106 protein-coding genes and 1 tRNA gene are annotated in these 113,984 nt (G+C 63.9%); 56 read left to right on the top strand and 51 right to left on the bottom strand.

Going from position 1 to position 113,984, the window contains the following annotated elements; genetic code table 11:
* Positions 1–11: 11 nt before the first annotated feature.
* The 3 genes from rpsU to FJ867_RS05665 form a co-directional block, all read right to left on the bottom strand.
* Positions 12–278, bottom strand: coding sequence for a 30S ribosomal protein S21 (rpsU, locus tag FJ867_RS05675; protein ID WP_010911429.1), 267 nt, complete (start codon positions 276–278; stop codon positions 12–14).
* Between the two features lie 179 nt (positions 279–457).
* Entirely contained in the window at positions 458–844 is a 387-nt protein-coding gene (locus FJ867_RS05670) for an SET domain-containing protein-lysine N-methyltransferase (protein WP_140513719.1), read from the bottom strand.
* A 111-nt stretch (positions 845–955) separates the two neighbouring features.
* A complete protein-coding gene (locus tag FJ867_RS05665) occupies positions 956–1,714 on the bottom strand; it encodes an SDR family oxidoreductase (protein ID WP_140657318.1) in 759 nt (252 codons plus the stop codon).
* 265 nt (positions 1,715–1,979) lie between these two features.
* Here FJ867_RS05665 and FJ867_RS05660 point away from each other — a divergent pair, with 265 nt between their 5' ends.
* From FJ867_RS05660 to FJ867_RS05630, 7 genes are all read left to right on the top strand, one after another.
* Positions 1,980–3,233 (top strand): sarcosine oxidase subunit beta, encoded by a 1,254-nt coding sequence (locus FJ867_RS05660; protein WP_140624375.1) that lies wholly within the window; start codon positions 1,980–1,982, stop codon positions 3,231–3,233.
* Positions 3,234–3,260: 27 nt separating this feature from the next.
* Positions 3,261–3,572 carry a sarcosine oxidase subunit delta gene (locus FJ867_RS05655; RefSeq protein WP_140496330.1) on the top strand — a complete coding sequence of 104 codons (312 nt, stop codon included), beginning with the start codon at positions 3,261–3,263 and terminating at the stop codon, positions 3,570–3,572.
* Entirely contained in the window at positions 3,569–6,562 is a 2,994-nt protein-coding gene (locus FJ867_RS05650; protein ID WP_140816758.1) for a sarcosine oxidase subunit alpha, read from the top strand. The genes FJ867_RS05655 and FJ867_RS05650 overlap by 4 nt, the downstream gene beginning before the upstream one ends.
* On the top strand, positions 6,555–7,139 hold the full coding sequence (locus tag FJ867_RS05645) for a sarcosine oxidase subunit gamma (RefSeq protein ID WP_140816756.1): 585 nt from the start codon (positions 6,555–6,557) through the stop codon (positions 7,137–7,139). Before FJ867_RS05650 ends, FJ867_RS05645 begins: the two co-directional genes overlap by 8 nt.
* Positions 7,140–7,195: 56 nt before the next feature.
* A complete protein-coding gene (locus FJ867_RS05640; protein WP_140816754.1) occupies positions 7,196–7,417 on the top strand; it encodes a hypothetical protein in 222 nt (73 codons plus the stop codon).
* 80 nt (positions 7,418–7,497) lie between these two features.
* The gene (locus FJ867_RS05635) at positions 7,498–8,283 is read left to right on the top strand and encodes a ThuA domain-containing protein (protein WP_140816752.1); all 786 of its coding nucleotides are present in this window, start codon (positions 7,498–7,500) and stop codon (positions 8,281–8,283) included.
* Positions 8,284–8,296: 13 nt separating this feature from the next.
* Positions 8,297–9,346: a Gfo/Idh/MocA family oxidoreductase gene (locus tag FJ867_RS05630; RefSeq protein WP_140816750.1), complete on the top strand. Its 1,050-nt coding sequence runs from the start codon at positions 8,297–8,299 to the stop codon at positions 9,344–9,346.
* 44 nt (positions 9,347–9,390) lie between these two features.
* On the opposite strand, the gene FJ867_RS05625 is transcribed toward FJ867_RS05630, so the two are convergent.
* The 6 genes from FJ867_RS05625 to FJ867_RS05600 all read right to left on the bottom strand — a co-directional run bounded on the left by FJ867_RS05625 (position 9,391) and on the right by FJ867_RS05600 (position 13,732).
* Positions 9,391–9,639: a DUF680 domain-containing protein gene (locus FJ867_RS05625; RefSeq protein WP_140496324.1), complete on the bottom strand. Its 249-nt coding sequence runs from the start codon at positions 9,637–9,639 to the stop codon at positions 9,391–9,393.
* Positions 9,640–9,833: 194 nt separating this feature from the next.
* Positions 9,834–10,478, bottom strand: coding sequence for a TetR/AcrR family transcriptional regulator (locus FJ867_RS05620; protein WP_140496323.1), 645 nt, complete (start codon positions 10,476–10,478; stop codon positions 9,834–9,836).
* Between the two features lie 91 nt (positions 10,479–10,569).
* Positions 10,570–11,346, bottom strand: a complete 777-nt coding sequence (locus FJ867_RS05615; protein WP_140816748.1) for an SDR family oxidoreductase — start codon at positions 11,344–11,346, stop codon at positions 10,570–10,572.
* Between the two features lie 17 nt (positions 11,347–11,363).
* Positions 11,364–12,395 (bottom strand): phosphotransferase family protein, encoded by a 1,032-nt coding sequence (locus tag FJ867_RS05610; protein WP_140686047.1) that lies wholly within the window; start codon positions 12,393–12,395, stop codon positions 11,364–11,366.
* Complete coding sequence (locus tag FJ867_RS05605; protein ID WP_281405949.1) at positions 12,392–12,892, bottom strand: MaoC family dehydratase; 501 nt, start codon at positions 12,890–12,892, stop codon at positions 12,392–12,394. Before FJ867_RS05605 ends, FJ867_RS05610 begins: the two co-directional genes overlap by 4 nt.
* A gap of 24 nt (positions 12,893–12,916) precedes the next feature.
* Positions 12,917–13,732, bottom strand: a complete 816-nt coding sequence (locus FJ867_RS05600) for an SDR family oxidoreductase (protein ID WP_140566161.1) — start codon at positions 13,730–13,732, stop codon at positions 12,917–12,919.
* A 120-nt stretch (positions 13,733–13,852) separates the two neighbouring features.
* Between FJ867_RS05600 and FJ867_RS05595 the strand changes: the two genes are divergently transcribed.
* The 6 genes from FJ867_RS05595 to FJ867_RS05570 all read left to right on the top strand — a co-directional run bounded on the left by FJ867_RS05595 (position 13,853) and on the right by FJ867_RS05570 (position 19,775).
* On the top strand, positions 13,853–15,091 hold the full coding sequence (locus FJ867_RS05595; RefSeq protein WP_140496319.1) for an acyl-CoA dehydrogenase family protein: 1,239 nt from the start codon (positions 13,853–13,855) through the stop codon (positions 15,089–15,091).
* 50 nt (positions 15,092–15,141) lie between these two features.
* Positions 15,142–16,179, top strand: a complete 1,038-nt coding sequence (locus FJ867_RS05590; RefSeq protein ID WP_140556519.1) for a zinc-binding dehydrogenase — start codon at positions 15,142–15,144, stop codon at positions 16,177–16,179.
* Between the two features lie 228 nt (positions 16,180–16,407).
* The gene (locus FJ867_RS05585; RefSeq protein WP_140496317.1) at positions 16,408–17,574 is read left to right on the top strand and encodes a glycosyltransferase family 87 protein; all 1,167 of its coding nucleotides are present in this window, start codon (positions 16,408–16,410) and stop codon (positions 17,572–17,574) included.
* Positions 17,567–18,553, top strand: a complete 987-nt coding sequence (locus FJ867_RS05580) for a glycosyltransferase family 2 protein (protein ID WP_140816746.1) — start codon at positions 17,567–17,569, stop codon at positions 18,551–18,553. The genes FJ867_RS05585 and FJ867_RS05580 overlap by 8 nt, the downstream gene beginning before the upstream one ends.
* The gene (locus tag FJ867_RS05575) at positions 18,550–19,371 is read left to right on the top strand and encodes a ChbG/HpnK family deacetylase (RefSeq protein ID WP_140671422.1); all 822 of its coding nucleotides are present in this window, start codon (positions 18,550–18,552) and stop codon (positions 19,369–19,371) included. Before FJ867_RS05580 ends, FJ867_RS05575 begins: the two co-directional genes overlap by 4 nt.
* Positions 19,368–19,775, top strand: coding sequence for a GtrA family protein (locus FJ867_RS05570; RefSeq protein ID WP_140556527.1), 408 nt, complete (start codon positions 19,368–19,370; stop codon positions 19,773–19,775). Before FJ867_RS05575 ends, FJ867_RS05570 begins: the two co-directional genes overlap by 4 nt.
* A gap of 55 nt (positions 19,776–19,830) precedes the next feature.
* Here FJ867_RS05570 and FJ867_RS05565 read toward each other — a convergent pair whose 3' ends face one another.
* The 3 genes from FJ867_RS05565 to FJ867_RS05555 form a co-directional block, all read right to left on the bottom strand.
* Positions 19,831–22,962, bottom strand: a complete 3,132-nt coding sequence (locus FJ867_RS05565; RefSeq protein ID WP_140816744.1) for an efflux RND transporter permease subunit — start codon at positions 22,960–22,962, stop codon at positions 19,831–19,833.
* Complete coding sequence (locus tag FJ867_RS05560) at positions 22,959–24,113, bottom strand: efflux RND transporter periplasmic adaptor subunit (protein ID WP_140816742.1); 1,155 nt, start codon at positions 24,111–24,113, stop codon at positions 22,959–22,961. The genes FJ867_RS05565 and FJ867_RS05560 overlap by 4 nt, the downstream gene beginning before the upstream one ends.
* A gap of 279 nt (positions 24,114–24,392) precedes the next feature.
* Positions 24,393–25,217, bottom strand: a complete 825-nt coding sequence (locus tag FJ867_RS05555) for a MurR/RpiR family transcriptional regulator (RefSeq protein WP_140496311.1) — start codon at positions 25,215–25,217, stop codon at positions 24,393–24,395.
* Positions 25,218–25,360: 143 nt separating this feature from the next.
* Here FJ867_RS05555 and FJ867_RS05550 point away from each other — a divergent pair, with 143 nt between their 5' ends.
* From FJ867_RS05550 to FJ867_RS05485, 14 genes are all read left to right on the top strand, one after another.
* Positions 25,361–26,179, top strand: a complete 819-nt coding sequence (locus FJ867_RS05550; RefSeq protein ID WP_140816740.1) for an N-formylglutamate amidohydrolase — start codon at positions 25,361–25,363, stop codon at positions 26,177–26,179.
* A gap of 19 nt (positions 26,180–26,198) precedes the next feature.
* Complete coding sequence (locus FJ867_RS05545) at positions 26,199–27,755, top strand: amino acid permease (RefSeq protein WP_140496309.1); 1,557 nt, start codon at positions 26,199–26,201, stop codon at positions 27,753–27,755.
* A gap of 99 nt (positions 27,756–27,854) precedes the next feature.
* Positions 27,855–29,225, top strand: a complete 1,371-nt coding sequence (locus FJ867_RS05540) for a glutamine synthetase family protein (RefSeq protein WP_140816738.1) — start codon at positions 27,855–27,857, stop codon at positions 29,223–29,225.
* 61 nt (positions 29,226–29,286) lie between these two features.
* Positions 29,287–29,739 carry a hypothetical protein gene (locus FJ867_RS05535; protein WP_140816736.1) on the top strand — a complete coding sequence of 151 codons (453 nt, stop codon included), beginning with the start codon at positions 29,287–29,289 and terminating at the stop codon, positions 29,737–29,739.
* Positions 29,740–29,747: 8 nt separating this feature from the next.
* A complete protein-coding gene (locus FJ867_RS05530) occupies positions 29,748–30,152 on the top strand; it encodes a type II toxin-antitoxin system VapC family toxin (protein WP_224646438.1) in 405 nt (134 codons plus the stop codon).
* Positions 30,153–30,182: 30 nt separating this feature from the next.
* The gene (locus tag FJ867_RS05525; protein ID WP_140816734.1) at positions 30,183–31,568 is read left to right on the top strand and encodes an aldehyde dehydrogenase family protein; all 1,386 of its coding nucleotides are present in this window, start codon (positions 30,183–30,185) and stop codon (positions 31,566–31,568) included.
* A gap of 17 nt (positions 31,569–31,585) precedes the next feature.
* A complete protein-coding gene (locus tag FJ867_RS05520) occupies positions 31,586–32,758 on the top strand; it encodes an iron-containing alcohol dehydrogenase (protein WP_140496304.1) in 1,173 nt (390 codons plus the stop codon).
* Between the two features lie 240 nt (positions 32,759–32,998).
* Positions 32,999–34,105 (top strand): ABC transporter substrate-binding protein, encoded by a 1,107-nt coding sequence (locus tag FJ867_RS05515; RefSeq protein ID WP_140556535.1) that lies wholly within the window; start codon positions 32,999–33,001, stop codon positions 34,103–34,105.
* Positions 34,106–34,168: 63 nt separating this feature from the next.
* Complete coding sequence (locus FJ867_RS05510; protein WP_140513697.1) at positions 34,169–35,083, top strand: ABC transporter permease subunit; 915 nt, start codon at positions 34,169–34,171, stop codon at positions 35,081–35,083.
* Positions 35,080–35,871: an ABC transporter permease gene (locus tag FJ867_RS05505; protein WP_140513696.1), complete on the top strand. Its 792-nt coding sequence runs from the start codon at positions 35,080–35,082 to the stop codon at positions 35,869–35,871. Before FJ867_RS05510 ends, FJ867_RS05505 begins: the two co-directional genes overlap by 4 nt.
* 16 nt (positions 35,872–35,887) lie before the next feature.
* Positions 35,888–36,952, top strand: a complete 1,065-nt coding sequence (locus FJ867_RS05500; RefSeq protein WP_140496300.1) for an ABC transporter ATP-binding protein — start codon at positions 35,888–35,890, stop codon at positions 36,950–36,952.
* A gap of 128 nt (positions 36,953–37,080) precedes the next feature.
* On the top strand, positions 37,081–38,631 hold the full coding sequence (locus FJ867_RS05495; protein ID WP_140632472.1) for a sodium:proton antiporter: 1,551 nt from the start codon (positions 37,081–37,083) through the stop codon (positions 38,629–38,631).
* Positions 38,632–38,738: 107 nt separating this feature from the next.
* Positions 38,739–39,647, top strand: coding sequence for an endonuclease/exonuclease/phosphatase family protein (locus FJ867_RS05490; protein WP_140761372.1), 909 nt, complete (start codon positions 38,739–38,741; stop codon positions 39,645–39,647).
* Between the two features lie 7 nt (positions 39,648–39,654).
* Positions 39,655–40,500 carry an EamA family transporter gene (locus tag FJ867_RS05485; protein ID WP_140496297.1) on the top strand — a complete coding sequence of 282 codons (846 nt, stop codon included), beginning with the start codon at positions 39,655–39,657 and terminating at the stop codon, positions 40,498–40,500.
* On the opposite strand, the gene FJ867_RS05480 is transcribed toward FJ867_RS05485, so the two are convergent.
* Positions 40,487–41,722: an MFS transporter gene (locus FJ867_RS05480; protein ID WP_140513694.1), complete on the bottom strand. Its 1,236-nt coding sequence runs from the start codon at positions 41,720–41,722 to the stop codon at positions 40,487–40,489. The two genes, FJ867_RS05485 and FJ867_RS05480, sit on opposite strands and share 14 nt — an antisense overlap.
* Positions 41,723–41,870: 148 nt before the next feature.
* Positions 41,871–42,230 carry a hypothetical protein gene (locus tag FJ867_RS05475; RefSeq protein WP_140657337.1) on the bottom strand — a complete coding sequence of 120 codons (360 nt, stop codon included), beginning with the start codon at positions 42,228–42,230 and terminating at the stop codon, positions 41,871–41,873.
* A gap of 193 nt (positions 42,231–42,423) precedes the next feature.
* Here FJ867_RS05475 and FJ867_RS05470 point away from each other — a divergent pair, with 193 nt between their 5' ends.
* Positions 42,424–42,756, top strand: a complete 333-nt coding sequence (locus FJ867_RS05470; RefSeq protein WP_140496294.1) for a hypothetical protein — start codon at positions 42,424–42,426, stop codon at positions 42,754–42,756.
* A 689-nt stretch (positions 42,757–43,445) separates the two neighbouring features.
* Here FJ867_RS05470 and FJ867_RS05460 read toward each other — a convergent pair.
* Both FJ867_RS05460 and FJ867_RS05455 read right to left on the bottom strand, forming a co-directional pair.
* Positions 43,446–43,520 (bottom strand) — tRNA-Val (locus tag FJ867_RS05460).
* Positions 43,521–43,636: 116 nt separating this feature from the next.
* Positions 43,637–43,999, bottom strand: coding sequence for a response regulator (locus tag FJ867_RS05455; protein ID WP_006199474.1), 363 nt, complete (start codon positions 43,997–43,999; stop codon positions 43,637–43,639).
* A 164-nt stretch (positions 44,000–44,163) separates the two neighbouring features.
* Here FJ867_RS05455 and FJ867_RS05450 point away from each other — a divergent pair, with 164 nt between their 5' ends.
* Both FJ867_RS05450 and hisN read left to right on the top strand, forming a co-directional pair.
* The gene (locus FJ867_RS05450) at positions 44,164–45,105 is read left to right on the top strand and encodes an N-formylglutamate amidohydrolase (RefSeq protein WP_140556542.1); all 942 of its coding nucleotides are present in this window, start codon (positions 44,164–44,166) and stop codon (positions 45,103–45,105) included.
* Positions 45,106–45,487: 382 nt separating this feature from the next.
* On the top strand, positions 45,488–46,261 hold the full coding sequence (gene hisN / locus FJ867_RS05445; RefSeq protein WP_140496291.1) for a histidinol-phosphatase: 774 nt from the start codon (positions 45,488–45,490) through the stop codon (positions 46,259–46,261).
* Between the two features lie 24 nt (positions 46,262–46,285).
* Here the strand turns inward: hisN and FJ867_RS05440 are convergent, their stop codons facing one another.
* Complete coding sequence (locus FJ867_RS05440) at positions 46,286–46,729, bottom strand: hypothetical protein (protein WP_140739824.1); 444 nt, start codon at positions 46,727–46,729, stop codon at positions 46,286–46,288.
* 305 nt (positions 46,730–47,034) lie between these two features.
* Positions 47,035–48,015 (bottom strand): alpha/beta hydrolase, encoded by a 981-nt coding sequence (locus tag FJ867_RS05435; RefSeq protein WP_140816732.1) that lies wholly within the window; start codon positions 48,013–48,015, stop codon positions 47,035–47,037.
* Positions 48,016–48,484: 469 nt separating this feature from the next.
* On the opposite strand from FJ867_RS05435, the gene FJ867_RS05430 reads away from it, so the two are divergent.
* Positions 48,485–48,952: an Hsp20 family protein gene (locus tag FJ867_RS05430; RefSeq protein WP_140496288.1), complete on the top strand. Its 468-nt coding sequence runs from the start codon at positions 48,485–48,487 to the stop codon at positions 48,950–48,952.
* A gap of 73 nt (positions 48,953–49,025) precedes the next feature.
* Here the strand turns inward: FJ867_RS05430 and FJ867_RS05425 are convergent, their stop codons facing one another.
* The gene (locus tag FJ867_RS05425; protein WP_140496287.1) at positions 49,026–50,078 is read right to left on the bottom strand and encodes a low specificity L-threonine aldolase; all 1,053 of its coding nucleotides are present in this window, start codon (positions 50,076–50,078) and stop codon (positions 49,026–49,028) included.
* A 473-nt stretch (positions 50,079–50,551) separates the two neighbouring features.
* Between FJ867_RS05425 and gltB the strand changes: the two genes are divergently transcribed.
* A complete protein-coding gene (gene gltB / locus FJ867_RS05420; RefSeq protein WP_140816730.1) occupies positions 50,552–55,276 on the top strand; it encodes a glutamate synthase large subunit in 4,725 nt (1,574 codons plus the stop codon).
* A gap of 142 nt (positions 55,277–55,418) precedes the next feature.
* Complete coding sequence (locus FJ867_RS05415) at positions 55,419–56,873, top strand: glutamate synthase subunit beta (protein WP_140496285.1); 1,455 nt, start codon at positions 55,419–55,421, stop codon at positions 56,871–56,873.
* 157 nt (positions 56,874–57,030) lie between these two features.
* Here FJ867_RS05415 and FJ867_RS05410 read toward each other — a convergent pair whose 3' ends face one another.
* Together FJ867_RS05410 and FJ867_RS05405 are read right to left on the bottom strand one after the other, a co-directional pair.
* Entirely contained in the window at positions 57,031–58,260 is a 1,230-nt protein-coding gene (locus tag FJ867_RS05410) for a DUF459 domain-containing protein (RefSeq protein WP_140560304.1), read from the bottom strand.
* 27 nt (positions 58,261–58,287) lie between these two features.
* Positions 58,288–59,511: a lytic murein transglycosylase gene (locus tag FJ867_RS05405; protein WP_140816728.1), complete on the bottom strand. Its 1,224-nt coding sequence runs from the start codon at positions 59,509–59,511 to the stop codon at positions 58,288–58,290.
* Positions 59,512–59,712: 201 nt separating this feature from the next.
* On the opposite strand from FJ867_RS05405, the gene galU reads away from it, so the two are divergent.
* Positions 59,713–60,627, top strand: coding sequence for a UTP--glucose-1-phosphate uridylyltransferase GalU (gene galU, locus FJ867_RS05400; RefSeq protein WP_181165245.1), 915 nt, complete (start codon positions 59,713–59,715; stop codon positions 60,625–60,627).
* 56 nt (positions 60,628–60,683) lie between these two features.
* Here the strand turns inward: galU and FJ867_RS05395 are convergent, their stop codons facing one another.
* Entirely contained in the window at positions 60,684–62,471 is a 1,788-nt protein-coding gene (locus tag FJ867_RS05395) for an outer membrane beta-barrel protein (protein WP_181168330.1), read from the bottom strand.
* A 227-nt stretch (positions 62,472–62,698) separates the two neighbouring features.
* Between FJ867_RS05395 and FJ867_RS05390 the strand changes: the two genes are divergently transcribed.
* Entirely contained in the window at positions 62,699–63,700 is a 1,002-nt protein-coding gene (locus FJ867_RS05390) for a KpsF/GutQ family sugar-phosphate isomerase (RefSeq protein WP_140496281.1), read from the top strand.
* Positions 63,701–63,814: 114 nt separating this feature from the next.
* Here the strand turns inward: FJ867_RS05390 and FJ867_RS05385 are convergent, their stop codons facing one another.
* The 12 genes from FJ867_RS05385 to FJ867_RS05330 form a co-directional block, all read right to left on the bottom strand.
* Complete coding sequence (locus tag FJ867_RS05385; RefSeq protein WP_140496280.1) at positions 63,815–64,279, bottom strand: NfeD family protein; 465 nt, start codon at positions 64,277–64,279, stop codon at positions 63,815–63,817.
* A gap of 24 nt (positions 64,280–64,303) precedes the next feature.
* Positions 64,304–65,254: an SPFH domain-containing protein gene (locus FJ867_RS05380; protein ID WP_140513683.1), complete on the bottom strand. Its 951-nt coding sequence runs from the start codon at positions 65,252–65,254 to the stop codon at positions 64,304–64,306.
* An 89-nt stretch (positions 65,255–65,343) separates the two neighbouring features.
* On the bottom strand, positions 65,344–66,588 hold the full coding sequence (locus tag FJ867_RS05375) for an FAD-binding oxidoreductase (RefSeq protein WP_140513682.1): 1,245 nt from the start codon (positions 66,586–66,588) through the stop codon (positions 65,344–65,346).
* 55 nt (positions 66,589–66,643) lie between these two features.
* Positions 66,644–67,708: a ferrochelatase gene (gene hemH / locus FJ867_RS05370; RefSeq protein WP_140566191.1), complete on the bottom strand. Its 1,065-nt coding sequence runs from the start codon at positions 67,706–67,708 to the stop codon at positions 66,644–66,646.
* Positions 67,709–67,841: 133 nt separating this feature from the next.
* A complete protein-coding gene (locus FJ867_RS05365; RefSeq protein WP_140816726.1) occupies positions 67,842–69,866 on the bottom strand; it encodes a bifunctional metallophosphatase/5'-nucleotidase in 2,025 nt (674 codons plus the stop codon).
* Positions 69,867–70,070: 204 nt separating this feature from the next.
* The gene (locus FJ867_RS05360) at positions 70,071–70,448 is read right to left on the bottom strand and encodes a hypothetical protein (protein WP_140496275.1); all 378 of its coding nucleotides are present in this window, start codon (positions 70,446–70,448) and stop codon (positions 70,071–70,073) included.
* A gap of 186 nt (positions 70,449–70,634) precedes the next feature.
* The gene (locus FJ867_RS05355) at positions 70,635–72,080 is read right to left on the bottom strand and encodes a homospermidine synthase (RefSeq protein ID WP_140496274.1); all 1,446 of its coding nucleotides are present in this window, start codon (positions 72,078–72,080) and stop codon (positions 70,635–70,637) included.
* 109 nt (positions 72,081–72,189) lie between these two features.
* Positions 72,190–73,113, bottom strand: coding sequence for a DUF3445 domain-containing protein (locus FJ867_RS05350; protein ID WP_140657365.1), 924 nt, complete (start codon positions 73,111–73,113; stop codon positions 72,190–72,192).
* 3 nt (positions 73,114–73,116) lie between these two features.
* Positions 73,117–73,779, bottom strand: coding sequence for an aminotransferase class IV family protein (locus tag FJ867_RS05345; protein ID WP_140513677.1), 663 nt, complete (start codon positions 73,777–73,779; stop codon positions 73,117–73,119).
* Positions 73,728–74,873, bottom strand: a complete 1,146-nt coding sequence (locus tag FJ867_RS05340) for an aminodeoxychorismate synthase component I (RefSeq protein WP_140671442.1) — start codon at positions 74,871–74,873, stop codon at positions 73,728–73,730. The genes FJ867_RS05345 and FJ867_RS05340 overlap by 52 nt, the downstream gene beginning before the upstream one ends.
* A gap of 194 nt (positions 74,874–75,067) precedes the next feature.
* On the bottom strand, positions 75,068–75,793 hold the full coding sequence (locus FJ867_RS05335) for a proton-conducting membrane transporter (RefSeq protein ID WP_140671443.1): 726 nt from the start codon (positions 75,791–75,793) through the stop codon (positions 75,068–75,070).
* Between the two features lie 376 nt (positions 75,794–76,169).
* Positions 76,170–78,008, bottom strand: coding sequence for a M3 family oligoendopeptidase (locus FJ867_RS05330; RefSeq protein ID WP_181168320.1), 1,839 nt, complete (start codon positions 78,006–78,008; stop codon positions 76,170–76,172).
* Positions 78,009–78,177: 169 nt separating this feature from the next.
* On the opposite strand from FJ867_RS05330, the gene FJ867_RS05325 reads away from it, so the two are divergent.
* The 3 genes from FJ867_RS05325 (at position 78,178) to FJ867_RS28660 (ending at position 82,381) form a co-directional block, all read left to right on the top strand.
* Positions 78,178–79,713, top strand: coding sequence for a sigma-54 dependent transcriptional regulator (locus FJ867_RS05325; RefSeq protein WP_140650198.1), 1,536 nt, complete (start codon positions 78,178–78,180; stop codon positions 79,711–79,713).
* A gap of 469 nt (positions 79,714–80,182) precedes the next feature.
* Positions 80,183–82,009 carry a DUF882 domain-containing protein gene (locus FJ867_RS05320; protein WP_181168319.1) on the top strand — a complete coding sequence of 609 codons (1,827 nt, stop codon included), beginning with the start codon at positions 80,183–80,185 and terminating at the stop codon, positions 82,007–82,009.
* Between the two features lie 195 nt (positions 82,010–82,204).
* Positions 82,205–82,381: a hypothetical protein gene (locus tag FJ867_RS28660; RefSeq protein WP_181165230.1), complete on the top strand. Its 177-nt coding sequence runs from the start codon at positions 82,205–82,207 to the stop codon at positions 82,379–82,381.
* An 86-nt stretch (positions 82,382–82,467) separates the two neighbouring features.
* Here FJ867_RS28660 and FJ867_RS05315 read toward each other — a convergent pair whose 3' ends face one another.
* The gene (locus tag FJ867_RS05315; protein ID WP_140496268.1) at positions 82,468–83,361 is read right to left on the bottom strand and encodes an AraC family transcriptional regulator; all 894 of its coding nucleotides are present in this window, start codon (positions 83,359–83,361) and stop codon (positions 82,468–82,470) included.
* A gap of 219 nt (positions 83,362–83,580) precedes the next feature.
* Between FJ867_RS05315 and FJ867_RS05310 the strand changes: the two genes are divergently transcribed.
* The gene (locus FJ867_RS05310; RefSeq protein WP_140650202.1) at positions 83,581–84,339 is read left to right on the top strand and encodes an SDR family NAD(P)-dependent oxidoreductase; all 759 of its coding nucleotides are present in this window, start codon (positions 83,581–83,583) and stop codon (positions 84,337–84,339) included.
* Between the two features lie 12 nt (positions 84,340–84,351).
* Here the strand turns inward: FJ867_RS05310 and FJ867_RS05305 are convergent, their stop codons facing one another.
* Positions 84,352–84,990 (bottom strand): 2-dehydro-3-deoxy-phosphogluconate aldolase, encoded by a 639-nt coding sequence (locus tag FJ867_RS05305; protein ID WP_140496266.1) that lies wholly within the window; start codon positions 84,988–84,990, stop codon positions 84,352–84,354.
* A 187-nt stretch (positions 84,991–85,177) separates the two neighbouring features.
* On the opposite strand from FJ867_RS05305, the gene FJ867_RS05300 reads away from it, so the two are divergent.
* The 3 genes from FJ867_RS05300 (at position 85,178) to FJ867_RS05290 (ending at position 88,199) form a co-directional block, all read left to right on the top strand.
* Positions 85,178–86,107 (top strand): rhodanese-related sulfurtransferase, encoded by a 930-nt coding sequence (locus FJ867_RS05300; protein ID WP_140816724.1) that lies wholly within the window; start codon positions 85,178–85,180, stop codon positions 86,105–86,107.
* Positions 86,108–86,223: 116 nt separating this feature from the next.
* Positions 86,224–86,964 carry a tellurite resistance TerB family protein gene (locus FJ867_RS05295; protein WP_140513669.1) on the top strand — a complete coding sequence of 247 codons (741 nt, stop codon included), beginning with the start codon at positions 86,224–86,226 and terminating at the stop codon, positions 86,962–86,964.
* A gap of 482 nt (positions 86,965–87,446) precedes the next feature.
* Positions 87,447–88,199, top strand: a complete 753-nt coding sequence (locus FJ867_RS05290; RefSeq protein WP_140513668.1) for an SDR family oxidoreductase — start codon at positions 87,447–87,449, stop codon at positions 88,197–88,199.
* 87 nt (positions 88,200–88,286) lie between these two features.
* Here the strand turns inward: FJ867_RS05290 and FJ867_RS05285 are convergent, their stop codons facing one another.
* Entirely contained in the window at positions 88,287–88,661 is a 375-nt protein-coding gene (locus FJ867_RS05285) for a YciI family protein (protein ID WP_140816722.1), read from the bottom strand.
* 299 nt (positions 88,662–88,960) lie between these two features.
* Here FJ867_RS05285 and FJ867_RS05280 point away from each other — a divergent pair, with 299 nt between their 5' ends.
* Both FJ867_RS05280 and FJ867_RS29265 read left to right on the top strand, forming a co-directional pair.
* Complete coding sequence (locus tag FJ867_RS05280; RefSeq protein WP_140816720.1) at positions 88,961–89,623, top strand: hypothetical protein; 663 nt, start codon at positions 88,961–88,963, stop codon at positions 89,621–89,623.
* Between the two features lie 102 nt (positions 89,624–89,725).
* Positions 89,726–89,860 carry a hypothetical protein gene (locus FJ867_RS29265; RefSeq protein ID WP_281405948.1) on the top strand — a complete coding sequence of 45 codons (135 nt, stop codon included), beginning with the start codon at positions 89,726–89,728 and terminating at the stop codon, positions 89,858–89,860.
* 3 nt (positions 89,861–89,863) lie between these two features.
* Here the strand turns inward: FJ867_RS29265 and FJ867_RS05270 are convergent, their stop codons facing one another.
* Positions 89,864–91,048, bottom strand: coding sequence for a pyridoxal phosphate-dependent aminotransferase (locus FJ867_RS05270; RefSeq protein WP_140816718.1), 1,185 nt, complete (start codon positions 91,046–91,048; stop codon positions 89,864–89,866).
* A gap of 83 nt (positions 91,049–91,131) precedes the next feature.
* Between FJ867_RS05270 and FJ867_RS05265 the strand changes: the two genes are divergently transcribed.
* From FJ867_RS05265 to denD, 4 genes are read left to right on the top strand one after another with little or no spacing between them, the layout of a single operon-like run.
* Positions 91,132–91,818, top strand: a complete 687-nt coding sequence (locus FJ867_RS05265; protein WP_140566223.1) for a GNAT family protein — start codon at positions 91,132–91,134, stop codon at positions 91,816–91,818.
* A 27-nt stretch (positions 91,819–91,845) separates the two neighbouring features.
* Positions 91,846–92,844: a cation diffusion facilitator family transporter gene (locus tag FJ867_RS05260; RefSeq protein ID WP_140816716.1), complete on the top strand. Its 999-nt coding sequence runs from the start codon at positions 91,846–91,848 to the stop codon at positions 92,842–92,844.
* Between the two features lie 60 nt (positions 92,845–92,904).
* Positions 92,905–93,117 carry a SoxR reducing system RseC family protein gene (locus tag FJ867_RS05255; RefSeq protein WP_140496258.1) on the top strand — a complete coding sequence of 71 codons (213 nt, stop codon included), beginning with the start codon at positions 92,905–92,907 and terminating at the stop codon, positions 93,115–93,117.
* Positions 93,118–93,129: 12 nt separating this feature from the next.
* Positions 93,130–94,104, top strand: a complete 975-nt coding sequence (gene denD / locus FJ867_RS05250; RefSeq protein WP_140496257.1) for a D-erythronate dehydrogenase — start codon at positions 93,130–93,132, stop codon at positions 94,102–94,104.
* A gap of 149 nt (positions 94,105–94,253) precedes the next feature.
* Here denD and FJ867_RS05245 read toward each other — a convergent pair whose 3' ends face one another.
* The 3 genes from FJ867_RS05245 to FJ867_RS05235 form a co-directional block, all read right to left on the bottom strand.
* Positions 94,254–95,450 (bottom strand): nickel/cobalt transporter, encoded by a 1,197-nt coding sequence (locus FJ867_RS05245; protein ID WP_140556582.1) that lies wholly within the window; start codon positions 95,448–95,450, stop codon positions 94,254–94,256.
* Positions 95,447–96,115, bottom strand: coding sequence for a DUF1007 family protein (locus FJ867_RS05240; RefSeq protein WP_140816714.1), 669 nt, complete (start codon positions 96,113–96,115; stop codon positions 95,447–95,449). Before FJ867_RS05240 ends, FJ867_RS05245 begins: the two co-directional genes overlap by 4 nt.
* A gap of 88 nt (positions 96,116–96,203) precedes the next feature.
* Positions 96,204–97,103, bottom strand: coding sequence for a LysR family transcriptional regulator (locus FJ867_RS05235; RefSeq protein WP_140496254.1), 900 nt, complete (start codon positions 97,101–97,103; stop codon positions 96,204–96,206).
* A 685-nt stretch (positions 97,104–97,788) separates the two neighbouring features.
* Between FJ867_RS05235 and odc2 the strand changes: the two genes are divergently transcribed.
* Entirely contained in the window at positions 97,789–98,922 is a 1,134-nt protein-coding gene (gene odc2 / locus FJ867_RS05230) for an ornithine/lysine decarboxylase (RefSeq protein WP_140496253.1), read from the top strand.
* A 267-nt stretch (positions 98,923–99,189) separates the two neighbouring features.
* Complete coding sequence (locus FJ867_RS05225) at positions 99,190–99,747, top strand: N-acetyltransferase (protein ID WP_224618057.1); 558 nt, start codon at positions 99,190–99,192, stop codon at positions 99,745–99,747.
* 83 nt (positions 99,748–99,830) lie between these two features.
* Here the strand turns inward: FJ867_RS05225 and FJ867_RS05220 are convergent, their stop codons facing one another.
* The 5 genes from FJ867_RS05220 to FJ867_RS05200 form a co-directional block, all read right to left on the bottom strand.
* Positions 99,831–100,115, bottom strand: coding sequence for an SCP2 sterol-binding domain-containing protein (locus FJ867_RS05220; protein ID WP_140513660.1), 285 nt, complete (start codon positions 100,113–100,115; stop codon positions 99,831–99,833).
* A 236-nt stretch (positions 100,116–100,351) separates the two neighbouring features.
* Positions 100,352–100,873 (bottom strand): hypothetical protein, encoded by a 522-nt coding sequence (locus FJ867_RS05215; RefSeq protein ID WP_140496251.1) that lies wholly within the window; start codon positions 100,871–100,873, stop codon positions 100,352–100,354.
* 30 nt (positions 100,874–100,903) lie between these two features.
* Positions 100,904–101,329: a hypothetical protein gene (locus tag FJ867_RS05210; protein ID WP_140496250.1), complete on the bottom strand. Its 426-nt coding sequence runs from the start codon at positions 101,327–101,329 to the stop codon at positions 100,904–100,906.
* 13 nt (positions 101,330–101,342) lie between these two features.
* A complete protein-coding gene (locus FJ867_RS05205) occupies positions 101,343–101,942 on the bottom strand; it encodes a rod-binding protein (protein WP_181168318.1) in 600 nt (199 codons plus the stop codon).
* 174 nt (positions 101,943–102,116) lie between these two features.
* Complete coding sequence (locus FJ867_RS05200) at positions 102,117–104,090, bottom strand: BTAD domain-containing putative transcriptional regulator (RefSeq protein ID WP_140816712.1); 1,974 nt, start codon at positions 104,088–104,090, stop codon at positions 102,117–102,119.
* A gap of 151 nt (positions 104,091–104,241) precedes the next feature.
* On the opposite strand from FJ867_RS05200, the gene FJ867_RS05195 reads away from it, so the two are divergent.
* The 3 genes from FJ867_RS05195 (at position 104,242) to FJ867_RS05185 (ending at position 106,921) form a co-directional block, all read left to right on the top strand.
* Positions 104,242–105,240 carry a DMT family transporter gene (locus tag FJ867_RS05195; protein ID WP_140496248.1) on the top strand — a complete coding sequence of 333 codons (999 nt, stop codon included), beginning with the start codon at positions 104,242–104,244 and terminating at the stop codon, positions 105,238–105,240.
* A 111-nt stretch (positions 105,241–105,351) separates the two neighbouring features.
* On the top strand, positions 105,352–105,993 hold the full coding sequence (locus FJ867_RS05190) for a hypothetical protein (protein ID WP_246671678.1): 642 nt from the start codon (positions 105,352–105,354) through the stop codon (positions 105,991–105,993).
* A 34-nt stretch (positions 105,994–106,027) separates the two neighbouring features.
* Positions 106,028–106,921 carry a DUF1194 domain-containing protein gene (locus FJ867_RS05185; protein ID WP_318012902.1) on the top strand — a complete coding sequence of 298 codons (894 nt, stop codon included), beginning with the start codon at positions 106,028–106,030 and terminating at the stop codon, positions 106,919–106,921.
* 342 nt (positions 106,922–107,263) lie between these two features.
* Here the strand turns inward: FJ867_RS05185 and FJ867_RS05180 are convergent, their stop codons facing one another.
* The gene (locus FJ867_RS05180; protein ID WP_140816710.1) at positions 107,264–108,058 is read right to left on the bottom strand and encodes an SDR family oxidoreductase; all 795 of its coding nucleotides are present in this window, start codon (positions 108,056–108,058) and stop codon (positions 107,264–107,266) included.
* Between the two features lie 472 nt (positions 108,059–108,530).
* Entirely contained in the window at positions 108,531–109,109 is a 579-nt protein-coding gene (locus FJ867_RS05175) for a TetR/AcrR family transcriptional regulator (RefSeq protein ID WP_140496245.1), read from the bottom strand.
* Between the two features lie 80 nt (positions 109,110–109,189).
* On the opposite strand from FJ867_RS05175, the gene FJ867_RS05170 reads away from it, so the two are divergent.
* Positions 109,190–109,552, top strand: a complete 363-nt coding sequence (locus FJ867_RS05170) for a hypothetical protein (protein ID WP_140496244.1) — start codon at positions 109,190–109,192, stop codon at positions 109,550–109,552.
* Between the two features lie 90 nt (positions 109,553–109,642).
* A complete protein-coding gene (locus FJ867_RS05165; protein WP_140513653.1) occupies positions 109,643–110,101 on the top strand; it encodes a nuclear transport factor 2 family protein in 459 nt (152 codons plus the stop codon).
* A 175-nt stretch (positions 110,102–110,276) separates the two neighbouring features.
* Here FJ867_RS05165 and FJ867_RS05160 read toward each other — a convergent pair whose 3' ends face one another.
* Genes FJ867_RS05160 through flhA form a run of 3 tightly spaced genes read right to left on the bottom strand, consistent with a single transcriptional unit; the run spans position 110,277 to position 113,498 of the window.
* A complete protein-coding gene (locus FJ867_RS05160) occupies positions 110,277–110,660 on the bottom strand; it encodes a hypothetical protein (RefSeq protein WP_140496242.1) in 384 nt (127 codons plus the stop codon).
* A gap of 1 nt (position 110,661) precedes the next feature.
* The gene (gene fliR, locus FJ867_RS05155; protein ID WP_140496241.1) at positions 110,662–111,414 is read right to left on the bottom strand and encodes a flagellar biosynthetic protein FliR; all 753 of its coding nucleotides are present in this window, start codon (positions 111,412–111,414) and stop codon (positions 110,662–110,664) included.
* Positions 111,411–113,498: a flagellar biosynthesis protein FlhA gene (flhA, locus tag FJ867_RS05150; protein WP_140496240.1), complete on the bottom strand. Its 2,088-nt coding sequence runs from the start codon at positions 113,496–113,498 to the stop codon at positions 111,411–111,413. The genes fliR and flhA overlap by 4 nt, the downstream gene beginning before the upstream one ends.
* Before the next feature lie 114 nt (positions 113,499–113,612).
* On the opposite strand from flhA, the gene FJ867_RS05145 reads away from it, so the two are divergent.
* Entirely contained in the window at positions 113,613–113,912 is a 300-nt protein-coding gene (locus tag FJ867_RS05145; RefSeq protein WP_140816708.1) for a putative quinol monooxygenase, read from the top strand.
* Positions 113,913–113,984: the final 72 nt, after the last annotated feature.

The raw sequence follows: 113,984 nt of genomic DNA, 5'->3' as shown, positions 1-113,984 counted from the left end.
ATTGGCGTTAATCAGCGCGGCGGACGCGCTGCGCCGGCGGCACCGCCAGCAGCCACCGGACGCGGCGTCATCGGCAGCAGACCTTCGCGCTGTGCACGCTTGCGGGCCAGCTTGCGGGCTCGGCGCACGGCTTCGGCCTTTTCACGGGCGCGCTTCTCGGAAGGCTTCTCGTAGTGACCGCGCATCTTCATTTCGCGGAAGATGCCTTCGCGCTGCATCTTCTTCTTGAGAGCGCGAAGCGCCTGATCAACATTGTTGTCGCGGACGAGTACCTGCACGGGCAATCCTGTCTTTCGGGTTTGATATCAACAGGCAAGCGGCCATAGCCACTAGCCTCCGCGGCGATTTACACCACGAATTGTGGCGGCTGATAGCAGAATCACGCCGCGCTGTCCACAGCCGAAATGAAGGGAGGCGGCCAAATCGCCCAGCGGGCGCTCGCAAGGTAGGCAGCCAACTACGCGGTGGCCAGATGCAACCGCTCAAAATCCTCGAAGAATTCGCCATAGTCGCAGGTTATCTCTTCGCCGGCCGCTATGTCGCGGGTCGCGGTTGCCCCGCCATATTGCGAAAAGTCCGTGTTCGGCGTCGCCGAATGGTTCATGAAGCGGCCATTGTCGACCTCATAGACCATGAAGCCGGGCCGGTCGGGGCTGGGATAGGCGTAGCGGTCGAGCAGTTCCCTGAGATGCGAGGGTGCCGCCTGGTATTTTTCCAGCGGGATCAGCCGGTCGAAATCCGGGTCGAGCCGCCAGATCGAGGCGCCTTTCCTGATCGGCTCGGCGGCGAACACGCCGACGCCCTCGATTGCGCTTTGGGCGACATAGGTTTTGATCAGCAGCATGGTTCCGGCCCGTTTCCAAGGAGAGAACGGAATCGTCAATTCGAGCCCAAATGCAAGCCCGGATTGCGACATCGCGGCCCGCGTTGATCCGCATGCCGGCGCCGAAACCGCTCACGTCCGGTTGATCGACACGCCGCCGTCGGCGAACAGTGCGGTTCCGGTGGTGAAGCTCGACGCGTCGGAGGCAAGATAAAGCGCCGAGCGGGCGATCTCTTCCGGCCGGGCCATCCGCTTCAAGGCATGGATACCTTCGACGAACGTGCGGGCCTCGGGCGTGGTTGTGGTCGCGCCGGGCGTGTCTGTGCCGCCTGGCAGCAGTGCGTTGACGCGCAACCCCTTCGGCCCGTACTCGGCGGCCAGCACTTGCGTCAGGCCGATCAGGCCGGCCTTGGCCGCGGCGTAGGCCGCCATGCCTGGCATGCCGGCGGTATAGCCAACGAAGCTGGAGGTGAAGACCAGCGATCCGCCGCCACGCTCCAGCATCGCCGGTATCTGATGCCTGGCGGCCAGATAGGCGCTGGTCAGATTGGTATCCATCGTGTCATGCCACGACGCCGGCGGCAGGTCCGGCAGCGGCGCCATCATGCCGACAGCGCCGGCATTGTTGAATGCAATGTCGAGACCACCGAAGCTACCGGTCGCGAGATCGACCAGCGCCTTCGCATAGGCTTCGTCCCTGACGTCGCCGGCAAGAGCGATCGCAGTGCCGCCGGTTTCCACGATCTCCTCGACAAGCCTATCGAGCTCGGCCTGGCGGCGCGCGGCGGCGACGACCTTGGCTCCTTCCTCGGCAAAGAGCTTTGCAGTGGCGCGGCCGATGCCGGAACTGGCGCCAGTGACGATGGCGATCTTGTTGGCGAGTGCGAGCATGTTTCTGTCATCCTTCCGCTAAGCCGGCCTTGCCGGCGGTCGGATGCGTCGTCGCAAATGAGCATGGCCGCAGCCACCCGAAAGCTGCGAACCCGCCGATTTTCCCTGGCCTCGCACGCCGCGGCCGGTTGCGGCGCAAAACGGCAAGAGCCGTCGCAAACAGCGCAAGGGTGGCAGCGCTGTTTCGCTAGTGATACACCTCGCGCGCCGGGAGAAATTGCTAGCCCGGCCGCAAATCCGCGAGACTTTGGCCCGAGGCTGGAACGTGAAGAAATACTCTGTATTCGCCATCGCGCGTGAGGCCATGCGCGGCCACAAGGGCTGGGAGGAGCAATGGTCCTCGCCGGAGCCGAAGAAGGAATACGACGTCGTCATCGTGGGCGCCGGCGGCCATGGCCTGGCTACCGCCTATTATCTCGCCACCGTGCACGGCATCACCAATGTCGCGGTGCTGGAGAAGGGCTGGCTCGGTGGCGGCAATACCGGCCGCAACACCACCATCATCCGCTCCAACTACCTCTATGACGAGAGCGCTGGCATCTACGACCATGCGCTGAAATTGTGGGACGGGCTCAGCCAGGAGCTCAATTACAACGTCATGTATTCGGCGCGCGGCGTCATGATGCTGGCGCACAATGTGCACGACATCCAGGTGCTGAAGCGCCATGTCCACGCCAACCGGCTGAACGGCATCGACAATGAATGGCTCACACCCGAGCAGGCGAAGGAATTCTGCCCGCCGCTCAATATTTCTAGGGATGCGCGCTACCCGGTCGTCGGTGCCGCCTTGCAGCGGCGCGGCGGCACGGCGCGCCATGACGCGGTCGCCTGGGGGTATGCGCGCGGCGCCTCGGCGCGGGGCGTGCACATCATCCAGAATTGCGAGGTCACCGGCGTCAAGCGGGCGGCCAATGGCGCGGTGACCGGTGTCGAGACGACGCGCGGCTTCATCGGCGCCAAGAAGGTCGGCGTGGTCGCGGCCGGCCATTCCTCGGTCATTATGAACATGGCCGGCGTGCGCATGCCGCTGGAAAGCTATCCGCTGCAGGCGCTGGTGTCGGAGCCGGTCAAGCCTGTCGTTCCCTGCGTGGTGATGTCGAACACGGTGCATGCCTATATCTCGCAGTCCGACAAGGGCGAACTGGTGATCGGCGCCGGCACCGACCAGTACGTCTCCTACTCGCAGACCGGCGGCCTGCACATATTACAGCATACGCTGGACGCAATCTGCGAGATGTTCCCGATCTTCACGCGCATGAAGATGCTGCGCTCCTGGGGCGGCATCGTGGACGTCACGCCCGACCGCTCGCCGATCCTGGCCAAGACGCCGGTGCCCGGCCTCTACGTCAATTGCGGCTGGGGCACGGGCGGCTTCAAGGCGACACCCGGCTCCGGCCATGTCTTTGCCCACACCATCGCCAGGGACGATCCGCATCCGATCAACGCGCCCTTCACCATCGAGCGTTTCCGCACCGGCCGGTTGATCGACGAGGCGGCGGCGGCGGCGGTGGCGCATTGACGATGACTGAGCTGTAGGAACGAAAACATGCTTCTCATCCGCTGCCCCTATTGCGAGGAAGAGCGTCCGGAACTTGAGTTCCGCAACGCCGGCGAGGCGCATATCGCGCGCTCGGCCAACATGTCAGGCGAGAGCGACGAGGATTTCGAAAAATTCTTCTTCATCCGCTCGAATCCCAAAGGCATCATCTATGAGCGCTGGCGACACATGCATGGCTGTGCGCGCTTCTTCAACGCCGTGCGCGACACCGTCACCGACAAGTTCGTCATGACCTACAAGGCCGGCGAGCCGAAGCCTTCCAAGCTGCCCAAAAACTCCAGCGAAGTGGTTGCCAAATGAGCGGCGCGTTCCGCATACCGAGCGCCGGGCGCCTGAGCCAGGCCAAGACCGCCCGCTTCAGCTTCGACGGTCAGTCCTTCGTCGGCATCGAGGGCGATACGCTGGCTTCGGCGCTGCTGGCCAACGGCGTGCACCTGGTAGGCCGCTCGTTCAAATATCACCGGCCGCGGGGCGTGCTGTCGGCCGGCGCGGAGGAGCCCAACGCGCTGGTGCAGATCGTGCGCGATGATGCCCGCAAGACGCCGAATGTGCGAGCGACCGTGCAGGAGCTCTATGACGGGCTCGCCGCCAACTCGCAGAACCGCTGGCCGTCGCTGTCCTTCGACGTCAGCGCGGTCAATGATCTGGCGTCGCCGCTGTTTTCGGCCGGCTTCTACTACAAGACCTTCATGTGGCCGAAGGCGGCCTGGAAGAGCCTCTACGAACCCAAGATCCGGGAAGCCGCCGGGCTTGGCGTGTCCCCCGACAGGCCGGACCCCGATCACTATTCGTCGCGTTACGCCCATTGCGACGTGCTGGTGCTGGGCGGCGGCGCGGCCGGCATCGCGGCGGCATTGGCAGCCGCTGAAACCGGCGTGCGGGTCATTCTGGCCGATGAGCAGGCCGAATTCGGCGGCAGCCTGCGCTTCGAGAGCGGCGCGAAAATCGACGGCCAGGGCGGCTTTGCCTGGGCGCAGGCGGCGATCGCCAGGCTGAAAGGCATGGACAATGTCCGCGTGCTGTCGCGCACGACTGCCTTCGGCTACTACGCACAGAACTTCGTCGGCCTGGTCGAACGGGTCAGCGATCATTTGCAAAATCCCGGCCACGACCTGCCGCGCGAGCGGCTGTGGCAGGTGCGCGCCAGGCGCGTGGTGCTGGCGTCCGGGGCCATCGAGCGCCACATGGTGTTCGCCAACAACGACCGGCCGTGCATCATGCTGGCCTCGGCCGCGCGCACCTATCTCAATCACCATGGCGTCGCGGTCGGAAAAAACGTCGGCGTCTACACCGCCAATGATTCCGCTTACGCGGCGGCGATCGACCTGAAGAAGGCCGGCGTCAACATCGCGGCTATCGTCGATCTGCGCGACAATCCGACCGGGCCGGTGATCGATGAAGCAAGGATGCTCGGCATCGAGATCAATTTCGGTCGCGCGGTGATCCGCGCCGGAGGCAAGCTGCGCGTCTCGTCGATGACGGTGCAGCCGAAGAATGGTGGCGGCGAGCGCACCATTGCGGTCGATGCGATCCTGATGTCGGCCGGCTGGACGCCGTCGGTGCACCTGTTCTCGCAGTCGCGCGGCAAGGTCGCCTTCAACGACGAAACCAAGCGCTTCGTGCCCGGCACCTATGCGCAGGACTGCGTCTCTGTCGGCGCCTGCAACGGCACGGACGGCCTGTCAGCGACCCTCGACGAGGCCTATGCGGCAGGGGCCAAGGCGGCAAAGGACGCCGGCGCAAAGACTGCCAAGGGTACAAAGCCAAAAGTCGACGCCTCGGAAAGCTGGTCGCGTGGCATGCTGGGCGCCGCCCCCGGCGCCGGTCCGGATACGACGGTGAAGGCCTTCGTCGATTTCCAGAACGACGTCACCGCCAAGGACATCCGCCAGGCCGTGCATGAGGGCATGCGCTCGATCGAGCACGTCAAGCGCTTCACCACCAACGGCATGGCGACCGACCAGGGCAAGACCTCGAACATGCACGGCCTGGCGATTGCCGCCGAGACGCTTGGCAAGCCAATCCCCGAGGTGGGCCTCACTACGTTCCGCGCCCCTTATACGCCGGTGACCTTCGGCGCCATCGTCAGCCATGCGCGCGGTCCGCTGTTCGATCCGACGCGCAAGACGGCGATCCATCCCTGGGCTGAAGCCCAAGGCGCCGTGTTCGAGGATGTCGGGCAGTGGAAGCGCGCCTGGTATTTCCCCAGGGGTGGCGAGGACATGCATGCGGCGGTCGACCGCGAGTGCGTCGCGGTTCGAAACACGGCCGGCCTGTTCGACGCCTCGACGCTCGGCAAGATCGAGGTGGTCGGTCCCGATGCGGCCAAGTTCATGGAGCTGCTCTACACCAATCCATGGGAAAAGCTGGAGCCCGGCCGCTGCCGCTACGGCATCATGCTGCGCGAGGACGGCTTCATCTATGATGACGGCGTCGTCGGCAGGCTGGCGCCCGACCGTTTCCATGTGACGACGACGACGGGCGGCGCGCCGCGCGTCATGAACCATATGGAGGATTATCTCCAGACCGAGTTCCCGCATCTCAATGTCTGGCTGACCTCGATCACCGAGCAGTGGGCTGTTATCGCCGTACAGGGGCCGAAGTCTCGCGACATCATCGCGCCGCTGGTCGAAGGCATCGACATGTCGGATGAGGCCCTCCCGCACATGTCGGTGCGCGAGGGCAAGATATGCGGCGTGCCGACAAGGCTGTTCCGCATGTCGTTCACCGGCGAGCGCGGCTTCGAGGTAAATGTGCCGGCCGATTACGGTCAGGCCGTGTGGGAAGCGCTGTGGGCCGAGGGCCAGAAGCATGGCGCAACCGCCTACGGCACCGAGGCAATGCACGTGCTGCGCGCCGAGAAGGGCTACATCATCGTCGGCCAGGACACCGACGGCACGGTGACGCCCAATGATGCCGGTCTCGACTGGGCCGTCGGCAAGAAGAAGGCCGATTTCGTCGGCATTCGCGGCCTGACGCGGCCTGACCTGGTCGCCAAGGGCCGCAAGCAACTGGTCGGCCTCAAGACCAAGGATCCCAAGATGGTGCTGGAGGAAGGCGCGCAGATCGTCGAGGATCCCAGGCAGGCGATCCCGATGAAGATGATCGGCCATGTCACATCGAGCTATTGGTCGCAGAATTGCGGCCGCTCGATCGCTCTGGCGCTGGTCGCCGGCGGCCGCGCACGCACGGGCGACACGCTCTACGTGCCGATGCCGAGCGGGACGATCGAAGTGGAGGTTTCCAGCATGGTGTTCTTCGACGAAACGGGAGGCCGCCTCAATGGCTAAGGCTGCCGCAAACAAAGTGGCTCCGGCCGCATCGCCGGCGGTCGAGCGCCGTCCGGCGCTTGCTGGGCGCACCATCTCCGCGACAGGCGCCAAGGTCGAGGTGCTGGCACCTGCCGAGCGTATCTCGTTGCGCGCGCCGGAGGCTTCGCTTGCCGCCTTGTCGAAGGCGCTCGGCGTGACCTTGCCGAAAAAGCCGAAGACGTCCGTGTCGAAAGGCGGGCGCACCGCGCTATGGCTTGGGCCGGATGAATGGATGATCATCGACGAGGCCGGCAAAGACCCGCTCGCCGATTGTGCAAAGATTTCCGCCTTGCATTCCGCTGTCGGCATTTCGCATCGCAACGTTGCGATATCGGTCGCCGGTCCGGCCGCGGCCGCGGCAATCAATTCGGGCTGCCCGCAGGATCTGTCGCTCGAAGCCTTCCCGGTGGGTGCCGCCTCGCGTACCATTCTCGGCAAGGCCGAGATCGTTCTGCTGCGCACGGCGCAAGACGCTTTCCGGGTCGAGTGCTGGCGTTCCTTCTCGGATTATGTCTTTACTTTCCTCTCCGAGGGAGCACGCGACGCGGCGGCCTGACCCGGAACGTTTGCCGCCCGCGCCCGTTTGCGGGAACAGGTCGAGGGAGAATGCCGATGCCATCGAAGTCCACGCCGAAGTCGCCCGGGAAAAGCTCGGCCGTGCGCTCCCTGGAGCATGAGCGGCATCACGGGGCCGACGCCGAAGAGGAACTCGAGGAAGGCCTCGAGGATACGTTCCCGGCCAGCGATCCTGTGTCGATCACGGGGAAGGCTATCCCCGGCGCCCCCGCAAGGCCGGGTAAAGCCAAGACCGTTCCCGGACGCAAACCGCGCTGATTTCCCCAGTTTCGGTTGAGGAGCCATCTTTCCAAGACGGCGCCAAGTGGGATATTCAAAGCGCTTTGGGAGATCGTAAAATGCCGGTAAAAGCCGTCGTCTGGGGCGAGAATGTCCATGAGCAGACCAATGCCGCCGTGCGCGGCCTTTATCCATTGGGCATGCATGGGACCATTGCAGCCGCGCTCAACCAGGATAAGGGCATCGAGGCGACCACCGCCACCTTGCAGGAGCCGGAGCACGGCTTGAGCGAAAGCCGGCTGGCTGCCACCCATGTCCTGCTCTGGTGGGGCCATGCCGCCCATGGCGAGGTCAAGGACGAGATCGTTGAGCGCGTGCAGAAACGGGTCTGGGAAGGCATGGGTCTGATCGTGCTCCATTCCGGACACTATTCGAAGATCTTCAAGCGGCTGATGGGCACGCCTTGTTCGCTGAAATGGCGCGAAGCGGGCGAGCGCGAGCGCGTCTGGGCCATCAACCGCGGCCATCCGATCGCGCAAGGTATCGGCGAGTGCCTGGAGATCGGCGAGACGGAGATGTATGGCGAGCCCTTCGCGGTACCGGAGCCGCTGGAGACGGTGTTCGTCTCCTGGTACGAAGGCGGCGAAGTCTTCCGGTCGGGGCTGACCTATCAGCGCGGCGCCGGACGGATCTTCTATTTCTCGCCCGGCCACGAGACCTACCCGATCTACCACAATGAAGGCGTGCAGCAGGTGCTGCGTAACGCCGTGCATTGGGCGCACAATCCCGCATCCGCATGGTCCGGCATCATCAATGCGCCGAACGTGCCGACAGACCAGGCCAAGGAGAAGATCGTCCAGAAGGGCCTGCGCCTGCATGCCGACGGCGACAAGGGCCTTAGTTAGGCGTGAGTTGAAGATGCACCGCCTCCTTCTGCTCGGCACCGGTGGCATTGCCGGACATCACGTCGAGGAGTTCGCCAGGATTCCAGGCTGCACAATCGTCGCCTGCGTCGACCAGGTGCCGGGCCGGGCGGCGAGGTTCGCCGCCGCCAACCAGATCAGCCAGTCTTTCGAGAGCCTGGAAGCGGCGATCGGCTGGGGTGCGTTCGATGCGGCCATCAATGCGACGCCGGATGGCGTGCACAAGGCCACGACGCTGGCGCTGCTTGCCCATGGGAAACACGTCTTTTGCGAAAAGCCGCTGGCGCCGAACCATGCCGACGCGCTTGCAATGACGGAAGCGGCCGAGGCGGCCGGGGTCGTCAACATGGTCAACCTGACCTACCGCAACTCGGCGGCGATCGAGGAAGCGCGACGCATGGTGCAGGCCGGCGAGATCGGCGCATTGCGCCATGTCGAGGCGAGCTACAAACAGAGCTGGCTGGTCAGCAAATCATGGGGCGACTGGCGCATCGAGGACAAATGGCTGTGGCGCCTGTCCAACCGGCACGGCTCGACGGGCGTGCTCGGCGATGTCGGTATCCACATTCTGGATTTCGCAAGCTATGGCGCCGACCAGGACATCGCCACCCTGCACGCCGACCTGGTGACGTTTCCCAAGGCCGAAGGCGATCGGATCGGCGATTATGTGCTTGATGCCAACGACAGTGTCGCAATGACGGCGCGGTTCAAATGCGGGGCGCTCGCGACGATCGTCGCCAGCCGCTACATGACCGGCCACGCCAACGACCTGTCGCTGGCCATGCATGGCACCAAGGGCGCCATCAAGGTCAAAACAGACGGCAAGGTTTCGCGCCTGTCGGCCTGCCTGGCCGAGGACATCGACCAGCAACGTTGGCGGACACTGGCGCTGCCGGATGTGAAGCGCAACGCGCTGCGTTTCGCCGAAGCGCTCGATAGGGGAAGGAACGGCGATCCATCCTTCCGTCGCGCCGCCGACATGCAGAGGCTGATCGACGCGGCCTTCGAGAGTTCGTCGTCCAGACTGCCGGTCACGATCGCCTGAATCACATCTGGTCGGCTGCACCAGCCAGGCGTGTGTTGCCGCTATCAGAACGCGCTCGGCACGATCCAGGGATTGATGCTGATGCCGAGGCGCGGGCCCTTGCCTTCAGCGGTGGTTTCCGTGACGCCCTTTTTCTCGAGCGAGCCGGTCGATGCGCAATCGAGCTTCACATTGGCCTTGGTGTCGACGCAGGTCGCGGCGGGCACGTGCTTGACCGGGTGTGTCGTGTTGGCGGCAAGGGCCGAGCCCGAAAGTGCCAGCACGGCAGCGAGGGTGAGGAGGGTCTTTTTCATTGTCCGTCTCCGGGTTCGATGGGTGAATTTGTTCTCGTACGTGTACGGTATTCCGTACAAATACGCCCACCGATCGCGGAGTTCAAGCCAGAATCGTACACGTACGGAAATTTTTGTTAACCAAGAAAATCCGCCCCGCTTGGCACGTTAAACGCGGAGCGTCGATGAAGCGTGGATACGCAAGGAGATATCGTTCAGCAGTTGACCGGTGTCTCGGTCAGCGGGGGCACGTTCTGCGTGCTGAGCGTCGCAAGGGTGAAATCGCACATCCGTTTCACGAAAGCCTGCGGATCACCGAAGGGGTAGAAGGGGAAGGTGATCAGCAGCGAGATGGTGCCGTGGCCGACCGCCCACAGCATGGTAGCAATGGCGCGCGGATCACCCTGCAACTTCCCCGCGGCGACGCAGGCCTCGACCCTGCTGATCAGCACCTTCATCGCCGGGTTGCTTTCTTCCATGTCCTCGTAGCTCCGGCCTGCCGGCAGCTTGGTCTTTTCGGTCATGAAGACGGTGCGGTATTCATTGGGATTGCCAAGTCCGAACGCGGCGTATTCCGTCATCACTGCTTGCAGCGCCTCGATCGGATCGTCGGAAGGATGCTCCTCGATGCGCCGGGCAAGCGTCTCGAACGCATCCTCGGCCAGCGCGAACAATATGTCCTGCTTGTCGGCGAAATAGGAATAGACCGACATCGGCGCGTAGCCGACGCGCTTGGCCAGCTTGCGGATGGTCAGGCCCTCATAGCCTTCCTCCTGCACGAGCTTGTGCGCGGCCTCCACAAGTTCGGAACGCTGTTCGGCCTTTTGTTTCTCGCGGCGTGTCTGGGCGCTCACCGGCAATATCGCCTGCCTCTGCTGGTTGGGGGCCAACTGAATTATATACGCTGTACGGAAACGGACAAGGGCGTCGCTGGTTCCCAAGCGGCAGGCGTCAGATGGCGCCGACGCCGCCGTCGACAGCCAATGTGTGGCCGGTCATGAAGGAGTTGGCGGGGTCGGCGGCGAACAGGATCACCGGGGTGATCTCATCCACTTCGGCCACCCTCCTCATCGGCACGCCGCGCGTCAGTTCAGCCAAGGCGTCAGCTTCCGGAGCGCCGGAGACGCGCACGAAACTGTCGACCATCGCCGTTCTCGTGTGCGCCGGACAGACCGCGTTGATGCGCAGGCCCTTGCTGGCGTATTCAATTGCCGCCGACCGGGTCAGCCCAACCACGCCGTGCTTGGCGGCGGCATAGATCGAAAGCTTCGGCGCGCCACCCAGTCCGGCGGCGGAGGCGATGTTGACGATGGCGCCGCCCTTGCCGTCCGCCTTGAACTGCCGCTCCATCTGCTGGATCTGGTGTTTCATGGCATAGAAGACGCCGAGCAGATCGATTTCGATCACGCGGCGCGCCTCCTCCGAGGCGACCTGGGGCAAACGCACGAAACTCTGGACGATGCCGGCATTGTTGACCGCGACATCCAGCCGGCCGAATCTTTCGACCGCCAGAGCCACCAGCGCCTGCGACAGCGTCTCGTCGGCGATGTTTCCGGCCAGGACCGCCGTCTCGCCATCGAGCGTTTCGGCAAAGCTCCTCAAGATTGGTTCATCGAGGTCGGAGAGGACCAGCCGCGCGCCTTCGGCGGCAAAAGCTTTGGCCGCGCCGCGGCCAAGCCCGCCCGCGGCACCCGTGATCAACACCGTTTTTCCGTCGAAGCGGCCCATCGATTATTTCTCGTCCATCAGTTTCGGTCGATCAGTTTCGCGGCGAGGTGCGAAAGCAGTTTCACCGCCTCGCCATAGGTCCTGGCCTTTTCCGGGTTCGAGGCATTGCCGTCCAGCGCGCGCTTGTAGACGCCCTGGCAGATCGCGGCCAGCCGGAAGAAGGAGAAGGCGAGGAAGAACGTCCAGTCGCCGATGCCGGTGAGCCCGCGCCGCCGGCAATAGGTGGCGACATAGTCCTCTTCCGAAGGCAGTCCGAGCGCGGCGCGGTCGATACCGCCCAGGCCGCGAAAGCCCGAGCTATGCGGCAGGCGCCATTGCATGCACTGGTAGGCGATATCGGCAAATGGATGGCCTGATGTGGACAGTTCCCAGTCGAGCACCGCCATCACCTTCGGCCGGTCCGGCGCGAATATCAGATTGTCCAGCCGATAGTCACCATGCACCAGCGAGACACGGCCGTCGTCGGCGGGCCTGTGCGTCTCCAGCCAGTCGATCAGCCGGTCCATGTCGGCAATGGCACCGGTCTCCGAGGCGCGGTACTGGCTGGTCCAGCGCGCCAGCTGGCGCTCGAAATAATTGCCCGGCCGGCCGAAGTCGCCGAGACCCACGGCCTCGATATCGACGCCGTGCAGGGCGGCAAGCGTGGCGTTCATGGCATCGTAGATGGCGGCGCGCTCGCCATTGTCGCGCGCTTCCGGCAGTGCCGGGTCCCAGAAGATGCGGCCGTCGATGAAATCCATGACGTAGAACATGCGGCCGATCGGCGAGTTCTCGGCCGAGAGATGCAGCATCCGCGGCACCGGCACGGCGGTGCCCGAAAGGGCGCTCATCACCCTGAATTCACGGTCGACCTGATGGGCCGATTTCAGCAACTGCCCCGGCGGCTTGGCGCGCAGCACGTAGCGGCCGCTGGCCGCCGTCAGCAGATAGGTCGGGTTGGATTGGCCGGATTTGAATTTTTCGATCGCGGAAAGTCCGGCAAAACCGGGGATCCGCGCCTCGAGATAGGGCGAAAGCGCTGCCTGGTCGAGCGCGTTCGGGTCGCTCATACGGTCTCTGGCTGGCGTTCGATCAGGGTCAGCGTCAGCCAGCGGGCTGTGAGCGCCGGTTTCTTCGAGCCCTCGATTTCGATCGTCACGTCGTGGGCCGTCTGCACCCAACCTGAGGGCCTGACCTTGACGTCGGCCAGCACGAAACGGGTGCGGATGCGCGCGCCGGTCTTCACCGGCGCCAGGAAGCGCAGCGAATCGAAGCCGTGGTTGACGCCCATCTTGCCGTTTTCCAGCGGCGGCATGGTCTCGAACGTCATTGCCGACAACAGCGACAGCGACAGGAAGCCATGCGCGATGGTGCCGCCAAATGGCGTCTCGCGCTTGGCCCGCTCCGGATCGCAATGAATGAACTGGTGGTCGTCGGTGGCGTCTGCGAACTGGTCGATCATGCGCTGCGTGACCACCCGCCATGGCGAGACGCCCACCTCCTTGCCGACGCTGGCCAGAAGCACATCGAGACTGATCGGTTCCACGCGGATGTCCTCCAGTTTCATCCCCGGCTTCCCCGGCCGGACATGTCATTCCTTGAACAGGGTCAGCCCATGCTGCACCGACTGTCCGCCGTCAATCGGCAGGATGGCGCCGGTGACATAGCTGCCTGCACGGCTGCACAAATAGAGCGTTGCGCCGGCAATGTCATCCGGGGCGCCGATACGGCCGATCGGAACGTGGCTGCCGACATGCCTGGCCTGTTCCTCAGTGGCGGTGGCAAACGCCGTCATCCGGCTCTGGAAGGGCCCAGGGGCAAAGGCGTTGACGGTGATGCGGCGGCCGGCGAATTCCAGCGCCAGGGTGCGCGTCAGGTGATGAACGGCCGCTTTGGAGGCGGTGTAGGAATAGGCGTCGTCGGCCAGCGGCTGCGTGCCCATCACGGAGCCCAGATTGATCACCCGGGCTGGATCCTCGTCGCTGGCGGCGGCTTCGAGCAGCGGCAGCAGTTCGCGGGTCACGTGGAAGACGGCGGTGACGTTGACGCCGAACACCTTGGCCCAGGCATGATAGGGGAAGCTCTCCAGCGGCGCTCCCCAGGACACGCCGGCATTGTTGACCAGGATATGCAGCCGTTCGGCCCGCGTCTTGACCTCGCCGACCAAGGCGGCAATGCCGGCCTCGCTGGAAACGTCTCCGGCAAAGCCTTCCGCCCGGCCCGGCGCGCCAAACCCGTTCAATTCCTCGGCGACCTTGATGCAGTCCTCGCCCTTGCGCGAGGCGATCATCACCGTTGCGCCGGCCTTGACGAGGCCCGTCGCCGCCATGCGGCCGATGCCGGTCGCCGCGCCCGTGACCAGCGCGGTCTTGCCGGCCACCGAAAAAAGATCGTCGAGATAGCTCATCGAACTCCTGCGCCTTTCATCGGCGGATCGGGGAAAGCGTTCGCGTTGACAAGGCTATCCGAAGTACGGTCATCCTTGCCACTGACAAAATGCCCGGCCTGAATGAAGGGTTAGCAACCGATGACGGAGATGAATCTCGGCATGACGGAGCGGCTGAGGCCGATCCACGCGCGCGTCGCGGCCATGGTGCGCGACGAGATCATGCCGCTCGACAAGGAATTCCTCGGCGAAGTCGGCAAGGCGGGCGACCGCTGGACATACACGCGGCGCCAGACCGAGATCCTCGAAGGGCTGAAGACGACCGCAAGAGAGCGCGGCCTTTGGAATTTCTGGCTGACCGGCTCGGAACGCGGCTACGGTCTTTCCACCGTCGAATACGCCTATCTGGCCGAGGAGATGGGCAAGGCGCATCTCGGCGCCGAGACCTTCAACTGCTCGGCGCCCGACACCGGCAACATGGAGGTGCTGGAGCGCTACGGCTCGGCGGAGCACAAGAACGCCTGGCTGGAGCCGCTTCTCGACGGAAAGATCCGCTCGGCCTATCTGATGACCGAGCCGGACGTAGCCTCGTCGGATGCCACCAACATTTCGATGCGCTGCGAACGGCGCGGCGACGGCTATGTGCTGAACGGCGAGAAATGGTGGGCCTCTGGTGCCGGCGATCCCCGCTGCGCCATCTATATCGTCATGGTGAAGACCTCCGATGGAGAGCCGAAGCACAGGCGGCATTCGATGATCCTCGTGCCGGCGGACACCAAGGGTGTCAGCAAGCTGCGTCCAATGCAGGTCTACGGCGACGACGACGCGCCGCACGGCCACATGCATCTTCGCTTCGACAATGTGCTGGTGCCGGCGTCGAACCTGATCCTCGGCGAGGGCAGGGGTTTCGAGATCGCGCAAGGCCGCCTCGGCCCCGGCCGCATCCATCACTGCATGCGGGCCATCGGACAGGCCGAGATGGCGCTGGAGCTGCTGTGCCAGCGTTCGGTCCGCCGTGAAGCGTTCGGCCAGCCACTGGCGAAACTCGGCGCCAATTTCGATATCATCGCCGAGTGCCGGATGGAGATCGAGATGGCCCGCCTGCTCTGCCTCAAGGCGGCGTGGATGATCGACCAGGGCGACGCGCGCGCCGCCGCGCCCTGGATCAGTCAGATCAAGGTGGTCGCGCCACGCATGGCTCTGAAGGTCACCGACGAGGCGGTGCAGATGTTCGGCGCGCAAGGCATCAGCCAGGACACGCCGCTGGCGCGCTCGTGGACGCATCTCAGAACGCTGCGCCTCGCCGACGGGCCGGATGCCGTGCATCGCCGCCAGGTGGCGCGGGCTGAATTGAGGAAATACACGCAGGAAAAGGTTTGAGCCGGCCGGCATCTCATCGTCTTGCGTCGACAACCAAGGAGCAGCCACCAATGGCCATACCCTCCGAAATGAAGGCCCTGCTCCTGGTCGGCGACGGCTACACCAGGGCGCCGAGCGGCAGCGTGCTGGAGGCGATGGAGCCCTATCTCAAGCCAGGCAGTATCGCAGTGCCGGCACCTGGGCCGACGCAAGTGCTGATCAAGGTCAGCCTTGCGTCGATCAATCCGTCCGATGTCGCCTTCATCAAGGGCCAGTACGGCCAGCCGCGGCTCAAGGGCCGGCCGGCCGGCTTCGAAGGCGTCGGCGTGGTCGTTGCCGGCGGCGACGAGCCCTATCCCAAGAGCCTCGTCGGCAAGCGCGTTGCCTTCGCCACCGGGCTCTCCAATTGGGGCTCATGGGCCGACTATGCCGTTGCCGAAGCCGCCGCCTGCATTCCGCTCCTCGACACCGTGCGCGACGAGGATGGGGCTGCCATGATCGTCAATCCGCTTACCGCGCTCGCCATGTTCGACATCGTCAGCCGAGAAGGCGAAAGGGCCTTCATCATGACCGCCGGCGCCAGCCAGCTCTGCAAGCTGATCATCGGGCTGGCCAGTGAGGAAGGATTCCGGCCTATCGTCACCGTGCGCCGCGACGAGCAGATCGCGCTGCTGAAGGAAATCGGCGCCGCCCATGTGCTCAACGAGAAGTCGCCCGATTTCGAAGCCTCGCTGCGCGAGGTGATAAAGGCCGAACAGCCGCGCATCTTTCTCGATGCGGTGACCGGGCCACTGGCCTCGGCCATCTTCAACGCCATGCCGAAGCGCTCGCGCTGGATCATCTATGGACGGCTCGATCCCGAGGCCACGATCATCCGCGAACCCGGCCAGCTGATTTTCCAGCACAAGCACATAGAGGGCTTCTGGCTGAGCGAATGGATGCGGCAGCATAAGGATCGCCGCGGTCCTGCGATCCTCGAGGCGCAGAAGCGCTTTTCCGACGGGCGCTGGACGACCGACGTGACGGCTGTGGTGCCGCTGGCCGAGGCGATGGCGCGCGTGCCGGCGGAACTGGCCAGGCCCAATGGCAAGGTGTTCATTCGGCCGTAAAGCAGGGGGTGTGCGGTTGAGCTGCATTCCGGTTCATCGAGAGCACAGCTGCTATAACCTTCGAGGGCCGGAAAGAGGGTGGTTTGTTGGCTGCGATCGTTCAATGTCATCGGCGGCCACGCCGTTCGATCCCCCTATGCCACCCCGCTTTGTCCGTGATATGCCGCCGCCAATGAACGCTGGGACAGTGCCGGACCGGGCCTGTTCCGGATTGGTGTGGGGTGCTTGGTGAGGATTTCCAAACCGGTTTTCGACCGCCTGGGGCTTGGCCTGTGGATCGGGGCATTCGCGGTCGTGCTTGGCCTGGTCCTGTGGTCGCCCGATGCGCGCACCGTATTGCACGCCTACAGATATGGCAGTGTGGAGTTTCTCGCCGGCCGGCCGCTCTACGACCTCGAGTCCGAGATGGGATACCTTTACACGCCCGCCTTCGCCGCGCTCTATATTCCGTTCTTGAATCTGGGACCGCATCTTGGCGGGCTGGTCTGGCATGCCCTCGGTTTCGCCGTTCTCACCCTTGCCGCGGCGCGGCAGGTGCGCAAGCTGGGCGGACAGGAGCAGACCTGGCTGCTTTCCTTCGGCCTCTTTCTCGCTTTGCCGATGACACTGGGCGCCATTCGCAACGGCCAGGCGACAATCCTGCTGACCGGCGCCTGCTGGCTCTTGACCCTGTCGGCACTGGAAGGACGGCGTGCGGAGACCTTTTTCTGGGCCTCGCTTGCTATAACGGCCAAGCCGACCGCGATCATCATGCTGCTGTTGGTGGGGGCGTTGCGCCCGCGGCTGATACCGGTGCTGGTGCTCGCGGTGCTGTTCGTGCTCGCCATCCCCTACGCTTTCGCTCCCGCCGGCTACCTGAACGAGCAGTATGGCGATTTCGCCCGCATGCTGACGTCGATGGCCGTCGACAAGACCAGCCATTTTGTTCCTACCGATTTCACCGCGCCCTTTATCGAGATGGGGCTGCCCGTTCCGGATTCGGCTGCCACGGCGGTGCGCGTCGTGATCGGCCTGCTGACGCTCTCGATCGTGCTCTGGTTCGACCGCAAGCTCGAACAAGGAGCGGCCGGACTCGCGATCTTCCTGGCGGCCGCCTTCTACATGTGCGTCTTCAACCCGCGCGTCGAGCCCAACACCTATGCGATGATCGCGGTACCCGCCGGCCTTGCCATTGCCCTGTTGTGGCGCGAAGAAAAAGGTGGCGTCCTGGCCTGCGTGCTGTCCATGACTTTATTCCTGACAGGTTTGACCGGTGTCGAGCGCCACATGCATGACTTTCTCTATCCCTGGTTTCGGCCGATCACGGTCACTTTCATCGCCTGCTTCCTGATATGGTGGTTCTGGGCCAAGGCGCGACAAAAATTGGTGAATGTGGAGCCTGTCGCCCATGGCTGAGATGCCCCCGAGACTCGATATCGTGGCGCCGTTCTTCAACGAGGCGCAATCGGCGACGGCTTTCGCGGCATTGCTCGACGCGCTCGAGGCGGCGGTGTCGAGCCGCTTCGGCATGCAAGTCCACAAGATCCTGGTCGACGACGGCAGCCGGGACGATAGCGCCGGGCGGTTTTCGCAGGCACTTTCGGGATCCTGGGAAATCGTGCGCCTCAGCCGCAATTTCGGCAAGGAGGTCGCCGTGCTCGCCGGCCTCGACCACTCGCGGGGCGACATGGTGCTTGTCATGGACGCGGATCTGCAGCACTCCCTGGAGACCAGCCTGAAGATGATCGTCGAGCTGGCTGAGAATCCGGACGTCGACGTCGTCTACGCGCAGAACGACCGGCGCGGGGCAAGCTGGCGGCGCAGCCAGTTGGCGAAACTGTTCTACAGCCTGATCAACAGCAGCCAGCGGTTCGATATTCCCGAGAATGCAGGCGACTTTCGCGTCATGCGCGGCACCGTGGCGCGCGCATTGACCAGCCTGCGCGACAAAAGGCGCTTCAACAAGGGCCTGTTCGCCTGGGCCGGCTTCCGCCAGAAGGCCATATCCTATTCGCCGGAAAACCGCGCCAGCGGCAAGTCGAAATGGAGCCGGCTCAACCTGATCGCCTTTTCGTTAGAGGGGTTTACGTCCTTTTCGGTGATTCCGCTGCGCCTGATCAGCCTCAGCGGACTGCTTGCGGCGTTTGCCGGCGCGGTCTACGGCGCGAAAGTGCTCTTCGAGGTGCTGTTCTATGGCATTGCCGTTCCAGGCTATCCGAGCCTGCTGGTCGCCGTAGTGTTGCTCGGCGGCCTCAACCTGACACTTCTCGGGCTGATCGGTGAATATGTCTGGGTCACCCTCAGCGAAAGCAAGGATCGCCCGGTCTACATCGTGCGCGATATCGTGCGCAGCGATGTTCCCGCCAGGTCGGCGCCGGGCGTTCCCGGGGCATGATGCGCGGCATCCGCCTGATCGCCGACGATTACGGCCTGGCGCCCGGCGTCTCGGCGGCGATCCTCGACCTGCTCGATCGCGGGCGGCTTACGGGCACCGGTTGCATGACCGGTTTCGCGGAATGGCCGGGGGAGGCGGAACGCATCAAGCCGCTGTGCGGCCGGGTCGCCGTCGGCCTGCATCTGACCTTGACGGACCAGCCGGCCGTGACCGGCCCGTCGAGCCTGGCACCGGAAGGCCGGCTGCCGCCGCTCCGCTCGCTGGCATTGCCGATCCTGCGCGGCAGCATCGAGACCTGCGACGTCCATGCCGAGCTCGACGCCCAATTTGGCCGCTTCGTCGAGGCGCTCGGGCGCCGGCCCGATTTCATCGACGGCCACCAGCATGTGCATTTCCTGCCTGTCGTGCGCAAATGGCTGCGGGGGCGTTTCGCCGGAGATGCCGGCAGACCGTGGCTGCGCGGCGCGCCGGCACTGGCCGGCAGCGGAGCGGCGGCATCGAAAATTGCGGCGATCGCCGCCCTGGCAACTGGTTTCAACCGATCCATGCGGCGCGCCGGCTTCACCGTGAGGGCGCCGCTCGCCGGCATCTATGACTGGCGGCAGCCGGAAAAGTTCGCGCCCGCCCTGCAAACCGCCGTTGAAAGCCTGCCGGAAGAGGGACTGTTCATGTGCCATCCCGGGCATGTCGACGAGACGTTGCGTGCACGCGACCCGATGCAAGATGTGCGCGAAGTCGAATTCGCGGTTCTCGCCTCCGATCATTTCGGCGCAAACCTGGCTCGCGCGCGTGTCGGCATCATGGACGGCACAGCATGAGTGCCGATCAGTCCCGGCGTTCGACCGGCAACAAGATTATCCGCTTCGCCATTGTCGGCCTGGTGAACACGGCCATCGACCTTGCCGGTTTCTTTCTGCTGCTCAAGCTGCACGTGCCGCCGCTGCCCGCCAACGTTGCGTCCTGGTTCATTGCCGTCACCTTCTCCTTCGCGGCCAACGGCTTCTGGTCGTTCGAGCGCGATCCGACCATCCGGCTGCATCATGCCTTTCTTCGCTTCGCCTCGCTCGGCGCGCTGATTTCGCTTGGTGTCTCCAGCCTTGCGATCGCGCTGTTCGCCGGCGTCGTCGGCGTGTGGCCGGCAAAGATCGGCGGGGTGGTTGTGGCGGCGGTGCTGAATTTCCTCGCCGCGCGCTGGTCGATCGAGGGCCGTCTCTTGAAATAGCAGGCTGTTTCCCCACGAAAATTCCGGACCCGCTACACGGTCTCCTGGAATTTCCCTATTCAGCCGGCTCCACATCGGTGTAGGCGGCTTCCTCGAGTTCGCGCTTCAGCCGCGCCTCCTCGTGGGTCTTCGGCGTGACGAAGCGGCCGAGCAAGAGATAGGCGACGGGGGTCAGGAACAGCGTCGAGACGGTGGCCAGCCCCAGTCCGCCGACGATCACCCAGCCGAGCGCGATACGGGCCTCGGCGCCGGCGCCCGCCGCCAGCACCAGCGGCACGCCGCCGAGCACGGTGCAGATCATTGTCATCATCACCGGGCGCAAGCGAATGGTCGAGGCCTGTTCGATCGCCTCGCGCACGCCCAGTCCGCGATCGCGCAGCTGGTTTGCGAATTCGACGATCAGGATGCCGTTCTTGGCCATGACGCCGACCAGCAGCACCAGACCTATCTGGCTATAGGCGTTGAGGCTGGTGCCCGAGAGCAGAAGCGCGAAGATGGCGCAGGCGAGGCCGAGCGGCACTGTCGCCATGATGATGATGGCGCTGACGAAGCTCTCGAATTGCGCGGCAAGCACCAGCAGGATGATGACCAGGGCAAAACCGAAGATGGTGACCATGGCGCTGTTTGTCTCACCCAGTGTCGCCGCCTCGGCCAATGGCACGATGCGGCTGCCCGGCGGCAGAAGCGGCGTTGCGATCTCCTCGGCGCGCGTAAGGGCCGAGCCGAGGGCGAAATCGCCGCCGAGGTTGGACGTGATCGCCACCGACGGCTGCTGCTGCTCGCGCGACAGCGAGGGCGGCACGGCACGCTCGGTCAGCGTGGCTATGGTCGACATCGGCACGAAACGGCCGTCAGCCGTCTTTAGGAAGACGTTCTCCAGGTCGGTCGGATCGTTGATCGGGTTGGTGGTCGAAACCAGCTTCACCCCGTAGCTGCGGTCGGCGATGTAGACATCGACGACGTCGTTGCCGTCGAGCATGGCCTGCATGGTGTTGGCCAGCCCGGTGATGTCGATGCCGAGATCGGAGGCGCGCTCGCGGTCGATGGCGACGGAAAGCTGCGGTTGCGTTGGGTCGATGGAAAGGCGTGGCGTCTGGAAACGCGGATCCTTCTGCATCTCGGCGATGATCTTGACGGCCGCGTCGCCGAGCGCCTTGCGGTCGTTGCCGACCAGCGCAAACTGCAGGCCGTTGCCGGCGCCACGGATGCCGAGGCTGTTGGGCTGCACCGGGAAGATGCGCACGCTGGGCACCTGGCGGGTGAGCTGGCTGATCTCGGCCATGATCTCCTGCTGGCTACGGCTGCGCTCGTCCCACGGCGCCAGCGTCATCACCATGAAGCCTGAATTATAGGCGCCGTTCTGGCCAGCACTCTCGAAAGTGCTGACGATTTCGCCGGAATCGCGCAGCGGCTGGATCAGCTTTTCGATCTTCTGCATCTGCTGCGTCGTGTAGTCGAGGCTGACGCCTTGCGGGGCGCTGATGCGAAGCAGCACGACCGCGCGATCCTCGGTCGGCGTCAATTCCTGGCGGATGGTGCCGAACAGCGCGAATGCGGTGCCGGCGAACAGCAGCGCCACCAGCACCACGATCCACGGCGCATCGAGGCAGACATGCAGGCTGCGCCGATAGGCCGCGTTCAGCGCGCCGCCGATGCGTGCGCCGACGCCGTTGCCGCCCTCGTGGTGGAGGGCGGCACTGGACAGTATGCGCGAGGCAAGCATGGGGCAAAGCGTCAGCGCGACCACGCAGGACAACAGCACCGACATGGCGAGCACGAAGCCGAATTCGCGGAACAGGCCGCCGGTCTGGCCCGGCAGGAAGGAGATCGGCACGAAGACGGCAACCAGCGTCAGGGTGGTGGCGATGACGGCGAAGAACACCTCCTGTGCGCCGAGCACGGCGGCGGCACGCGGCCCCATGCCTTGATTGCGCCGCCGCACGATGTTTTCCAAAACGACGATCGCGTCATCGACGACAAGCCCCGTCGCCAGCACCAGGGCCAGCAGCGTCAGGATGTTGATCGAGAAACCAGCGAGATAGATCGCCGCAATGGTGCCGATCATGGCGACGGGCATCGACAGGCCCGGAATGAGCGTGGCGCGCCAGTCGAGAAGAAAGGCATAAATGACGACCAGAACGATGGAGACGGAAAGCGCGAGCGCGATCTCCACCTCGTGCACGGCGCCGTTGACGAACACCGCGTCGTCGCTTGTGACCTTGATCGACATGCCTTCCGGCAGGTTTGCCTGCAATTTCTCGACGGCGGCCTTGACGCCGGTGGAGATATCCAGCGTGTTCGATTCCGCCTGGCGGATGATGCCGATGCCGATGCCGGTCTTGCCGTCCGAACGCAACGTGGTCTGGCCGATGTCGGGGCCGAGCGTGACGGTGGCGACATCGCGGATGCGCGTCGTGCCGCCAATGATGATGTTCTCGAATTCTTCCGGCGTCGTCACATCGGCCGTGGTGCGAACGATCAGGTCCTGATTGGTCGTGGTGATCGAGCCGGCGGGTGAATCGAAGGCGACCGAGGCAAGGGCGGTCCTGAGGTCGGCGACGGTGAAGCCCAGGCTGGCGAGCTTGTTCTGGTCGACGTCGATGCGGAAGATCTTGTCGCGGTCGCCATAGACCTGGACGTCCGCGACGCCTGGAACGGCAGCCAGTTCGTCCTCGATCTGGTCCTGGACCACAACGGTCATGTCCTGTACCGACATGGTGTCGGAGGTGACGGCCAGGCGCATCACGGGGTCGGAGTTGGCGTCGGCCTTGACGATGCGCGGCGGATCGGCCGTTTCCGGCATCTGGTTGGCGACGCGGCCGACGGCATCCCGCACATCCGAGGCCCCGACATTGAGATCGACGCCGTCGTTGAATTCGATGGTGACGCGGCTCGAGCCGAAGGAGGAGGTCGAGGAGATCGACTTGACGCCGGAAACGCGGGCAACAGCTCCCTCGATGGTATCGGTCAGTTCGCGATCGACCGTTTCGGCCGCCGCGCCTTCGAAAGTCGTGGAAACGGTGACGACGGCGCGGTCGACGTCAGGCAGTTCGCGGATCTCGACGCCATAGAAGGCGGCGAGGCCGGCGACCGCGATGAGGACATTCAGCACCAAGGCCATGACCGGCCTGCGGATGAACAGGGCGGTAAAGCCGGTCTCGCTAGCGGCGTTGACGGCTCCGGTCATGAGCCTTCGGCCGCGTTCGCGGCGCGCTGCTCTCCGCGGGCGATGCGGACTTCGCCGCCCTCGCTGACGCTCTGGGTGCCTTCGGTCACCACCATGTCGCCACTGTCCAGTTCCGCGTCGATCAACACGGTTTCGGTGTTGCGCTGGATGATGCGCACCGGCACCCGCTTGGCCTTGCCGTTCTCGACCGCCCAGACGTAAGCGCCCTCCGAGCCCCACAGGATCGCCAGCGGGCTGACGGCGGGGTAAGTCTTGCCAGGGAATTTCATGGTGATGGCGAACGACATGCCGGCGCGCAGCGAATCGGCCGGGTTGGCGATCGTCGCCTTGACCAGAAGCGTACGGCTGTTCTCGTCGATGTGGTTGTCAATGGCCGAAACCGTGCCGGTATAGCTGTTGCCGGGGTTGGCGATCGGCGTCGCCGACAATTGCGCGCCGATCTTGACGGCGGCGGCGAAGCGCTCCGGCACCAGGAAATCGACAAGGATCGAGGAACGGTCGTCGAGCGTGGCGATCGCCGACTGGTTGGTCACATAATTGCCGGCGGAGATCGGCAGGATGCCGACCGTGCCGGAGATCGGGGCGAGAACAGACCGGCGGTGCAGGGCGAGTTCCGCATCCTGTAGCGCCAGCTTGGCACCGGCCAGCACCACTTCGGCATCGGCGACGGCGACCGGTGTCGCCGCATTGGAGGCGCGCAGCGACCTGACCCGGTCGAGCTTGGCCTGTGCGTCCTGAAGCGCGAGCCGGGCACGGTCCTGGGCGATCACTTCGGTTTCGGAATCAAGGGTCGCGATGACCTGTCCCTTGTCGACATGGGTGCCGGACGAAACCAGCAATTCGGCGAGACGGCCGGAGGAGTAGGGGTTGACCGTCACCGACGCATTGGCGCGGCCGGTGCCGATGGCCTGGAGCCGATCGTTTATGGTCGCGGAAATAGCGGGCACGACGACGACGTTGACCTGACGGGCTCGCTCGCCGCCAGCGGATTTCGTGCCGGCGCCGGTTTCAGCCGGAGGCGTTGCCGCGTAGGCCCAGTCTATTCCCCAGCGCGCCAGCACGTCCGGCGCGCCCGGGAAAAAGCGCAGCCAGGCGGCAACCGCCACCACCAGCACCACAAGGGCGAAAAGTATCTGTTTCCAGGCGGCCATCGGCACTCCGGTTGGGAAAACAATCCTTCCGTCCACCGGTTTCCCGAAATAAGCAGACGCAGCGGGGCTATTCTAAGGCAAGAAGCAAGCCCCCGATATCGTGCCTTTATGACAATTCTTCAGTGTCCGCGCACATTAAATATGCGTAACGTTGCCGGTGTTCGTGCCGTTTTGATTTTTTAGTTCACTTCGAGCCGGGCTTTCGAGATTACAACGGTGGCTATGCCGCCCCGACGCCAGTTTCGGACCGAAATCGTTCCAGACTTATCCCGGGCTGCATCAACGCAGGCCTTCCATCTCGCGGATGCGCCGGGCGCCGTCGGCCTCGAGTTGCCTTGTGACGGCGCCGATCAGCGTTTCGGCGACGACGAAGAGCGCCGCCGAGGAGTCCCACGCCGAAGGCACGGCGGTTCGCCCGGCGATGACGTGACGGGCGAAGCGGGCGATCGGCGACAGCCACTGGTCGGTGAACAACACGATCTGCACGCCACGCTGATGCGCCTTCTCGGCGAAGCGGATGAGGCTGTCCTGGTAGCGCCTGATGTCGAAAATGACCAGCACGTCGCGCTTGCCCATGTCGATCAGCCTGTCGCGCCACATGCTTTCCTGACCGGCGAGGTGAATGACGTCAGGCTGGATGATGGCAAGGTGGGCGGCCATGTAGCGCGCCAGCGGATCGGTGAAGCGGCCGCCGATCAGGAATGTCTTGCCGCGACGCTCTGCGAGGCGGGACGCGATGTCGGCAAGCTGCTTGTCGGACAGGTGCCGGAACGTCTCGCGCATATTGTCGAGCGTTGCCTCCAGCATCGGCGACGCCGTGCCGCCGGGCAAGGGCGGATTGAGCGTGCGGGTCGCGGGGGACTGCAATTGCGCCGCCAGTTCGTCCTGCAGGCTCGACTGGAACTCCGGATAGTTCTGGAAGCCGAGCCTGGCGACGAAACGCAGGATCGTCGGCGAGGACACGCCGGCCGCGGACGAGAATTCGGCGACAGTCTTCAGACCGATCATCGGATAGCTCGCTATCAGCGTCTGGGCCGCGCGCCGCTCGCCGGCCGGCATTGTGCCGATGCGGTCGGCGATCAATTCGGCAATACTGGAAATCATCTTTCCCATCCATGGCCCGGCCGACGGTGTTTTCCCCAAATCGCATTTGACAAAGCCGGGCAAACTGTATGAAATCATCCATAGGGACGCAATGAGGCAAAATACGTAACATACGATACAGCGCTCCCCGGGGACCGCAGACTATGGAGAAAGCACGGCCCGCCAGCCTTGCATCGCCTGATGCCGTAAGGGTGACCAACCCGGGCGGATCGAGTCCCTTCGTGCTCACCTGCGACCACGCCTCCAATTTCCTGCCCGCCGAATTCGGCACGCTCGGCCTCACCGCCGAGGACCTGTCGCGTCACATCGCCTGGGACCCGGGCGCGCTGCCGGTTGCGCTGCGCATGGCGCAGGCGCTCGATGCGACGCTGGTCGAAACCTGCATTTCGCGTCTCGTCATCGACTGCAACCGGCCGCTTGACGCGACGGACCTGGTGCCGCCGGTCAGCGAAACCACAGCCATACCGGGCAACACCGGCCTGTCGGAAAAGCAGCGCGCGGCGCGGGTCGCCCTGTCCTGGCAGCCGTTCCATAGCGCCATCGAGCATATTGTCGAAGACAGGCTGGCGCGCGGCCAGGAGACGCGGCTGGTATCGGTGCATTCCTTCACGCCGGTCTACAAAGGCCGAGACCGGCCCTGGCATATCGGCATCATCCACGATGACGACCGCCGGCTGGCGGCGCCGCTGATATCGGCGCTGCGGCACCTTGCCGGCATTACCGTCGGCGTCAACGAACCCTATTCGCCGGCCGACCGCGTCTATTTCACGCTGGAACGCCATGCGCGCCCGCGCGGGCTGCCCTGCGCGATGATCGAAATCCGCAACGATGAAATCTCCGGCGAGACCGGGCAGCGGAAATGGGCGGATTTGCTCACAGGCATCTTTTCGGATCTAGAGCCCGAGGAGACCAGGGGCGCCAGGGAACACGCAACGGGAAAGTCAGTTCAATCGGCTAGCTGAGAACGCAAGGGGACTAAAAATGGCAGCACCTGGATATACCGAAGTTGACAAGGCGGAGGACGTCAAGGTCCTCCACAGCATGGGCTACGCCCAGGAACTGGAGCGGCGCCTCAGCCGCTTTTCGAATTTCGCCGTTTCCTTCTCCATCATCTGCATCCTGTCGGGCGGCATCAATTCGCTGGCGCAGGCAACGTCGGGCGCCGGCGGCATCGGCATCGGCATCGGCTGGCTGGTCGGCTGCTTCGTCTCGTTGACGTTCGCCGTCGCCATGTCGCAGATCAGCTCGGCCTATCCGACGGCCGGCGGGCTCTATCATTGGGGCTCGATCCTGGGCAACCGCGGCACCGGCTGGGTCACGGCCTGGCTCAACCTGCTCGGCCTGATCACCGTGCTCGGCGCCATCAATGTCGGCACCTGGACGTTCTTCATCGGCGCCTTCGGACCGGCGCTCGGCATCGAAGGCACGCTGACCAACCAGATGATCTTTCTGGTCATCATCACCGGCGCCCAGGCGCTGATCAACCATCTCGGCATCAAGCTGACGGCCAAGCTCACCGACTTCTCGGGCTACCTCATCTTCTTCGGCTCGATCCTGATCGCGGTGGTCTGCCTGCTCTCCGCCGAAACCTGGGATTTCAGCCGGCTGTTCACCTTCCATAACTACTCCGGCGATGCCGGAGGCGGCGTCTGGCCGTCGGTTTCGAATGCCTGGGTGTTCGCGCTCGGCCTCCTGCTGCCGATCTATACCATCACCGGTTACGACGCCTCGGCGCATACGTCCGAGGAGACCATCAAGGCGGCCAGCTCGGTGCCGCGCGCCATGGTCATGTCGGTGATCTGGTCGGCGGTCTTCGGCTATCTGTTCCTGGCCGCCTTCGTGCTGATGATCCCGAACATGGACGATGCCGCCAAGCAAGGCTGGAACGTGTTCTTCTGGGCCTTCGACCAGCGCGTCAGCCCTGGCCTCAAGGAGTTCGTCTACCTCGTCGTGTTCATCGCTCAGCTGCTGTGCGGCCTCGCCACCGTCACCTCAGCCTCGCGCATGATCTTCGCCTTCTCGCGTGACGGCGGCCTGCCGGGTTCGTCGGCACTGGCCAAGGTCAGCCCGACCTACCGCACGCCGGTGGCCGCGATCTGGACGGCATCGATCCTGTCGGTGCTGTTCGTCTGGGGTTCGACGCTGGTTTCGGTCGCCGGCACCTCGGCCTACACCATCGTGGTGTCCTGCACCGTCATCTTCCTGTTCCTGTCCTTCACCGTGCCGATCGTGCTCGGCATGCTGGCCTGGGGCACGCCCAAATGGGACAAGATGGGACCGTGGAACATGGGGCGCGGCGTGTTCATGCTGTTTGCGGTCCTGTCGATCGTGTCGATGATCCTGATCTTCGTCATTGGCATCCAGCCGCCGAACGACTGGGCGCTCTACATCACCGTCGGCTTCTTCATCCTGACCGCGATCGTCTGGTTTGCCTTCGAGCGCAACCGCTTCCAGGGTCCGCCGCTCGGCGACATCATCGCGGCGCGCCAAGCGGCGATCAAGGCGGCTGAGCAGGCCGTCGGCGAAACCGGCCACTGAGGCCAGCATCTCACAGCCATGGCCCGCGCATCGCCGGCCATGGCTTCGACCCTTCGAAATCGACAAGCCCAAAATGACAAGCACTGGAGCGCCAAAGGAATGGCCGGAAATTTCTCGTTCGATCAGTTGAAGAAAGCGGTTTCCGGCGGGGAGATCGACACGGTGCTGGCCTGCATCGTCGATATGCAGGGACGGCTGGCGGGAAAACGGTTCCTGGCCCAGTACTTCGTCGATTCCGCGCATGACGAGACGCATGGCTGCAACTATCTCCTGGCCGCCGACATCGATATGGAGCCGGTGCCCGGCTATAAGGCGGCAAGCTGGTCGAAGGGCTATGGCGATTTCGTCATGAAGCCCGACCTCGCGACGCTGCGGCGCATTCCGTGGCTGGAAAAGACAGCGCTCGTGATCTGCGACGTGCTCGATCACCACACCCATGACGACCTGCCGCATTCCCCGCGCGCCATCCTGAAGAAGCAGGTCAAGCGGCTGACGGAGCGCGGTTATATCGGCTATTTCGCCTCCGAGCTCGAATTCTACCTCTTCAGCGAGACCTACGATTCCGCCCGCAAGAAGCACTGGCAGGGCCTCGACACCGCCTCGCCCTATATCGGCGACTATCAGATCGGCATCACCACCAAGGAAGAAGGCGTCATGCGACGGCTTCGCAACGAGATGGAAGCGGCAGGCATCCCGATCGAGAACTCGAAGGGCGAGTGGGGGCCGGGTCAGGAAGAGATCAATGTGCGCTATGCCGAGGCCCTCGACATGGCCGATCGCCACGTCATCCTGAAGAACGGCGCCAAGGAGATCGCCGAATCCGAAGGCAAGGCGATTTCCTTCATGGCCAAGTACAATTACGGGCTCGCCGGCAATTCCAGCCACATCCACAATTCGCTCTGGAGCGCCGACGGCAAGACGCCGCTTTTCTTCGACAGACAAGCCGACTGGACGCTGTCGAGCCTCGGCCAGCAATGGGCGGCGGGCCAACTTAAATACGCCAAGGAGTTCACCTGGTTCCTGGCGCCCTACATCAATTCCTATAAGCGCTTCCAGGCCGGAACGTTCGCGCCGACCAAGATCATGTGGAGCGAAGACAATCGCACCGCCGGCTTCCGCCTGTGCGGCGAAGGCACCAAGGGCATCCGGATGGAATGCCGCATCGGCGGCGCCGACTTGAACCCCTATCTCGCCTTCGCGGCGTTGATCGCCGCCGGCCTTGCCGGCATCGACGAGAAGCTGGAGCTGCAAAAGCCCTTCGTCGGCGACGCCTATCAGGCCTCGCGCCTGCCGGAGATCCCGAAGACGCTGCGCGACGCCACCGACACGCTGGCCAAGTCGAAGATGCTGAAACAGGCGCTCGGCGAGGACGTGCTCGAACACTACGTCCACACCGCCAAATGGGAGCAGTTCGAATACGACCGCCGCATTACGGATTGGGAACTGCACAGGGGGTTCGAGCGACACTAGAAAGATAGTAAGTTACTACCCTTACCTTGATCGGAAACGCGGATTGAACTAGATTTATGCGATGACCGAAGGAACCAAATACCATCCGCTTTTCGAGCATCTTCTGTTCTCGGGCCAAGGCCATATGTCCATGAGCTTCGCGGAGATTGAGCAAATAATAGGCGGCCGCTTGCCGCCGTCGGCGCGACAGCGGGAGGAATGGTGGGCGAACAGCCCGAACGGGCACAGCCAGGCACGCGCCTGGTTGCGCGCAAACTATCGGGCGTCCCATGTCGACCTTGCGAACGAACGCGTGGATTTTAAACTGGAGGGATGGCCCGAGGGCTATCGAAAGCCGAACATGGCTACCATGGACAAGACTCCTCCGGGAATGGCGGAGCCAGCGCAGGCTAGCTACGAACGTCCACGGGAAAATATCGACCATCCGCTTTTCGGCATATGGACAGGCAAGGTTACGCTTTGCCCAGGGCATGATTACACTAGGCCGGCTTTTGAGCCTGATGTGCAGCCGTGACGCATAGGTTGCTGCTCGACACGTGTGCGATCATATGGATAGCGCTGAACGAGCCGATCAGGCCGGAAGCCAAGATTGCGATCAATACCGCCGCGGCTGTTGACGAGAAGATCCGGGTTTCCCCCATTTCGGCCTGGGAATTGGGCCTGCTGAGTGCCAAGGGCCGATTGGCGGCAGCAAAGTCGCCAACAAGCATTTTTGGGGAAGTGATCGCCACGCCAGGCATCAAGGTGGAGGCTCTTTCGCCGGGCTTGTTGATTGAATCGTCCTTCTTGCCCGGATCGCTTCACGGCGATCCGGCAGATAGAATATTGATCGCGACGGCACGGGCGTTCGATCTGACGCTCGTGACGCGCGATCAGTCGATACTGGATTATGCGAGAGCGGGGCATGTTCGCGCCCTTGCCTGCTGACGCTTTGCCTTTCGATATGGAGACATCTTCTTGGAAATCGTGAAACTCAAATCCCCTATCGATGGTTCGGTCTATGCCGAGCGTCCGATCGCCACTGACCAGGCGGTCAATGCCGCTGTCGAGCGCGCCAAAGCGGCGCAGGAGAAGTGGGCCGGGACGCCGATCGTCGAGCGCGGCAAGTACATGCTGGCGATGCTCGAAACGCTGGTCGCCATGACCGACGAAATCGTGCCGGAGATTGCCTGGCAGATGGGGCGTCCGGTGCGCTATGGCGGCGAGTTCGGCGGCGTCAAGGAACGCACCAGCTATATGGTCGAGATCGCCGAGGCGGCGCTGAAATCGGTCCCGGCTTCCAATCCGAAGGACGGGTTCCGCCGCTATGTGAAGAAGGATCCGCTCGGCGTGGTCATGGTGATCGCGCCGTGGAACTATCCTTACCTCACCGCGGTCAACACGATCGTGCCGGCGCTGATGGCCGGCAACACCGTCATCCTCAAACACGCCGCGCAGACGCTGCTTGTCGGCGAGCGTTTCCAACAGGCTTTCGACAAAGCCGGCCTGCCCAAGGGCGTGTTCCAGAACATCGTGCTGAACCATGCCCAGACAGAAAGATTGCTCGGCTCGGGCAAGATCGACCACGTCAATTTCACCGGCTCGGTCGCCGGCGGCCGCGCCATCGAAAAGGCGGCGGCGGGCACCTTCATGACGCTCGGATTGGAGCTTGGCGGCAAGGATCCTGCCTATGTCTTGCCCGACGCCAAGATGGACCATGCGGTCGCCAATCTGGTCGATGGCGCCTTCTACAATTCCGGCCAGTGCTGCTGCGGCATCGAACGCGTCTATGTGCATGAAAGGGTCTATGACGAGTTCGTCGAAGCCTTCATCGCCGAGACGAAGAACTATGTCGTCGGCAACCCGCTCGAACAGGCGACGACGATGGGGCCGATGGCGCAGGCCCGTTTCGCCGACTTGATCCGCGAGCAGAAGGCCGAGGCGCTGCGCAAGGGCGCCAAGGCGCATATCAACATGAAGGTGGCTCAAGACAAGGCCGGCTCGCCCTATCTGGCGCCGGAAGTACTGACCGACGTCGACCACCAGATGAGCGTCATGCGCGAGGAAAGTTTTGGCCCGATCGTCGGCATCATGAAGGTGCGCAACGACGAGGAGGCGATCGCGCTGATGAACGACAGCCCCTACGGCCTGACCGCCTCGATCTGGACGCGCGACACCGAGCATGCGGTGGCGATCGGCGACCGCGTCGAGACCGGCACGGTGTTCATGAACCGCTGCGACTACCTCGACCCGGCGCTGGTCTGGACCGGCGTCAAGGACACCGGCAAGGGGGCCGGCTTGTCCGCCATCGGCTACGACAACCTGACCCGGCCGAAATCCTTCCACCTGCGCGAAGCCATCTGATTTTTTGAAAGACAAACATGTCCAAGCTGATCTCCAAATGGAACTACCCCACCACCGTTCGCTTCGGCGCCGGGCGCATCAAGGAATTGCCCGAGGTGCTCGCCGCCACCGGCATCAAGCGGCCGCTCTTCGTCACCGATCCGGGGCTGGCGAAACTGCCGGTCGTCGCTTCGACGCTGAAAATCCTCGATGACGCAAAAGTGCCCTACGGCGTTTTCTCCGAAGTGAAGCCGAATCCGGTCGATTCCAATCTCACCGCCGGCATCGCGGTGTTCAAGAAGGGCAAGCATGACGGCGTCATCGCCTTTGGCGGCGGCTCGGCGCTCGACCTCGGCAAGCTGATCGCCTTCCAGGCGGGACAGACGCGGCCGGTCTGGGATTTCGAGGACATCGGCGACTGGTGGACGCGCGCCAACTCGGATGCGATCGCGCCGATCATAGCGGTGCCGACCACGGCCGGCACCGGCTCCGAAGTCGGCCGCGCCGGCGTCATCACCAACGAGGCGACCCACACCAAGAAGGTCATCTTCCATCCGAAGCTGCTGCCGGCGATCGTCATTGCCGATCCGGAGCTGTCGGTCGGCATGCCGGGCTTCATCACCGCCGGCACCGGCATGGACGCGCTGGCCCATTGCCTCGAGGCTTATTGCGCGCCGGGCTATCATCCGATGGCCGACGGCATCGCCGTGGAAGGCATCAGGCTTGTCTTCGAGAACCTGCCAAAGGCCTATGCCAACGGCAGGGATCTGGTCGCCCGCGCCAACATGATGAGCGCCGCGGCGATGGGCGCGGCAGCCTTCCAGAAGGGGCTGGGGGCGATCCATTCGCTGTCGCATCCCATCGGGGCGCTCTACGACACCCATCACGGCATGACCAATGCGGTTTTCATGCCCTATGTGCTCGCCTTCAATCGCGAGGCGATCGAGGACCGCATCGCGCGGCTCGCCGCCTATTGCGGCATAAGAGGCGGCTTCGACGGCTTCGCCAAGGCTGTCATCAAGCTTCGCAAGGAATTGAAGGTGCCGCATGCGCTGCCAGGCCTGATCAAGGGGCTCGACATGGACAAGAAGCGCAAGGCCTTGATCGCCGATATGGCGGTGGTCGATCCGACAGCCGGCGGCAACCCGGTCAAGCTGACCAAGAAAGCAGCGCTGACGCTGCTCGAAAATGCAATCGCCGGGACGGTGTGATACCGCTTTAAGGGTACAATTGATCTGGAAAATCAGGGGCAACCAAGGGGAAAGGGTGAAGTGCAAAGCAAAAAGTAATTAGCCGGAAAATTAAGTGATGGCTAATTGCTACAGTCGATTAAAAGGAGTTAACTTTCGTGCTGCCAGCGGTGGGGTTTCATAAAGCTTTCATCTGGCTGTCACACGAAAACGATACCGCATCGCAGGCGTCCAACGGCGTCAGTTCAACGGAGAGAACACATGTTCAAATTCACGGGGAAAGTGCTTTCCCTTTCGGCCGCGGCGCTGTTTGCGTCGACGGTGATTTCGTCCGCGGCTCCGCTGGACGATCTCGTCAAGGCCGCGAAGACGGAAGGCCAGCTCACCACCATCGCTTTGCCGCATGACTGGTGCGGTTACGGCGACGTTATCGCGGGGTTCAAGGCGAAATATCCGGAAATCACCATCAACGAGCTCAACCCCGACGCCGGCTCGGGCGACGAGGTCGAGGCGATCAAGGCCAACAAGGACAATAAGGGTCCGCAGGCGCCCGACGTCATCGACGTCGGCCTGTCCTTCGGCCCGACCGCCAAGGCCGACGGCCTGCTGATGCCCTACAAGGTGTCGACCTGGGACTCGATCCCCGACAGCGCCAAGGATGCCGACGGCGCCTGGTACGGTGATTACTACGGCGTTCTGGCGATGATGGTGAACAAGGATCTGGTCAAGGAATCGCCGAAGGACTGGGCCGATCTGCTGAAGCCGGAATTCGCCAATTCGGTGGCTCTCGCCGGTGATCCGCGCGCTTCGAACCAGGCCATCCAGGCGGTCTATGCCGCTGGCCTTTCGAGTGGAGCCGCGGCTGGCGAAGCCGCGGGCACCGCCGGCCTCGACTTCTTCAAGAAGCTCAATGCCGCCGGCAACTTCGTACCGGTCATCGGCAAGCCGGCGACACTCGCCCAGGGTCAGACCCCGATTCTGATCAACTGGGACTACAACGCGCTCGCCGGCCGTGACACGCTGAAGGGCAACCCGCCGGTCGACGTCGTCGTGCCGAAGACCGGCGTCGTCGCCGGCGTCTACGTGCAGGCGATCAGCGCCTATGCGCCGCATCCGAACGCAGCCAAGCTCTGGATGGAATACCTCTATTCAGACGAAGGCCAGATCGGCTGGCTCAAGGGCTATTGCCACCCGATCCGCTTCAACGATCTCGCCAAGAACGGCAAGATCCCGGCGGACGTCCTGGCCAAGCTGCCGCCGGCGGAAGCCTATGCTTCGGCGGTGTTCCCGACGCTGGACGAGCAGGGCAAGGCCAAGGAAGCCGTCACCAAGAACTGGGACTCCGTTGTCGGTGCCAACGTCAAGTAACAGTTGAATCCACCGGGCGGCTTCGCGGCCGCCCGGTTCCCCCTCGAAGACGGTAGCCGGCGCATGACCGATCTCTCGCTTTCCAGTCACGATACCGCAGGCAAGACCGCGCCGCCCGCGGAGGCACGCGCGTTGCGATTGCCGACGCAATGGCTAGGCGTCGCTCCGTTCTTCATCTTCGCCATCATGTTCCTGATTTTGCCCACGCTTTATCTGATGCTGGGCGCATTCCAGAATGATGCCGGCGAGTTCACGCTCGAGAACATTGTCGCTCTGGCGCAGCCGTCGATCGTTGCCGCTTACTGGATATCGATCAAGGTAAGCCTGGCCTCGGCGCTGATCGGCGCTTTCGCGGGCCTGGCCATCGCCATCGCCATCGTGCGCGGCGGGCTGCCGGACTGGATACGCTCGGCCACCCTGACTTTTTCCGGCGTCGCCTCCAATTTCGCCGGCGTGCCGCTGGCCTTCGCCTTCCTCGCCACGCTCGGCCGGCTCGGTCTTGCCACGGTGATCCTGAACACCGTGTTCGGCCTCAACATCTATGCCCACGGCTTCAACATCCTGTCCTTCTGGGGCCTGACGCTGACCTATGTCTATTTCCAGATACCGCTGATGGTGGTCATCATCACGCCGGCAATCGATGGCTTGAAGAAGGAATGGGGTGAAGCTGCCGCCACGCTTGGCGCGACCACCGCGCAATATTGGCGCATCGTGGTCATCCCTGTGATCTGGCCGAGTTTTCTCGGCACCGTGATCCTGCTTTTCGCCAACGCCTTCGGGGCGATCGCCACCGCCTATGCGCTGACCGGCTCGTCGCTCAACATCGTGCCGATCCTGCTCTACGCGCAAATCCGCGGCGACGTGCTGCACAATGCCCATCTCGGCTACGCGATCGCCTTCGGCATGATCGTCATCACCGGCCTGGCCAATGTCTTCTACATCTGGTTCCGGACCCGTTCCGAGAGGTGGCTGAAATGAAGTCGGGCAGATTCTGGGCCTGGGTGGTCTTCATCCTCGGCGCGGCCTATTTCTTCATCCCGTTGATCGCGACGGTGGAATTTTCCATGCGCATGCGGCGCGGCGCCTATTCCTTCGACGCCTACCGGATCGTGCTCGGCGACGCGCGTTTCCAGGCGACCTTCCTGTATTCGGTGGTCGCCGCCATCTTCACCATCATTCTGGGTGTGCTGATCGTGGTGCCGGCAGCCTACTGGATCCGATTGCGGCTGCCGCAGCTCAGGCCGATCGTCGAGTTCATCACGCTTTTGCCGTTGGTCATTCCGGCCATCGTCATCGTCTTCGGCTATATCAGGATGTACGGCTCGAATTCACCCTTGCCGTTCCTCGGGTCCGATATGGGAACCAATGCCTTGCTGGTCATCGGCTATGCGACCTTGGCGCTGCCCTATATGTATCGTGCCGTCGATACGGGGCTCCGAACCATCGACGTGCGGACGTTGACGGAAGCGGCCCAGATCCTCGGAGCCGGCTGGGGCACGATCATCACCCGCGTCATCCTTCCCAATGTGCTGATTGCGGTGTTGTCCGGCGCCTTCCTGACATTCGCCATCGTCATCGGCGAGTTTACGATGGCGAGCTTGCTGAACCGGCCGGCTTTCGGCCCGTATCTGCAGAATGTCGGGGCCAACCGCGCCTATGAGCCGGCGGCCCTTGCCATCATCGCCTTCGTCATCACCTGGGGCTGCATGTCGCTGATCCAGATCCTGTCGCGCTTCGCGCCGAAATCGGCTAATCGTCCGAACTGACCCGAAAGAAAAAGCCATGGCCGAGCCATTCCTCTCCATCCAGCATGTGCGAAAATCCTTCGGCGCCACCACCGTTGTCGAGGATTTCAATCTCGACGTCGAACCGGGCGAGTTCGTCTCATTCCTCGGCCCGTCAGGCTGCGGCAAGACGACGGTGCTGCGCATGGTCGCCGGCTTCGAGGAGCCGTCGGCCGGCAAGATCGTCGTCGGCAGCAAGGACATCACCAGGTTGAAGCCGAACCAGCGCAATGTCGGCATGGTGTTCCAGGCCTATGCGCTGTTCCCGAACCTGACCGTGGCGCAGAACATCGGCTTCGGACTGAAAGTCGCCGGCATGTCCAGGGCGGATATCGATGCCCGTGTCGCCGAAATGCTCGGCATCATCAAGCTGCCGCAGATGGCCGACCGCTATCCTTATCAGCTCTCGGGCGGCCAGCAGCAGCGTATCGCGCTGGCCCGCGCCATCGCACCGAAGCCGAAGCTCTTGCTGCTCGACGAGCCGCTGTCGGCGCTTGATGCCAAGGTGCGCGTCTCGCTGCGCGAGGAAATCCGCTCGATCCAGAAGAAGCTCGGCATCACCACCATCTTCGTCACCCATGACCAGGAAGAGGCGCTGTCGATCTCCGACCGCATCGCGGTGATGTATGGCGGCAAGGCCGAGCAGGTCGGCACGCCGTTCGAGATCTACAACCGGCCGGCAACCAAGTTCGTCGCCAATTTCGTCGGCACGCTGAACGTGCTGGAAGGCACCGTCACCGACGCGGCGTCGGGCAAGGTTCGTGTCAACACCGAGGAAGTCTCGCTCAAGGGCAGGCTCAACGGCTCGAAGTCCGGCGATACGCTGTCATTGGCGTTGCGGCCGGAAGCCATTTCGCTCGGCCGCCAGCCCGGCCGCGATTCAAGCCTGTCCGGCGAGATCTCCGAAGTGCACTTTCTCGGCTCGGTGATCCGGGTCCGGGTCGGCATCGGCGGCAACACCGTTTCGCTCGACACGTTCAACAGTTCGACGACGCCACCGCCGGCCGTTGGCGAGAAGGCGGAGATTTCCTTCTCGTCGGGCGACCTGCTGGTGCTGCACTGACGCGGCCGAAGCGCCCTGTCGATCCGGTCACCGGTCCAGTTGCCGGACGATGCACTCCTCTTGGACAATCAACAGCATCCTGCGGCTTTGCCACTGCCAAGAGCTCCGCTTCGCCGCTACGATGAGCCATGGCGCTATTTGAGCTCACCCTTGTCCTCCTGCTGATCGCCGTTGCGCTGACGGCGCTGTCGCGGCGCCTGCAGGTTCCTTACCCCGCCTTGCTGGCGCTGGCGGGCGCCGGCCTTGGCTTCCTGCCCGGCGCGCCGACGATCGAGATCGATCCGGAACTGGCGCTTGCGCTGTTCATTGCGCCGGTGCTGCTCGACGCGGCCTACGACACATCGCTGCGCGATCTTAACCGCTACAGGCTGCCGCTTGTGCTGCTGGCGCTTGGCGCGGTCGTTTTCACGACCGCCGTCGTGGGACTGGTCGGCTGGAAAATGGCCGGCCTGCCGATCGCCGCCGCCATAGCCCTTGGCGCCATCGTGGCGCCGCCGGACGCGGTTGCCGCGAGCGCCGTGCTCGGGCAGTTCAAGGTGCCGCACCGCATCACGGCCATCCTTCAGGGCGAAAGCCTGCTCAATGACGCCACCGCGCTTTTGATCTATCGCATCGCGATCACCGCCGCCGCCGGTCCCGTTCTTTTGGGCAGTGCCGTTCCGATGGTCCTGCTGTCGACCATCGGCAGCCTGGCCGCGGGCTATCTGCTCGGCCGCCTGTCCCAGGCGATGCTTGGACGTATCGAAGATGCGGCGAGCGGCACCGTCGTGCAGTTCGCCGGGACGTTCGGCGTCTGGATCCTGGCTGACAGGCTGGGGCTCTCGGCCATCATCACCATCGTCGTCTATGCCATGACCATCGCGCGCACCGCACCGCGGCGCATGTCGGCCAGAAAGCGCGTCAGCTCCTATTCCGTCTGGGAGACGGCGGTGTTCGTGCTTAACGTGCTGGCTTTCGTGCTGATGGGCCTGCAGGCGCGGCTGATCGTCGGTCGCCTGGCCGAGCAGGGACAGTCCGAGGCGTTCCTGTTTGCAGGGACGATCCTGGCGGTCGTCATCGTTTCCCGCCTTGCCTGGGTGCTGGGCTGCGGCGCCGTGATCCGATGGCTTGCCCGCTTCGGCAATGCGGAGCAGCGGCAAGAGGTGCCGTCGTTTCGCGGCGGGGTGCTGATCGGCTGGTGCGGCATGCGCGGCCTGGTGACGCTGGCGGCTGCCTTCGCATTGCCGGCGGACTTCCCCGGCCGCGATCCGATCGTGCTCACCGCCTTTTGCGTGGTGCTGGGCACGCTTGTCCTGCAAGGCATGAGCCTGAAGCCGTTGCTGCGCCTGCTTCGTCTCGAACCGGACGAGACCATAGACCGCGAGGTCGCGCAGGCCCGTGTCGCCATCATGCAAGCGGCCCTCGACATATTGAGCGGCAAGACCTCGACCGCGGCGGCGGCGGTGCGCGAGCAGTATGCCGCACAGCGCAAGGTCGCCAAGAACCCCGACGACGCCCAGGCAGCAACCGAGTACGACCGGCTGCGGCTCTATGCCATCAAGCGCCAGCGCGACGCGCTGGAAGAACTTCGCCGCAACGGGACGATCGGTGACGAGGCCTATCACCGGCTGGAGGAAGAAATCGACTGGTCGGAGCTGGCGGCTTCCCCGGCGGGACGGTTCCAGCCGCTGACGACCTAGGCGAGGCGAGGGGCTTTTACGTCGTGGCCCAGCCGGGCCGCCGCGGCGGTCCATTGCAAGGTCGCCGTCGAAACGGTACTGCCGTCACCAAACTGAGCCGGACAAGAATGAAGCTGGTCAGCTACAATATCCAATACGGGTTCGGCAGCGACGGCCTCTACGATCCGGCGCGCGCCGCGCGCATTGTTGCCGGCGCCGATATCATCGCCTTGCAGGAGGTCGAGCGGCACTGGCAGCGCAGCAATTTCGACGACCAGCCGGAGCTGCTTTCGTGCCTGCTGCCGGACTATCACTGGGTCTACGGCCCGGCCTTCGACATGGACGCCAGCGAACAGCGCGACGGCCGCATCGTCAGCCGGCGCCGGCAGTTCGGCACCATGGTGCTGTCGAAGCTGCCGATCGTCTGGTCGCGGCTGCATGCGCTGCCGATGCGCCGCACACTGCGGCCGCTCAACACCCGCAACGCGGCGCTCGAATGCATGATCCGCACGCCGGCGGGTCCGGTGCGGGTGCTTTCATTGCATCTCGCCCATGTCGCGGTTGAAGAACGGCTGGAGCAGATCGATTATCTGCTCGCCGAGCATCGCCGGGCGCCCTCCGATGGCGGGCCGTGGAGCGGCGCCGACGATGAGCCGGCGCGCAACTGGAGCAATGGCGAGCCAGAGCCGGAGAACCCGCTGGCGGCGATCTGGATGGGCGATTTCAACATGGAGCCGGGCAGCGCCGAATACCGCCGCATCGTCGGCGGCACGCCCTATCATCGCGGTGCCGCCTATCTGGATGGGTTCGTCGATGCCGCTGCCGTGGCGATTGAACCGGCGGATGACTTCCACACGCACGAGAAGATCATCGACGGCAGGCTGGCAAAGCGCCGGCTCGATCATTGCTTCGTCGGGGGCCTGTTTGCCGGGCGGGTGCGCTCGGTCAGCTCGGACATTGGCGAAGTGGCTTCCGATCATTTTCCGGTCAGGATCGACATCGATCTCGAAACGCCCGCCGGCCCCGGAGGCGGATGAGCCCCAAATGACGCTTTTCGTCTTCTTCGCGGTGCTTGCCGCAGCCGCCATGCACGCGATCTGGAATGCGCTGGTCAAGGTCCATCTCGACCGCTTCCTGTCGATCACCCTGATGACGCTTGGCATGGGATTTGCCGCGCTTTTCGCACTTCCCTTCGTCGAGGTGCCGAGGGCGGAGGTCTGGCTCTATATCATTGCCTCCGTCGTCTTCCACATGGGCTACCGGACCTTCCTGATCGGCGCTTACCAGGCCGGCGACTTCGCCCAGACCTATCCTCTGGCGCGCGGCACCGCGCCCTTGCTGGCGGCGCTTGGCGGTATGTTCGTGGTCGCCGAAGTGCCGGCGCCGCTCGCGATTCTGGGTATTCTTTTGCTGTCGGCCGGCACGCTGGTGATGTCGTTTCGCGGCGGCGCGCATCTGGAACGATTGAACCTGCGCGCGGTGGGCTTTGCGCTGGGGACCTCGATCTTCATCGCCAGCTACACACTGTCCGACGGCAGCGGGGCGCGGCTGGCGGCCACGGCGCAGAGCTATGCCGCCTGGCTGTTCGTGTGCGATGCGCTTGGAGCGCTGGTGCTGTGCCTGATCTTCCGTGGACCGCGGGCCTTGCCGGTGCTGGCGCGGGACTGGAAAGCGGGGCTGTTCACCGGCGTGCTCAGCGGCGCTGCCTACTGGATCGTCATGTGGGCTATGACCAAGGCGCCGATCGCCTCGGTGGCATCGCTGCGCGAGACCTCCATCCTGTTCGCCATGGTGATCTCGGTGTTCGCGCTCGGCGAGAAGATGACAGGCTGGCGCGGCGCCGCCGCGCTCAGCATCGTCGCCGGCGTCGTGGCGCTCAGACTCGGCTGACGTCGTGGTCCAGCACGGTCATCACCTGGCCGCGCCGTTCCGGACTGAAGCGGATGACGATGATGATGCAGACGGCGACCACGCCGGCGAACAGCGCCAACGCGTAGCCATAGCTGCCTCCGGGAGCCTCGGCTATGCCCGCCTGATAGGGACCGCCATAGGAGGCCGCGAGATTGCCGGCCTGGTAGATGAAGCCGGGCAGGGTCGCGCGCACCGCGCCGGGCGAGAGCTCGTTGAGGTGCACCGGAATGACGCCCCAGGCGCCCTGGACCGCGACCTGCATGACGAAGGCGCCGATGGCCAGCATGAAGGGCGTCGAGCTGTAGGCCCATAGCGGGATGGACGGCAAGGCAATCAGGCAGGCGAGCGTGATCGCATTGACGCGGCCGATCTTCTCGGACAGCGCCCCGAACGCCAGACCGCCGACGATGGCGCCGATGTTGGCGACGATGGTGATCCAGCTCACCGTGTGCGGGTCGAAACCATGCTGCTTCTTCAGGAATGTCGGGTAGAGATCCTGCGTGCCGTGGCTGAAGAAGTTGAAGAACATCATCAGCACGACCGCATAGAGGGCGACGCCCCAGTGCTTTTGCAGTGTCTCCAGCATGCCGGGCCTCGCGGTCTTCCGCGCCTCGACGAAGGCCGGCGATTCCGGAACATGCGAGCGGATGAAAAGGACGATCAGGGCCGGGATGAAACTGAGCAGGAACATGGCGCGCCAGCCGATCGTGTAGCCGCCGATCGTCTGGTGATAGAGCAGGCCATAGACGACCGCCGCCAGGAGGTAGCCGGCCGGATAGCCGCATTGCAGGATGCCCGAGACCATGCCGCGGGCGCTGGGCGGGATGGATTCCATGGCAAGCGAGGAGCCAAGTCCCCATTCGCCGCCCATGGCGATGCCGAACAGTGCGCGCAGCGCCAGGAATATGCCGAGATTGGGCGAGAAGGCGGCCAAAGCGCCGATCACGGAATAACTGACGATGTTGAGCATCAGGATGGGCTTGCGCCCGAATTTGTCTGCCAACGTGCCGAAGAAGAACGCGCCAATGAAGCGCGTCGCAAGGGTCAGGAAAAGCGCCTTTGACACCGCCGGGACGTCGGTCTGGAATTCAGACGCAATGTCGGTGAGCAGGAATGTCAGAAGGAAGAAATCGAAAGCGTCGAGCGTCCAGCCCAGGAATGAGGCAAGGACGGTTTTCTTCTGCTGCGAATTGAGCTTCAAGGCGTTCCTCCTGATGTCGAGGAACGTTATCGCGTCGAGGCGGACAATCGTCAGTCACTTTTCAGAGAACTTGGTCACGTTTGCGTAGGGGGGCACCGAGTCCACAGCCGCATTCATTGGACACCCGCCGGCCGAAGCCGACGGGCTATCAGCCCAGCAGGTGGTTCCAACTGACGCGAGGCACCTGGAGGCCAAGGTTGCGAGTCGAGACATCAGTGGCAATGCGGTCAGCAACCTTCCGTCGTCGTTTCCATCTGGCCAGGGCCGCGGACTTGGCGCTGGTATCCTGCTGACCGGGAGCTGACTCCTTGGCGCTGCCTGTCTGTTGGCCCGGTGCGCAATCCTTAGCGGAGTTGGTCGACTTGGTCGTGGTCGAGTCCGTGTTCTGATCCGTCGGCATCGTTGTCGTCGTGGAGGAGGAGCCGCTCGACGTCGTATTGGTCGATTGCGCCAGGGCAAGGCCGCCGGAAAGAATCATTACGGCGGAAGCGAGAAGAAGTCGTTTCATCATTCACTCCTGGTGAGTATCCCTTCGGCCGCATAACAAGGGAGTCGGCGAACGCTTCCGTGGAGTATCTGGCGCCGTCGCCGTGGCATCAGCGTGCCGGTTGTGGTGCGTCGATGACGACATACGGCCCGGCCCGGAACAAAGAAAAGCGCCGTTAGTTTCACCCGCAGGGCACTCAAACAGAAGGACGAGCATGATGAAAATGGCTTTGGTAATCGCGCTTGCGGTGTCGTTTTCTGCGGGCTCTGCAATCGCGGCATGTCCGGACAAGTCGGCTGCCAACACGGGCGCCGACACCCAACAGACTGCCGGTATTTCGAAAGATGGTACCCACGCGCCCTTGGAAACTCCGAAGGCCAAGGATAGTGCCGGCAAACCGGCCGCCAAGGATGGCAGCACAATGCCGTTGGCGGGGGCGGAAGGCGGCGGTGACAAGAATCTCGCAACATCGCAGCAGGATATCGAGGCGCAGCAGCATGGCGGCAAGACCGCGGCGGCAAAGGCCGACGACAGCTGCAATGACTGACGACGGAACAGGGCCGGAGCGGTTGTTGGCTCCGGCCTTTTCATCAAGTCTACAGAAGAGCCGGCCGGACGGAGCCAGCGGGGCCTCGACGGACCGCGAGTGTTTGCCTTCGGCAGGTAGAGCTATGCCTTGGACGAGGCGGCCTCAGAGTTCCGCGTCGTTCGATGGCCGAAGGGGAAGAGGGAGCCAAACGAAGAGCACTCCTCCGCGGCCAGGGCTATGATCATTTCATCGATTCTCTCAACCGTTTCTCTGCTCACGTGATCATCGCCATGAAGGCACTGACGCGCGCGCTTCAGGTGTCGTCGTGCGGCCTCGAAATCGCTGCCCATCCGTTCCTCCCGCTTAGAGAGACTCCAGATTTGAACAGTTCACTCCTTTAAGAAAGTCACCCGAAAGAGCGATTCGGTCGGCAATTGGAGGTAGATGCCCAAAACGCAGAAACCCCGCCCCGCGAGCGCAAACGGGGCTATTGAGCCGACGGAGGGCGGAGGGAAGCGTGCCGGCTAACTTCTCACGGCGCTGGTTGTTCCGTTCGGCTTTTTTCTTGACCCCGCCATATCGGGCGTAACACACAAGCTGTCACGGATCGGCCGCATCGGAATACTCAAGGGCACCATTCAGGAGCTCAGTGGGCGTTTTGTGCCGTTCTGTGCCAATCGGCACAAGAGACTAAGTCTTTGAAAGGATGGTGGGCGTGACAGGGATTGAACCTGTGACCCCTGCAATGTCAATGCAGTGCTCTCCCGCTGAGCTACACGCCCATCCGAAGCCGCGCATACACCATTTTTGATCCGGCGCGTCAATAGCAGGAAAGGGGAAAGAAGGCTCCGTTTTGCCGCACCGGCCGATAGTCGCCGATGCCTTGGGCAAAAACGGCTCAGGCCGCCTGCAGCATCTTCTCGACCTCGTTGACGAGGTCGCGCAGATGGAACGGCTTCGACAGCACCTTGGCGTCTTTCGGCGCCTTGGAATCCGGGTTCAGCGCAACGGCGGCGAAACCGGTGATGAACATGACCTTGAGGTCGGGATCGATCTCGGTGGCGCGGCGGGCCAGCTCGATGCCGTCCATCTCCGGCATGACGATATCGGTCAAAAGCAGCGAGAACGGTTCCTCGCGCAGCCGCTCATAGGCACTGGCGCCGTTGTCGAAGTCGCTGACCTGGTAACCGGCGCGCTCCAGCGCCTTGACGAGGAAGCGACGCATATCGTCGTCGTCTTCCGCCAGAAGAATGCGTGCCATGATATCCCGTCCGAATCACCCGCCCGAACTCTGCCGAAAAGCAGGGCCGTTAACCATCCTGTATATGAGGAGGCGAGGGTAAACATCAAGTGAACGAGGCGCAGCATAATCCGCATTCGGAAAGGCGGTGCCGGCGCTGAAATGCTGGACATGCGGCCCTCAAGGTGGCACTTTCATCCTATGATGCATTGGTGTTTTCGGGTTCGTTCAAATTGAAGACGGCAGCCGAGGATTTTTCGGTCGTTCCCCCCTTCGAAATCCGGTCGGGCGCCGAGCAGCGCGTCCCCTTCCTCTTCAACTCACCCCACAGCGGGCGACATTATCCGGAGCGCTTCCTCGCCATGGCGAGGCTGGACCGCAACGCCATTCGCCGGTCCGAGGACTGCTATGTCGACGAGCTGTTCGGCGGCGCGGTGGCGCTTGGCGCGCCGATGCTCGCGGCAAATTTCCCGCGTGCCTATCTCGACGTCAACCGCGAGCCGTGGGAACTCGATCCGCGCATGTTCGCCGAGCCGGTGCCGTCCTTCTGCAACATCCGTTCCGCGCGCGTGGCCGGCGGGCTCGGCACCGTTCCGAAGCTGGTCGGTGAAGGCCTCGACATCTACTCCGGCCGCCTTCCGCTGGCCGAAGCGGTCGCCCGCATCGAGGCGGTCTACAAACCCTATCATGAGACGCTGAAACGGCTGTTGACGCGAACCCACGCGCGTTTCGGCTTTGCCGTGCTGATCGACTGTCACTCGATGCCGGCGAGCATCCGCGTCGGCGACAACGGCCTGCGGCCCGATTTCATCATCGGTGACCGCTTCGGCATCTCGGCCACCGCGGCATTGACCGAGACCGCAATCGGCCTGCTCAACGCCATGGGCTATACCGTCGCCCACAACAAGCCCTATGCCGGCGGCTTCATCACCGAACACTACGGTCGCCCGGCGCGCCATCTCCATGCGCTGCAGATCGAGGTCAATCGCGGGCTCTATATGAATGAGCGGACATTCGAGAAAGCGGCGGGCTTCGATGCGCTGGCCGACGACCTGGCGCGATTTTCGGCCGACCTGATGGCCATGCCCGACCACCATTTCATGGATCTGCCGCTGGCCGCGGAGTGAACAGAGCCCGGTTTCATTGATGGCGCCATCCACAACCGCCGCATAGTTCTGGGCGACATGGATCGGGATTGGCGGGGATTGGAACTGGCGGCGAAAAAAAGACCGCATCGTTCGCACGATACGGTCGAAGTCTAGGGAGGAAACGCCCAAGGAGGGCATGGACAGGAAACCCTGTCCGAGATCAAGGGTATGGTGCGCTGCACAAATGTCAAGCGACCTACCGGCTTTTTTAATTCAGAGTGATGTGGAAATTGCGCTTCGGTGGCGCCGGCGTGTTATTCTGGCAACAGTCGGCGCGGCGAAAAATCCTGGAACACCCTTGTCTTGGCGCGGAACTGGCGGCACACGTGGGCTCGGCCATGCTGCAATGCGGGAGAATCAGTTGGACATCAGCATCGATTTCATGCGCCGCATCGCGCAAGCGGCGGCGGCGGAAACCTTGCCGCGCTTCCGCAGCCAGGGCGCGGTCGCCAACAAGGAAAAGGGCAGCTTCGATCCGGTCACCGAAGCCGATCGCGAAGCCGAGCGCGCCATCCGGGCGCTGATATCGGCGCAATATCCGGACCATGGCATTCTCGGCGAGGAACACGGAAGCGAGAATATTTCCAGCAGGCATGTCTGGGTAATCGATCCGATCGACGGCACGCGCGCTTTCATCTCCGGCCTGCCGGTGTGGGGGACGCTGGTCGGATTGACGGTGGAGGGCGATGCCGTTGCCGGATTGATGTCGCAGCCCTTCACCGGCGAGCTCTTCTACGCCAACGCCTCCGGCTCCCATTATGAGGGGCCGGGCGGGCCGCGCAAACTGGTCACACGCAAGACGACGAGCCTTGCTGAAGCAACGCTGTTCACCACGACGCCGGCGCTGTTCCAGGGCGAGGCACGCCTGCGCTACGACCAGTTCGAGAAGCAGGTACAACTCGCTCGCTATGGCACCGACTGCTACGCCTTCGCCATGGTCGCCGCGGGAAGCGTCGACATCGTCGCCGATCCCGGACTGAAGCCCTATGACATCGTGGCGCTGATCCCCATCATCGAGAAGGCGGGCGGCGTGGTCACTACCTTCGACGGCGGGCCGGCCGAGAATGGCGGCGACATATTGGCGGCGGCGACGCCCGAACTCCATGCGGCGGCGATGGCGGCCCTGCGCGGCTGAGCATCCGTTTCGCCGCGATGCGCTTTAGGCGTCCGAGAGACGCAGGCCCCATAGAATGAGCGCGAAAGCGATGAGGCCGGTCGGCGCGGACGAATAGGCGATGGCTTTGATCGCGTACTCCTGAAAGGCGCTTCCATGCGCGGCTCCTGCCGCCAGCGGCATCGTCTCGTTGCCGGCTCCCCAGAGGCTGGCCATCACATAGGCTGCCAGGATGGCCAAGGCTGAATAGATCAGGAACCAGAACGCAATCCGCGACATCGCGACGCCGAGATTGAGCCTGGACCAGACGAGACCCAAAACCAGCAGCAGGACGCCTTGCAAGGCACCGAGCGTGTGAACCGACAATCCGAGCCGCGGTGCGGCGAGGTATGGGATGGCGAACCCTTCGACTGACGAAAACAGCAGGAGGGCGATGCCGAGCTGCAGCAGGCGATGGCCCTGGCGTGGCAGCGTGCCCGATGCGTTCATGGCCGCTCCTCCCGATCCCGTCGACTGACCTCTGCGGACGGTAACTAGCGCCCGGCGCCGGAACGGGAACCAGGCGTCGAGCTGTCTCCGGCCGAACGGCCGAATTGAGAAGCATGCATAGCCGTTAAACCTGCCGAGGCGTCGGCGCGATCATCGTCCGACATTGATCCGTGCAAGACGGCGTGCTGGGAACGGGCGTTGTCGGCGGATAGCGGGGCGACCTGGGGGGCCAACCGGATTATGGAATTTCGCCAACCAGGCATGAGCCGGCGCCGGACCGGCTCCGGTCTCGGCAATACGCGCCATCAGGCCGTCGGGTCGTCGCTGCCGGGAATGAAAGCGTCGAAGGCGGCGAGGAATTGCTCGCGGTAGATGTCGGCCTCCTGCAGGATCTCGTGACGCGCGCCGTCGATCATGAGCAGCGAGCCGAGGCGCAGACGCCTGGAATAGGCTTCCACGGCCTTGGTCGAGACGACCTGATCGGCACCGGCGGCGATGACCAGCAGGGGGACCCGGATGCGGGCCATGAATTCGGGATCGCTTACCGCTTCCGCGGCTTCGGCAGCCGCTCTCAGCCAGCGGATCGTCGGGCCGCCAAGCGCCAGTTGCGGGTGATCCTCGTAGATCTTGGTGTTGCGGCGGTAGCGTTCCGGATCCGTCGTTACCTTGTTGGTGTCGAAGGGAGCGGTAACCTTCGGCCGCGGCCCCCAGGCGGCGTAAAGCCGGCCAAGGCCCAGGGCACAAAACAGCGAACAGACGCGGCGGACCGTCCGGATCGAGACGGGCAGGTCGGGCAAGGTGAAGAACGGCGCGATCAGCACCATGCGCCGCACGCGGTTGACCATGGAGGGCGAAGCAAGCAGCGTGATCACGGCGCCGGCCGAATGGGCAAGGATGTAGTACGGCCCGCGGCAGTCCGGCAGCACGATCTCCTCGAAGAACTGTTCAAGGTCGGCCGTGTGGTCGCGGAAGGACCTGATATAGCCGCGCTGGCGATCACGGATCAGCCGGTCGGAGCCGCCTTGGCCGCGCCAGTCCAGCGTGGCGACGCCAAAACCGCGCGCCGCAAGGTCGCGGATGGTTTCGAAATATTTCTCGATGCACTCGTTGCGGCCGGACAGCAGCACCACGGTGCCCTTCATCGGGCGGGCGACCGCGGCGAACAGGCCATAGCGTATCTTCTTGCCGTCGCGTGCCGTAAAAAAGCCGCCGGTGGCGTTTTCCGGCCGCGGGTTGCCCTCAGTTTCATGAAAAAGGGGAGTTTCGTGAAAAGGGAGATCCGTCATTCGGCGCTTCGTGCTCGGCGTCTCGCATGCCTGCCTGTCGTGGCCGGCCTCGCCAAGGTTGATAGCCGTCCATGGGCCAAAAGCAAAGGAATTCCGGGAGCGTCGGATCGGCAACAGGGAAGGCCGGAAGCCGCTATGAGCGCGCCTCCGGCCCCTGTCGATCCGGGAGGAAGGGACGTTGCACCCGGTTCGGCCTCGTCGCGGCGCCCGGTCCATGCAAATCCGGCGCCGCTTGTCCTTGATGTCGAGAGCAGTCTAGCGGCGGCTGTCTGAACGCGCGCAAAAGCGCCGGTTCATCTGCCGTTCATCCTCGATTTTTGCCGGGAGGCAAAATCTTGAAATGGCTTTGCCCGCTCCCCAAATGTGGATTGCGGCCGCCAATGTCGGGGCCGCTGGTCAAACCGGAACGCCGCTCACGGGTTTCGCACCGGCCAAACGCAAACCTTGTTGCTCAACAGGAGAACACACCATGCGTCACGTTGATTTTTCCCCGCTCTATCGCTCGACCGTCGGCTTCGACCGTCTCTTCACCATGCTTGATTCCCTTGCGCAGCCCGATGGCGCGCAGACCTATCCGCCCTACAATATCGAGCGCACCGGTGAGGATGCCTACCGCATCTCGATGGCTGTCGCCGGCTTCTCGGACGAGGAGATCTCGATCGAGGCCCACCGCAATGTGCTGACCGTGAAAGGCGAGCGCAAGGATGAGGGCACCGGCGAGGGTTCCGAACTGCTCTATCGCGGCATTGCCTCCAGGGCCTTCGAGCGCCGCTTCCAGCTTGCCGACCACGTCGAGGTCGTGGGCGCCACGCTGAAGAACGGCCTGCTCTTTGTCGACCTGAAGCGCAACATCCCCGAGGAACTGAAGCCGCGCAAGATCGCGATCACTTCGGCTCCGGCCAAGGCCAAGCAGATCGAGGCCAAGACCGCTGCGTAATCCCTAAGTCTCCTCCCGAGACGGAAGCGGCGCCGAAAGGCGCCGCTTCTTTTTTTTTTGCCGGGAACAGCAATTACCCGGCGATCAACTGGCCAAAGCGGTCGACTTCCTCTGACGTCGTCGCAAAACTGGTGACGAAGCGATAGAGCAATTCGTCCTCGCCGATATGGCCTTCGAAGCCATGCGGCTTGTGCCAGTCGTAGAAAACAGCACCCGCCGCCTGCAGCCTGTCGGCTTCAGCCTTTTTCATCACCGCGAAAACCTCGTTCGCTTGCGGCAGCCAGGCCAGTTTCGCCGTCTCGGAATCCTCGATCGCCGCGGCAAGGCGGGCAGCCATGGCATTGGCGTGCCTGGCGGTGTCAAGCCACAGGCCGTCGCGGAAATAAGCCTCGAACTGTGCCGCGATAAAGCGCGATTTGGAAAACAGCTGGGCGGCGCGCTTGCGCAGGAAGGCCAATTCCCGGGCACGCTCGAGATCGAACAGCACGATCGCCTCGGCGCACCAGCAGCCGTTCTTGGTGCCGCCGAAAGACAGTATGTCGACGCCACTTTTCCAGGTCATTTCGGCGGGCGTCGTGTCGAGCGCGACCAGTGCATTGGCAAAGCGGGCGCCGTCCATATGCAATGGCACGGAATGTTGCCGCGCGATGGCCGAGATCGCGGCGATGTCATGCAGGCCGTAGACCGTGCCGACCTCCGTCGACTGGGTGATCGAGACCGCCATCGGCCGGCCCCAATGGACCACCTCGCCGGCGAAACGGCCGATCGCCGTTTCCAGATTGTGCGGATCGATCCGGCCCAGCGCGCCATCGACGGCATGCAGCCGCGAGCCGCCAGAGAAATATTCCGGTGCGCCGCACTCATCTTCGATGACATGCGATTCGCGATGAGCGAAGGAAATGCCGCCGGGCTTGTTGTAGGCGGTCAGCGCCAGCGAATTGGCGGCGGTGCCGGTGGCCACGAAGAACACCGCAACCTCGCGTTCGAAGATTTCGCTGAAGCGTTGGCAGACGGCCTGGTCGAGCGCGCCATCGCCATAGGCAGTGGAAAAGCCGCCGGCGTGGGCCGAGAGGCCGGAGGCGATGTTGGGGTGGGCGCCTGCCCAATTGTCGGAAGCGAAGAACATGCATCTGCCTGTGCTGGGAAAATCGCTGCAACCTTGACCGGTTTCATGGCTGGCTCGCAAGGGCCAGACGCCAGAAAACGGGTAAAGCCAGCGAACTGCCGAAAACCGGCAGGGACGGAAGCTTGCGTTTAGCGGGTATTTCACGAAACTTTGTGTCGCGGAACGCCGAAGTTTTTTGTGAATCGGTCTTGTATGCGCCCGGCTTTTCTGCCATAAAAATTTAGGACAGTAGTGCTGTCTTATTTTGTCGCGCAAAACAGGCTGGATTGGCGTATTCTAAGCCTCTCCGGCTTTTGCCGCGAGCGACAGGTGGACGGCCGTGCTCTGGCCTGTACGATACCGGATGCGAACCGCGCGGCGAGCCGCATGGTTCGGCAAGGATTTCGCAAGACGTGCCGTAAGGATGAAGGGGAAGCAATGCGCTTCCCGAGGCAAACCAGCGCCCGCAAGGACGCGGAATGGAGGACAGGACGATGACGGAATTGACGCACGCTGCGACGAACGGCAAGGCCGCGCAGACGAAAGCGGCAGCCGTCAAAACCCTGGCCAATACCCGCCGCACCGGTTTGACCGCCCAGGGCCTTTACGATCCGCGCAACGAGCACGATGCCTGCGGTGTCGGCTTCATCGTCAACATGAAGGGCGCGAAGTCGCACACGATCGTCGAGGACGGGCTTTCCATGCTCGAAAACCTGACGCATCGCGGCGCCGTCGGCGCCGATCCGCTGATGGGCGACGGCGCGGGCGTGCTGGTGCAGATTCCCGACGGCTTCTTCCGCGAGGAGATGGCCGCGCAGGGCGTCGAGCTGCCGCCGGCGGGGCAGTATGGCGTCGGCCATTGGTTCATGCCGCAGGATGCCGCGCTGCGCGCCCATGTCGAGGACATCATTGCCGAATCGGCGCAGTCCGAGGGGCTGCCGCTGCTCGGCTTCCGTGACGTGCCGGTCGACAATTCGTCGCTCTCCAAGGCCCCGGATATCGTGGCATCCGAGCCGTTCCACCGGCAGGTCTTCATCGGACGCACGGCCGACATTCCCGACGACGAGGAGTACGAGGCCAGGCTCTATCTGCTGCGCAAGGTCATATCGGGCCGCATCTACGCCGAGAACGACAACAAGGACATCGGCGCCTACTGCGTGTCGCTGTCGGCGCGCACCATCGTCTACAAGGGCATGTTCCTGGCCTATCAGGTCGGAGCCTATTACAAGGACCTGTCCGATCCGCGCTTCGAAACGGCGCTGATCCTGGTCCACCAGCGCTTCTCCACCAACACCTTCCCCTCGTGGAAGCTGGCGCATCCCTATCGCATGGTCGCGCACAATGGCGAGATCAACACCGTGCGCGGCAACAACAACTGGATGGCGGCGCGCCAGGCGTCGGTGGATTCGGAGCTGTTCGGCAACAACATCTCCAAGCTCTGGCCGATCTCCTATGAGGGCCAGTCCGACACCGCATGTTTCGACAATGCGCTCGAGTTCCTGTTCCAGGGCGGATACAGCCTCAGCCACGCCATGATGATGCTGATCCCGGAAGCCTGGGCCGGCAACAAGCTCATGGACGCCGACCGCAAGGCCTTCTACGAATACCACGCGGCGCTGATGGAGCCGTGGGACGGGCCCGCCGCGGTCGCCTTCACCGACGGGCGCCAGATCGGCGCCACGCTCGACCGCAACGGCTTGCGGCCAGCGCGCTACATCGTCACCGACGACGACCGGGTCATCATGGCGTCGGAGGCCGGCGCGCTGCCTGTGCCGGAGGAAAAGATCGTCCAGAAGTGGCGGCTGCAGCCCGGCCGCATGCTCTTGATCGATCTTGCCAAGGGCCGCATCGTTTCCGACGAGGAGATCAAGTCGGAGATCGCCACCAGGCATCCCTACAAGACCTGGCTCGCCAATACGCAGCTCATCCTGGAGGACCTGAAGCCGGTCGAGCCGCGCGCGCTGCGCAAGGATGTCAGCCTGCTCGACCGCCAGCAGGCGTTCGGCTACACCCAGGAAGACACCAAGCTCTTGATGTCGCCGATGGCCACCACAGGCCAGGAAGCCGTCGGTTCGATGGGCACCGACACGCCGATCTCGGCAATGTCGGACAGATCGAAGCTGCTCTACACCTATTTTAAGCAGAACTTCGCCCAGGTCACCAATCCGCCGATCGATCCGATCCGCGAGGAACTGGTGATGAGCCTGGTGTCCTTCATCGGCCCGCGGCCCAACATTTTCGACCTGGTCGGCAGTTCGCGCCGCAAGCGGCTGGAAGTGCGCCAGCCGATCCTGACCAATGGCGATCTCGAAAAGATCCGCTCCATCGGCCACACCGAGGATCGGTTCGACACCAAGACGATCGACATCACCTATGCCTCGATCGAGGGCGCGGCCGGCATGCAGGGCGCCATCGATCGGCTGTGCGAGCGGGCGGAAGCGGCGGTCGCCGGCGGCTACAACATCATCATTCTGTCCGACCGCCAGCTCGGGCCGGACCGCATCGCCATTCCCGCGCTTCTGGCCACGGCCGCGGTGCATCATCATCTGATCCGCAAGGGGCTGCGTACTTCGGTCGGGCTCGTCGTGGAATCCGGCGAGCCGCGCGAAGTGCATCATTTCTGCTGCCTCGCCGGTTACGGCGCCGAAGCGATCAATCCCTATCTCGCCTTCGACACGCTGCTCGACATGCACAAGCGCGGCGAACTGCCTGAAGAGGTCGACGCCTACGAAGTCGTGTCGCGCTACATCAAGTCCATCGGCAAGGGCATCCTCAAGGTGATGTCGAAGATGGGCATCTCGACCTATCAGTCCTATTGCGGCGCGCAGATCTTCGACGCCATCGGGCTGAAGACCGATTTCGTGGAGAAGTATTTCACCGGCACCGCCACGCTGATCGAAGGCGTCGGGCTGGACGAGATCGCCGAGGAGACGTTCAGGCGTCATACGGATGGTTTCGGCAACGATCCGGTGCTGCGCAACAGCCTGGATGTCGGCGGCGAATACCTGTTCCGCATGCGCGGCGAGGCGCATATGTGGTCGCCCGACGCGGTCGCCACCTTGCAGCATGCCGTGCGTCAGGGGTCTTGGGAGACCTTCAAGGAGTATTCCGCGCAGATCGACAGCGAGACGGCGCGCGCGCAGACCATTCGTGGCCTGTTCAAGATCAGGCTGGCGGAAGATACCGGCCGCAAGAAGGTCCGTCTCGACGACGTCATGCCGGCGGCCGAGATCGTCAAGCGTTTCTCGACCGGCGCGATGTCGTTCGGCTCGATCTCCAGGGAAGCGCATACGACGCTGGCGCGCGCCATGAACGCCATCGGCGGCAAGTCGAACACTGGCGAGGGCGGCGAAGAGGCAGACCGCTATCTGCCGCTGCCCGGCGGCGGCAAGAACCCCGAACGTTCGGCGATCAAGCAGATCGCTTCCGGACGGTTCGGCGTGACGACCGAATATCTCGTCAACTCCGACGTCATGCAGATCAAGGTGGCGCAAGGCGCCAAGCCCGGCGAGGGCGGCCAGTTGCCCGGCCACAAGGTCGACGCCACCATCGCCAAGGTCCGGCACTCGACGCCCGGCGTCGGCCTGATCTCGCCGCCGCCGCATCACGACATCTATTCGATCGAGGATCTGGCGCAGCTGATCTACGATCTGAAGAACGTCAACCCGGCGGCCGACATTTCGGTCAAGCTGGTGTCGGAGGTCGGGGTCGGCACGGTCGCGGCGGGCGTCGCCAAGGCGCGCGCCGACCACATCACCATCTCGGGCTACGATGGCGGCACGGGTGCCTCGCCGCTGACGTCGCTCAAGCATGCCGGCAGCCCGTGGGAGATGGGCCTTGCCGAGACGCACCAGACGCTGGTGCTCAACGGTCTCAGGTCGCGCGTGGCGCTGCAGGTCGATGGCGGATTGCGCACGGGGCGCGACGTCATCATCGGCGCGCTGCTCGGCGCCGACGAGTTCGGCTTCTCGACCGCGCCGTTGATCGCGGCCGGCTGCATCATGATGCGCAAATGCCATCTCAACACCTGCCCGGTCGGCGTGGCGACGCAGGATCCGGTGCTGCGCAAGCGCTTCAAGGGCACGCCCGAGCACGTCATCAACTTCTTCTTCTATGTCGCTGAAGAGGTGCGCGGACTGCTTGCCGAAATGGGCTTCACCCATATCGACCAGATCATCGGCGACGCCGATCTCCTGGAAAAGCGCGACGTGATCCAGCATTGGAAGGCGCGCGGGCTCGACTTCTCGAAGATGTTCTACAAGCCCGATGCGCCACATGAGGCGGTGCACTGGACCGAGCGGCAGAAGCACCCGATCGACGACGTGCTCGACCGCAAGCTGATCGAGCTGGCCAAGCCGGCACTGGAGGCCAAGCAGCCGGTCAAGATCGAGGTCGACATCCGCAATGTCGATCGTTCGGCGGGCGCCATGCTGTCGGGCGAGGTGGCCAAGCGCTTCAGGCACAAGGGCCTGCGCGAGGATACGATCCAGGTGAAGCTGACCGGCACCGCCGGCCAGTCCTTCGGCGCCTTCCTGGCGCGCGGCATCTCCTTCGAGCTGGTCGGCGCCGGCAACGACTATGTCGGCAAGGGCCTGTCGGGCGGCCGCATCGTCATCCGGCCGCCCGATGAAGCCAAGATCGTCGCGGCCGAGTCCATCATCGCCGGGAACACGGTGCTCTATGGCGCTACCGAAGGCGAGGCCTATTTCGCCGGTGTCGCCGGCGAGCGCTTCGCGGTGCGCAACTCGGGCGTCGTCACCGTCGTCGAGGGCGTCGGCGACCATGGCTGCGAATACATGACCGGCGGCATCGTCGTCGTCATCGGCAAGACCGGCCGCAACTTCGCCGCCGGCATGTCGGGCGGCGTTGCCTATGTGCTGGACGAGGCGGGCGATTTCGCCGAGCGCTGCAACATGGCCATGGTCGAGCTGGAGCCGGTGCCGGAAGAAGACGACCTGATGGAAAAGCTGCTGCACCATGGCGGCGACCTCGACCACAAGGGCCGCGTCGACGTCTCGGGTGACATGACCAGCCATGACGAGGAGCGGCTCTACCAGCTGATCTCGAACCACGTGCACTATACGGGTTCGGTGCGCGGCCGCGAGATCCTCGACAATTGGGCGGGGTTCCGGCCGAAATTCCGCAAGATCATGCCGGTCGAATACCGCCGCGCGCTGATCGAGATGGAACGCATGCGCATGAGCGTGGCGGCCGAATAGATCTTCGCAAAGGCCGGGAAGCCCAGGCTTCCCGGCTCCATGTCACTGATAATTTGACCTCTCGCGGAAGGTTGCCACGGCTGCCTGAAGAGGTTAACGGGTGCGGCGAAAACCGCACCATCTGGACAGCAGGAACTGGACTATGGGCAAGGTAACAGGCTTTCTCGAGATCGACCGGCAGGTGCACAAGTATCAGCCGGCCTCCGACCGCATTCGGCATTTCCGCGAGTTTACGCTGCCGATGTCGGACAAGGAGGTCGAGAAACAGGCCGCGCGCTGCATGGATTGCGGCATCCCGTTCTGTCACGGGCCGACCGGCTGCCCAATCCACAACCAGATCCCGGACTGGAACGACCTCGTCTATAACAGGGACTGGGACAATGCGATCCGCAACCTGCATTCGACCAACAATTTCCCCGAATTCACCGGCCGCATCTGCCCCGCGCCTTGCGAGGAAGCCTGCACGCTGAACCTCGAGGACATTCCGGTGGCCATCAAGACGGTCGAGCAGGCGATCGCCGACAAGGCCTACGAGACCGGCCATATCAGGCCCTATCCGCCGGAGAGGAAGACGGGCAAGCGCGTCGCCGTCATCGGCTCCGGCCCGGCCGGCATGGCCGCCGCCCAGCAGCTCGGCCGCGCCGGCCATGATGTCCATGTCTACGAGCGCGAAAGCCGGCCAGGCGGGCTGATGCGCTACGGCATTCCGGACTTCAAGATCGAGAAGCACTATATCGATCGTCGCATCGAGCAGATGCAGGGCGAAGGCGTGACCTTCCATTGCGGCGTCAATGTCGGCATCGACAAGCCCGTGGCCGAACTGCTCGCCGAGCATGACGCGGTGCTCTATTGCGGCGGATCCGAGACCCCGCGCGCGGCCAATATCCCCGGCGACGATCTCGGCGGCGTCTATGACGCGATGCCCTATCTCGTGCAGCAGAACCGGCGTGTCGGCGGCGAGCCGATCCAGTCGGTGGCGTGGCCGTCGCACCCGATCATCGCCAGCGGCCAGCATGTCGTCGTCGTCGGCGGCGGCGATACCGCTTCCGACTGCGTCGGCACCGCCTTCCGCCAAGGCGCCGTGCGCGTCACCCAGCTCGACATCCGTCCGCAGCCGCCGGAGAAGGAAGACAAGCTCGCCGTCTGGCCCTACTGGGCGACCAAGATGCGCACCTCCTCCTCGCAGGCCGAGGGCGCCGAGCGCGAATTCCAGGTGGCGACACTCGAATTCATCGGCGAGGAAGGCCAGCTGACCGGTGTCAAATGCTGCGAGGTCGACGACAAGCGCCGACCGATCGTCGGCACCGAGTTCGTCATCCGCGCCGATCTCGCCTTCATCGCCATCGGCTTTGCCGGGCCGGCCATGGCCGGCGTGGTGTCGGAGCTCGAAGGGGATATGAAGATCGTCACCGACAGCCGACGCTCCCGCAATGTCGAGGCCAATGACCGCGACTACCGGACCAGCGTCGACAGGCTCTATGCCGCGGGTGACGTGCGCCGCGGCCAGTCGCTGGTGGTCTGGGCCATCCGCGAGGGTCGCCAGGCGGCGCGTTCGATCGACGAGGCATTGATGGGTTCGAGCGTCCTGCCCCGCTGAGACCGTTTGGAAACTCTACTCCTGCGGCCATCTGAAGGCGTTTCTGCGCTTCCGGTGCTCACGTACCCCAAAGTACGCTCCGCTCCGGTTCTCGAAAACGCCATCATATGACTCGCAGCAGCGAGTTCCGAAAACGGTTTCGGGCCCCTCCGCGTTGCTAAGGAGTGATGGCCGTCGTCGTGCCAGCCCTGGCGGCCGCGGCTGCCGGATTTGTCTTCGGCGGCCAGGCGAAATCGTCGGCGCGGCCGGGCGAAGCCACCGGCGCCTTGCCCTCGACCACCAGTTTTTCGCCGGGCAGGCCCGGGTTGGCCTTCGCGGGCGGTCCGGCGCCGAGCAGTTCCGTGCCGCCGTCGAGCGCCGGATCGCTGAGCAGCATCGGCGCGGTGCGGTCAATGACGATGGGAGCGGCGGCCGGCGCCGGCGCCTCGACCGGCGCGCCGGCAGGAGCAGCGGTCGGGGCGACGCTTCCCGGCGCGGCCAGGCCCAGGACCTTCATCAGCGGCTTTTCGGTATAGAAGGCGAGCTTGCGCTTGCCGGCCTTCGACATGTTGATGCCGTCATCGGAGCGCAGCCGCACGGGCTGGCCGTTGATGTCGGGGCCACTAGTGACGAAGGCGCCGTTCTCATCGACGAATCCATCCCAGATATCGACAAATTCGCCGCCATGGCTTTCGGCCGCCTGACGGTAGATGTCGTTGAAGGCGAGCATGTCGGATGTCATCTTCGAAACCCTGAACGCCGGCATGCCGACCCACAGGAAAGGCACCTTGGCCGTGGCGATGGCCTTGCCGAACGCTTCGGTGCGGCGCTCGTATTCCTTGGTCCAGGTCTCGGAACGGGGCTGCTCGCGCACATCCCCCACCTTCATCGGCTGGCGGTCGTTGGAACCCAGCATCACGACCACGGCGGCGGGCTTTTCGGTCTCTATCAATGATTTGATCTGTTCTGGCCAATTGTAGAAATCATCGCGCACGAAGCCCGACGAGCCATTGGAGCGAACGACGATCCTGACGCCGGTATTCTCGGCAAAGGCGGTGTCTAGACCTTCGGCGAGCCCGGCCGCCATGAAATCGCCGACCACCAGGACGACCCGGGCGTCCGGCGCCTTCTCGGCGATCGGGATTTCCGGTTCCGCGGGCGGACGCGGCGCGCGCGGCTTTTTTGCCTTGGGCCTGGGCCTTGGTTTCTGGATGTCCAGCGGCGGCTCGATCCGCTCGCTGCGGCGCGGGAACAGAAGGTCACGCAATGACCAGCCGCGGCTTTGCTGCTCCTGCGCCATGGCGGGCGCATGGAAGGCGCCTGCCATGGCGACGGCGAGCACGGCGACGGCCAGGAACAGCACCAGCATGCGGGGAATGAAGGTCCCGATGCGCGCAGCCCAAGCCAATCGCTCCTCCTCAGTTCATGACAGGCCCTATTTTTGCCTGAGCCATTTTAGCACTTCCATGCTCGGATAGCCGTCCTGGGTCAAGCCGACCTTTGCCTGATAGGCCATGATGGCCGACTTCGACCCGTCGCCGATCTTGCCGTCGAATTTGCCATCATAAAGGCCGTGCTGGGAAAGCCGCTTCTGCAATTCCTGCCTTTCCTCGAACGTCAGCTTGGTGAAAGGCCGTTTCCAGTCCTGTACGAGGCCGGTGGAACCGGCGATCTCGTCGGCAAGAAGGCCAACGGCAAGCGCGTATTTGTCGGCATTGTTGTAAGCCTTGATGACCGAGAAATTCCTGATCATCAGGAAGGCGGGACCGCCGCGGCCATCCGGTACTTTCAACGTCGCCTTGTCGCTGAGGTTCCTGAACGGCTTGCCGCTCGCCCTGACCACGCCGAGCGCCTGCCATTGCGCCAGCGTCCTGGAGCCTGCAGGCAGCTTGCCGGCCGGCAAGGCCACCTCGTAGCCCCAGGTCTTGCCGGCCTGCCAGCCATTCTTCTTGAGCAGATTGGCTGATGTCGCCAAGGCATCGGGAATGGAATTCCAGATGTCGCGCTTGCCGTTGCCGTCCATGTCCACCGCATAGTGCTGGTAGCTGGTCGGGATGAACTGGGTCTGGCCCATGGCGCCCGCCCAGGAGCCCATGAGGTGGCTCTCGTCGATGTCGCCGGTCTGGAGGATCTTCAGTGCGGCGACCAGTTGCGTGCGGGCATATTTCGACCGCTTCTGATCGCCATAGGCCAGGGTCGCCAGCGAGCGGACGACATTGCGCATGATGTCGTCGCGCTTGAGGATCTCGCCATAGTTGGATTCCATCGACCAGATGGCCAGCAGGACGTTGCGGTCAACGCCGAACCTCGCCTCGATCCTGTCCAGCCACGGCTTCCATTTCCTGGCCATCTGCTGGCCGACCGCGACCGACTGGTCGTGGACGCGGTTGTCGAAATAATCCCAGGCGGGTGCGGTGAATTCCGGCTGGGTTCGGGCTTTTTCCAGCACCACCGGATCGGGTTCGTCGATGCCCCTGAAGGCGCGGTCATAGACGGCGCCGGAAACGCCCCCCTGCACCGCGGTGGCGCGGAAGCCGGCGATCCATTGCCGGAAGCCGGCATCGGCGAAGGCCGGCCCGGCAGGCATCAGCATGGCGAGCGAGAGGCTGGCGGCCGTCATGACGCTGGTTAAACGCTTTGCGGCATTGCGAACGGACATCTTTTCCTCCTTCTCCGTCTTGGGAAAGACCATTCATCGCCGAACCAGGTTAGGAATTGGTTTACCATAGGCCGCCCCTGGAACGAAAAGGCGCCTCGATGCTTCTACCGGTGCAAGTTTCCCTTCATTCGCCCGATAATCCTGAATTCCGGCGTGAAAATGTCGCGGCGCGGGATTGCGGAGCCGGCCTGCAAACGGATAATTGAAGGCATGAAGAGAGTTCGCAAGGCAGTTTTCCCGGTCGCAGGTCTCGGCACGCGGTTTCTCCCGGCCACCAAGGCCGTCCCCAAGGAAATGCTTACCGTCGTCGACCGGCCCGTCATCCAATACGTTGTGGACGAGGCGCGCGAGGCAGGCATCGAGCATTTCATCTTCGTCACCGGGCGCAACAAGGCGGTCATCGAGGATCACTTCGATATCCAGTTCGAGCTCTATGACACGCTCGCCCAGCGCGGCAAGGACGACCAGCTCGCCAGGCTGCAGCGGCTGCAGCCCGGGCCGGGACAGACCAGCTTCACTCGCCAGCAGGTGCCGCTCGGACTTGGCCATGCCGTCTGGTGCGCGCGCGAACTGGTCGGCGACGAGCCGTTCGCGCTGTTGTTGCCCGACATGATCATGCAGTCGGAAAAGAGCTGCATGAGGGACATGGTCGACCTCTATGCCGAGACCGGCAACAACATCATCGCGGTTCAGGAATGCGATCCCGCCGAGACCCATAAATACGGCATCGTCGGCCGGGGCGAAGCCACCCATCATGGCTTCCGCATCACCGAGATGGTGGAAAAGCCGAAGACCGGCACCGCGCCCTCCAATCTCTACATCAATGGCCGCTACATATTGCAGCCCGAGATTTTCAAAATCCTCGAAGGCCAGGAGAAGGGCGCCGGAAACGAGATCCAGCTCACGGACGCAATGCTGAAGCTGGAGAAGCAGCAGCCCTTCTACGGCTACCACTTTCAGGGCCGCACCTTCGATTGCGGATCGCCGGAAGGGTTCGTCGAGGCCAATGTGGCCTTCGCGCTCTGGCGCAACGACATGAACCAGAGCATGGCCGGCGTTATCCGCAGGCTTCTCGACGAGATGGCGCCTTCGGAGGACGTTGTGGCGGCGCTTTAAGGGAGGCGCTGTCTGGCCGATGTCTCGGATGCGGCACGCAGCTTAGCGGCCCGCGCTTACCGCTGCACCTTCAAGCCGAGATAGATGCTGTTGGCGGTGTAGTCGCGGCCAGGCAGGTTGCTGGTGAGCTTCTCGGTCCTGGCGCGGGTGGTGAGGCCGGCATAGCGGTTCAGCCACCATGTCAGCCCGGCTTCGGCGCTCAGCACCCTGTCATGGCCGTCTATGCCGATATAATCGCGCCAGTCCAGGCCCAGCGCGGCATTGCCGGTCAGGTTGGCGCGGATCTGGCGTTCGGCCGTGAGGCGGCCGGAATAGAGGATGTCGCCGCTTTCACCTGCGGTGGTCGTGGGCTCGACCGTGGTCCGCCCGGTCAGGCCGATCGTGGTGCCGCGTTCGGGCGACCATTTCAGGTCGGCGTCCACGGTGGCACCCGCGATCGCCCCCAGGCGGTCGTCGTCGATCGCTTCCCGCAGCCAGCCGGCCGAGAACTCGCCGGCGAGCTTCTCGCCCATGTCGAGCTCGAGGCCGGCGCGGGCACCAAGCCGCGTTGATGAACGCTCGAAACCTTCATTGTCGAAGCGTTGATCATAGGCCCTGCGCCCGAGCTCGATTTCGGTGAAAGGCGTAAGGGCAGGGGAGATTTCGTAGCCGGTGCGCAAGGTCGCCGTATAAAGCGTGGAGTTACGATCCTTCTGCGACAGCGAGGTGTCGTCAGAAAGCTTGGCATCGCCATAGAAGTCGTGCGAGACCGCGCCGGTCAAAGTGTATTGCGCCTTGCCGACGTCCTTTTCGATGCCGAGGCTGCCGTCGATGGTCTGGCGCAGCGGTTGCTTGCTGACGCCTGCAATGGCGTCGGGCGACGAGGCCGATTCCGGCACGGCCTCGTAACCGAGCTTGGCGACGGCGCGTTGCTCGTTGTCGAGGTCGACATTGAGCTGGCCTTCGATGCGGCCTTGCTCATTGTGAACCGGGTAGCCCGAGACGGTCTCGCGGAAGAGGCCATAACCATCAATGGTCGCGGAGTTCTCGCGCCAGTCGGAGGCGGCGGAAAAGCGCAGTGCCGTCTCGGACAGCAGCGCCGCTTTGCCGGCACTGCTGGAATCGCCGTTCGAGGTGGCGGTCAGGCCCTGCTCCAGCGTCGGCCTTATGACGAAGGAGCCCCATTTGATGCCTGGAGCGGCGAACGGATCGTCCTCGATTTTCTTCTTCTGCCCTTCGATGGAAGCGGTGCGTTCGGCGCCCGGATCGAGCTGCTGCCGGTCGACGCTGTCGATCGTGACGGCGCGGCGGTTGGCGGTCTCCTGGTCGGTGCCGGTGCCGGTGCCGGTGACGGTGGCGTCGGCATCGTCGGCCGTGCTGGCGGTCGTGGTCGCGTCGGTCGTCGCGGTGGTGTTCTTTTTCTTTGTCTTCGCCCTGTCGGCGGCCTTGTCCGCATTGGCCTGCCCGGTGGCCGATGGCCGGCGTGGTTTGGGCGGAGGCGGATTGTCGGCGGTCACGTCGTCACCGGCCGCCGGCGGGTCGAAGATGCTGCCAGTGGGCGAGGCGGCACCGCTATCGTCAGGAGCAGCGCCGGCGCTGGCGGGCAGATAGGTGCGCGACGGCGTGTCGTCCTGACCGGCGGCATTCGCTGGCTGCTGTTGACCCTGACTGGCTATGGCGGCCAGTCTCGCTTTGCGCTGCTGGTCGGACAGGATCGCCGATTCCGAGACCTCGCCGCGCAGCTCCGTTTCCTGGGCGAAGGACAGTGTCGGTCGCGGCAGGCCGAAGATGCTGGTCGCCAGCAGCAAGGCGCAGGCAGCCTTGCTCTTTCGCCTTCTCGTCTTTTCTGACTGGGCCCCGGACATCGCCACCACTGCTTGCGCGGCGCGAGCGCGCGCCATACTTACCGAACCGTAAATGGGGATGGTTAACGGAGGGTTGAGGCGGGGGGCGATTGCTTTTCCAAGCGCTCATTGTTCCAGGCCTCGACATTCGTGACCTTGCGCTTCGTTCATTCGAACCGCTCTCCTAGACGGTCGGGGGAGGCATTTCCGTTGGACAGGCGCGGCACAAAGCGCTAATCGCATCGGCCATGGATGCGCGATCCCTCGACAAGAAGCCGTTGGACAGACAGGCCTCGATCGCTTCGGCGCTAAGAACGGTGGCGACCGAACAGGCGGGAGTGGCAGCGCTGGCCGAGGCGCTCGAAAACGGGCTGGCGAAGCCCTTTGCCGAAGCGGTCGACATGATCTCGAGGATCGAAGGCCGGGTCATCGTCACCGGCGTCGGCAAAAGCGGCCATATCGGCTCGAAGATCGCCGCGACCCTGGCCTCGACCGGAACGCCGGCCTTTTTCGTCCACCCCGCTGAAGCCAATCACGGCGATCTCGGCATGATCGCCAGGGACGATGCCATCATCGCCATGTCATGGTCGGGCGAAAGCAAGGAGATGATGGGCATCGTCGCCTATTCCAGGCGCTTCTCCATCCCGCTCATTGCAATCACGTCCGGTGAGACATCGGCGCTGGCGCGCGCCGCCGATGTCGTGCTTTTGCTGCCGCGTGCGCCGGAAGCCTGCCCGCATGGCCTGGCGCCGACGACATCGGCACTGCTGCAACTGGTGATGGGCGACGCACTGGCGATCGCCCTGCTCGAGGCGCGGGGTTTCACGCCCGATCATTTCCGCACCTTCCATCCCGGCGGCCAGCTCGGCGCCAACCTGATGCAGATCCGCGAGATCATGCATGTCGGCGAGAGATTGCCGCTGGTCGTTTCGGGCACCGGCATGCAGGACGCGATCCTGGAGTTGTCGCGCAAGGGCTTCGGCTGCGTGGCGGTCACCGCCGCCGACGGCGCGCTGATCGGCATCGTCACCGATGGCGACATCAGGCGTCACATAGGCAGCAACCTGACGGCGATGACCGTCGATCAGGTGATGACGAGATCTCCCAAGACCGCGGCGCCGGACACGCTGGTGGCGACCGCACTGCAGACGATCAACAATTCAGCCATCACCAGCCTGATGGTGGTGGAGGGCAACAAGCCCGTCGGGCTCGTCCACCTGCACGATCTTTTGCGCATCGGCGCTGCGTAGGGCAGTTCACCGTTTCACGGAAACGGCGAACTGCTCTATCTCTTTGTTTCTGCACAATTCCGGACGGAAAACCGTACACACTTTTCCTGGAATTGCGCTAGCGCGGAGCCGGTTTCACACTCGCTCGACGGTCAGTTCGAGATCGGTGTCGGCGGCTCCGGTGACGCGCACCTGGGTGCCGGCCGGCAGGTCAGGGCCAGAGACGCGCCACAGCGTGTCGCCGAGCTTGATGCGGCCGCGGCCGTCGCGGATCGGCTCGGCCAGCGTCGCCATCCTGCCGATCATCTGCGCCCCACGGCGGTTGAGCAGCGGCTGGTCGGTCGGCTCGTCGCGTCCGCCGATGAGTTTCTTGCCGACCAATGCCGAGACCAGCGACAGCGCGAGGAAGACGAGCACTTGGACCTGCCAGGTCCAGCTGGCCGCATCCCAGACCAGCAGCGATACCGCGCCCACGATCAGCGCGGCGATGCCGGTCCACAACATGAAGATGCCCGGTGCGATGATTTCCATCGCCAAAAGCACGAAGCCCAGAACCATCCAGTTCCACGGGCCGAGTTCGGAAACGATGCGGTCGATCATGGTTTTGATCCACTCACAAAGGCATTAGTTGTCGCTCGGCCTGACGACCGGAGGTCGTGAGACCTGCCGCTGCGTGCCGGACGGCCCGTCGCCCTTGAACACTTCCCTGGCGATCTCGCCGATGCCGCCCAGCGAGCCGATCAGCGACGACGCTTCGAAAGGCATCAGCACGATCTTGCTGTTGGTGGCCGAACCGATCTTGCCCAGCGCTTCGGTGTATTTCTGGGCGACGAAGTAGTTGAGCGCCTGCACATCTCCCTTGGAGATCGCTTCCGACACCACTTGCGTGGCGCGGGCTTCCGCTTCGGCGGAGCGTTCGCGTGCCTCGGCATCGCGGAAGGCGGCTTCCTTGCGGCCTTCGGCCTCGAGGATCTGCGACTGCTTGAGGCCCTCGGCGGCAAGGATCTGCGCGCGTTTGTTGCGTTCGGCCGTCATCTGCCGGCCCATCGATTCGATCAGGTTGGCGGGCGGATTGATGTCCTTGATCTCGACGCGGGTGATCTTGATGCCCCAGGGATGGGCCGCTTCGTCGACCACGCGCAGCAGGCGCTCGTTGATCGCGTCGCGGTTCGACAGCAGCTCGTCGAGGTCCATCGAGCCCATCACGGTGCGGATGTTGGTCATGGTCAGGTTGAGGATGGCGTTCTGCAGGCCGGAAACCTGGTAGGCCGCCTGCGCCGCGTTGAGGATCTGGAAAAAGGCGATGCCGTCGACGCCGACGATGGCGTTGTCGCGGGTGATGATCTCCTGGCTCGGGACATCGAGCACCTGCTCCATCATGTTCAACTTGGCGCCGATGCGATCGATGAACGGCACGATGAGGTTGAGGCCTGGCGACAGCGTTTTCGTGTAACGGCCAAAGCGTTCGACCGTATAATTGTAGCCTTGCGGGATTGTCTTTATGCCTTTGAACAGCACCAGCACGACAAGAGCGACCAGAACAATAATCGCGATATCGAAACCACTGAAATCCATTTGGCTCTCCCTCAAGAGGCAAGCCATGGGAGCCATTCTCCCGCAGCCGGCTTCAGCAAACACTTAAGTGTGTTTCAACAACGTTACAATCAGGTGATGAGGGATTGTTTGTGTCGCTGCTGCCGGTGGCTGAAGGCGAACAGGCTTGCGTCCGTATCTTCCGATCCGGCGATGGCGGCAGAAACGATTTCGGATGCGATTTGCGAGAAGGCGATGCCGTTGCCGCCATAGCCCATCACGGCCTGGATGCGCGGATGCCCAGGGATGGCGCCGATATAGGGCAGGCCGGTGGTTGTGGTGCCGAAGGAGCCGGTCCAGGCAAAATCGGGCCTGGTGTCCAGATCCGGGAACAGGCGGCCGAGCTTCCTGGCCAGTCTCAGGCTCTTGCCGGCGATCAACGCGTCACGCCGTTCCTTGTCGATAAAATCCTCGTCTTCGCCGCCGCAGATCACCCTGCCGTCGGCTGTCGCCCTTGCATAAAGATAGGGGTCCGACGCTTCCCAGATGAGGGCCGCGTCCGGCCAGATCTTTCGCGGCTGCGAGCGTGTGGCGATGGCCCATGTCGAGATGACGCGGTGGGCGGCTGCCGGCACGATGTCGGTCAACTCGTAGCCGGTCGCGAGCAGGACGTGCTGCGCGGTGATTGTGGGGCCGCCCCTGGTGGCGACGACGACCTCCTTGGCGCTGTCTTCGATCGTGGTCGCCTCGACCGGGGCGTAGAGGCGCGCCTTGCGCTCCAGCGCTTTCAGCAGCAATCCGGCGGTCAGTTTGCGCGGATCGAGCGCGATGTTGCCATGGCTGAGGATGGCGCCGTCGCGCTCGATGCCGAATCGCGCAGCCAGCGGCGCAGGGGCGAGATAGGTCGCGGCGATGCCCGCCTGTCGCCGCGCCTCGGTCTCGTCACGCAACTGCGATGGGCCGAGCACGGTACCGGCCAGATAGAGGGAGGGGGCGCGGCTCAGGCGGCAGTTGATGGAGAGCTCGGCTATGCGGCCGGCAAGGTTGGAAACGGCCAGACGCGAGCGCCGCCAGGCCTGTTCCGCCGAGGCCTTGCCGATCATCCTGCCGAGTGCCGTCAGCGGCTGGTCGATCTCGAACTGCACCAGGGCGGTGGTCGCCGACGTCGACCCTCTCAGCGGGCCGCGCCGGTCGATGCAGACCACCGAATGGCCGTCCGCCGTCAGCGCTTCTGCGATCATGGCGCCGCTGATGCCCATGCCTATCACCAGCACATCGGCCTTGGCGTCACGGGTCAGAGCGCTTGTCGGGACAGCGGGTGCCCGATAGGCGGACCAGACTGGCCGGCCGCTTCTGAGGTCGAGCTTGCGGGGCATCGATGGTCTCCGGAGGGCGCGCCTCAACGCCCCGGAACGTCCATTGTTCCCGGTTTCAGATCCAGCCGGACAGTTCGCGCCGCACCATCGCCTCGATCACCGCCATGCCTTCGGGACTGTCGTTGAGGCAGGGGATGTGCGCGAATCTTCCGCCGCCGGCATGATGGAAGGTTTCCGCCGCCTCGCGGCCGATCTCGTCCAACGTTTCGATGCAGTCGACGGAAAAGCCGGGGTTGACGATGGCAATCGATTTCACGCCGTCCTTGGCCAGTTTCTCCACCGTCTTGTCGGTGTAGGGCTGCAGCCATTCCTGTGCGCCGAAACGCGACTGGAAGGTGGTGATCAGCTTCTTCTCGTCCCAGCCGAGCCTCTCGCGCAGCAGCCGTGTCGTCTCGAGGCAATGCTCGCGGTAAGGATCGCCTCTGTCGGAATAGGGTTTCGGGATGCCGTGATAGGAGGTGATGACCACCTCCGGTTCGAAATCGAGGCTGGCCAGATGCCGTTCGATCGAATGGGCGAGCGCCTCGATATAGACCGGTTCGGCATAGTAGGGCGGCACGCTGCGGACGGCAGGCGCCGCACGCATCTTCATCAGCGCCCGGAACAACTGGTCATTGGCAGTCGCCGTGGTGGTGGCCGAATATTGCGGATAGAGCGGAAAGGTCAGGATGCGGTCGCAGCCCTGCGCGACCAGGCTTTCGGCGACGCTCGCGGTCGAGGGATTGCCGTAGCGCATCGCCCAGCCGACGACCACGTCGGGCAGGTCGCGCAATGCCACGGTCAGCTTCTCGGCCTGGGCGCGGGTATAGGTGCGCAGCGGCGACTCGTTGTTCTCGCGATTCCAGATCCTGGCATAGTTGGCGCCCGACTTCTTCGGTCGCGTGGTCAGCACGAGGCCATAGAGGATCGGATACCAGATCGCCTTGTTGAGTTCGATGACGCGCGGGTCGGACAGGAATTCGCGGAGATAGCGCCACATCGGCCTGAAATCGGTGCCGTCCGGCGTGCCGAGATTGACCAGCATGACGCCGACCTTGCCCGCCTTGGCCGGCGAATGTCCGGCCGGTCTCGGTCCCACGGTCCTCGCGGGCTTGGCGTCGACAGGGATGGAAGGCGGCATTGCGGGTCTCCGAACACGGCGCGAAAGTAGCGACGCCGCGCTGCTTTTCAATGCAGCGTCTGGCCGCACCTTACCAAAAACAGGACGCCCGCCCTGTTTCGGCGGGTGTCCCTGCGCGCAAAGGCGAAGGCGGTTACCTCGGCGGTATGGTCAAGGTGGCGCCGACCGGAAGCCGGCGCGGCTCGTAGCCCTTGTTGGCTTCGGAAATGACTTTCCACCTGGTGCCGTCGCCATAGGCCTTCTTTGCCAGGTCCCAATAGGTATCGCCGGCGACGATGACATGGCTGGTTTCGGCCGGTGCGGCCTCGGCGGGCTTTGCCGGCTCAGCCGGCGCGGGTGTTGCCGGGGCAGGGGCGGCTTCGGCAGGCTTTGCCGGTTCCGCAGGTGCTGGCGTTGCCGGAGCGGCAGGCGTTGCCGGTGCGGGCGCAGGCGCGGCCTCGGTCGACACGGCCGGCGGCGTGTTGGCGATATCGCCGGAGTTGGCAGGCAGATCGGGCATTGCTTCGGCTGGCTTGGCGGGCTCCGCCGCAGGCGCGGCCGCTGTCGTCGCGGCGATCTCGGTGATGCGGCCGTCGAGCTTGGGCGTGTAGGGCCGGTGCGCGCCGAGATAGTCGGCGACCACCTGTTCGAGGCCGGGGCCGTAATCATAGGCGTTCTTGGCCTTTTCGGCGAAAACCTTGTAGCCGTCGCCGCCCTGGCGGACATAGTTGTTGGTGGCGACCAGATAGTCCTTGTCGGGATTGAGCGGCGTCCAGGCGCCGTTCTCCATCACCTCGACAGACTTGACGCGGCCGGCATTGGCCGGGGCGGATTTGTCGAAGGCGTATTTCAGGCCGGCCACCTGCGGGAAGCGGCCGGCGCCGTCCTCGACCTGGCTGAGACCGCTTTCGAGCCCGGCAACGAGGTCCTTGCCCGAGATCTGGAAGGTCGCCAGCGTGTTCTGGAAGGGCAGCACGGTCAGCACCTCGCCCATGGTGACGGTGCCCTTGTCGATCGAGGCGCGCAGGCCGCCGCCATTGGAGATGACGATCTCGACGCCCTGTTCCTTGACGCGGTCGAGGATGGCGTCGGAGACGAGATTGCCCATCGCGCATTCGCGGGCGCGGCAGCTCTCGCGGCTGCCGTCGATGACGTCAGTCGTCTCGGCCACTTCCTTGTTCTTCAGCGCTTCGATCGGCGCGCCGAGCTCCTTTATGCGGGCGAGCACGGCGGGATCGGGCGTGATCGACTTGTCGAGGAGGATCGGGTCGCCGCTCGCCGACTTGACGACGCCATTGTCGTCGAACACGACCTTGAACTCGCCGAGATATTTCGAATAGGACGCCGCCTGCACGACCGGCACCTTGTAGCCGTCCGGATTGTCGACCATGGTCGGATAGGGGCCTGCCGCCTTCGGATCGGTGTTGGACAAAAGCGTATGGCTGTGGCCGCCGACGACCACGTCGACGCCCGGGATCTTCGCTATGACATCGCGCTCCCTGTTGTAGCCGATATGGGTCACGGCAATGATCTTGTTGACGCCCTCTCCCTTCAGCTTCTCGACCTCGGCCGTGATCGACTTGACGTCGTCCTCGATGGCGATGTTGGGGCCGGGAGTGGCGAGTTCGGGCGTATCGTTGGTGACGGCGCCGATGATGCCGATCTTCTGGCCGCCGACCTCGACGACGATGGACGGCTTGACGCGGTCACCGAGCTTGGACTGCGCGTTGGCTTTCACATTGGCGCCGAGCACGGGGAACTTGATCATGTCGAGGAACGGCGCCAATGCCGTTTCGCCGTCGTCGAATTCATGATTGCCGAGCGCCATGGCATCGAACTTCATGTCGTTGAGGAACTCGCCTTCGGCCTTGCCCTTGTAAGTCGTGTAGAACAGCGAACCCTGAAAATTGTCGCCGGCGCTGAGCAACAGCACGTTCTGGCCTTCCAGCTTCTTGCGCTCCTGCGCGATCGCCGTGACCAGCCGGCCGGCTCCGCCGACGCATTCGCCCTTTGTCTCCTCGTCCGCCGAGCAGGTGGATTCGTATTTGTTGTTGCTTTCGATGCGGCTGTGCCAATCATTGATGTGCAGGATATTCAGCGTGTAGTCGGCAAAAGATGCGCCGGCCGACAGGCCCAGCGTCGACGCGGAAAGGGCGGCAATGGCGGCAAGCTTTTTCATCTTCGTCTCCCGGATAGGCTGATCAGAGCCGTTTAGCGCTCTTGCTTGACCGGTCTCTAACAGCCGGCTTTTTCAGCCATGTTCCCATCGCGTTCCGGAGCATGCAAGGGGAAATCGGGGCAAAATCCCGTTGATCCCTGCTGGGCACAAAAAAGGACGGCGGCCATTGGCCGCCGTCCTTTGCAGGTCTGAATGCCTGGTGGTTCAGGCGCGCCGGGTCAGCACGAAATTCTGGCCGGAGCCGCTGGTGCAGTTGAGCTGGCTGGTGGACACCAGCAGGCAATTGAAGCTCACCGGCGTCTGCCGGATCAGCGAGGTACCGTGGATCTCGACCGAAGTGGCGCCGGTCATCGTATAGGTGCCGTCGGACAGCTTCTGGCCGGTATCGGTCGCTACCGTGGTGAAGGTTCCGCCGGCAAAGGTCGAAAGACCGGTGCCCTTGGCGTCGATCCAGGAGCCTTCGACGCCCTTCGGCGCGGCCCCTATCGACGGCTCGTCGGGACCGCTGGTTGCACAAGCGGCCAGCCCCACCATCGTGGCCGCCGCAACACTCATCGAAAGAATCTTGCGCGCAATGGTCATGTAAAAATCCTCTCCTCGCCCGTCGGCCCGAAATCGGAAAACGACTTTCGGAAAGCACGGTGCATGCATCCAAGTTTCAAGAGCGCAGTTCATGCGTCCAGATGGACGCGGCTTGCTCCCGTCCGCATCCTTCAATCGCCCGATTTCCGGGCGATTGCAAGGCAGTGAGGCATGCTTGGCGCGACGCTATCGCACCAGGATGTTGCGGAATTGCCACGGGTCGTTCCGGTCGAGGTCCTCCGGAAACAGGCCGGGCCGATTATCGAGCGGCGTCCAGTCGGTATAATAGCCCTTCACCGGTCCGAGATATTGCGACTGCACGTCCAGACAGCGCTTGTAGTTCATCTCGTCGGCCTCGACGATGCCGGCTTCGGGGTTCTCCAGCGCCCAGACCATGCCGGCCAGAACCGCCGAGGTGACCTGCATGCCGGTGGCGTTCTGGTAAGGCGCCAGCTTGCGCGCTTCGGCGAGCGACAGTTGCGAGCCGTACCAGTAGGCGTTCTTGTCATGGCCGTAGAGCAGCACGCCGAGCTCGTCTACGCCGTCGACCAGTTCGTTTTCGTCCAGCACATGGTGTACCGGTTGCGCCTTGCCGGCAGCGCCGAACATTTCATGCAGCGACAGCACCGCGTCGTTGCAGGGATGATAGGCGTAGTGGCAGGTCGGGCGGTACTGAACCTTGCCCTTTTTGGACCGCACGGTGAAGAAGTCGGCGATCGAGATCGCCTCGTTGTGGGTCACCAGGAAGCCGTATTGGGCACCTGGCGTCGGGCACCACGAGCGCACGCGCGTGTTGGCGCCGGGCTGCTCCAGATAGATTGCGGCCTTGGAACCATGTTTGTGTTTCTTGCCGTTCTTGGGCATCCATTTCTCATGCGTGCCCCAGCCGAGTTCGGCGGGCTGCAGGCCCTCGGAGATGAAGCCCTCGACCGACCAGGTGTTCCAGAACACCTCCATCGGCTTCGGCTTCTTGGTGCGCTGGGTGTCGCGCTCAGCGATGTGGATGCCCTTGACGCCGGCCTTCCTCATGAGCTTCGCCCAGCCCTCGCGGTCTTCCTGCGCGGGTTCCGAAAACTCGAGGCCGAGATCGGTGGCCAGGTTGACCAATGCCTGCTTGACGAACCACGAGACCATGCCCGGATTGGCGCCGCAGGTGGAGACCGCGGTCGCGCCGCCGGGCTTGTCGTGCTTTTCCTTGAGCAGCGACTCGCGCAACGCATAGTTGGTGCGGCTGGCATTGTCGGCCTCGGCATCGAAATAGAAACCGAGCCATGGCTCGACGACCGTGTCGATGTAGAGCACGCCGAGCTTGCGGCAGAGCCGCATCAGATCCACCGAGCCGGTGTCGACCGACAGGTTGACGCAAAAACCCTGGCCGCCCCCATTGGTCAGAAGCGGGGTCAGGAGCTTCTTGTAATTCTTCTCGGTCACCGCATCCTGCATGAAGGTGATGCCGCGCTCGTCGAGCAGCGCGCGGTCGGTGCCGAGCGGGTCGATGACCGTCATGCGCGATTTGTCGAACTTGAAATGGCGCTCGATCAGCGGCAGCGTGCCCCGTCCGATCGAGCCGAAGCCGATCATCACCACAGGGCCGGTGATCTCACCGTAAACGGGCCAGTTTTCATTCGCCATTTTATCGAGCACTCCTTCAGACAGGTGCAAACCCGGGCATTCTCGCCCAACGGGCATGCGCTACATCACAGATCATTGTCATAAACCAGTGAAAAGCGCCAACCGCCGGTCAGGCGGCGTTCGCCATTTGGTTAAGGACGCTGACCAGCCGGTCGCGGTCTGATGTCAAGCCCTTGTAATCGAGCTGGGCGATGGCGAGCGCTTCGAGCTGGGCAGCGAAAGCCGGAGCCAGCGTTGCCCGGTCGGGGTGATGCGCCAACGCCGCCAGCGGGTCGAGATGAATGCGGATGGTGAATAGGATGTCGCCCGAGACGGGCAATTTTCGAAGCGTCTGCCGCTCGACGCGGATGAAGGCGTGGGCATTGGCGTCGCCATCGGCAAATCGCGACGGGCGGCTGGCGGCGCGCTCGATTCGCTCGACATTGGATAGCGGATGGTAGAGCGCATCGCCCGATTGAATCGACCAGTTGTAGCGCTCCACGGCCTGGCCCTGGAGGCCGTCGAACATGCGGTTGATCAGCTCGGCCGGCCGCGTGCCAGGGCCAAAACCCGGCACGGGCGCATGGATCTGCTGCAACGGCTTGCCGAATTTTTCGAGCAGCGACCAGGACGAGGGAAAGCAGAGCGAGCCGGCGGCGAGCCGCCAGCCGTCTTCGCCGCGGCGCATCAGGATCAGGTCTTCCTGGACGAGCAGCGAGGCCGCGACAAGCGGCGCCTTGGCGAAGTCGCCCTCGGGATTGCCGGCGGCGCCGATCACCTCGACCCCGCCACTGGCACGCCGATGGGTCTCGGGAAATGCCCGCGGCAAGTGCGCTTCGAGCAGGTCGAGCACTTCGCGCTGGGCATCGCGCGTGCCGTCTTCCTCGACGAACACGGTGCCGGGCATTTCGGCATAGAGCCGCTGCTTCTCGGCGAGGAACGGCAGGAGATGTTCGTCGACTTCGATCCAGTCGGCCAGGGCAAGCGGCTTCAGCCCGATGGTGAACAGCTTGGACGAGCCATCATAGGGCGTGTGGGTGGGCAGCGATGTCATGCTTCAGATCAGTTTTGCCGGGATCAAGCCGCGCAGTGAATTGCCGACATAGAGCGCCCTGGCGGATTTCAAGTCGTCAAAGCTGTAGATCGCCTCGCGGGCGCGGCCTTCATCCAGAAGCGCGCCGCGCAATACGCCAGGCAGCAGCCCGCAATCGAGGCGGGGCGTCAAAAGCATGCCGTCGCCGAAATCGGCGAAGACATTGGTGATGGTGCCTTCGCACATCTCGCCACGCTCGTTGGCCAACAGCACTTCGTCGGCCTGGGTGATGAGGTATTCGGCGCGGGCATGCGCGTAGACCTGCCGGTGGCTGGTCTTGTGGCGCAGCAGCATGTCGTTCGAATCGAGCCTCGTGCGCGCCAGCCGCAGCGTCCAGACCTTATCGGCGGCGAGCGGCTCATAGGGCTGGACCGAGGCGGCCGTGTCGCCACTGCGCGCCAAAGCCAGGCGCGTGCGCAAGGCGTTGCACGCGCCGTCGACAGCCTTGCCCAACACGTCGCCGATCCTTTGCGGGTCGCAGGCAAAACCGAGTTCGGCCGCCGAACCATAGAGGCGCGCCAGATGCCGCTCGAAGCGCAGGAAGCCCATGGGCGGCTCCCAGCGCATGGTCTCGATCAATTCGAAACCGGCGGCGTTCCCGTCGCGAAGCGGGCTTTCAAGAGACACTCCTGATACTCCTCCTGCGCGGTTGAATCGAAGACGATGCCGCCGCCGACATTGTAGACGGCCTCGCCGCCGGGAAAGAGCGAGATGGTGCGGATCGCCACGGAAAAGCGCATCGTGCCGCCGGGCGCGATCCAGCCGATGGCGCCGCAATAGACATCGCGGGGCGTGCCTTCAAGGTCATGCAGGATCTCCATGGCGCGGATTTTCGGCGCGCCGGTGATGGAGCCGCAGGGAAACAGCGCTGCAAAAATCTGGCGGATCGTGAGGCCCGGCAGCAGCTTCGCCCTGACGTCGCTCACCATCTGGTGGACGGTCGGATAGGTCTCGATGCGGAACAGCTCTGGCACTTCCAGCGTGCCGACTTCGCTGATCAGCGAGATGTCGTTGCGGAGCAGGTCGACGATCATCCGGTTCTCGGCCTGGTTCTTCTCATCATTGCGCAGGAAGGTTTTCTGGCGCTCGTCGTCGGCTTCCGTCGCACCACGCGGCGCCGTGCCCTTCATCGGATGCGTCTCGACCATGCCCTGCGCGTCGATCTCGAAGAACAGTTCGGGTGAGCGTGACAGCACGACCGGACCGCCAAGCGAAACCAGGGCACCGTATTTCACCGGCTGGCGTTCGGTCAGCGCGTCGAAGGCGGCCAGCGGATCGCCCGACCATTGCGCATGCACCGGAAAGGTCAGGTTGCCCTGGTAGCAGTCGCCTTGCCTGATGTGCCGGTGCAGCCGCGAGAACCGCTTCTCGTAATCCTCGAACGACCATGTCGCCCTTGCATCGAAGATCGGGCCGTTGGTCGCCGCCGCCTTGCGGGGCGGCACCGGCTCTTGCACCGGCGCGTCAAAGACGCCCAGGCAGACCAGCGGGGCGCGGCGCCCGGCCGGCAGCAACGGAACCAGCTTCGGCTCCAGCAGGTAGCCCGCCTCGTATGAGAAATAGCCGGCAAGCCATTTGCCGGCGTCATGAGCGGCCTGGGCCGCCTCCAGTGCGGCCGGGAAATCCCGGGCCTCGTGCGCCGTGATGATGTCGTCCGGTCGGTCGAAAACGAGCTGGCGCGCGCTTTCGTCATTGCGGAAAATTGCGGCGGGCAGGGGCATGGAACTCGGGGCGTGGATCGATGAAGCCAATGATGGCTCTATATGGGGGGGCAGCCGCGCGCAATCGAGGGAGCGGCACCTTGCCACTTAAACCCGACCTGTCGCCCGATCCGTGGGCAGACCTTGCGGCCAAAAGCAAACCGGCGGCGCTTCGTTCGCGCCGCCGGCCGCAATCGTCGGATCTGCCCTGTCGCTCAGGTGTTGCTGGCGGTTCCAGCCGACGGAAACTGCCTGGCGAATTCCGCCTCGTTGCCGGCGGCGAGCAGCTTGGCCTGCTCGATCCAGCGCTCGCGCGCGATACGGCCGTCGAAATTCATGACGTCCTCGATCCGCTTGATATCAGCGGCTGTCCAGGCGGCGATCTGGGCAAAGCTGGTGACGCCTTGTGCCCTGAGCAGCTTCTCGTTGACCGGGCCGATACCGATCAGCCGGCGCAGATTGTCGGGTTTGCCGGAAGCCGCCTTGGCCGGCGCGGCCTTCGCCGGTGCCGCCTTCCTGGGCGCCGCGCTGGCCTTGGGTGCCGCCTTGGCGGCAGCGGCCTTCGGCGCGCCAGTCTTCGCGGCGCTGGAAGCGGCCTTGGCCGCAGCCGGCTTCCTGGGCGCCGGCTTGGCCGCCGGAGCGGATTTGGCAGGGGTGGGCGTCGACATCAAGGCGGCCGGCGCCGGGGTCGCCGCTTTTGCCGGACCGGAGCCGGTCGAGGCCTCGCGCAGCCGGCGCTCGAGGTCGGCGCGGGTGCGCCCGCAGGCATCCAACTCGCCGGTCAGGCGATCGCTGTCGGCCCGCAGCCGGTCGCGCTCGCTGCGTGTGCGGTCGAGGTCGCCGCGCAAGCTGTCGAGCTCACCGCGCAGGCGTCCCCAGATGAACCAGCCAACCAGCACACCCACAAGGAACGCCAGGAGCATGTAGAAAAAAGTGCCCATTGTCTCTCTCTCCAGTCAGATCCGTCTGCCGCGGCATTGGACTTAATGACCTTCGGCGAAGGACTACTCGATGATGGTTCGGCCGCCTGCGGAACAGCCGGCCTCAGTCGAGCCGTCGGCGTCGGCTTTGCAAGCCATGGCCAATGGCCGTCGTCGCGTGCACCGGAACGCCGCGATCGGCTGAGACTTCCCCGCCCGACCCGCATGCTCCGGCTGAGCTTGGCGGGGAGGCTATCATAGAGCTTACGGAAAGCTATGGGAAAACTACGAAAGAGAGTTATTCAAGAACAGATATTTAGACCAAGAATAGTGTGGGCCCAATATGCATTCCGGCTAAACTGTTCTGAGCAGGTGGGGACGACGTACAGAAGACGCCTCAGTTGTCGAGCGCTTCCAGCTCGTCGATCAAGCCGCTGATCACGCCAAGCCCGATCTGCCAGAAGGCGGGATCGGTGGCATCGAGGCCGAAAGGCGCCAGAAGCTGCGAATGATGCTTGGTGCCGCCGGCGCGCAGCATCTCGAAATATTTGTCCTGGAAGCCGCGCTCGGCGTTCTGGTAGACCGCGTAGAGCGAGTTCACCAGACAGTCGCCGAACGCATAGGCGTAGACGTAGAAGGGCGAATGGATGAAGTGCGGGATGTAGGTCCAGAAGACTTCGTAGCCGTCGCGCAACTTTATCGCCGGGCCCAGACTTTCCGCCTGCACCTCCAGCCAGAATTGGCCGAGCCTGTCGGATGTCAGTTCGCCGTTGCGGCGCTCCGCATGCACCTTGCGCTCGAATTCGTAGAAGGCGATCTGGCGCACGACCGTGTTGATCATGTCCTCGACCTTCTGGGCGAGCATGGCCTTGCGCTCGCGCCTGTCGGTGGTCTGCTCGAGCAACGAGCGGAAGGTCAGCATCTCGCCGAAAACGGACGCCGTCTCGGCCAGCGTCAGCGGCGTCGAGGCCATCAGCGCGCCCTGGCCGCCGGCCAGCACCTGGTGCACGCCATGGCCAAGCTCATGCGCCAGCGTCATCACATCGCGCGGCTTGCCCATGTAGTTGAGCAGTACGTAGGGGTGCGCCGAAGGCACGGTCGGATGGGCGAAGGCGCCGGGGGATTTGCCTGGGCGCACCGGCGCGTCGATCCAGTTGCGGTCGAAGAAAGTCCGCGCGATCTCGGCCATCTCGGGCGAGAAGCGCTGATAGGCGGACAGCACCGTGTTCCTGGCCTCGTCCCAGCCAATCACCGCCTGCGGCGTCTCCGGCAACGGCGCGTTGCGGTCCCAGTGGTTCATCACCTCCATGCCCAGCCAGCGCGCCTTCATCCGGTAATAGCGGTGTGACAGGCGCGGATAGGCCTCGCGCACCGCCGAAGCCAGCGCATCGACCACACCGCGCTCGACGCGGTTGGCGAGATGGCGTGAATCGGCGATGTCCTCGAAACCGCGCCAGCGGTCCGAGATTTCCTTGTCCTTGGCCAGCGTGTTGGTGACCAGCGTGAAGGTGCGCAAATTCCTCCGGAAGGTCTGGGCGAGCGCCTCGGAGGCGCGGCGTCGCACCTCGCCGTCGGCATCCTGCAATCGGTTCAGGGCCGGTTCCAGCGTCAGCTCCTCGCCGTCGACGTCGAAGCGCAGGTCCGTCATAGTCTCGTCGAACAGCCGGTTCCAGGCGCCGCGCCCGGTGATCGACTTCTCGTGGAACAGCTGCTCGACGCGATCCTCGAGCTGATAGGGCTTGTCCAGGCGCAGATCGAGCACCCAGGGCCGGTAATGACCGAAGGCGGGGTCGGCGGCGAGCGCGCCCTCGATGGCCGCGTCGTCGATCAGGTTCAGTTCGAGCGCGAAGAACAGAAGATGCGCGCTGGCGTCGGTCATCTTCTCCTGGATGTCGCCATAGAGCTTGGCGCGCTGCGGATCGGCGGTGTTGCCGGCGTAGATGAGGCCGGCATAGGAGACGATGCGGCCGATCAGCTCTTCCAGAGCCTCATAGGCGACAAGCGCCTCGCCCAGCCTGCCTGCGCTGCCGCGCTCGGCCTCGGCGGATAGCGTGCCCTTCCAGCGGCTCTCGAAGGCGACCGCATCGGCGGCGGCTTTGGCGATGTCGCGCTTCAACTCCGGCGCCTCCATGCCCGCATAGAGGTCGGTAAGATTCCATTCCGGCAGATCGCCAAGCTCGGCGGCGCCCTGACCGGAAGCTGGCGCCGCAAGCCGCCGATCAAACATCACGCGCATCGACAATACCTTCTTTTGAATCAAGTGGCCGGGCCAGGGCCAGAATCAAGGAGAACGGAGAAGCCGGTCAAATCCTAAGGAATTCGTTCACCGGGTTTTTTGAAACCTTATTTAGAACCCTGTGCCAAGATGGTCCATGGGGATATCAGGCGGGCGGCTCAAGACAGTCATGACAGGTTCCATACTCATAGTCGATGACGATCCCGTGCAGCGCCGGCTGCTCGAGGCGGCGGTGACGCGGTTCGGCCACACCGCAATCGTGGTCGACGGGGGCGCTGCCGGCCTCGACGCCCTCGACGGACCCGGCGCCCGCGACGTGTCGGTGGTCATCCTCGATCTGGTCATGCCTGATCTCGATGGCATCGGCGTGCTCAAGGCGATGCGCGAGCGCGGCATCACCATCCCGGTCATCGTGCAGACCGCCCAGGGCGGCATCGAGACCGTGGTTTCGGCGATGCGCCACGGCGCCTTCGACTTCGTCGTCAAGCCGGCCTCTCCCGACAGGCTGCAGGCCTCGATCGCCAACGCGCTCAAGGTCGAGGCTGTCGAAGGCGAGGTCAAGCGCACGTCGCGCCGGCGCGGCGGGCTGCTGACCTTCAGGGACATGATCACGCACAGTCCCGCCATGGACAAGGTGATCCGCCTCGGCCAGAAAGCGGCGGCATCCAACATCCCGATCCTGATCGAGGGCGAATCCGGCGTCGGCAAGGAACTGGTGGCGCGCGCCATACAGGGCAGCGGCGACCGCCGATCGAAACCTTTCGTCACCGTCAATTGCGGCGCCATTCCCGACAATCTGGTCGAATCGATCCTGTTCGGCCATGAGAAGGGCTCGTTCACCGGAGCTACGGAGAAGCACACCGGCAAATTCGTCGAAGCGCATTCGGGCACGCTGTTCCTGGACGAGATCGGCGACCTGCCTCTCGACGTGCAGGTCAAGCTGCTGCGCGCCGTCCAGGATGGCGAGGTCGATCCGGTCGGCGGCCGCGCCACGGTCCGGGTCGACATCAGGCTGATTTCGGCGACGCACCGCAATCTCCTGCAGCAGGTCAAGGACGGCAAGTTCCGCGAGGACCTGTTCTACCGGCTCAACGTCTATCCGATCTATGTGCCGCCCTTGCGCGACCGCCGCGACGACATTCCCGATCTGGTCGCACATTTCATGGAGAAGGTGGCTCCGGCAGACCCGCGCCATCGCCTGCGGGGCATTTCGGCGGCGGCGCTCGCCGTGCTCCAGGCCTATGACTGGCCCGGCAACATCCGGCAGCTGGAAAATGCCGTCTTCCGCGCCTCGGTGCTGTGCGAAGGCGATGTGCTCGGCGTCGAGGATTTCCCGCAAATCCGCGCCCAGGTGGAGGGCACGGTCCGTCTCGATGTGGACATCGCGCCGACCGGCCCGGCTTTGGCCGTAGAACCGCGCGATGAGCCGGCGCTGGCCGGCGAGGGCGTTTCGGCTGCCGAACCCGAATCGCCGATGCGGCTTCAGCCACGCTTCGGCACGCTGCGCGCGCTCGACGAACGCGGCAATGTGCGCGCCCTGGCGGATGTCGAACTGGAGATGATCAAGCTCGCCATCGATCACTACAACGGCCAGATGAGCGAAGTCGCCCGCCGCCTCGGCATCGGCCGCTCGACGCTTTACCGCAAGCTCAAGGAATACGGCATCGATCCGGAAACCGGCAGGCTCGACCGGCTCGCTTCCTGAGGGCGCTATCGCGCACAGCCGCCCGATGTCCGGCCTGAGAGCGGTCGGCCCGAGTGCGGTCACGCAAGGCCGGGACCAGCTTGCGCTGCCATCATGTCGCCGGTGCATTGACTGGACCGGAGTGTGGCGCGCCGATGGCGACGTCCCCCACGGTCCCGTTCACGCATTAAGGCTAACGGTAACAGATCGTGTTTCGGCCAAACGAGGAATCATGATCTAAACCAGCGGTTTACCAAGAAACCTTGTGGACAATTTTTGGCGGGATATCGCCACGGTCTTACCGCATTTCGGCTTCAATAAGCGATGATTAACCATTAGGATCGATATTCGGATGTGACAACGACACGTCCGTTTGGGCAAATCCGGGGACAAACGGCAGCCTGCAAGGCCTTTTGATTTGAACAGAATCGAACGACACACAAACGGGCGGCACTATCATTTGAGCGTCTGGCCGAAGTGGCTGGCGGCCATGATTGTCGCATTTGGTTTTCTTGCCGCTGCCGCAACCGGCGCCAGGGCCGAAGTCCGTTCTCTGAAGCTCTACCACCTCCACACGCACGAGAAGGCGGAGATCGTCTACAAGCGCAACGGCCGTTACGATCAGGCCGGGCTGAGGAAGATCAACATCATCCTGCGCGACTGGCGCCGCAACGAGCCGACCAAGATGGACCCGCGCCTGCTGGACCTGGTCTGGGAAGCCTATCGGGAAAGCGGCGCCACCGACTATATCCAGGTGGTTTGCGGCTATCGCTCGCCGTCGACGAACTCGATGCTGCGCAGTCGCAGCAAGGGTGTCGCCGAGAAGAGCCAGCACATGCTCGGCAAGGCGATGGACTTCTACATTCCGGGCGTGCCGCTGAAGAAGCTGCGCAATATCGGGCTCAAGATGCAGGGCGGCGGCGTCGGCTACTATCCGAGATCCGGTTCGCCGTTCGTCCACATGGATGTCGGCAATGTGCGCCATTGGCCCGGCATCAGCCGACAGGAACTGGTGAGCCTGTTCCCGAACGGCAAGACGCTGCACGTGCCGAGCGACGGCCGGCCGCTGCCTGGCTTTGAGCAGGCGCTTGCCTCATACAAGGCACGCAAGGGCTCCGGCGGCGCCGCCATCGAGCTGGCCAGCGCCGGCGGTGGTTCCAAGAGGTCCGGCGGACTCCTGGCTGCCTTCTTCGGCGGCGGCGACGACGAGGCCGACGACAGCGCCGATGTCGCATCGGCAGAGCCGGCGCCGAAGCCGAGAAGCGTGAAGCCGGTACCGGCGAGCACCGCCAAGAGCGGCACCCTGCCGGGGATCGCGATCGTGGCGCCCGAGAACGCCAAGCGCGCCGAGATCCCGCAGGTCGCCGAGGAGCAGGCCCCGGAGCCGGAAAAGGATACGCCCGAGACGATCATCGCGGCGTTGCCGGCACGCAGCATCCCGCTGCCCGATTTCGCGCCGCGGCCGAAAGTCGATGTCGGCGCGCAGCCGCCTGAAAATGTTCCCTTCGGCATGGCGGATGCGACGGCCAGCACCGAACAGACCGTGGCAACCGTGCAGACGCCGGCGAATATGCCTTTCGGCAAGGCTGATCCCTCGGCGGTCGCCGCCGATGCAGCGCAGGTTGCCGCCAACAACATACCTTTGCCGACATGGCGCCCCGAACACACGTTGCCGGCGGTGCTGGCGCCTGCGCCCAGCAAGGATGTGCTGATGGCGCTGGCCGAGACGGCCGAGCGTGGCAAGACCGCGACCGATGCCTTCTCGGTGCTGCCGAGCGCGCGGCCGGATATGACCAATATCGATGCGGCCAAGCCCGATGCGGTCAAGCCCGATGCGGTCAAGGCCGTGCTCGACGAGGCCGAGGCGCTTCCCGTGCAGGCTGACTATTATCGGGTTGCGTCGTTGTCCGAGCCTCGTTCGGCTTTCAACGACCCGTCCGGCGTCGATGCCGCATCGCCGCGCGAGGCCGTCGTCGCCCGCGCTGCCGGTTCCGATCCGGTCGCCGCGATCGGCGCCGGCGTGAAGACGACCCGCAAGGAGGCCAGAGCCACCGCCCGCGACCTGAAACCCGGTCCCAAGGCCATCGTGGTTGCCGCCGCACCGCAGGCCGCCCGCTGGGCGCTGACCAGCGGCGAGAATGTCGCGACGGTTTCGAGCGCCACGACGGCGCCGGGCTACGCCTACAACGTGGTCCACACGCCGCCGAGCGAGGTCTACACGGCCGGCTTCCAGCAGGGCGACCAGATGGCGGATGCCAACCGTTTCACCGGCAATGCCGTAAAATTCCTGTCCGTCGCGCGCTTCCAGACGAAGTAAAGACCGGGCATTCCGAAAGCCGCGCCGGGCAACCGGCGCGGCTTTTCGTTGTCAGCCGGCTGTGTGCGGGCACAACCGGCATGCATGAAGCCGGCCCCGGCCCCGCGGGATCACGGGTGCCTGAACTTCTCGTGAAAAGGTAAAAGCTGCCTGTTTCCCGGCTAGAATGGCTGCGTTCCAACCCCGGGGATATTCATGAAGAAGATCCTGTTGGCATCCGTCCTGGCGCTGGTGGCGGCATCGGCGGCTTTTGCTCCCTCGCAAGCCGAAACCGTGATCATCAAAAATGGCAAGCATCACTGCCGGACCAAGATGGTCACGCATTGGAAGCATCGCCACAAGGCGGTCGAGAAGGTCAGGGTCTGCAACTGACCGCCAAGACACCACTGACTATCATGGCACCAGACTAGCCCGATCGGCGCAAGCCGGCCGGGCTTTTTCGTGCCGCCCGGGATGGTTCAGTCGATGTCCAGCGCGGCCGCTTCGCCCCGCGCCAGAAGCCGCGCGGCATCGCGTGCAGGCGGCAACCCGAACTGACGCGCATACTCCCGGCTGAACTGCGAAGCGCTTTCATAGCCCACGGTAAAGGCAACCCGCGCGGCGTTTCCCGGCTGGGCCAGCAGCAGGTGGCGGGCCTCCAGCAGGCGGACCTGCTTCTGGTACTGGATCGGGCTCATCGCCGTCGCCGCCTTGAAGTGGCGATGAAACGCAGCGCTGCTCATATTGGCGAGCTCGGCCAACCGCCGCACCTCGATAGGCTCGTCATAGTGAGCCCGGATCCAGGCGGTCGCCCGGCGGATCTGTGACAAGCGGCTGTCGGCGCCGGCGAGCTGGCGCAACTTCGCGCCTTGCGGGCCTTGCAACAGGCGAAACAATATCTCGCGCTCGAGCAGGGGAGCGAGCACGGGAATCTCGGCGGGCCTGTCGAGCAGCCGCAGCATCCGGCGCCACGCGTCGAGCAGGTCGTCATTGGCCAGGTAGGTCATGAAATCGTCGCCACCGACGGCCGGCTCGTGCTCGATGAGCAGGGCTGCGATCGCCTTGACATCGAGGGCGAAGCCGATGGCCACATAGGGATGCGCGGTGCTCGCCTCGATCAGCTGGCTGGTGGCGGGTGTCTCGACTGCGTAGACGAAATAGCTGCCGGCTTGATAACGAAGCGTACGCTCGCCGATCAGCACCGATTTCGTGCCTTGCAGCACGAACAGCGCCGTCGGCTGACAAAGCTCGGGCATAGGCGGCGTCGGGACCTCGCTGCGGCCGATCGTAACGCGAGGGATCGCCGTCCTTGTCCGCCGCCCATGCGCATGGCGGCCGGCGATGGCGATCAATTCCAGCAGCGCCTCTCTCATCGTTTCAGCATTGCCGATCCGCGTGGGCCGCGCAACCAGGTGAGAGGATCAGGCAAGATCAAGAGAGTTTTCGGCGCGCGAGGCGGGCCGCAATCCGCCATCTCTAAGGCGCGTCGCGTTTGGCGACGTGTTTTGGGCCTTTGTTTTATGCATGTCGTTTTCCCGGACCGGGCCACTTCCAGGCGACAGGCGTCAGGCCTCCACAAAGGAGATTTGGATATGACGACATCGAAGCGCGCACTGGTGACCGGCGCCAACAAGGGCATCGGCCTGGAGACCGCACGGCGCCTGGCGGCAACGGGATTCAAGGTCTGGCTCGGCGCCCGCGACGCCGCACGCGGCACCGCAGCGGCACAGGCGCTGCGCAGCGAAGGGCTCGACGTCGAGTGGCTCGAACTCGACGTTGTCGATGACGAAAGCGTGGCGGCCGCCGCCAGGACCGTCGCGGCGCGGGTAGCCAGCCTCGACGTGCTGGTCAACAATGCCGGCATTGCTCCTGGATATGTCGACGCGCTCGGCCCCGACGAGCGCTATGAGCTGCCGCCGAGCCGGGAGAATATCGCCGACATCAAGGCCACCTATGATGTCAACGTCTTCGGCCCGATCCGGGTCACCCAGGCATTCCTGCCGCTCTTGCTGGCATCGCCCGCCGGCCGCATCGTCATGGTGAGCAGCTATATCGGCTCGATCGCACGCGCGCAGGACGCAACAGGCGAAAACCAGTCGCCCAACATAATGGGCTATGGCAGCTCCAAGACGGCGCTCAACGCGATCACGGTGGCGTTCGCCAGGGAGCTCGCGCCGCGCGGCATCAAGGTGAATGCCGCTGCTCCCGGCTACACCGCGACCGATCTCAACGGGCACAGGGGCGGTCGCACGGTGCGGCAGGCAGCCGAGATCATCGTGCGCCTGGCGACGCTCGATGCCGATGGTCCGACTGCCGGCTATTTCGACGAGAATGGCCCGCTGCGCTGGTGAACGCGAAAGCGCTTATCCGGCGAGCTTGCTCGCGGCGCGTGCGAGAGCTTCGATTTCGTCCCACCTGCCGGCCTTGACCATGTCGTCGGGGGCGACCCAGGAGCCGCCGACGCAGATGACATTGGGCAGGCTGAGATAGTCGGCCGCGTTCTTGCCGGTGATACCGCCGGTCGGGCAGAATTTCACGTCGGCGAGCGGCGACGCGAATGCCTTCAGCGAGGCGATGCCGCCGGACTGCTCGGCCGGGAAGAACTTCAGGAAGCGCAGCCCGGCTTCGCGCGCGGCCATGATCTCGCCGGGGGTGATGGCGCCGGGCAGCAGCGGAACCTCGCTGTCGGCGGCGCCTGCCAGAAGCTCGCGGGTTATGCCCGGGCTGACGATGAATTGCGAGCCGGCGGCGGCCGCCTCATCGAACTGGCGGGCATCCAGAATGGTGCCGGCACCGACGATGGCTTCCTCGACCTCGCCGGCCACGCGTCGGATCGCTTCCAGCGCATCCGCGGTCCTGAGCGTGATCTCGATCGCCGGCAGGCCGCCGCGTGCCAAAGCGCGGGCCAAGGGCACGGCATTGGCAACTTCAGCGATCTTCAGCACCGGGATGACCGGCTGGCCATTGAGCAGCGACAGGAGTTTTTCGGTCTTGCTAGGCATCTTCTTCTCCATATCGTTGTCAATTCAACCGATTAGCAGACTGATATTTTCCTGTCCACGCAACCGGGCGTGTCGTGATGTCACGCACGCCGGGTAGCTTACGGGCTCTTCCGGAACAGGACCATGACAGGCCGTCAAACCCGTTTCACCTTGAAACGGCTTTTACGAGCGTCTAGTTGCTCTGGCAATGACACCGTCCGCGCCATCCCAGCCTGTCCGCGTCGCCGCGCTCTACAAATTTGCCCGGCTCGACGCCTTCCAGGCGCTGCGGGCGCCACTGGCTGCCTTCTGCTGTGGGCGCGGCATCAGGGGTACGCTGCTTCTGGCGCATGAAGGCATCAACGGCACGGTCGCCGGCAGCGATGCGGCGATTGCCGAACTGATCGAACATCTCGAAACCATCGACGGGCTGTCCGGCCTCGAGGTGAAATACAGCAGCGCCGCGCAAATGCCCTTCCACCGCATGAAGGTGCGGCTGAAACGCGAGATCGTCACCATGGGTGTCGAAGACATTGACCCGGCGAAGAGTGCCGGCACCTATGTCGCGCCGGCCGACTGGAACGCGCTGATTTCCCAACCCGACACGATCGTCATCGACACGCGCAACGCCTACGAAGTGTCGATCGGCACCTTCAAGGGCGCCATCGATCCGGCGACCGCGAGCTTTCGCGAATTCCCGGCCTGGGTGGAAGAGCACCGCGCGGAACTGGAAGGCCGCAAGGTCGCCATGTTCTGCACTGGCGGCATACGCTGCGAGAAGGCGACGGCCTATGTCAGGTCGCTTGGTCTCGAGGAGGTGTTCCATCTCAAGGGCGGCATCCTGAAATACCTCGAAGAGGTGCCGGCCGAAGACAGCCTGTGGCAAGGCGAATGCTTCGTCTTCGACGAACGGGTTTCGGTGTCGCACGGCCTCGCCGAGGGCGACGCCGAGCTGTGCCGCGCCTGCCGGCATCCACTGACCTTGGACGAGCTGACATCGCCGAAATTTGCCGCCGGCGTCTCCTGCCCGCATTGTTTCGACGCTCGGTCGGACGACGACCGCCAGCGCTATGCCGAGCGCCAGCGGCAGGTCGAGCTGGCGCAGGCGCGGGGCAGGGGACCGCATATCGGGTCCTGATCAAGGCGCCTGGGCCGGGGCAAAGCGGCCGCCCGTCATTGCAATGTCAGGTTTCGGGACCTACGTCTTCGGCGTTCGAAACCTGCCCGTTCGGCCGGGCAATCCTGGAGGCATTGATGTTCGATCCCAAGAAGCTTCTCGACGATCTGCTCGGCTCGCAAATTCCCGGCACCGGCGGCACGGTCCGCGACAAGGCCGGACAGGCGGTGCAGATGGCCAAGGACAATCCTCTTGCGGCGGGCGCGCTGGCCGCGGTGCTGCTTGGAACCGGCGCCGGGCGCCAGGTCACCGGTGCCGCCGTCAAGCTCGGCGGGTTGGCAGCGATCGGTGGCCTCGCCTACAAGGCCTACCAGAACTACAAGGCCGGCAATGCACCCGAGCAGGCGCCGGCGGCCGGCGAACCGGAATTGCTGCCGCCGCCGAAGGACACTGCGTTCCACCCGTCGCAAGCGCCGCAGGGCGAGGACGAATTCACGCTGACCCTGGTGCGGGCGATGATCTCGGCGGCCAAGGCCGACGGCCATGTCGACGATGAGGAGCGCAAGAAGATCGCCGGCAAGCTGAGCCTCGCGGGGATCGGTTCCGATGCGGAAAAATTCCTGATGGCGGAGCTGGAGAACCCGCTCGACCTCGACACGCTGGTGGCCGGCGCCAAGACCGACGCGCAGAAGCTTGAGCTCTACACCGCGTCGCGCCTTACAATCGATCCCGACACACGCGCCGAGCGCGGCTATCTCGATCTGCTCGCGGGCCGGCTCGGCCTGCCGGATGCGCTGATCGACCATGTCGAGGCAACGGTTTCGGCGGTCAAAGTGCCGGCTGCCAAGGCCGGGACCTCACCCAATCCACGCTGGTAGGCCAAAACGGAACAGGCGGGCCTTCGTGGCGTTAACCTCTCGTTAACCCAGGAAGCGCATGATTCTAGACAGTCGGATCGGCTTTCCTCCTCCCAAGTCCGGTCCAGATCAGGGCGGTCGCCAATGACCGCCCTTTTTGTCGGCCCTCCGTGCTTCTCCCAAAAACGAATTGCGCTTTTCGGTACCCGGCCAGGCTCCGAACCCTTGATAGGAATTTTTTCCTTGACGGGGTGACGGCAACTATGGTAGATATTTGGTTATGGTGCTGAGTTGCGCCAGGGACTCGCCGCAGGCGGGTTTTCCGTTCAATGCTCCCTCGACAGCGCGCGGTCGAAGGCCGGACGAAACCTGTCAGCTTGGATTCGTTGCCCTGGACACCAGCGTCCCGCTTGCCATCGCCGCCGTCATTTGCGATGCCTTTTGCCCCTGGACCACCTGAAAATCAGTCGAGCCAAATGCGGCGCAGCCGGAGGATATCTGCCATGACCGAAAAAACCGCCATCGTCACCGGCGCCGGCACGGGCATCGGCAAGAGCGTCGCCACCGCGCTGCTCAAAGCCGGCTGGAACACCGTGTTCTGCGGACGCCGGAAGGCGCTGCTGGACGAGGCGATCGCCGCGGCCGAGCAGACGGATGCCAAGGCACTGGCTGTCGCCTGCGACATCAGCAAGCCCGGCGAGGTCGATGATTTGTTCGAGACGGTGGCGGAGGCGTTCGGCCGCGTCGACCTGCTCTTCAACAATGCCGGCATGGGCTACAAGTCGGCGCCGATCGACGAGATCCCGGTCGAGGTGTGGAACGATATTGTGGGCGTAAACCTCACCGGTTCGTTCCTGTGCGCCCGCGCGGCCTTCCGCGCCATGCGCAAGCAGAAACCGATGGGCGGCCGCATCATCAACAACGGCTCCATCTCGGCCTACGCGCCGCGCCCGGGATCGGTGCCCTATACCGCGACCAAGCATGCCATCACTGGGCTGACCAAGACGCTGGCGCTCGACGGCCGCCCCTACGACATTGCCTGCGGCCAGATCGACATCGGCAATGCGCTGACCGACATGGCACAACCGATGACGGTCGGCGTGCCACAGGCCAACGGCTCCATTGCCGCCGAAGCGGTGATGGACGTCCAGCACGTGGCCGACGCCGTCGTCCACATGGCCAGCCTGCCGCTCGAGGCCAATGTGCTGTTCATGACCGTGATGGCGACCAAGATGCCGTTCGTGGGCAGAGGCTGACGAAGCCTTTATTTTTGCGCAATTCCCAAGGGAAAGCGCTACGCGCTTTTCCCGGGAAAACCTCTACGCACTTTTTCTGGAGTTGCCTTAGGCCCCCGCCAGCGCCACGCCCGGCAGATAGAGCGCGATCGGGCGGATCTCGTAGACGGCGGCCGGGTTGACGCGGCGCAGATCGCGCGCGATGGCGATCGCGTCATCGCGCTTGGCGCAATCGACGACATAGAGGCCGAGAAGCTGTTCCTTGGTCTCGGCGAAGGGGCCGTCGATGACGATCCCGTCGCCGGGTCCGCGCAAGGTGCAGGCCGACTGGGTCGCTCCAAGCCGCGCCGAGGGGCCGAGGCTGCCGTTCGCATAGAGCCCGTCGTGGATATTGAGCAGGTCGGTCATCAGTGCCGCATCTTCCTGCGGCGTCAGTGCCTTGATCGCGTCTTCCACGTGATAGGCAAGAATTGCATAAAACATTCGGGATGCCCTCATCTTGGTCCTGATCCGGGGGAGTCGTAGCCGTTTTCGACATGGCCGCCCAGCCTTCTGGCAAATGCGGTCTTATGTAGCAAAACGCACCAAGCATTGGCCCGGGCTCGTTCCGACGGAAGGGCTTGTGACTACCCAAGAGGAAAGAATCCGGGCATTGTTCTCCAATGGGCTATTTGGGGAAGTGCTTTCACCGGGCTTTTTCCGGGTCGGTCCTATTCACCGACAAAGTGTCAGTTGTGGGCGGCGTTCTAGGCCCCGCGCTATTTTTTGCTCGCGGTGAAGCTATGGATGCCGCCTATCAAGGTTACCTAGCTTGGACAATTCTATCTGTTGTCGGCGGCGGTGTCGCGCTCCGCCTGGTGACCGCCCCGTATTTTATTTGGAAGGATGACCAGAAGGAGATTGCACGGCTACGTGAAGCGATCGCAGATACATCGCGCAAACGGCGGCAGTTCTTTGAGGAAAGGTTCCTCTCCGAGCGAGCCAATCTAGCCATCGCCATGTCGAAATTTACCGTCCTTGATTTCCCAATCACGCAACTTGCTACGATCAACCCGGACGCAGAATTGAAGCCAATAACGGAAATGGCATGCATCTTCTTTGCGGATGGAAATTTCAAACGATACTGGAACAATTTTTGCAGCGGGCTGCGCTGGTCTGTCGATGGGTCTAAGTTCGTTGTCGCTGCCGGCGACCATTTGGTAGAGCCACAAAAGGTCGAAGTGGTTGACCGGATTATCTATGATCTAGCAGCCATGAAGGCATCGGCTATGGCCTTGGTGGCAATCCTAACTGAAGATCTACAACATGCCGAAGATTACCAGAAAAAACTTGAATCAGTTCACGAGACTTACGCCCATCTAAATAAGGATATTCTGCCTAACGAGCGATGGAAAATACCGCCGTCCCTATCGCCTCCAGACACTGGAGCAGAAACGCCGCCGTAAACTTCCGCCGCCGCCAGCCTTCTCGGTGAAAAGAATGGCGACTTCTTCGCCGGCGATGCGATCTATCGCGGGCGGCTGGTCGACGATCTTCCGGGTTCGGACGTGCAGTCCTACCGCACGACGATGCAGAGGCTTTTGCAGATCGAATTCAGCCGTGCCTATTGCGGACATGACGAGGCGATCGACCAGGCCGAGCTTCGGTTGATCGCAAGAGCCTATCTGGACAGCACCAGCTGAGCCTCACTTGGCCAGGAACGCTCCGATCCTGTCCAGCGCGCGCAAAATGTTCTCCTCGGAATTGGCGTAGGAGAGCCTGACATAGCCCTCGCCGAGAATGCCGAAATCGGGGCCGCCGATCAGTGCCACGCCGGCGTCGTCAAGCAGGGCGGAGGCGAGTTTCTTCGCCTTCCAGCCGGTCTTCGACACGTTGGGGAAGGCATAGAAGGCGCCCTTGGGCGTGATGCAGGATATGTTTGGCAGGGCGTTCAGTCCCTCGACCACGATCTTCCTGCGGCGGTCGAAGGCGCGCATCATCTTGTCGACGTCGTCCTGTGGGCCGTCGATGGCCGCGATGCCGGCAAACTGGCTCGGCGCGTTGACGCAGGACCAGCAATTGACCGCCAGCTTGCGCACTTTGTCGTAGAGATGGGCGCCCTTGTCGCCGTTCGGCCAGATCGACCAGCCCATGCGCCAGCCGGTCATCGCCCAGGTCTTCGACCAGCCGTTGAGCACGATCAGCCGGTCGCGGATTTCGGGAAACCCGAGCAGCGAGCAGTGTTTTTCGCCGTCATAGGTCATCACGTCATAGATTTCGTCGGAAAGGATGGCCACTTGCGGATGTGCTTCCAGTCCCTTGACCAGCTTCTCGATCTCGGCGCGCGGTGTGACGCCGCCGGTCGGGTTGGCCGGCGAGTTGAGGATCAGGAGCCGCGTCCTCGAGGTGATCAGCGCCAGCGTCTCTTCAGCCGAGAAGGCAAAGCCGTTCTCCTCGCGCATCGGCACGGGGATGGGTGCCGCACCGGTGAACTCGATCATCGAGCGATAGATGGGAAAGCCGGGATCGGGATAGAGGATCTCGGCGCCGGGCTCGCCGAACATCAGGATGGCGGCGAACATGGTCGGCTTGCCGCCGGGCAGGATCATCACCGCCTCGGGCGATACCTCGACCCCGGTCGTGGTCAGCGTGCGGCGCACCACCGCCTCGCGCGTCGCCAACACGCCGTTCGCCGGCGTGTAGCCGTGGTGGCCGTCGCGCAGCGCCTTGATCGCCGCCTCGACAATGTGCTGCGGCGTCTTGAAGTCGGGCTGGCCGATGCCGAGATTGACGATGTCGCGGCCTTGTTGGGCGAGTGCCGTGGCCCTCGCGAGCACGGCGAAGGCGTTTTCCTCGCCGAGACGATCGAAGGCCGAAATCGTGTGGAGCATTTTTCCCGTCCGTGTGGTTCTTGCTATGCGGTTGCGTTTTTGTGAGCTTCGGCCCGCAAAAGTCAAACGGATTGGAGCTTTCGGTGTCGGAAAATCTCAAGAACTGGCAACCGCGTCCGCGCCCGGAGCGCAAGGTGCTGGAGGGCCGCTATGTCAGGCTTGAGCCGCTGAGCGCCGCCAAGCACGGCGATGGCCTCTATGAAGCGTCTTCCGTGGCCGACGTCGATGGCCGCTTCGCCTGGCTGCCCGACTATCCGCCGGAAACCCGCGCCGCCTTCCAACCCTGGCTGGACAAGGTGGAGGCGAGCGAGGATCCGCTGTTCTTCGCCGTCATCGACAAAGCGAGCGGCAAGGTCGCCGGGCGCCAGACCCTGATGCGCATCGATCCGGCCTATGGCGTCATCGAGATCGGCAACATCTATTGGGGGCCGCTCATCGCGCGCAAGCCGGCGGCGACCGAGGCGCAATTCCTGTTCATGAAATACATTTTCGACGAGCTCGGCTATCGCCGCTACGAATGGAAATGCAACAACCGCAACGAGCCGTCGAAGCGCGCAGCGGAACGGTTCGGCTTCAAGTTCGAGGGCATTTTCCGCCAGCACCTGATCGTCAAGGGTGAAAACCGCGACACCGCATGGTATTCGATCATCGACAAGGAATGGCCGGCCTTGCGCAAAGCCTACGAGGCGTGGCTCGATCCGGCCAATTTCGACGGTGCCGGCCAGCAGAAACGACGGCTCGAGGATTTTCGCGCGGAATTCGGCGCCTGAGCTGAATCCGGGCATGGGAGTTTGCCATTGGCGCACAGTGACGACGACAGCCGGCACGACCACAGCGGGCACGGCCACAGCGGGCATAGTCATGGCTCGACCGACAAGAAGCGCGTTTTGATCGCGGCCTGCCTGACGGCGGGCTTCATGGTGGCCGAGGCGCTTGGCGGCCTCTTCACCGGCTCTCTGGCGCTGCTGGCCGATGCCGGCCACATGCTTGCCGACGCCATTGCGCTCGGCCTGGCCTGGTATGCGTTTCATCTTGCGGACCGGCCGGCGACCGTCCGCCTGACCTATGGCTTCGGCCGGGTCAAGACGCTGGTGGCCTACACCAACGGCATCGCCATCTTCGTCATCGCGCTGTGGATCGTCTACGAGGCGTGGGAGCGCCTGCAGACGCCGGCGCCGGTGCTGGGCGGGCCGATGCTGGTGGTGGCGATCCTCGGCCTGCTGGTCAACATCGGCTCCTTCCTGGTGCTGCATGGCGGCGACCGTGAGAGCCTCAACATGCGCGGCGCCATCCTGCATGTGCTCGGCGACCTGCTCGGCTCGGCCGCGGCAATCGTGGCGGCGATCGTCATTCTGGCCACCGGCTGGACCCCGATCGATCCGATCCTGTCGGTGCTGGTCTCGCTGCTGATCCTGTCCACGGCATGGTCGCTGATGCGCGCGGCCGCCCACGTCCTGCTCGAAGGGGTGCCGCCGAGCCTCGACCGGGACCTGATCGCCAGCGACATCGCGACGACGGTCCAGGGGGTGCGCGAGGTGCACCACATGCATATCTGGTCGATCGACGGCACCAGCAGCATGGCGACGCTGCATGCATGCCTCAACGAGGGCGTGGACGCGCACAAGGCGGTCAGCGCGATCAAGAAGCGGCTTGCGTCGGAGCATGGCATCAGCCATGCCACGGTGGAACCTGAATTCGGCCAGTGCGCCGACGACGGCGACGAGCACGACCATGGTCATGACCATGATCACCACCAGGGGCATGACGCGGCTTTGCATCATGGCCATCATCACTGACGCAGGGAATCCAAGCGCCTTGAATCCGAGCTCGACGACCCCTGGCCACGCAGGGACAGCATAATGGATCGCGATAGCAAGAACGCCGCCATCGCCGCGCTGTCGATCATGCTGCTGTTCGGCATTGCCGTTTATTTCCTGCCAAACATCATGCTGGCCCTCGGCGATCTGTCGACCGTGCTGGCCGGCATCTTCGGCACCGCGTTCGTGCTGGCGTTTTTCTTGGTGTTCTGGCTGCGCGCGCGCAGCCAACGCAAAAATCAGGGCAAATAAGGGAAGTTCGACATGCGCATTCTGATCACGGGCGCCGCCGGCATGGTCGGCCGCAAGCTCATTGCACGGCTGGCGAAGGACGGCAGGCTGCGCGGCCAGAAGATCACCGCGCTCGACCTGCACGACATCGTACCGCCACAGGCGCCGGCCATCGATGGCGTCAGCATCCACAGCCATACCGGCGATCTCGCCGAGGCGGGCGCCGCCGAGAGGCTGGTCGCGTCGCGGCCCGACGTCGTGTTCCATCTCGCCGGCATCGTGTCGGGCGAGGCGGAAGCCAATTTCGATCTCGGCTACCGCGTCAATCTCGACGGCACGCGCGCCTTGTTCGATGCCATCCGCCTGGCAGGGTTTGCGCCGCGCGTCGTGTTCACCTCGTCGATCGCGGTGTTCGGCGCGCCGTTCCCGGACGTCATTCCCGATGAATTCCACACTACGCCGCTGACCTCCTACGGCACGCAGAAGCAGATGAGCGAGGCGCTGCTGGCCGACTATTCCAGGCGCGGCTTCTTCGACGGCATCGGCATCCGGCTGCCGACCATCTGCGTGCGGCCGGGCAAGCCGAACAAGGCGGCCTCCGGCTTCTTCTCCGGCATCATCCGCGAGCCGCTGAACGGTCAGGAGGCGATCCTGCCGGTGCCGCGCACCGTCGTCCATACCCACGCCAGCCCGCGATCGGCGGTGAATTTCCTGATCCATGCGGCCGGGATCGACGGCGCCGCCGTCGGGCCGCGCCGCAACCTGACGATGCCAGGCGTCGCCGTCACCGTCGGCGAGCAGATCGAGGCGCTGGAACGCATCGCCGGGCCGAAGGCGGTGAGCCTGATCCGCGAGGAGCCGGACGAGACGATCTGGGCGATCGTCAAGGGCTGGCCGACGCGGTTCGAGGCGCGGCGGTCAAGGGAACTCGGCTTCAGTGCCGAGAAGAGCTTTGACGAGATTATCCGCGCTCATATCGAGGATGAACTCGGCGGCAAGGTGTATTGATATTCAGGTGATGCCGGCCTGCGAACGGCTGATACCTGCGCTTCCGGTGCTCACGTACTTTAAGTACGCTCCGCTCCGGTTCTCGATATCAACCGTTCTCGGCACGGCCTGACCTGAATCTCAACACACCTTGGGGCGCTACTTCCGGGTCAAACGCCACCCGTCAGGCTCGCCGACAGCAGCAGCAGTCCGAACAGGAACACGAAGGCGGCGCCGCCGATCTCGACGATCGAATGGATGCGGTTGCCCATGCGGCCGTCGCCGGCGAAATACACCGCCCAGTTCTTTGCGGTCACCGCGATCGTGGCCAGCGCCGAGACGGTTATGGCGGTGCCGATCGACATCGCCAGCACCGACAGCAGGCCGCCGAGCCACAGGCCATTGAGCAGGGCGAAGCTGAGCACGATCAGCGCGCCGGAGCAGGGGCGGATACCGACCGCGGCCACCGCCGTCCAGGCGGTGCGCCAGTCGAAGCGGTCGCCGGACAGCAGCGCCGGATCTGGCGCATGCGAGTGGCCGCAGGTCTCGCAGACCTCGCCCGCCGCGTGCGCGTGATCGTGCGCGCCATGATCGTGGTGATGGTCATGCGCGCCGTGGTCATGGTGATCGTGCGAATGGTCATCCCCATGGTCGTGATGTTCATGCCCATGCAGCGCGTTCGCCGAATGGCTGTGAGCGGCATGCGAATGGCCCGTGTGACCTGTATGACCGGCATGCGAATGGCCCGCATGGGAATGCCCCGCGTGAGCCGCCGACAGGCTGTAGGCGGGACCTCTGCCGAACAGGCGCAGGACGGAGGGGCCGAGCTTGCGCCACAGCAGCCAGGCGCCGAACAGGGTGACGAAGACGAAGCTCATGATCTCCATGAACCAGGCCGCGTCGGTCATCGAGACGGCGGTGCCGCGCAGGACGAAATAGGCGACTGCCATGACCGCGACCGCGGTCAGGCCCTGCAGCAGGGCCGAGACAAACGACAACAGGATGCCACGCCGCAGCGCCACTTCGTTGGCGACCATGTAGGACGAGATCACCGCCTTGCCGTGGCCGGGGCCGGCGGCGTGGAAAATGCCGTAGGCGAAGGACAGGCCGATGAGCACCCAGAGCTTGCTGTTGTCCTGGCGCATCGCCTTCATCGCCGTGGCGAGCGCGCGATAGAATTCCTGCTGCCGCAGATTGATCCACATCAGGATGTGGGCGAACGGGCCGGTGGTCGGCGCCATGCCATCGTTGACGCCGATGCCAAGCGAGCTCTGGGCATGAGCCGAGCCGGCGAAATGCACCATCGCGAAGCTGATGGCCAACAGGCCGAATGCCAAACGCAGGGACGGTCTCATCACCGGGTTCATCCTTCTGGCTGACAGGTCAGTTCGAGCTTGGTGGCAAAGATCTTGCTCATGTCGGTGCCTGTCGGGTCGTTGAAGAAGGCGTCCGTCAGGGTCTTCTGGTTTTCCTTGATGGCCTCATCCGGGTCGGGGCGGACCACCTTGTCGGTGCAGTTCGGGGGCAGGCCCTCGACCGTGATGTTGGCGTCCTCGGTGAAATCGATCGCCGTGTAGAAGGTCGGATCGTAGACGCCGATATCGATCTTGCCGGCGAGCTTGATCGGCGCCTTCGGTTCGGACTCGAACAGGATGATCAGCTGGTCGTTGTCGAAATCGGCCATCAGATGCGGCGGCGGCGTCATCGGCACGTCCTTGCCGTCCTGGGTGACGAGCTGGAAGTAGTTGAATTCGGCCAGCGAGGCGTGGACCGTGTCGGCGACCTCCTTCAACTCCTTGTCGTCAAGCTTCAGGTCGGAATTCTTGTCGAACTCCATCATGACAGTACTGGAAAACAGATCGTCGAAGCGCCAGAGATGGCGCAGCGCTTTCACGCTTTGGTGATCCGGGGAGAGGATCACGTCGAGGCGGGCCTCGGCGAAAACGTGCGGATGCACCTCGGCCGGTCCAACGGCGGCCAATGTCGCCGCCAGGGCCGAAGCCAGCATGATTGCGTGCCGTCTCAGATGCATTCGCGGTCGCGATTCCCTTGGCTTCGGAGAGAAGTGGACAGTTACCAGAAAGGGGGCGAAAATGGGACCGCGCCGCAATTGAAGGCGGTCATGCGGTTTCGCGCGTCCTGAACCACTGGACCAGGAAATCGACGAAGACACGCACCTTGGCGGGCAAATAGCGCCGGTGCGGATAGACGGCGAAAATGCCGGCACCCGACAGGGTGCGGTCATCCAGCACCGTCACCAGCCGGCCGCTCGCAATATCCGGCACGGCGATGAAATCCGGCAGGATGGCAAATCCCAACCCCGACAGGGCAGCAGCCCGCGCCGCCATCGGGCTGTTGACTTCGATCGGCCCGGAGACCGAGACGCTCACCGTATCCTCGCCGTCTCCCTTGAATTGCCAGTTGTTCAAGCCGCGGCCATTGGTGTCGACGATGCAGGGCATGCGGCCGAGATCCTGCGCCCGTACCGGCATGCCATGTTTTGCGATGAGTTCGGGAGATGCGCACAGCCGTGTGGAAAACGGCGCCAGACGCCTGGCGATCAGCGACGAGTTCTCCAGGCGCGAGATGCGCACCGCGAGATCGAAGCCTTCCTCGACGAGATCGACGAAGCGGTCGTCCAGCTGGATGTCGAGCACGATGTCGGGATATTGCTTGGCGAAGTCGATCAGCGACTGGCCGATCGGCGCGTCGGCGAAGGTGCGCGGCGCAGACAGCTTGATCCTGCCGCGCACGTCGCCGGACGATTCACGCACGGCGTCGGCAAGACTGTCGACCTCGCGCACGATCTCGGAGGCGCGGCGATAATAGGTGTGGCCGGCCTCGGTCATCGAGAACTGGCGGGTGGTGCGGTTGAGCAGCAGCGCGCCGAGCTCGTCCTCCAGCTCGCGCACATATTTCGACAGCAGCGCCTTGGAGCGGCCGATCTTGCGCGCCGCCGCCGAAAAGCCCTCGGCCTCGACCACGTCGATGAAGGCGCGCATGCGGGTCAGTGTGTCCATGAATCAGGCCTTTCGTGCGGCGTCGAGATTTCGGCCGAGCCGTATCAGGGCAATGTCGCCGCCGGAAGGGCCAGCGACAGGCCGGCCCACCGGTATCTTGCGAGGGTGCAGAAGGGGGTCGGGAGGGTCGTGCGTGCCTGTCATCGTTCGATATCCGGATACGGTGAAACCAACATTGTTCGATGCCGGAATTTTTACAACCTGCGATACGATTTTTATTGATTGTGAATCTCTCTGCCCCTATATCGCGCTTGCCCAAAGTCGCACGTGCCTGTGGGTGTCCGCCGATCCTCTGAATGGTGAGGGAAATCGGTAAGGTAACTGGAGCCAACCCCTCCAGTCGGTTTAGCGGCCAACCGCCAGACCGAGGACACCTTGAAGCAACGACGGTGCGGGCCTTTCTGGTTCTCTGCCGGTTGTCCAAAGACCGGGGTTACTGAAGAGGCACACCATCATTGCCGGCAGTGCGGAACGGGGTTCTCCCAATCCAAGCCAAGGCAGACAAAGCGAACCGAAGCCGGGCAAGGCCAAGGTTCATCGCCGCGAGACGGCGTTTCATGGTTCCGGGGTCTCCACCGGCTGGTTCCATGGATTTCCGTCCCGCCTTTGTCCACCGCGTGTTCGCGAGGCCGACAGCCCGCGTCCGCACCCTTGTGCGCGCCGAAAGGCGTGATGGAGAAACCCGATGGCCACGCAGCGCATCCTCGACTTCCTCGCCACCCGACGTCCGACCGGTCCTTGCCTCGTCGTCGACCTTGATGTCGTGCGCGACAATTTCCGTGCCTTCGAGAAGGCGCTGCCCGATTCCAGGATCTACTATGCGGTGAAAGCAAACCCGGCGCCGGAAATCCTGCGCCTCCTTGCTGCGATGGGCTCGTCCTTCGACACCGCTTCCGTTGCCGAAGTCGAGATGGCGATGGACGCCGGTGCGCCGGCGGACCGCATCTCCTTCGGCAACACCATCAAGAAGGAGCGCGACATCGCGCGCGCCTACCAGCTCGGCATCAAGCTGTTCGCCGTCGATTGCGTCGAGGAGGTCGAGAAGATCGCCCGCGCCGCTCCAGGCGCCCGCGTGTTCTGCCGCGTGCTGACCGATGGCGAGGGCGCCGAATGGCCGCTGTCGCGCAAGTTCGGCTGCGTGCCGGCGATGGCCGTCGACGTGCTGCGCCATGCCAAGGCGCTCGGGCTCGACGCCTATGGCGTGTCGTTCCATGTCGGCTCGCAGCAGACCGACCTGACGGCCTGGGATCGCGCGCTGGCCGACGCCAAGACCGTGTTTTCGACGCTCGCCGAGGAAGGCATCGTCTTGAAGATGGTCAATATGGGCGGCGGCTTCCCGACGCGCTACCTGCGCGACGTGCCGGCGGCCCAGGCTTACGGCCAGGCCATCTTCTCGGCGCTGCGCAAGCATTTCGGCAACGCCATTCCCGAGACCATCATCGAGCCGGGCCGCGGCATGGTCGGCAATGCCGGCGTCATCAAGTCGGAAGTCGTGCTGATCTCGAAGAAGGCCGACAACGACAATGTGCGCTGGGTGTTTCTCGACATCGGCAAGTTCGGCGGCCTGGCCGAGACGATGGACGAGGCGATCCGCTATCCCCTAGTGACCGCGCATGACGGCTCGGAAACCGCGCCTTGCGTGCTCGCCGGCCCGACCTGCGATTCGGCGGACGTGATGTATGAGAAGACGCCCTATCCGCTGCCTCTGTCGCTGACCATCGGCGACGAGGTGCTGATCGAAGGCACCGGCGCCTACACGACCACCTATTCGGCGGTCGCCTTCAACGGCTTCGAGCCTCTCCGATCCTACGTGATCTGACGGTTCGAAAGAACCGTCAGATCATCCCAGGTGGGCGTTTGTCGCCCATCCGGGCTCGCCTGTGGAACAGTCTCCGCTCGTGAAGGGATCGCGGAAATGGACATTGCAAATTTCGTTGTCGAAGGCGCTGCGCGCGACATCTCCCCCTCAGATGGGGAGATGGGCGCGAAGTGGCCGGAGGGGTTTGTCTCAGCCGCCTCGACGTCTCTTGGACCGCATGGGGCTAGCGCTTCACGCGCGGCGAACCCCTCTGTCGCCTTCGGCGACATCTCCCCCTCGAGGGGGGAGAGTGCCCGTGCTTTCGCCATCGTTGCCGAAACGCCTGATGACATCGCGGCGCGCGAGGCGTTGCTCGATGCCGCCATGGGGCCGAAGCGCAAGACGAAGTCGTCGGAGAAGCTGCGGCGGGGCCGGCGGCCCTCGGAAGGCCTGGCTTTCGTCGCGCGCGACGCATCGGGCGCCGTGATGGGCACGGTGCGGCTCTGGGACGTCACGCTGGGCGAGGGCGGTCCGGCAGCACTGTTGCTTGGGCCCCTGGCGGTCGCTCCTTCGCTCAAGAGTGCCGGCATCGGCTCGGCGCTGATGCGCCATGCGGTCGCCGAAGCCGCGCGTCTCGGCCACGCGGCGATCCTGCTGGTCGGCGACGCGCCCTATTACGGCCGCTTCGGCTTCTCAGCCGCAAAGACCGGTTCGCTGGCCATGCCGGGCCCGTATGAGCGGCATCGGCTGCTCGCGGTGGAACTGGTGGAGGGCGCGCTCGACGGCGTCCATGGCACGCTGAAGGCCGCGGGACGCAAGCTGAAGGCGCAGGCGCTGGCGGCCTGAGGCGCTGAGCCCCAAACGAACGAAAAACGCCGCCCGAAACGGCGGCGTTTTCGTTCCGAGAACAGTCTCGGCGGTCTTCTGTCTCAGCCGATCAACTGGCTGAGCGCCATGGCGACAGACATGTCGCCTTCGACCTTTATCTTGCCGGTCATGAACGCCATGGTCGGGTTGAGATCGCCCGATATCAGCGAGTCCAGATCGTCGAGCGAGAGCTTGATGGTGCAGTCGGCGGGGCCATCGGTGGTCGAGACATCGGCGCCGTCGATGACGATGACGCCATCGCTGCCGGTGTCGAATTTCACGGAACGATCGAACCCGCTGCTGGCCACGCGCGACCTGATCTTGTCGGCAATCTCCTGAACGCTCACGCTGTTCTCCTGTCTGGTTGCATCTGCCTGTTAGGTTGCATCTGCTTATCTGGTTGCATCTGTCGCGCCACGACACATCGATCCGCCCGAGGGCCATGCATCTTCGCGGCCACGGTCGCTGCCGCATATAGCTTTGGATTGACGTTTACGTCAACGCGAATTGCAGGGCCTGGTTCCTATCGCCGCACCGGGCGAGGACCGGATCACCGTGCCTGGCCAGTGGCATGCCCGGGGGCTCAATGCGACTTGAAGGCCTTGGTCATCTCGGACGCAGTGGCGCCGGCTTCCTGCCGGCGGCGCAACCAGTTGTCGCGTATCTCATCCTTGCTCAGGAAATTGACCTGATCGACCAGAACCTCATGCACCAGTGTGGCGCCGACGCGTGTGTTGACGGTATCGCGGATCGCGGCGCGGAAGGCGTCGAGGTCGATCGTCTCCTTCTTGGTGAAGTCGATCTGCGGATTGGAATACAGGTAGGAATAGACCTGGTCGGTGATCAGTGCCTCGGCCGGGATCGACAGTTTCTTGATCTGCTCGGGTTCGACCGTGTAGACCAACTTGGTCAGGAAATAACCGTCGATCCTGGCGTTGCGGATCAGCGGCACCGAGATGACCTCGGTCTTGACGTAGTCCAGCCCGCCCAGCATCGGCTTCGGCTTTTCGCCGACGCCGCGTTCGCCGGCGGCCTGGAACGAATAGAACACCGCGCCGAGGGTGGCGACGCAGATCCAGACCGCGATGGCGATGACCTTGACCATTCAGGCACCCGAGCCGGCGACCACCGCGCGCTAACCGCGCGCCCGGCCGAACTCGCCGGCGGAATAAGTGCCGTCGGTTTCGGCGCGCTGGATGGCGGTGCGCAACAGGCCAGCGACCTCGTTGACGGCGCTCAGATGCGCCAGGATCGCTGCCTCGTTCTTCGCAAGCTTCTGGCGAAGCCGGACAAGGCCTTCGCGGTGCTGTTCGAGGAACTCGGCTTCGCTGCCGCCGCGCATGGCACGGGTCAGTTCATAGAGATAGCGGCTCTTGCGCGCGTTCGATGCCTTGAGGTCGTAGCCGGTGTCGCTGCGCAGCCCGGCCGTTTCTTGCTCGACGACTTCCTCGATGCGGCCGATGATGGCGGCAAGGTTTCCGGGCCGCGCGAGTGCGACCGGGGCTTCCGATGTGGCCGTGCGCGCCGGCAGGTTGGCGGTGAATTCCGAAAAGTCGGCCATGGCGTTTCCCAGTCTAGATCTTGATGTCTGTCTTTGTGGTCGTTTCATCGCCGGTCATGGACCTGGCGGCCTTGCGCTGCAGTTCCTGGACGAGCGAGGTGGACAGACGGCTCTGCCGGTCGATCTCGGTCTTTTCAGGCCCGCCGGAGACTGGGCCGATCGGCACCTTGCGCTTGCCTTCGAGATAATGGTCGGCGAGCAGCGACTTGGCGATGCCGATGCCACCACGCTCGGCCATGACGTCGGCGACGCGCTCGGCGAGCTGCGATTTCCACATGTCGCCGGCCAGGCCCTTGCCGTACACGCCCTCGGTGTCCTTGGGCATCATGTTCTGGATGAAGGTCTGGAGCACCATGGCTTCGAATTTCTTGAACTTCTTGGATGGATCGGCCGCCATGGCCTGGTCGGCGGTGGCCCGCGACAGCATCGTCCCGGCCGAAGCGGCCTCGACCGAAAAGCTGCCGGCAACGCCGCCCGCATGCCTGGTCAGTGCGGCGCGCGCGGCCGCGAGATCCGCCGGCTCGGCTGCTCGGACAACATCCATCACGATGTCGCTGGGTGGAGAGATCGCCAAGAAAGTCCGCCTTTTATCGGTTTTCCTTGGCCAGACCATGCCTCAACAAGCTTGTGGCAGGCTTGCGGGCGGAGGAAGGAAGGCCAGGGTTCTCTGTATCCAGCCGCGTAGCCAGATTTTCAACAACGCATGTCGCGTAAAAAGTGGCTTCCGGTTTTGGGAGAACGACCTGCAGAAAGCGTCTCGCCCGAATCCGTTCGAACGCGAGGGGCTTCAGGACGGGGGAAGACCGGCCCTCGACAGCATTTCAAGGAACCGGGAATGGTGATGATCCTTCACATAGCGCGGCACAAAGCCAGGGCAGACATTGCTCAGATTGAGATGCGGAAGTTGTGACAGGCAATGATGGATGGCCCGCGACGCTTCATCGCGATTGCCGGTTGCGGCCGCGGCTGCGGCCCAATAAAGCGCGCCACGAACGAAGCCCGGCTTTGTCCTGACCACCTTGCGCGCGACCTCGAGCGCCCGCTGATCGTCTCCGCCGGCAAACAGCGCCATAACGAGCCCGTGGTGACGCCAGTAGTCGATGACGTCATGGGTTCCCAGCCGGATCGCCTCGTTCGCCTCGCGCACGGCTTCGCTGACCTGCCCGCGCAGCGCGAAGAGCATCGCAATATCGCCGTGGCCGCTCGGATAATTTGGGTTGAGGCTGATCGCGTGCCGGCATTCGACGATCGCCTCGTCGATACGACCGCAACTTTCGAGAGCGAATGACAAGATGCACCGGGCAATTTCATCGTCCGGCACCGCCCGCACCGCGGCCTCGGCAAGCGCCAGCGTATACTCGATATTGCCCTGCTCGCGGGGCAGCGCGCCAAACGCGATGCCCATGGAAATCATGATCGAGAGCGTCCGCTTCGCACGGGCGTTGTCGGGCCCTGTCGAGAGCGCCTTCGTCGCAAGTTCCATCCCGACCAGCAGCGAGTCGTGGGTCATCTCAAAATATTTCATGAGCGCCTCGTTCACCAACCTGCGCACTTCAGGGGGACCAGGCGGACTCTTGTCGCGGACCTTCCAGTTGGTCAGTTGAAGCTCGAGGATCACCGCCAGAACGACGGACTGGGCGATCCTGTCCTGGAATTCGAGCGCATTCTCGGACTGGCCGTCGAACTTCTGGGCCCAGACATGATGACCGCCGACGGCATCGACAAGCTGGATATTCACCCTCAACCCATTGCCGGATCTCTGGATGCTGCCGCTGAGCACATATTGTGCCCGCAGCGCTCCCGGCGCGTTACCTTCTTGGCGCAGGCCGACCTTATCTGTGGGGGGAACCGCGGAGAGCACGACATAGTCGGCCACCTCGGAAAGGGCTGTCGTGATGTCCTGGACCAGTCCCTTGGAGAAAAAATTGTCGCCTTGTTTTCCGGTCAGATTGGTGAAGTCGGCAACGCCAATGGAGGGGTGTCCGAGGCGATGGCTGGCCGCAACACCACTTGCCGACGGCGCGTGTGGCGCCGTGTCGGAAGCAAGCAGCAGGGACTGCCATAGTGCCCGCGTCTCTGGGCCGGCTTCGACGCCGAACTCCTTCTTCAGCATGCTTCTGCAAGCCTCGTATGTCCTGAGCGCCTTGTCGCGTTGACCACAAGCAAGGAGCAATTCCATCTTGAGCCGATAGGATTCTTCCCGCGCCGGATCCATGGCCAGGACGCGATCGGCCAGGACGAGGCCCGCTTCAGCGTCGACGAGGCGAGCCAGTTTCTCGAACGATTCAAGCGCACGACCGAGCAACCTGTCGCGTTCCGACGCGACCCAGTCGTCGAAGCCATTGCTTCCCACATGGAGCCCGTCGAGGAACGGGCCGGTGTAGTTCGCCAGAGCCTTTTCGAGTTCCTGCGCGGAGCGGGCCGATAAACCCGTCTCGAACTCCTCCACATCGACCCGGAACGCCTCTGGCCTGAGGTGGATCAACTCTCCGGTGGAATGGATAAGATCGACACCCGAGAGATCGCGGCGCAGGACGCTGAGCGCTTGGCGAAGACTGTTGCGCGAATGTTCGCCATCGCTGTCGCCCCATAGCAGATCAGCCAGTCTCTCCCGCGTCGCTGCCATGCCCGGACATCGGGCCAGATAAGCAACGATTGCCGGGCCGCGTTTCCCGACCAGTCGAAGCGGGCCAGTTGTTTCAATACGGAAGCCGCCGAAGAGTGAGATTCTATTTGCAGCGCCGCCGTCGTCACTTTGCATCTGCTGCCTCAGCCTGACGAAATTCTAACGCAAATCTAACGTTCCGCAATCGTCCGTCACCGCGCTTCAAGCGCTCCCGTGACGGCAGGTCATTTAGACTTCGCTAAATTAGGCGGCCAAGTCAACGCAATGCTTGGTTCAAGGGGGGCGCGTGTCCAGAACAAGAGCCAATTTGCTGCTGCTCCTTGCAGCCGCATTGTGGGGCTTCGGCAACGTCTCGCAAAAGACGGTGCTGGTCCATCTCGACGCCATGAGCGCGGTAAGTCTGCGTTGCCTGATCGGCGGGCTGCTGGTGCTGCCCTTTGTCTTGACCGAAAGGCGAGTGGCGATCGGGGCGGGCTATTTTCCGAGCCTGGCCAGGGTGGGCGCGCTGTTCGCCATCTCCATCACGCTTCAGCAGCTTTGCTATGTCGGAGCCTCGGTCACCAATGCAAGCTTTCTGGTGAGCACGGCAACCGTAATGACACCTCTGGCCGCCTGGTTGCTCGTCGGCGAGCGTCCGACAGCTGGCCTCACGATCGCTGCCGGGCTGACCCTGGTCGGAGCCCTGCTTTTGTCGGATGGGATCGGCGGCCTCGGCAGCGGCGATCTCACCGCCATCCTGTCGGCTGCCTGCTATGCGCTCTGGGCGGTCGAGCTCGGCCGGCACATGCAGGCCCATGCGCGGCCGTTCACCGCCGCCGCGGCACAATTCCTCGGCGCCGCAGTCTTCGCCCTGCCGCTCGGGGCAATGCAAGGCAACCTGTCGCTGGCCGCCGCATTCGCAGCCGGCCCGGAATTGGCGATACTCGGCGTCTTCTCCACCGCGATAGCCTTCGGCATACAGACGGCTGCCCTCCGCTTCACGCCGGCCAGCCACGCCGCCGTGATCGTCAGTGCCGAAAGCGTCTTCGGGGCGCTGGGCGCGACGATCTTTCTGGGCGAGCGGAGTTCGTGGCCGGGCGCCTTGGGAGCAGCGATCATTCTCGGTGCGATCCTTTCCGTGGCACGATCGAACCGAGCGCCGCAGGCACGTGCGTCCTTGCGGACCGCTTCGAACCAACGCTTCGACATTGCCCCTGCCTTTGCAACAGCGCCGGCAAGCGGGGCAGGCGAACGCCGCGTCAACAGTTCAGGTCCGGTGGAGGAATGCGATGACCACTGCCGCTGATGCGAACGTCGCCGTATCGAGCGCGGCCGGACAGGCCGCGGGTGCGCTGCGATGAACGCGTGGACAGTCCTTCTTCCGCTCGCACATTTGAGATCGGCCCTTGGTGCCCGCATGAAGGGACCCGGCGGCTATTACAACAGTGGCAACGCGCTTGGCCTCATCGTAGGTCTTGCAACCCAAATTGCGGCCGCGCCAGTCGGCCAGCATGAGGAAAGCGCTGTCATCGCGGCGGTGATGGACTATTTCGCGGGCAGCCATGGCACTGTTGCGCTCACCTTGGCTACCCTCGTCTTTTTCTGGGGCGGCGAAGCCTACCACCGGGCTTGGGCAAAGCCGGATGTTCCCGATCCCGCCCTCAATCGTCTGGGCGACTTCCTCTCGGGATTAGGCGCAATCGGGCTCGGCATCGCGCTCTTGCTGCTCGGCGACCCGTTGCTTGCGGCGACCTCCGGCCTGCTGCATGCGCTCGGCAAGTTCGGCAGCACCTTTCACAGGCCGGGCAGGCCGGTTCCGGTGTGGCCGACCGCCTGGCCCGATCCGTTCCGCAGTGCGGTGCTCGCCAGCAGGTTGCCGGCAGTGGTGGCGACAACCGTCGCCCTCGGCCAGGCTTTGCCGGTGGTCTGGTCGGGCGAGTCCTTCGCGGCACTCATCATGCCGCTGACGTTACTCGGCTGTTATCTTTTGTGGACCAAGGCCGATCTGCTGCTGTTCGGCGTCGGGTCCAAGGTCCCTCGTCAAATTTCCACATGTTGAAAATGGGCGGCTTTGACAACGATCGGTTGTCGCGATGGAGAATGGCATGTTTATAGGTATGTATCAGGACGCCGGTCCCTCTTCTGGAGCGGTCTCCTTTCGCGGGCGGGTGCAGCCGATAGGCGGGGCCAATCTTTTTTCGCCCACAAAGCCATCGGGAAGGGGGCTGGCAAGGCGAGCCAATTCACTCCTGAGACTGGCGGGGATACTTGCAGCTTCTGCGTTCTGGAATCTCCCGGCGCATGCAGCGAATGTCGACGTTGCCATCGTGTTCGCGGTCGACTTCTCGTCATCGATTGATCCAAAGATCGCCGATCTGCAACGCGAGGGACATGCCGCGGCACTCACGTCGCCCGAGATCATCGCCGCCATCGGCCGGAATTACGTCGGCTGCATCGGCGTGGCCTACTTTGAATGGTCGAGCCCCGGACACGCACGCACCATACTGCCGTGGACAAGCATTTGCGGACTGGAAGATGCAAGAGCGGCGGCGGCGGAGATCAGCAGGAAAGGGGATACCGGCGTCATCCGTCGAGGGCGATCCGGAACATCGGTTTCCTCGGCTATCGACATTGGCAGTCTTCTGTTGGACCAGTTTCCTGGAAATGCCGCCAAGAAGGTCATCGATATCTCTTCCAATGGTGAGAACAACGACGGACTTCCTGTTCAGCCGAGCAGGCTGAACGCCATTGCCAAGGGATATACGATCAACGCGATCGCCATTCCCACCGAAGGCGACGATCCCGGCAATTCGCTGGCATCCTATTTTGCCAAATCGGTCATTGGCGGTTCCCAGGCCTTCGTCATGACGCCGAAAGGGCCAAACGATTACAGCACGGCGCTTCGCCGCAAGCTGGTCACAGAAGTAAGCATGAACAACGAAGGGCAATTCCCGCAACCGGCGGACGAGCGCTCTTCCCAACCGTAATTCCGGACAGTGGCGCATTGCTGCACGCACGCGTAAGGGCCGAGAGCAGACGGCGGCTCCTGGCATCAGCAAACACAGCTTCCAGGCTGCTCGGCTCGACGCGCCGAGCCGTCAACTGACCTGAATACGGCGGTCACCTGTCCGTTGCTCTCCCGACAGGTATGTTTCTTGGCGATCCACGGCCCCTCGTCGATCTTGACCTCGGCCCGGTCGATCGGCGGCGCACCCCAGGCGGCTCGACGATCCGACAATCGCTGCCGACAGGAGTCACCCGAGCCGGCGCCGATTTGAGGCTGGCTCAGCCGCGGCGACCCTCATGCCACCGCGGCGGTGGGACGCGGCTCATCCGATCGAGCGGAGCACACCACCGTCGACGCGCAGTGCGGCGCCGGTGGTCGCCGAGGCCTGCTCGGAGCAGGTGTAGACGACCATGTTCGCGACTTCCTCGGTTGTCGCGAACCGGTTGATGAGCGTGGTCGGACGCAGCGATTTCAGGAAATTATGCTCGGCGTCCGTTTGCGTGATGCCCTGCTCCTTCGCGATGGCCTTCATCCAGCCGCCGAGAATCTCGGAGTCGGTCGGCCCCGGCAGGACAGCGTTGACCGTGACGCCGGTGCCACCGACAAGTTCGGCCAGCCCGCGCGACACGGCCAGCAACGCGGTCTTGGTCATGCCGTAGTCGATCATCTCCTTGGGGATAGCGAGCGCGGACTCGCTGCTGATGAAGACGACCCGTCCCCACCCGCGCTCGACCATACCCGGCATATAGTGGCGCGCGGCGCGCACGCCGCTCATCACGTTGAGCTGGAAGAGGTCGAGCCATGCGGCGTCGTCCTGCTCGAAGAAGCCATTGGGACGTGCAGTGCCAACATTGTTGACGAGGATGTCGGCATCCGGCGCCTGCGCCGCGAGCGCCGCCGAGCCCTCGGCCGTCGCGAGATCGGCGGCAATGCCGGTGAGGTCGGCGTCAGGCAGCAGCGCGCGCAGTTCCCGGAGCGTCGCGGCGACCCGCTCTTCCGTACGTCCATTGACGACGACGGCGGAGCCTGCGCGCGCGAGCCCTTCGGCGATCGCGCGGCCGATGCCGGCGGTCGATCCGGTGACGATGGCCTTGCGGCCCTTGAGTTCGATGTTCATGCCCTTGATCTCCGATTATAAATGGCCGGACGACCGGACAGATGGCCCGGAGGTCAGCTGATGCCGCTCAGCTAGATGAGCCGCGCGAGCGCGCGCAGGCGTTCCGATGTTAGTGCCGAAGGGCGCCGAGCCGGGTGCTTGCCACGCACACCGCCATTTCCTGGCGGCCGAACATACGGGCCAATGCCTGGCCAACAGCCCCAAATCTCATGGTGGAATAGCTCATCGCGCTTCTCCTTCGGGCGGACGCATCGCCGCTGCCTCACGCCAAGAGGTAGGCATGCCCAGGCGCGCTATGCAGTCGGAAGATACGCATTACGGTGGTGCGAAATCGCACCGGAGGCTTCACGTGACGACGCGAACTTCTCCATGATCGACCGGCTGGGACGACTATCCGTTACTTCCTCGCAGTCGCGCGCGGCGGTTCGGTCCGAGCGGTGAGCGATGGATCAGGCGCCGCTGCCCGCATGGTTCAGATGGCGACTGTCTCGCGAACCTGATCGGCCGCCGCATCCAGAAAAGCCTGCGCGAGGTCGGGGTCGTTGACCACCCGCGAGAGCATGACCGCGCCGACCATTGTCGAGAGAACGGCCATTGCCTTGTCGCCGGCCTTTTCGCTGTCGTCCTCGCCAACCCAACTGCCGAGCATCTCGAGGTACTCCTTGATGCCGGCCTCGAATGAGGCCTTCACCTCGGCGCCTTGCCTGGCCGCATCCGAGCCGAGCGCGACGACCGGGCAGCCGTCCATCTTTTCCGCGCGATGATCCATACTGAGGTAGAATGAGATCACCCCGTCGAGCGGTTTCCCAGGGTTTGCCGCGGTCGCGGCCGACCACTTGTCGGTGGCGCTTTCCATCGCGCGCCTGGATGCCTGCGCCGCCAGGTCGTCCTTTGACTCGAACTGCTTGTAAAAGGCGCCCTGGGTCAGCCCGGCGCCCTTCATCAGATCCTTGAGGCCAATGCCGTCAAAACCTCGCTCCCGAAAAAGGCGGCTTGCCACATTGATCACGGTTTCGCGGTTTTCCGCGGCCTGAGTGCGACTTACGCGCATCGCCATCTCCTTTTTTAGATTGCATTCGTAATCTATACATTATATAGAGGTCGAACGCAATCCAAAAAAGGAGATATGAGATGATCCGCAAAACCCTGAGTGCGTCCGTTCTGGCCGCGATGTTTCTTGCGAAACCGGCTTTTGCCGAGGAAGCGACCATCGGACGCCCGATCGAAGCTGCCAGCCTGCACGAGGGACAGCTCGACATGGTGGTCTACTACGTCCCGGTCAACGGCGGCCTGCTGGAGGTCACCGCCACCTTCGCGCCGAAGATCGGAGGTGATCCGCTGCGCTTCGTCATGGGCCTTGCTGACGGCGACTCCGTGGCCTTTTCCATGCCGGGCCACCAGGATTCGCTTTACGCGTTCTCAAGGTCGGGCGAGGAGGTCACGATCTCGACCGAGACCGACACATACCTGCGAGCCGACGCGACAATGCGCTGACGCGCAGACCCTGCGTGGCGTCGGCTGCGTCCGAACAGCTCGCCACAGGTACCTTCGATCGCGCTACCGAATGAGTTGGAGGAGAGTGATATGCTATATAGCTATTTTGTCGAGAAATCGATCCGAAAGAGCTTCGATGACGTCAACAATCATCGCTGGGATGCGGCGGTGAAAGCACTCGCGCCGCATGTCCATCATCGGGTTGGCGGCGCCCACGCGCTTGGTGGAGAGCGCCACGACAAGGAAGCCCTGCGCCGCTGGTTTGAACGCCTCGGCCGTGTTCTGCCCACCCTCCATCTCACGGTCAATCACATCTGGGTGGAGGGCTGGCCATGGCATACCACTGTGTTTGCCCAGTGGGATGGCACCGCGACCCTGCTCAACGGCGACACGTCGTACATCAACCGAGGTCTCCACGTGTTTACCCTGCGGTGGGGCAGGGTCCATGCGCTGGAGGAATTTTACGATTCACAGGCAGCGGCTCGCGGTCTTGCCCTCCAAGCGGCAGCGGGCCTCGAAGAAGCTGCCGCCGAACAGATAACAAGCTAGCTGAAAAGTCGCCTTTTTACGATCCTCCGCAATGCGGAGGCTCGGCACATTCTTCGACAGGCTGTACGGGCGGCTTCTGGGTAGACGCGAAATTGCATCCATAGCCCGTACGAGGCGCAAAGCGGTCAGTCAGGATTCCGCTGCGAAGGCTTGCTTTGCGTCCAGACCTCCTCCTCTACTCCTGTCCCCGCTTCTGCGCGATCAGATCGAGGCGTTCGCGGTCGGAGCGTTCGCGTTCGTCGCGGTTGCGCACGTCCTTGTAGGCGCGCTCGACCATGTTGGTGCGCGCGGTTGCCGACGCGACGAGGCCGGCCTCCTTCCTGGCGCTTTCGAGGTTCGCCTCCTGGCGCACGACGGCCTGGGCGATGCGGCGGTGGTAGAGATCGGGGAAAAGGCCGGAGAGGGAATTGTCCTTGTCGAAATGCTCGACCAGTTCCTTGGCCTCGGCTTCGGCGGCATTTGCGGCGGCGAGGAGGGTGGCGTGGCGCGTCTCGTGCAGCGCCTTCAACTGTTCCTGAACCTTGACCAGCTTCTTCAGGCGGTCCTTGCGCGTGCTCATGTCACCTCGCCAGCGTCAGGTCGACAAAGCCGTCGACGAACAGCGACAGCATGGAGCCGACGGCGAAATAGAAGATGAGCATGCCGCCGGCGATGACGAAGGGCTGGGAGATGAAATAGATCGGGATCTGCGGCGTCAGCTTGTTGACGAAGCCGATCGTCAGGTTGACGAGAATGGCATAGGCGACGAAAGGGCTGCCGAGGCGGATGACCAGGAAGAAGGTGTCCGAAACCGTGTCGGCGACATCGACCAGTGCCGCCTGCGGGTTGAAGAAGACGTTGACCGGCGCGACCGTATAGGATGTCACCAGCGCGCGTATGATCTCATGGTCGAAGTCGAAGACGAACAGCAGCAGCAGTGCCGAGAACGAGATCATGGCGGCGAGCGCCGCCTGCGGCTCGGGCTCCTCGATCGCTGGCCCGCCCGAGCCGCCATAGCCGATCAGCATGGCGATGGCCGACCCCATGAAGCGCAGGGCTTCCATGTAGAGCCTGGTCATGGCGCCGATCAGGCCGCCGACCAGGAGTTCGGAAACGATCATCGGCACCAGGATCTGCGGACGCGGATCGACGAAGGGAAAGATCTTGTCCCACAGGAAGGCGAGCAGGCCGCCGGTGGCGGCGACCGCAACGAACAGCCTGACCTGCACCGGGATGCGGGCGCTGGACAGGCCGGGCATCAGCATGAAGCAGGCGCCGATGCGGCAGAAGGCGAGGAACGCCGCGATGACGACCGCTTGCGAGAGAACGCTCACGATATGGTCCCGAGCACCCTGATCTCGACGCCCTTGGCGATTTCGACATGCGAGAGCACCGGCAGCGTGGTGAACAGCCGCTCGATGATCATGCGCACATAGGGGCGCGCGTCGGGCGCGGTGACGAGGACGAAACGCTCGCCGGCTTCGAGGAATTTCTTGATCGCCTTGGTGGCGTCCTGGCCGAATTCTTCCAGCTGGCGCGGATCGATATCGAACTCGCGCACCTCGCCCTTGGCGTCGCGCTTGAGGCTCTGGTGGAAGGCGAGGTCCCAGCGGTTGCCGAGACGCAACACCTTGAGCACGCCGCCCTCCGAAAGATCGCCGCAGATCTGCTGCGCCATGCGGATGCGGACATGCTCGACGATCTGCTCGGTGCGGCGCACATGCGGCGCGATCTCGGCGATGGCCTCGATGATCAGGTGCAGGTTGCGGATCGAGACACGCTCGGCCAGCAGCAGCTTCAACACTGCCTGCAGGCCGGGATAGGAGATGTGCGTGGTGCAGATCTCGTCGGCGAGCTTGCGGTATTCCTGATCCTGGCGCTCGAGCAGCGCCTTCATGTCCTTGTAGGACAGAAGCTGCGGCAGGTTGTTGCGGATGACCTCGGAGAGATGGGTGAGCAGCACCGACATGTTGTCGGCAAAGGTGTAGTTCTCGCGCTTCAGATCCTCGGCGAATGTTTCCATGACGGAATAGGCACGCATGCCGAAGGCCGGCTCGCGGATCTCCTCGCCCGGAATTTCGGGAACGTCGCGGTTGCCGAGCAGCACCATGATCTCGCCGACGCGCATCGAATATTCGGCGACCACCGTTCCGTGCACTTTGATCTGATAGCTTTTCGGCGGGATGGCGAAATCGTCGGCGACGCGCACTTCGGGCACGACGAAGCCATATTGCTGGGCGAACTTCTTGCGCATCTTGGCCATGCGGAAGACCAGCTCCTGATGCGAGACCAGCAGCCGGGTCGAAAGCTGCTTGCCGATCAGAAGCTCGATCTCGGCGGTGGCGAGCGAGGCCTTGACGGAGTTCTTCTCTTCCTCGGCCTTGGTCGCCTTCTCCTGGTTCTTCAGCGCCTCGGCCTCGGCCATGGCCCGGTTGTGGCGCATCGGAATGACATAGCCGAGGCCGGCCATGCCGCCGGCGAGCGCGAAGAAGGGGAAGAAGGGCAGGCCAGGCATCAGCCCGAGCAGCACCAGCAGCGCCGCCGCCACATAGAGCGCGCGCGGATGCGCGCCGAGCTGCCCGAACACGGCCTGGTTCGTCGAACCGCGCGTACCGCCCTTGGAAACCAGCAGGCCGGCGGCGAGCGAGACGATGAGCGCCGGGATCTGGGTGACCAGACCGTCGCCGACCGACAGCTTGATGAACACGTCGGCGGCCTCGCCCATGCCCATGCCGTGCCTGATATAGCCGATGGCGATGCCGCCGACGATGTTGATGGCGGTGATGATGAGGCCGGCGATGGCGTCGCCGCGGACGAATTTCGAGGCGCCGTCCATCGAGCCGAAGAAGGAGGATTCCTCTTCCAGCTCGCGGCGGCGCAACTGCGCTGTCTTGTCGTCGATCATGCCGGCGGAGAGGTCGGCGTCGATCGACATCTGCTTGCCGGGGATGGCATCGAGGGTGAAACGGGCGCCGACCTCGGCGATACGGGTGGCGCCCTTGGTGATGACGATGAAGTTCACCACGATCAGGATCATGAAGACGATCAGGCCGATGACGAAATCGCTGGCCATGACCAGTTTGGAGAAGCCGGCGATGACGTAGCCGGCGGCATGCGTGCCTTCATTGCCGTGCGACAGGATCATGCGCGTGGTGGCGATGTTGAGCGACAGCCGCAGCATGGTGGCGATGAGCAGCACGGTCGGAAACGAGGAGAAGTCGAGCGGCCGCTGGATCCACAGCGCGACCATCAGGATCAGCACCGAAAGTGCGATCGAGAAGGCAAGGCCGACGTCGATGAGAAAAGCCGGGATCGGCAGGAACAGCACGGCCAGGATGATGACGATGCCCAGCGCGAAGAAGACGTCGCGACCGTTCTTGGCCACGGCGCCGGGCTGGATGCTTTCGCTTATCGCCATTCTAGTCCTCGAAAACCGTGGGGCTGCCGAGCATGCGACAGCCCGGCGAGGGTAGCTGGCCAAGCTTGCGCGAGGGTGGGAGAGTGGCCTGCCCAACCATCGAAAGGAAATCTCATGCTGCTGGTCATCGGCACGGTTCGTCTGCCACCCGACAAGCTCGAACAGGCAAGGCCAGCGATGGGACGCATGGTTGTTGCCAGCCGTGCCGAGCCCGGTTGCCTCGCATACTCCTATGCGCAGGATGTCCTCGACGCCGGGTTGATCCGGGTCACGGAAGTCTGGAATGACAGGGCGGCGCTCGACGCACATTTCGCCGCGCCACACCTTGTGGACTGGCGCGCAAGCTGGCCGTCGCTCGGCATCGGCGAGCGCAATCTCGTGCTCTACGAGGCCGGCGACCCGAAGCCGACCTGACCATCGGCGGCCGGACGGGCTCCCTCCCAAAGGGCGCGCGGGCGCCGTCATTGTGGTTGCCATGCGGTGCCG

Origin of the sequence: Mesorhizobium sp. B2-5-3 (assembly GCF_006441005.1) — a bacterium.
Classification (GTDB): Bacteria; Pseudomonadota; Alphaproteobacteria; order Rhizobiales; family Rhizobiaceae; genus Mesorhizobium.
This window is presented reverse-complemented; position numbering and strand designations above follow the sequence as displayed.

Excerpts from the sequence above, each read along its gene's own strand:
- FJ867_RS05670 (WP_140513719.1), bottom strand. The coding sequence starts at position 844 with ATGCTGCTGATCAAAACCTATGTCGCCCAAAGCGCAATCGAGGGCGTC.
- FJ867_RS05665 (WP_140657318.1), bottom strand. The coding sequence starts at position 1,714 with ATGCTCGCACTCGCCAACAAGATCGCCATCGTCACTGGCGCCAGTTCC.
- FJ867_RS05655 (WP_140496330.1), top strand. The coding sequence starts at position 3,261 with ATGCTTCTCATCCGCTGCCCCTATTGCGAGGAAGAGCGTCCGGAACTT.
- FJ867_RS05650 (WP_140816758.1), top strand. The coding sequence starts at position 3,569 with ATGAGCGGCGCGTTCCGCATACCGAGCGCCGGGCGCCTGAGCCAGGCC.
- FJ867_RS05645 (WP_140816756.1), top strand. The coding sequence starts at position 6,555 with ATGGCTAAGGCTGCCGCAAACAAAGTGGCTCCGGCCGCATCGCCGGCG.
- FJ867_RS05640 (WP_140816754.1), top strand. The coding sequence starts at position 7,196 with ATGCCATCGAAGTCCACGCCGAAGTCGCCCGGGAAAAGCTCGGCCGTG.
- FJ867_RS05635 (WP_140816752.1), top strand. The coding sequence starts at position 7,498 with ATGCCGGTAAAAGCCGTCGTCTGGGGCGAGAATGTCCATGAGCAGACC.
- FJ867_RS05630 (WP_140816750.1), top strand. The coding sequence starts at position 8,297 with ATGCACCGCCTCCTTCTGCTCGGCACCGGTGGCATTGCCGGACATCAC.
- FJ867_RS05625 (WP_140496324.1), bottom strand. The coding sequence starts at position 9,639 with ATGAAAAAGACCCTCCTCACCCTCGCTGCCGTGCTGGCACTTTCGGGC.
- FJ867_RS05615 (WP_140816748.1), bottom strand. The coding sequence starts at position 11,346 with ATGGGCCGCTTCGACGGAAAAACGGTGTTGATCACGGGTGCCGCGGGC.
- FJ867_RS05610 (WP_140686047.1), bottom strand. The coding sequence starts at position 12,395 with ATGAGCGACCCGAACGCGCTCGACCAGGCAGCGCTTTCGCCCTATCTC.
- FJ867_RS05605 (WP_281405949.1), bottom strand. The coding sequence starts at position 12,892 with ATGAAACTGGAGGACATCCGCGTGGAACCGATCAGTCTCGATGTGCTT.
- FJ867_RS05600 (WP_140566161.1), bottom strand. The coding sequence starts at position 13,732 with ATGAGCTATCTCGACGATCTTTTTTCGGTGGCCGGCAAGACCGCGCTG.
- FJ867_RS05595 (WP_140496319.1), top strand. The coding sequence starts at position 13,853 with ATGACGGAGATGAATCTCGGCATGACGGAGCGGCTGAGGCCGATCCAC.
- FJ867_RS05590 (WP_140556519.1), top strand. The coding sequence starts at position 15,142 with ATGGCCATACCCTCCGAAATGAAGGCCCTGCTCCTGGTCGGCGACGGC.
- FJ867_RS05580 (WP_140816746.1), top strand. The coding sequence starts at position 17,567 with ATGGCTGAGATGCCCCCGAGACTCGATATCGTGGCGCCGTTCTTCAAC.
- FJ867_RS05575 (WP_140671422.1), top strand. The coding sequence starts at position 18,550 with ATGATGCGCGGCATCCGCCTGATCGCCGACGATTACGGCCTGGCGCCC.
- FJ867_RS05570 (WP_140556527.1), top strand. The coding sequence starts at position 19,368 with ATGAGTGCCGATCAGTCCCGGCGTTCGACCGGCAACAAGATTATCCGC.
- FJ867_RS05565 (WP_140816744.1), bottom strand. The coding sequence starts at position 22,962 with ATGACCGGAGCCGTCAACGCCGCTAGCGAGACCGGCTTTACCGCCCTG.
- FJ867_RS05560 (WP_140816742.1), bottom strand. The coding sequence starts at position 24,113 with ATGGCCGCCTGGAAACAGATACTTTTCGCCCTTGTGGTGCTGGTGGTG.
- FJ867_RS05555 (WP_140496311.1), bottom strand. The coding sequence starts at position 25,217 with ATGATTTCCAGTATTGCCGAATTGATCGCCGACCGCATCGGCACAATG.
- FJ867_RS05550 (WP_140816740.1), top strand. The coding sequence starts at position 25,361 with ATGGAGAAAGCACGGCCCGCCAGCCTTGCATCGCCTGATGCCGTAAGG.
- FJ867_RS05545 (WP_140496309.1), top strand. The coding sequence starts at position 26,199 with ATGGCAGCACCTGGATATACCGAAGTTGACAAGGCGGAGGACGTCAAG.
- FJ867_RS05540 (WP_140816738.1), top strand. The coding sequence starts at position 27,855 with ATGGCCGGAAATTTCTCGTTCGATCAGTTGAAGAAAGCGGTTTCCGGC.
- FJ867_RS05535 (WP_140816736.1), top strand. The coding sequence starts at position 29,287 with ATGACCGAAGGAACCAAATACCATCCGCTTTTCGAGCATCTTCTGTTC.
- FJ867_RS05520 (WP_140496304.1), top strand. The coding sequence starts at position 31,586 with ATGTCCAAGCTGATCTCCAAATGGAACTACCCCACCACCGTTCGCTTC.
- FJ867_RS05515 (WP_140556535.1), top strand. The coding sequence starts at position 32,999 with ATGTTCAAATTCACGGGGAAAGTGCTTTCCCTTTCGGCCGCGGCGCTG.
- FJ867_RS05510 (WP_140513697.1), top strand. The coding sequence starts at position 34,169 with ATGACCGATCTCTCGCTTTCCAGTCACGATACCGCAGGCAAGACCGCG.
- FJ867_RS05505 (WP_140513696.1), top strand. The coding sequence starts at position 35,080 with ATGAAGTCGGGCAGATTCTGGGCCTGGGTGGTCTTCATCCTCGGCGCG.
- FJ867_RS05500 (WP_140496300.1), top strand. The coding sequence starts at position 35,888 with ATGGCCGAGCCATTCCTCTCCATCCAGCATGTGCGAAAATCCTTCGGC.
- FJ867_RS05495 (WP_140632472.1), top strand. The coding sequence starts at position 37,081 with ATGGCGCTATTTGAGCTCACCCTTGTCCTCCTGCTGATCGCCGTTGCG.
- FJ867_RS05490 (WP_140761372.1), top strand. The coding sequence starts at position 38,739 with ATGAAGCTGGTCAGCTACAATATCCAATACGGGTTCGGCAGCGACGGC.
- FJ867_RS05485 (WP_140496297.1), top strand. The coding sequence starts at position 39,655 with ATGACGCTTTTCGTCTTCTTCGCGGTGCTTGCCGCAGCCGCCATGCAC.
- FJ867_RS05475 (WP_140657337.1), bottom strand. The coding sequence starts at position 42,230 with ATGAAACGACTTCTTCTCGCTTCCGCCGTAATGATTCTTTCCGGCGGC.
- FJ867_RS05470 (WP_140496294.1), top strand. The coding sequence starts at position 42,424 with ATGATGAAAATGGCTTTGGTAATCGCGCTTGCGGTGTCGTTTTCTGCG.
- FJ867_RS05455 (WP_006199474.1), bottom strand. The coding sequence starts at position 43,999 with ATGGCACGCATTCTTCTGGCGGAAGACGACGACGATATGCGTCGCTTC.
- FJ867_RS05440 (WP_140739824.1), bottom strand. The coding sequence starts at position 46,729 with ATGAACGCATCGGGCACGCTGCCACGCCAGGGCCATCGCCTGCTGCAG.
- FJ867_RS05435 (WP_140816732.1), bottom strand. The coding sequence starts at position 48,015 with ATGACGGATCTCCCTTTTCACGAAACTCCCCTTTTTCATGAAACTGAG.
- FJ867_RS05430 (WP_140496288.1), top strand. The coding sequence starts at position 48,485 with ATGCGTCACGTTGATTTTTCCCCGCTCTATCGCTCGACCGTCGGCTTC.
- FJ867_RS05425 (WP_140496287.1), bottom strand. The coding sequence starts at position 50,078 with ATGTTCTTCGCTTCCGACAATTGGGCAGGCGCCCACCCCAACATCGCC.
- gltB (WP_140816730.1), top strand. The coding sequence starts at position 50,552 with ATGACGGAATTGACGCACGCTGCGACGAACGGCAAGGCCGCGCAGACG.
- FJ867_RS05415 (WP_140496285.1), top strand. The coding sequence starts at position 55,419 with ATGGGCAAGGTAACAGGCTTTCTCGAGATCGACCGGCAGGTGCACAAG.
- FJ867_RS05405 (WP_140816728.1), bottom strand. The coding sequence starts at position 59,511 with ATGTCCGTTCGCAATGCCGCAAAGCGTTTAACCAGCGTCATGACGGCC.
- FJ867_RS05395 (WP_181168330.1), bottom strand. The coding sequence starts at position 62,471 with ATGTCCGGGGCCCAGTCAGAAAAGACGAGAAGGCGAAAGAGCAAGGCT.
- FJ867_RS05390 (WP_140496281.1), top strand. The coding sequence starts at position 62,699 with ATGGATGCGCGATCCCTCGACAAGAAGCCGTTGGACAGACAGGCCTCG.
- FJ867_RS05385 (WP_140496280.1), bottom strand. The coding sequence starts at position 64,279 with ATGATCGACCGCATCGTTTCCGAACTCGGCCCGTGGAACTGGATGGTT.
- FJ867_RS05380 (WP_140513683.1), bottom strand. The coding sequence starts at position 65,254 with ATGGATTTCAGTGGTTTCGATATCGCGATTATTGTTCTGGTCGCTCTT.
- FJ867_RS05375 (WP_140513682.1), bottom strand. The coding sequence starts at position 66,588 with ATGCCCCGCAAGCTCGACCTCAGAAGCGGCCGGCCAGTCTGGTCCGCC.
- hemH (WP_140566191.1), bottom strand. The coding sequence starts at position 67,708 with ATGCCGCCTTCCATCCCTGTCGACGCCAAGCCCGCGAGGACCGTGGGA.
- FJ867_RS05365 (WP_140816726.1), bottom strand. The coding sequence starts at position 69,866 with ATGAAAAAGCTTGCCGCCATTGCCGCCCTTTCCGCGTCGACGCTGGGC.
- FJ867_RS05360 (WP_140496275.1), bottom strand. The coding sequence starts at position 70,448 with ATGACCATTGCGCGCAAGATTCTTTCGATGAGTGTTGCGGCGGCCACG.
- FJ867_RS05355 (WP_140496274.1), bottom strand. The coding sequence starts at position 72,080 with ATGGCGAATGAAAACTGGCCCGTTTACGGTGAGATCACCGGCCCTGTG.
- FJ867_RS05350 (WP_140657365.1), bottom strand. The coding sequence starts at position 73,113 with ATGACATCGCTGCCCACCCACACGCCCTATGATGGCTCGTCCAAGCTG.
- FJ867_RS05340 (WP_140671442.1), bottom strand. The coding sequence starts at position 74,873 with ATGCCCCTGCCCGCCGCAATTTTCCGCAATGACGAAAGCGCGCGCCAG.
- FJ867_RS05335 (WP_140671443.1), bottom strand. The coding sequence starts at position 75,793 with ATGGGCACTTTTTTCTACATGCTCCTGGCGTTCCTTGTGGGTGTGCTG.
- FJ867_RS05330 (WP_181168320.1), bottom strand. The coding sequence starts at position 78,008 with ATGCGCGTGATGTTTGATCGGCGGCTTGCGGCGCCAGCTTCCGGTCAG.
- FJ867_RS05325 (WP_140650198.1), top strand. The coding sequence starts at position 78,178 with ATGACAGGTTCCATACTCATAGTCGATGACGATCCCGTGCAGCGCCGG.
- FJ867_RS05320 (WP_181168319.1), top strand. The coding sequence starts at position 80,183 with ATGATTGTCGCATTTGGTTTTCTTGCCGCTGCCGCAACCGGCGCCAGG.
- FJ867_RS28660 (WP_181165230.1), top strand. The coding sequence starts at position 82,205 with ATGAAGAAGATCCTGTTGGCATCCGTCCTGGCGCTGGTGGCGGCATCG.
- FJ867_RS05315 (WP_140496268.1), bottom strand. The coding sequence starts at position 83,361 with ATGAGAGAGGCGCTGCTGGAATTGATCGCCATCGCCGGCCGCCATGCG.
- FJ867_RS05310 (WP_140650202.1), top strand. The coding sequence starts at position 83,581 with ATGACGACATCGAAGCGCGCACTGGTGACCGGCGCCAACAAGGGCATC.
- FJ867_RS05305 (WP_140496266.1), bottom strand. The coding sequence starts at position 84,990 with ATGCCTAGCAAGACCGAAAAACTCCTGTCGCTGCTCAATGGCCAGCCG.
- FJ867_RS05300 (WP_140816724.1), top strand. The coding sequence starts at position 85,178 with ATGACACCGTCCGCGCCATCCCAGCCTGTCCGCGTCGCCGCGCTCTAC.
- FJ867_RS05295 (WP_140513669.1), top strand. The coding sequence starts at position 86,224 with ATGTTCGATCCCAAGAAGCTTCTCGACGATCTGCTCGGCTCGCAAATT.
- FJ867_RS05290 (WP_140513668.1), top strand. The coding sequence starts at position 87,447 with ATGACCGAAAAAACCGCCATCGTCACCGGCGCCGGCACGGGCATCGGC.
- FJ867_RS05285 (WP_140816722.1), bottom strand. The coding sequence starts at position 88,661 with ATGTTTTATGCAATTCTTGCCTATCACGTGGAAGACGCGATCAAGGCA.
- FJ867_RS05280 (WP_140816720.1), top strand. The coding sequence starts at position 88,961 with ATGGATGCCGCCTATCAAGGTTACCTAGCTTGGACAATTCTATCTGTT.
- FJ867_RS05270 (WP_140816718.1), bottom strand. The coding sequence starts at position 91,048 with ATGCTCCACACGATTTCGGCCTTCGATCGTCTCGGCGAGGAAAACGCC.
- denD (WP_140496257.1), top strand. The coding sequence starts at position 93,130 with ATGCGCATTCTGATCACGGGCGCCGCCGGCATGGTCGGCCGCAAGCTC.
- FJ867_RS05245 (WP_140556582.1), bottom strand. The coding sequence starts at position 95,450 with ATGAACCCGGTGATGAGACCGTCCCTGCGTTTGGCATTCGGCCTGTTG.
- FJ867_RS05240 (WP_140816714.1), bottom strand. The coding sequence starts at position 96,115 with ATGCATCTGAGACGGCACGCAATCATGCTGGCTTCGGCCCTGGCGGCG.
- FJ867_RS05235 (WP_140496254.1), bottom strand. The coding sequence starts at position 97,103 with ATGGACACACTGACCCGCATGCGCGCCTTCATCGACGTGGTCGAGGCC.
- odc2 (WP_140496253.1), top strand. The coding sequence starts at position 97,789 with ATGGCCACGCAGCGCATCCTCGACTTCCTCGCCACCCGACGTCCGACC.
- FJ867_RS05215 (WP_140496251.1), bottom strand. The coding sequence starts at position 100,873 with ATGGTCAAGGTCATCGCCATCGCGGTCTGGATCTGCGTCGCCACCCTC.
- FJ867_RS05210 (WP_140496250.1), bottom strand. The coding sequence starts at position 101,329 with ATGGCCGACTTTTCGGAATTCACCGCCAACCTGCCGGCGCGCACGGCC.
- FJ867_RS05205 (WP_181168318.1), bottom strand. The coding sequence starts at position 101,942 with ATGGTCTGGCCAAGGAAAACCGATAAAAGGCGGACTTTCTTGGCGATC.
- FJ867_RS05200 (WP_140816712.1), bottom strand. The coding sequence starts at position 104,090 with ATGCAAAGTGACGACGGCGGCGCTGCAAATAGAATCTCACTCTTCGGC.
- FJ867_RS05190 (WP_246671678.1), top strand. The coding sequence starts at position 105,352 with ATGAAGGGACCCGGCGGCTATTACAACAGTGGCAACGCGCTTGGCCTC.
- FJ867_RS05185 (WP_318012902.1), top strand. The coding sequence starts at position 106,028 with ATGGAGAATGGCATGTTTATAGGTATGTATCAGGACGCCGGTCCCTCT.
- FJ867_RS05180 (WP_140816710.1), bottom strand. The coding sequence starts at position 108,058 with ATGAACATCGAACTCAAGGGCCGCAAGGCCATCGTCACCGGATCGACC.
- FJ867_RS05175 (WP_140496245.1), bottom strand. The coding sequence starts at position 109,109 with ATGCGCGTAAGTCGCACTCAGGCCGCGGAAAACCGCGAAACCGTGATC.
- FJ867_RS05170 (WP_140496244.1), top strand. The coding sequence starts at position 109,190 with ATGATCCGCAAAACCCTGAGTGCGTCCGTTCTGGCCGCGATGTTTCTT.
- FJ867_RS05165 (WP_140513653.1), top strand. The coding sequence starts at position 109,643 with ATGCTATATAGCTATTTTGTCGAGAAATCGATCCGAAAGAGCTTCGAT.
- FJ867_RS05160 (WP_140496242.1), bottom strand. The coding sequence starts at position 110,660 with ATGAGCACGCGCAAGGACCGCCTGAAGAAGCTGGTCAAGGTTCAGGAA.
- flhA (WP_140496240.1), bottom strand. The coding sequence starts at position 113,498 with ATGGCGATAAGCGAAAGCATCCAGCCCGGCGCCGTGGCCAAGAACGGT.
- FJ867_RS05145 (WP_140816708.1), top strand. The coding sequence starts at position 113,613 with ATGCTGCTGGTCATCGGCACGGTTCGTCTGCCACCCGACAAGCTCGAA.